Annotated in this window: 113 protein-coding genes (1 of these 113 running past the window's edge); 60 read left to right on the top strand and 53 right to left on the bottom strand. The window is 33.4% G+C overall.

The genetic code is table 11. From position 1 onward, the window contains the following. The 5 genes from hemH to IW18_RS22160 all read left to right on the top strand — a co-directional run. Window positions 1-933, top strand: partial view of a ferrochelatase gene (gene hemH, locus IW18_RS22180; protein WP_041520391.1) — the 3' portion only. 81 nt of this gene lie to the left of the window's left edge; the window shows 933 of its 1014 coding nt (coding positions 82-1014); its start codon lies off the left edge, out of view; it ends in the stop codon at window positions 931-933. A gap of 43 nt (window positions 934-976) precedes the next feature. After that, window positions 977-1525, top strand: a complete 549-nt coding sequence (locus IW18_RS22175) for a CopD family protein (protein WP_041520390.1) — start codon at window positions 977-979, stop codon at window positions 1523-1525. A 150-nt stretch (window positions 1526-1675) separates the two neighbouring features. Continuing rightward, window positions 1676-3091 (top strand): ATP-binding protein, encoded by a 1416-nt coding sequence (locus tag IW18_RS22170; protein ID WP_084608007.1) that lies wholly within the window; start codon window positions 1676-1678, stop codon window positions 3089-3091. 10 nt (window positions 3092-3101) lie between these two features. Then, window positions 3102-3884: an enoyl-CoA hydratase/isomerase family protein gene (locus tag IW18_RS22165; RefSeq protein ID WP_041520388.1), complete on the top strand. Its 783-nt coding sequence runs from the start codon at window positions 3102-3104 to the stop codon at window positions 3882-3884. Between the two features lie 166 nt (window positions 3885-4050). Next, window positions 4051-4449, top strand: coding sequence for a hypothetical protein (locus tag IW18_RS22160; RefSeq protein WP_041520387.1), 399 nt, complete (start codon window positions 4051-4053; stop codon window positions 4447-4449). Window positions 4450-4608: 159 nt separating this feature from the next. Here IW18_RS22160 and IW18_RS22155 read toward each other — a convergent pair whose 3' ends face one another. The 3 genes from IW18_RS22155 to IW18_RS22145 all read right to left on the bottom strand — a co-directional run bounded on the left by IW18_RS22155 (window position 4609) and on the right by IW18_RS22145 (window position 7690). Beyond that, the gene (locus IW18_RS22155; protein WP_041520386.1) at window positions 4609-5262 is read right to left on the bottom strand and encodes a metal-dependent transcriptional regulator; all 654 of its coding nucleotides are present in this window, start codon (window positions 5260-5262) and stop codon (window positions 4609-4611) included. Window positions 5263-5351: 89 nt separating this feature from the next. Continuing rightward, window positions 5352-7223 carry an Nramp family divalent metal transporter gene (locus IW18_RS22150; protein ID WP_041520385.1) on the bottom strand — a complete coding sequence of 624 codons (1872 nt, stop codon included), beginning with the start codon at window positions 7221-7223 and terminating at the stop codon, window positions 5352-5354. Window positions 7224-7297: 74 nt separating this feature from the next. Continuing rightward, window positions 7298-7690 carry a Fur family transcriptional regulator gene (locus IW18_RS22145; RefSeq protein ID WP_041520384.1) on the bottom strand — a complete coding sequence of 131 codons (393 nt, stop codon included), beginning with the start codon at window positions 7688-7690 and terminating at the stop codon, window positions 7298-7300. Window positions 7691-7784: 94 nt separating this feature from the next. On the opposite strand from IW18_RS22145, the gene IW18_RS22140 reads away from it, so the two are divergent. The 9 genes from IW18_RS22140 (at window position 7785) to IW18_RS22105 (ending at window position 15466) form a co-directional block, all read left to right on the top strand. Further along, window positions 7785-8129, top strand: a complete 345-nt coding sequence (locus tag IW18_RS22140) for a MerC domain-containing protein (RefSeq protein ID WP_041520383.1) — start codon at window positions 7785-7787, stop codon at window positions 8127-8129. Between the two features lie 5 nt (window positions 8130-8134). Continuing rightward, window positions 8135-9043, top strand: coding sequence for an NAD(P)/FAD-dependent oxidoreductase (locus IW18_RS22135; protein ID WP_041520382.1), 909 nt, complete (start codon window positions 8135-8137; stop codon window positions 9041-9043). 324 nt (window positions 9044-9367) lie between these two features. Next, window positions 9368-11629, top strand: a complete 2262-nt coding sequence (locus IW18_RS22130) for a TonB-dependent receptor (RefSeq protein ID WP_041520381.1) — start codon at window positions 9368-9370, stop codon at window positions 11627-11629. A 196-nt stretch (window positions 11630-11825) separates the two neighbouring features. Further along, window positions 11826-12290, top strand: coding sequence for a thioredoxin family protein (locus IW18_RS22125; protein WP_041520380.1), 465 nt, complete (start codon window positions 11826-11828; stop codon window positions 12288-12290). An 18-nt stretch (window positions 12291-12308) separates the two neighbouring features. Further along, window positions 12309-13505: a lycopene cyclase family protein gene (locus tag IW18_RS22120; RefSeq protein ID WP_041520379.1), complete on the top strand. Its 1197-nt coding sequence runs from the start codon at window positions 12309-12311 to the stop codon at window positions 13503-13505. A 3-nt stretch (window positions 13506-13508) separates the two neighbouring features. After that, the gene (locus IW18_RS23390; protein WP_240475593.1) at window positions 13509-13790 is read left to right on the top strand and encodes a hypothetical protein; all 282 of its coding nucleotides are present in this window, start codon (window positions 13509-13511) and stop codon (window positions 13788-13790) included. A gap of 33 nt (window positions 13791-13823) precedes the next feature. Continuing rightward, complete coding sequence (locus IW18_RS23385) at window positions 13824-14306, top strand: tetratricopeptide repeat protein (protein WP_240475592.1); 483 nt, start codon at window positions 13824-13826, stop codon at window positions 14304-14306. 175 nt (window positions 14307-14481) lie between these two features. Beyond that, window positions 14482-14913, top strand: coding sequence for an ArsR/SmtB family transcription factor (locus IW18_RS22110; RefSeq protein ID WP_052480274.1), 432 nt, complete (start codon window positions 14482-14484; stop codon window positions 14911-14913). A gap of 142 nt (window positions 14914-15055) precedes the next feature. Next, entirely contained in the window at window positions 15056-15466 is a 411-nt protein-coding gene (locus IW18_RS22105; RefSeq protein WP_041520378.1) for a BrxA/BrxB family bacilliredoxin, read from the top strand. 107 nt (window positions 15467-15573) lie between these two features. On the opposite strand, the gene IW18_RS22100 is transcribed toward IW18_RS22105, so the two are convergent. The 3 genes from IW18_RS22100 to IW18_RS22090 are packed head-to-tail and all read right to left on the bottom strand — an operon-like array spanning window position 15574 to window position 21271. Further along, window positions 15574-16941 (bottom strand): efflux transporter outer membrane subunit, encoded by a 1368-nt coding sequence (locus IW18_RS22100; protein WP_041520377.1) that lies wholly within the window; start codon window positions 16939-16941, stop codon window positions 15574-15576. Beyond that, window positions 16934-20107, bottom strand: coding sequence for an efflux RND transporter permease subunit (locus IW18_RS22095; protein ID WP_041520376.1), 3174 nt, complete (start codon window positions 20105-20107; stop codon window positions 16934-16936). The genes IW18_RS22100 and IW18_RS22095 overlap by 8 nt, the downstream gene beginning before the upstream one ends. Before the next feature lie 18 nt (window positions 20108-20125). After that, window positions 20126-21271, bottom strand: coding sequence for an efflux RND transporter periplasmic adaptor subunit (locus IW18_RS22090; protein WP_041520375.1), 1146 nt, complete (start codon window positions 21269-21271; stop codon window positions 20126-20128). Between the two features lie 315 nt (window positions 21272-21586). Here IW18_RS22090 and trhO point away from each other — a divergent pair, with 315 nt between their 5' ends. Beyond that, window positions 21587-22945: an oxygen-dependent tRNA uridine(34) hydroxylase TrhO gene (trhO, locus tag IW18_RS22085; protein ID WP_041520374.1), complete on the top strand. Its 1359-nt coding sequence runs from the start codon at window positions 21587-21589 to the stop codon at window positions 22943-22945. Window positions 22946-23064: 119 nt separating this feature from the next. Here the strand turns inward: trhO and IW18_RS22080 are convergent, their stop codons facing one another. From IW18_RS22080 to IW18_RS22055, 6 genes are all read right to left on the bottom strand, one after another. Continuing rightward, entirely contained in the window at window positions 23065-23820 is a 756-nt protein-coding gene (locus IW18_RS22080; RefSeq protein WP_240475591.1) for a hypothetical protein, read from the bottom strand. Continuing rightward, window positions 23817-24536 carry a hypothetical protein gene (locus IW18_RS22075; RefSeq protein ID WP_123902544.1) on the bottom strand — a complete coding sequence of 240 codons (720 nt, stop codon included), beginning with the start codon at window positions 24534-24536 and terminating at the stop codon, window positions 23817-23819. The genes IW18_RS22080 and IW18_RS22075 overlap by 4 nt, the downstream gene beginning before the upstream one ends. Window positions 24537-24656: 120 nt before the next feature. Continuing rightward, window positions 24657-25613, bottom strand: a complete 957-nt coding sequence (locus tag IW18_RS22070; RefSeq protein WP_041520372.1) for a hypothetical protein — start codon at window positions 25611-25613, stop codon at window positions 24657-24659. Between the two features lie 18 nt (window positions 25614-25631). Continuing rightward, a complete protein-coding gene (locus IW18_RS22065) occupies window positions 25632-26576 on the bottom strand; it encodes a DUF6175 family protein (RefSeq protein ID WP_041520371.1) in 945 nt (314 codons plus the stop codon). Window positions 26577-26647: 71 nt separating this feature from the next. Further along, the gene (locus IW18_RS22060) at window positions 26648-27160 is read right to left on the bottom strand and encodes a hypothetical protein (RefSeq protein WP_041520370.1); all 513 of its coding nucleotides are present in this window, start codon (window positions 27158-27160) and stop codon (window positions 26648-26650) included. 32 nt (window positions 27161-27192) lie between these two features. Next, window positions 27193-28455 carry a hypothetical protein gene (locus IW18_RS22055; protein ID WP_123902542.1) on the bottom strand — a complete coding sequence of 421 codons (1263 nt, stop codon included), beginning with the start codon at window positions 28453-28455 and terminating at the stop codon, window positions 27193-27195. Window positions 28456-29002: 547 nt separating this feature from the next. Between IW18_RS22055 and IW18_RS22050 the strand changes: the two genes are divergently transcribed. The 5 genes from IW18_RS22050 (at window position 29003) to IW18_RS22030 (ending at window position 34746) form a co-directional block, all read left to right on the top strand. Beyond that, on the top strand, window positions 29003-30343 hold the full coding sequence (locus IW18_RS22050; protein ID WP_041520368.1) for a PSP1 domain-containing protein: 1341 nt from the start codon (window positions 29003-29005) through the stop codon (window positions 30341-30343). Then, the gene (locus IW18_RS22045) at window positions 30327-30806 is read left to right on the top strand and encodes a gliding motility lipoprotein GldH (RefSeq protein ID WP_041520367.1); all 480 of its coding nucleotides are present in this window, start codon (window positions 30327-30329) and stop codon (window positions 30804-30806) included. Before IW18_RS22050 ends, IW18_RS22045 begins: the two co-directional genes overlap by 17 nt. Before the next feature lie 10 nt (window positions 30807-30816). Next, window positions 30817-33123, top strand: a complete 2307-nt coding sequence (locus tag IW18_RS22040) for a penicillin-binding protein 1A (protein ID WP_041520366.1) — start codon at window positions 30817-30819, stop codon at window positions 33121-33123. 170 nt (window positions 33124-33293) lie between these two features. Next, entirely contained in the window at window positions 33294-33995 is a 702-nt protein-coding gene (locus IW18_RS22035) for a CoA transferase subunit A (RefSeq protein WP_041520365.1), read from the top strand. 94 nt (window positions 33996-34089) lie between these two features. After that, on the top strand, window positions 34090-34746 hold the full coding sequence (locus IW18_RS22030; RefSeq protein ID WP_041520364.1) for a 3-oxoacid CoA-transferase subunit B: 657 nt from the start codon (window positions 34090-34092) through the stop codon (window positions 34744-34746). 174 nt (window positions 34747-34920) lie between these two features. Here IW18_RS22030 and IW18_RS22025 read toward each other — a convergent pair whose 3' ends face one another. Both IW18_RS22025 and IW18_RS22020 read right to left on the bottom strand, forming a co-directional pair. Continuing rightward, complete coding sequence (locus tag IW18_RS22025) at window positions 34921-35427, bottom strand: DUF6646 family protein (protein ID WP_041520363.1); 507 nt, start codon at window positions 35425-35427, stop codon at window positions 34921-34923. Between the two features lie 49 nt (window positions 35428-35476). Continuing rightward, window positions 35477-36211: a metallophosphoesterase family protein gene (locus IW18_RS22020; RefSeq protein WP_041520362.1), complete on the bottom strand. Its 735-nt coding sequence runs from the start codon at window positions 36209-36211 to the stop codon at window positions 35477-35479. Between the two features lie 137 nt (window positions 36212-36348). Here IW18_RS22020 and dinB point away from each other — a divergent pair, with 137 nt between their 5' ends. Together dinB and IW18_RS22010 are read left to right on the top strand one after the other, a co-directional pair. After that, on the top strand, window positions 36349-37431 hold the full coding sequence (dinB, locus tag IW18_RS22015; RefSeq protein WP_041520361.1) for a DNA polymerase IV: 1083 nt from the start codon (window positions 36349-36351) through the stop codon (window positions 37429-37431). Window positions 37432-37530: 99 nt separating this feature from the next. Beyond that, window positions 37531-38031 (top strand): PAS domain-containing protein, encoded by a 501-nt coding sequence (locus tag IW18_RS22010; protein WP_041520360.1) that lies wholly within the window; start codon window positions 37531-37533, stop codon window positions 38029-38031. 106 nt (window positions 38032-38137) lie between these two features. On the opposite strand, the gene IW18_RS22005 is transcribed toward IW18_RS22010, so the two are convergent. The 11 genes from IW18_RS22005 to IW18_RS21955 form a co-directional block, all read right to left on the bottom strand. Next, window positions 38138-39742, bottom strand: coding sequence for a fumarate hydratase (locus IW18_RS22005; RefSeq protein WP_041520359.1), 1605 nt, complete (start codon window positions 39740-39742; stop codon window positions 38138-38140). 111 nt (window positions 39743-39853) lie between these two features. Then, window positions 39854-40468 (bottom strand): hypothetical protein, encoded by a 615-nt coding sequence (locus tag IW18_RS22000; protein ID WP_041520358.1) that lies wholly within the window; start codon window positions 40466-40468, stop codon window positions 39854-39856. A 48-nt stretch (window positions 40469-40516) separates the two neighbouring features. Further along, window positions 40517-41956 carry a nucleoside recognition domain-containing protein gene (locus IW18_RS21995; protein ID WP_041520357.1) on the bottom strand — a complete coding sequence of 480 codons (1440 nt, stop codon included), beginning with the start codon at window positions 41954-41956 and terminating at the stop codon, window positions 40517-40519. Window positions 41957-42067: 111 nt separating this feature from the next. After that, window positions 42068-43141, bottom strand: coding sequence for a winged helix DNA-binding domain-containing protein (locus IW18_RS21990; protein ID WP_041520356.1), 1074 nt, complete (start codon window positions 43139-43141; stop codon window positions 42068-42070). 76 nt (window positions 43142-43217) lie between these two features. Further along, on the bottom strand, window positions 43218-43931 hold the full coding sequence (locus IW18_RS21985; protein WP_041520355.1) for a 3'-5' exonuclease: 714 nt from the start codon (window positions 43929-43931) through the stop codon (window positions 43218-43220). 83 nt (window positions 43932-44014) lie between these two features. Further along, a complete protein-coding gene (locus IW18_RS21980; protein ID WP_041520354.1) occupies window positions 44015-44491 on the bottom strand; it encodes a methylated-DNA--[protein]-cysteine S-methyltransferase in 477 nt (158 codons plus the stop codon). Between the two features lie 157 nt (window positions 44492-44648). Next, complete coding sequence (locus IW18_RS21975; RefSeq protein ID WP_041520353.1) at window positions 44649-45473, bottom strand: NAD-dependent epimerase/dehydratase family protein; 825 nt, start codon at window positions 45471-45473, stop codon at window positions 44649-44651. 8 nt (window positions 45474-45481) lie between these two features. Further along, the gene (locus IW18_RS21970; RefSeq protein WP_041520352.1) at window positions 45482-47875 is read right to left on the bottom strand and encodes a M28 family peptidase; all 2394 of its coding nucleotides are present in this window, start codon (window positions 47873-47875) and stop codon (window positions 45482-45484) included. 12 nt (window positions 47876-47887) lie between these two features. Next, entirely contained in the window at window positions 47888-48235 is a 348-nt protein-coding gene (locus tag IW18_RS21965) for a hypothetical protein (RefSeq protein ID WP_041520351.1), read from the bottom strand. 14 nt (window positions 48236-48249) lie between these two features. Next, window positions 48250-48582, bottom strand: a complete 333-nt coding sequence (locus IW18_RS21960; protein ID WP_041520350.1) for a hypothetical protein — start codon at window positions 48580-48582, stop codon at window positions 48250-48252. Window positions 48583-48601: 19 nt separating this feature from the next. Then, entirely contained in the window at window positions 48602-50131 is a 1530-nt protein-coding gene (locus IW18_RS21955) for a bifunctional GNAT family N-acetyltransferase/carbon-nitrogen hydrolase family protein (protein WP_041520349.1), read from the bottom strand. Between the two features lie 175 nt (window positions 50132-50306). On the opposite strand from IW18_RS21955, the gene IW18_RS21950 reads away from it, so the two are divergent. Continuing rightward, the gene (locus IW18_RS21950) at window positions 50307-50636 is read left to right on the top strand and encodes a single-stranded DNA-binding protein (RefSeq protein WP_041520461.1); all 330 of its coding nucleotides are present in this window, start codon (window positions 50307-50309) and stop codon (window positions 50634-50636) included. A 56-nt stretch (window positions 50637-50692) separates the two neighbouring features. Here the strand turns inward: IW18_RS21950 and IW18_RS21945 are convergent, their stop codons facing one another. From IW18_RS21945 to metG, 10 genes are all read right to left on the bottom strand, one after another. After that, a complete protein-coding gene (locus IW18_RS21945) occupies window positions 50693-51385 on the bottom strand; it encodes a DUF2461 domain-containing protein (protein WP_041520348.1) in 693 nt (230 codons plus the stop codon). A gap of 91 nt (window positions 51386-51476) precedes the next feature. Next, window positions 51477-51662: a hypothetical protein gene (locus IW18_RS21940; protein WP_026984196.1), complete on the bottom strand. Its 186-nt coding sequence runs from the start codon at window positions 51660-51662 to the stop codon at window positions 51477-51479. 81 nt (window positions 51663-51743) lie between these two features. Then, on the bottom strand, window positions 51744-52262 hold the full coding sequence (locus IW18_RS21935; protein WP_041520347.1) for a ferritin: 519 nt from the start codon (window positions 52260-52262) through the stop codon (window positions 51744-51746). Between the two features lie 79 nt (window positions 52263-52341). Continuing rightward, window positions 52342-53823: a hypothetical protein gene (locus IW18_RS21930; RefSeq protein WP_041520346.1), complete on the bottom strand. Its 1482-nt coding sequence runs from the start codon at window positions 53821-53823 to the stop codon at window positions 52342-52344. A 153-nt stretch (window positions 53824-53976) separates the two neighbouring features. Continuing rightward, window positions 53977-55104, bottom strand: a complete 1128-nt coding sequence (locus IW18_RS21925; protein ID WP_041520345.1) for an OmpA family protein — start codon at window positions 55102-55104, stop codon at window positions 53977-53979. Window positions 55105-55208: 104 nt separating this feature from the next. Then, entirely contained in the window at window positions 55209-55835 is a 627-nt protein-coding gene (locus IW18_RS21920; protein ID WP_041520344.1) for a chloramphenicol acetyltransferase, read from the bottom strand. Next, window positions 55835-56542: an HAD family hydrolase gene (locus IW18_RS21915; protein ID WP_041520343.1), complete on the bottom strand. Its 708-nt coding sequence runs from the start codon at window positions 56540-56542 to the stop codon at window positions 55835-55837. The genes IW18_RS21920 and IW18_RS21915 overlap by 1 nt, the downstream gene beginning before the upstream one ends. Window positions 56543-56841: 299 nt before the next feature. Next, the gene (locus IW18_RS21910; protein WP_041520342.1) at window positions 56842-57729 is read right to left on the bottom strand and encodes a DMT family transporter; all 888 of its coding nucleotides are present in this window, start codon (window positions 57727-57729) and stop codon (window positions 56842-56844) included. A gap of 161 nt (window positions 57730-57890) precedes the next feature. Next, window positions 57891-58166 (bottom strand): hypothetical protein, encoded by a 276-nt coding sequence (locus tag IW18_RS21905; protein ID WP_041520341.1) that lies wholly within the window; start codon window positions 58164-58166, stop codon window positions 57891-57893. Window positions 58167-58537: 371 nt separating this feature from the next. Continuing rightward, on the bottom strand, window positions 58538-60673 hold the full coding sequence (gene metG, locus IW18_RS21895; protein ID WP_041520339.1) for a methionine--tRNA ligase: 2136 nt from the start codon (window positions 60671-60673) through the stop codon (window positions 58538-58540). 535 nt (window positions 60674-61208) lie between these two features. Between metG and IW18_RS21890 the strand changes: the two genes are divergently transcribed. Continuing rightward, complete coding sequence (locus IW18_RS21890; RefSeq protein ID WP_041520338.1) at window positions 61209-61436, top strand: CDGSH iron-sulfur domain-containing protein; 228 nt, start codon at window positions 61209-61211, stop codon at window positions 61434-61436. Window positions 61437-61514: 78 nt separating this feature from the next. On the opposite strand, the gene IW18_RS22810 is transcribed toward IW18_RS21890, so the two are convergent. From IW18_RS22810 to IW18_RS21850, 8 genes are all read right to left on the bottom strand, one after another. Next, a complete protein-coding gene (locus tag IW18_RS22810; protein WP_052480271.1) occupies window positions 61515-62105 on the bottom strand; it encodes a hypothetical protein in 591 nt (196 codons plus the stop codon). Window positions 62106-62121: 16 nt separating this feature from the next. Beyond that, complete coding sequence (locus tag IW18_RS21880; protein WP_041520337.1) at window positions 62122-63024, bottom strand: PhzF family phenazine biosynthesis protein; 903 nt, start codon at window positions 63022-63024, stop codon at window positions 62122-62124. A gap of 63 nt (window positions 63025-63087) precedes the next feature. Continuing rightward, window positions 63088-63645, bottom strand: coding sequence for a YdeI/OmpD-associated family protein (locus IW18_RS21875; RefSeq protein ID WP_041520336.1), 558 nt, complete (start codon window positions 63643-63645; stop codon window positions 63088-63090). A 4-nt stretch (window positions 63646-63649) separates the two neighbouring features. Then, a complete protein-coding gene (locus IW18_RS21870) occupies window positions 63650-64195 on the bottom strand; it encodes a hypothetical protein (RefSeq protein ID WP_041520335.1) in 546 nt (181 codons plus the stop codon). 11 nt (window positions 64196-64206) lie between these two features. After that, a complete protein-coding gene (locus tag IW18_RS21865; RefSeq protein ID WP_041520334.1) occupies window positions 64207-64488 on the bottom strand; it encodes a hypothetical protein in 282 nt (93 codons plus the stop codon). Next, window positions 64481-64885, bottom strand: a complete 405-nt coding sequence (locus IW18_RS21860; protein WP_041520333.1) for a hypothetical protein — start codon at window positions 64883-64885, stop codon at window positions 64481-64483. Before IW18_RS21860 ends, IW18_RS21865 begins: the two co-directional genes overlap by 8 nt. A gap of 4 nt (window positions 64886-64889) precedes the next feature. After that, entirely contained in the window at window positions 64890-65225 is a 336-nt protein-coding gene (locus IW18_RS21855; protein WP_123902540.1) for a hypothetical protein, read from the bottom strand. 55 nt (window positions 65226-65280) lie between these two features. Beyond that, window positions 65281-65793 carry a hypothetical protein gene (locus IW18_RS21850; protein ID WP_041520331.1) on the bottom strand — a complete coding sequence of 171 codons (513 nt, stop codon included), beginning with the start codon at window positions 65791-65793 and terminating at the stop codon, window positions 65281-65283. A 241-nt stretch (window positions 65794-66034) separates the two neighbouring features. Between IW18_RS21850 and IW18_RS23270 the strand changes: the two genes are divergently transcribed. Continuing rightward, on the top strand, window positions 66035-66205 hold the full coding sequence (locus IW18_RS23270) for a hypothetical protein (RefSeq protein WP_165587347.1): 171 nt from the start codon (window positions 66035-66037) through the stop codon (window positions 66203-66205). Between the two features lie 66 nt (window positions 66206-66271). Here IW18_RS23270 and IW18_RS21845 read toward each other — a convergent pair whose 3' ends face one another. Continuing rightward, entirely contained in the window at window positions 66272-66724 is a 453-nt protein-coding gene (locus tag IW18_RS21845) for a protease complex subunit PrcB family protein (RefSeq protein ID WP_041520330.1), read from the bottom strand. A 335-nt stretch (window positions 66725-67059) separates the two neighbouring features. Between IW18_RS21845 and IW18_RS21840 the strand changes: the two genes are divergently transcribed. From IW18_RS21840 to proC, 11 genes are all read left to right on the top strand, one after another. After that, the gene (locus tag IW18_RS21840; RefSeq protein WP_041520329.1) at window positions 67060-67602 is read left to right on the top strand and encodes a DMP19 family protein; all 543 of its coding nucleotides are present in this window, start codon (window positions 67060-67062) and stop codon (window positions 67600-67602) included. Window positions 67603-67846: 244 nt separating this feature from the next. Beyond that, window positions 67847-69391, top strand: coding sequence for a patatin-like phospholipase family protein (locus IW18_RS21835; protein WP_041520328.1), 1545 nt, complete (start codon window positions 67847-67849; stop codon window positions 69389-69391). 117 nt (window positions 69392-69508) lie between these two features. Then, complete coding sequence (locus tag IW18_RS21830) at window positions 69509-70408, top strand: hypothetical protein (RefSeq protein ID WP_041520327.1); 900 nt, start codon at window positions 69509-69511, stop codon at window positions 70406-70408. Continuing rightward, window positions 70401-71825, top strand: coding sequence for a T9SS type A sorting domain-containing protein (locus tag IW18_RS21825; protein ID WP_041520326.1), 1425 nt, complete (start codon window positions 70401-70403; stop codon window positions 71823-71825). Before IW18_RS21830 ends, IW18_RS21825 begins: the two co-directional genes overlap by 8 nt. Before the next feature lie 138 nt (window positions 71826-71963). Then, a complete protein-coding gene (serS, locus tag IW18_RS21820; RefSeq protein WP_041520325.1) occupies window positions 71964-73235 on the top strand; it encodes a serine--tRNA ligase in 1272 nt (423 codons plus the stop codon). A 97-nt stretch (window positions 73236-73332) separates the two neighbouring features. Continuing rightward, the gene (gene lgt / locus IW18_RS21815) at window positions 73333-74157 is read left to right on the top strand and encodes a prolipoprotein diacylglyceryl transferase (protein ID WP_041520459.1); all 825 of its coding nucleotides are present in this window, start codon (window positions 73333-73335) and stop codon (window positions 74155-74157) included. Between the two features lie 94 nt (window positions 74158-74251). Further along, window positions 74252-76033, top strand: a complete 1782-nt coding sequence (locus tag IW18_RS21810) for a tetratricopeptide repeat protein (RefSeq protein ID WP_041520324.1) — start codon at window positions 74252-74254, stop codon at window positions 76031-76033. A gap of 93 nt (window positions 76034-76126) precedes the next feature. Further along, on the top strand, window positions 76127-76438 hold the full coding sequence (locus IW18_RS21805) for a DUF4286 family protein (protein WP_041520323.1): 312 nt from the start codon (window positions 76127-76129) through the stop codon (window positions 76436-76438). Window positions 76439-76534: 96 nt separating this feature from the next. Continuing rightward, a complete protein-coding gene (rsmA, locus tag IW18_RS21800) occupies window positions 76535-77314 on the top strand; it encodes a 16S rRNA (adenine(1518)-N(6)/adenine(1519)-N(6))-dimethyltransferase RsmA (protein WP_041520322.1) in 780 nt (259 codons plus the stop codon). Then, window positions 77304-78710 (top strand): magnesium transporter, encoded by a 1407-nt coding sequence (mgtE, locus tag IW18_RS21795; RefSeq protein WP_041520321.1) that lies wholly within the window; start codon window positions 77304-77306, stop codon window positions 78708-78710. The genes rsmA and mgtE overlap by 11 nt, the downstream gene beginning before the upstream one ends. 403 nt (window positions 78711-79113) lie before the next feature. Further along, on the top strand, window positions 79114-79890 hold the full coding sequence (gene proC / locus IW18_RS21790; RefSeq protein WP_041520320.1) for a pyrroline-5-carboxylate reductase: 777 nt from the start codon (window positions 79114-79116) through the stop codon (window positions 79888-79890). 127 nt (window positions 79891-80017) lie between these two features. On the opposite strand, the gene IW18_RS21785 is transcribed toward proC, so the two are convergent. Together IW18_RS21785 and nhaA are read right to left on the bottom strand one after the other, a co-directional pair. Further along, window positions 80018-80419: a c-type cytochrome gene (locus IW18_RS21785; RefSeq protein ID WP_052480269.1), complete on the bottom strand. Its 402-nt coding sequence runs from the start codon at window positions 80417-80419 to the stop codon at window positions 80018-80020. Window positions 80420-80464: 45 nt separating this feature from the next. After that, the gene (gene nhaA, locus IW18_RS21780; RefSeq protein WP_041520319.1) at window positions 80465-81607 is read right to left on the bottom strand and encodes a Na+/H+ antiporter NhaA; all 1143 of its coding nucleotides are present in this window, start codon (window positions 81605-81607) and stop codon (window positions 80465-80467) included. A 199-nt stretch (window positions 81608-81806) separates the two neighbouring features. Between nhaA and IW18_RS21775 the strand changes: the two genes are divergently transcribed. The 4 genes from IW18_RS21775 to IW18_RS21760 all read left to right on the top strand — a co-directional run bounded on the left by IW18_RS21775 (window position 81807) and on the right by IW18_RS21760 (window position 84198). Next, window positions 81807-82751: a 2-hydroxyacid dehydrogenase gene (locus IW18_RS21775; protein WP_041520318.1), complete on the top strand. Its 945-nt coding sequence runs from the start codon at window positions 81807-81809 to the stop codon at window positions 82749-82751. A gap of 180 nt (window positions 82752-82931) precedes the next feature. Next, a complete protein-coding gene (locus tag IW18_RS21770; protein ID WP_041520317.1) occupies window positions 82932-83342 on the top strand; it encodes a DUF805 domain-containing protein in 411 nt (136 codons plus the stop codon). A 21-nt stretch (window positions 83343-83363) separates the two neighbouring features. Beyond that, window positions 83364-83639, top strand: a complete 276-nt coding sequence (locus IW18_RS21765; RefSeq protein WP_041520316.1) for a TM2 domain-containing protein — start codon at window positions 83364-83366, stop codon at window positions 83637-83639. Window positions 83640-83832: 193 nt separating this feature from the next. Beyond that, window positions 83833-84198, top strand: coding sequence for a DUF805 domain-containing protein (locus IW18_RS21760; protein ID WP_041520315.1), 366 nt, complete (start codon window positions 83833-83835; stop codon window positions 84196-84198). An 88-nt stretch (window positions 84199-84286) separates the two neighbouring features. Here the strand turns inward: IW18_RS21760 and IW18_RS21755 are convergent, their stop codons facing one another. After that, window positions 84287-86089: a GNAT family N-acyltransferase gene (locus IW18_RS21755; RefSeq protein WP_041520314.1), complete on the bottom strand. Its 1803-nt coding sequence runs from the start codon at window positions 86087-86089 to the stop codon at window positions 84287-84289. Window positions 86090-86207: 118 nt separating this feature from the next. Between IW18_RS21755 and IW18_RS21750 the strand changes: the two genes are divergently transcribed. The 3 genes from IW18_RS21750 (at window position 86208) to IW18_RS21740 (ending at window position 89279) form a co-directional block, all read left to right on the top strand. Further along, the gene (locus tag IW18_RS21750; protein WP_041520313.1) at window positions 86208-86969 is read left to right on the top strand and encodes an exodeoxyribonuclease III; all 762 of its coding nucleotides are present in this window, start codon (window positions 86208-86210) and stop codon (window positions 86967-86969) included. A gap of 116 nt (window positions 86970-87085) precedes the next feature. Then, the gene (locus IW18_RS21745) at window positions 87086-88030 is read left to right on the top strand and encodes an OmpA family protein (protein ID WP_041520312.1); all 945 of its coding nucleotides are present in this window, start codon (window positions 87086-87088) and stop codon (window positions 88028-88030) included. 211 nt (window positions 88031-88241) lie between these two features. Beyond that, window positions 88242-89279 carry an aldo/keto reductase gene (locus tag IW18_RS21740; protein ID WP_041520311.1) on the top strand — a complete coding sequence of 346 codons (1038 nt, stop codon included), beginning with the start codon at window positions 88242-88244 and terminating at the stop codon, window positions 89277-89279. 163 nt (window positions 89280-89442) lie between these two features. Here IW18_RS21740 and IW18_RS21735 read toward each other — a convergent pair whose 3' ends face one another. From IW18_RS21735 to panC, 5 genes are all read right to left on the bottom strand, one after another. After that, on the bottom strand, window positions 89443-91410 hold the full coding sequence (locus IW18_RS21735) for a transglycosylase domain-containing protein (RefSeq protein ID WP_041520310.1): 1968 nt from the start codon (window positions 91408-91410) through the stop codon (window positions 89443-89445). A 20-nt stretch (window positions 91411-91430) separates the two neighbouring features. Further along, a complete protein-coding gene (gene radA / locus IW18_RS21730; protein ID WP_041520309.1) occupies window positions 91431-92792 on the bottom strand; it encodes a DNA repair protein RadA in 1362 nt (453 codons plus the stop codon). Further along, complete coding sequence (locus IW18_RS21725; protein WP_041520308.1) at window positions 92792-93946, bottom strand: alpha/beta hydrolase; 1155 nt, start codon at window positions 93944-93946, stop codon at window positions 92792-92794. Before IW18_RS21725 ends, radA begins: the two co-directional genes overlap by 1 nt. 202 nt (window positions 93947-94148) lie before the next feature. Beyond that, complete coding sequence (panD, locus tag IW18_RS21720) at window positions 94149-94499, bottom strand: aspartate 1-decarboxylase (RefSeq protein WP_041520307.1); 351 nt, start codon at window positions 94497-94499, stop codon at window positions 94149-94151. 14 nt (window positions 94500-94513) lie between these two features. After that, a complete protein-coding gene (gene panC / locus IW18_RS21715) occupies window positions 94514-95362 on the bottom strand; it encodes a pantoate--beta-alanine ligase (protein WP_041520306.1) in 849 nt (282 codons plus the stop codon). A 108-nt stretch (window positions 95363-95470) separates the two neighbouring features. Here panC and IW18_RS21710 point away from each other — a divergent pair, with 108 nt between their 5' ends. From IW18_RS21710 to IW18_RS21630, 17 genes are all read left to right on the top strand, one after another. Beyond that, window positions 95471-96277, top strand: coding sequence for a glycogen/starch synthase (locus IW18_RS21710; protein ID WP_041520305.1), 807 nt, complete (start codon window positions 95471-95473; stop codon window positions 96275-96277). Between the two features lie 21 nt (window positions 96278-96298). Further along, window positions 96299-98008, top strand: a complete 1710-nt coding sequence (locus IW18_RS21705) for a DUF4270 domain-containing protein (protein WP_041520304.1) — start codon at window positions 96299-96301, stop codon at window positions 98006-98008. A 10-nt stretch (window positions 98009-98018) separates the two neighbouring features. Continuing rightward, window positions 98019-99869 (top strand): glutamine--fructose-6-phosphate transaminase (isomerizing), encoded by a 1851-nt coding sequence (gene glmS, locus IW18_RS21700; RefSeq protein WP_041520303.1) that lies wholly within the window; start codon window positions 98019-98021, stop codon window positions 99867-99869. 305 nt (window positions 99870-100174) lie between these two features. Beyond that, on the top strand, window positions 100175-103006 hold the full coding sequence (locus tag IW18_RS21695; protein ID WP_041520302.1) for a TonB-dependent receptor: 2832 nt from the start codon (window positions 100175-100177) through the stop codon (window positions 103004-103006). Between the two features lie 73 nt (window positions 103007-103079). Then, window positions 103080-104645: an SGNH/GDSL hydrolase family protein gene (locus IW18_RS21690; protein ID WP_041520301.1), complete on the top strand. Its 1566-nt coding sequence runs from the start codon at window positions 103080-103082 to the stop codon at window positions 104643-104645. Between the two features lie 235 nt (window positions 104646-104880). Beyond that, window positions 104881-106392 carry a F0F1 ATP synthase subunit beta gene (atpD, locus tag IW18_RS21685; protein WP_041520300.1) on the top strand — a complete coding sequence of 504 codons (1512 nt, stop codon included), beginning with the start codon at window positions 104881-104883 and terminating at the stop codon, window positions 106390-106392. Window positions 106393-106442: 50 nt separating this feature from the next. Further along, a complete protein-coding gene (locus IW18_RS21680) occupies window positions 106443-106724 on the top strand; it encodes a F0F1 ATP synthase subunit epsilon (protein ID WP_041520299.1) in 282 nt (93 codons plus the stop codon). A 122-nt stretch (window positions 106725-106846) separates the two neighbouring features. Beyond that, window positions 106847-107983 (top strand): aminotransferase class I/II-fold pyridoxal phosphate-dependent enzyme, encoded by a 1137-nt coding sequence (locus IW18_RS21675; RefSeq protein ID WP_041520298.1) that lies wholly within the window; start codon window positions 106847-106849, stop codon window positions 107981-107983. Window positions 107984-107985: 2 nt separating this feature from the next. Further along, entirely contained in the window at window positions 107986-108393 is a 408-nt protein-coding gene (locus IW18_RS21670; protein WP_041520297.1) for a putative signal transducing protein, read from the top strand. A gap of 224 nt (window positions 108394-108617) precedes the next feature. Beyond that, window positions 108618-108812 carry a hypothetical protein gene (locus IW18_RS21665; RefSeq protein WP_041520296.1) on the top strand — a complete coding sequence of 65 codons (195 nt, stop codon included), beginning with the start codon at window positions 108618-108620 and terminating at the stop codon, window positions 108810-108812. Between the two features lie 52 nt (window positions 108813-108864). After that, window positions 108865-109059, top strand: coding sequence for a hypothetical protein (locus IW18_RS21660; protein ID WP_123902539.1), 195 nt, complete (start codon window positions 108865-108867; stop codon window positions 109057-109059). Window positions 109060-109138: 79 nt separating this feature from the next. Beyond that, window positions 109139-110002: a TraB/GumN family protein gene (locus tag IW18_RS21655; RefSeq protein ID WP_041520294.1), complete on the top strand. Its 864-nt coding sequence runs from the start codon at window positions 109139-109141 to the stop codon at window positions 110000-110002. 7 nt (window positions 110003-110009) lie between these two features. Further along, window positions 110010-110513 carry an RNA polymerase sigma factor gene (locus tag IW18_RS21650; RefSeq protein WP_041520293.1) on the top strand — a complete coding sequence of 168 codons (504 nt, stop codon included), beginning with the start codon at window positions 110010-110012 and terminating at the stop codon, window positions 110511-110513. After that, complete coding sequence (locus IW18_RS21645) at window positions 110503-111117, top strand: hypothetical protein (protein WP_041520292.1); 615 nt, start codon at window positions 110503-110505, stop codon at window positions 111115-111117. The genes IW18_RS21650 and IW18_RS21645 overlap by 11 nt, the downstream gene beginning before the upstream one ends. A gap of 158 nt (window positions 111118-111275) precedes the next feature. Next, window positions 111276-111893, top strand: a complete 618-nt coding sequence (gene bioD, locus IW18_RS21640; protein WP_041520457.1) for a dethiobiotin synthase — start codon at window positions 111276-111278, stop codon at window positions 111891-111893. Between the two features lie 100 nt (window positions 111894-111993). Beyond that, window positions 111994-113265 carry an adenosylmethionine--8-amino-7-oxononanoate transaminase gene (gene bioA / locus IW18_RS21635; RefSeq protein ID WP_041520291.1) on the top strand — a complete coding sequence of 424 codons (1272 nt, stop codon included), beginning with the start codon at window positions 111994-111996 and terminating at the stop codon, window positions 113263-113265. 87 nt (window positions 113266-113352) lie between these two features. Beyond that, a complete protein-coding gene (locus tag IW18_RS21630) occupies window positions 113353-114519 on the top strand; it encodes a beta-ketoacyl synthase N-terminal-like domain-containing protein (protein ID WP_041520290.1) in 1167 nt (388 codons plus the stop codon). Between the two features lie 57 nt (window positions 114520-114576). Here the strand turns inward: IW18_RS21630 and IW18_RS21625 are convergent, their stop codons facing one another. Continuing rightward, window positions 114577-115056 carry a regulatory protein RecX gene (locus IW18_RS21625; RefSeq protein ID WP_041520289.1) on the bottom strand — a complete coding sequence of 160 codons (480 nt, stop codon included), beginning with the start codon at window positions 115054-115056 and terminating at the stop codon, window positions 114577-114579. Between the last annotated feature and the right edge of the window lie 287 nt (window positions 115057-115343).

Genomic DNA, 115343 nt, shown 5'->3' with positions numbered 1-115343 from the left:
TTAATGGATAAATATGTGATTGACGTTCCGTATTTATTGAGAGCTTTTTTAGTTCGTGGAATTATTTTAAGAAAAAGACCAGAAGAATCAGCACACGCATATGCAAAAATTTGGTGGGAAGAAGGTTCTCCATTAGTAGTTCTTTCTGAAAGAATGCAGAAAAAAGTGCAGCCTTTAGTAAATGTTCCGGTTTCGTTAGCAATGCGCTACGGAAGTATGACAATCGAAAAAGGACTTCAGGAATTGCATGATAAAGGAGTTACTGAGGTAATGCTTTTCCCACTATATCCGCAATATGCAATGGCTTCGACTTTGACCATTTTAGTAAAAGCCGAAGAAATTCGTAAGAAGAAATTTCCTCACATGACTTTTACAGATGTTCCTGCGTTTTACAATAAACCAGATTACATCAAGAATTTGGCCGATTCTATTCAAAAACATTTAGTGGGTTTTGATTATGATCATTTGTTGTTTTCGTATCACGGAATCCCAGAACGTCATATTCGCAAAACCGATGTAACAAAATCTCATTGTAAAATTGATGGTTCTTGTTGTAATACACCTTCGCCTGCACACGATTTTTGTTACCGTCACCAATGTTACGAAACGACCAGACAAGTCATTAAATTATTAGGACTTCCGGCAGATAAATACAGTTTAACTTTTCAATCGCGTTTGGCGGGTGATAAATGGTTAGAGCCTTATACAGATGTTGAAATTGACAGAATGCCAGCAAAAGGTATTAAGAAGCTTGCGGTTGTAACACCAGCTTTCGTTTCGGATTGTCTTGAAACTCTTGAAGAAATTGCAATGCGCGCCAAAGAAGATTTTGAAGCAAATGGAGGCGAAGAATTCCTGGCGATTCCATGTTTGAACGATGATGATGAATGGTGCCAGACAGTTGGAAATTGGATTAACGATTGGGCTAAATAGAAAGTAGAAAGTAGAAGAAAGAGTATAGAATAAAGACTTTAAAATGGAATATTATAACTATCTAAAATCGCTACATATTATTTTCGTACTAACTTGGTTTGTGGGATTGTTTAATATAGTACGTTTGTTTGTGTATCAAATTGAAGCCAACGATAAACCATCTCCTGAAAAGGAAATTTTACAGGCGCAATTTAAAATAATGAGTTATCGTTTGTGGTACATTATTACGTGGCCGTCAGCAATCTTAGCTAGTATTTTTGCTTTTTGGATGTTGTTTTTTACAGATTTAGGAAACGCTTGGCTGAAAATGCCTTGGATGCACATTAAATTAGGTTTCGTTTTTCTATTGTATTTGTATCATTTAAGATGCCATCAAATTTTTAAGCAATTACAAAACGATGAAGTAAAATACTCAAGCAACTATATGCGTTTATGGAATGAAGGTGCAACAATTATATTATTTGCAGTTGTTTTTTTAGTAGTTTTAAAAAGCGCCTTCAATTGGATCTTCGGGGTAGTTGGGATCATTTTATTCTCAGCTTTACTTATGCTGGGCTTTAAGTTTTACAAAAGAATTAGAGAGAAGAAATAGTTGTAAATTATTAATTATAAATTGTTAATGGCGAACTTAAGATAGCCAGAGAATAATTTATAATTAACAATTTATAATTAACAATTAAAATATATGCTGAACAACTTCAAAATGTCGATGCTTTCTCTTCGTGTTAGGATTTTCCTTTCGATGATCGTATTGATTGTTGTAGCATCAGTTTTATTAGCTTCAATTTCGATTATACAGTTTAAAACTGAGGCTAAAGAATACCATCAAGAACGTTTAGAACGAAAGGAAAATGCAGTAAAAGAACACATTAATTATGTGCTTTCTACTACTACTTATCCCTTAAAAACGGGAAATTTAGATTTAATTTTTAAAGATAAAATTCACGAATTAGCCCAAATTCATAAAATTGAAATTAATATCTATAGTCTGGATGGGAAACTGCTTAAATCCTCAAAAGAATCATTTGCAGTAGATAAAGCACCACCGCCGATTCCAGAATATATACTCAAATTAGTTCGATCCTCGATTGAAAAGCGTTTTGTAGATATCAAAACGATCGACGGAGTCAAGAACCGATCTTCTTACAGTTTAATAAAAGACGAAAAGTTTAAGCCTCTCGGGATTTTAAATCTCCCGTATTTAGAAGACGATGGCTATTATGACAACGAATTAAATACCTTCCTGATTCGGTTAAGTCAAGTTTATTCCTTTATGTTGGTCGTGGCATTTGCCTTGGCTTATTTCCTTTCCACTTATATAACTAAGTCGCTTAAAACGATTTCAGATAGATTAGAAGAAACCAATTTGGATCAGAAAAACGAGAAAATTGTTTTAGAAGCCAATAGTAAAGAGGTTAATTTCCTAATCAAAGCATATAACGGAATGGTCGAGAAACTCGAAACCAGTGCTGTAAAACTGGCGCAAAGCGAGCGTGAAGAAGCTTGGCGCGAAATGGCAAAACAAGTAGCGCATGAAATTAAAAATCCGCTTACGCCAATGCGTTTGACGGTGCAGAGTTTTCAGCGTAAATTTGATCCTACAGCACCCGATGTAAAGCAAAAACTAAATGATTATTCTGAAACTTTAATTCAGCAAATCGACACCATGACTGCGGTTGCCTCGGCATTTTCGAATTTTGCTTCGATGCCGGCACAACAAAATGAAACCTTAAATGTGGTTGAAGTTGTCGAATTGGCTTTGGATATTTTTAATGAAGATTATATTGTTTTTGAAAGTGAAGAAGAAGAAATTATTTCAAAAATGGATCGTACACAATTGATTCGTGTAATTACCAATTTGGTTAAAAATGCAACACAGGCAATTCCGGAAAGTCAGTTTCATAAATCGATCTTGGTAACCGTTAAGCGAAGAGATAACAATGTTGAGATTGCTGTAAAAGACAACGGAATTGGAATTCAGAAATCGGATATTGGGCGAATTTTCGAGCCAAAATTTACGACTAAAACCAGTGGAATGGGACTTGGTCTTGGAATTATAAAAAACATTATCGAAAATTACAAAGGAACAATTACCTTTGAATCAACTTACGGAAAAGAAACTACATTTAAAGTTTCTTTACCTATCACAAACTCATAAAATTAGCGTCATGAACTACGAAAATCTTTTAATCTCAATTGAAGAAAAAATTGCAACCGTAACCATTAATCGACCTACAAAATTAAATGCTCTAAACAAAGCGACTATTAGCGACTTAAGTAAAGCAGTTAAATTATTGGGTAAAAATGATGATGTTCGTGTGATAATAATTACCGGAAGCGGCGAGAAAGCATTTGTTGCCGGAGCTGATATTTCTGAATTTGCAAATTATAATATTATCGAAGGAGCGCAATTGGCTGCCGAAGGTCAGGAAAAGTTATTTGATTTTATCGAAAACTTAAAGAAACCAGTAATTGCCGCCGTAAATGGTTTTGCGCTTGGTGGCGGACTTGAGTTAGCAATGGCGTGTCATTTTAGAGTAGCTTCAGATAATGCAAAAATGGGATTGCCAGAAGTAACTTTAGGACTAATTCCTGGTTATGGCGGAACACAACGTTTACCACAATTAGTTGGTAAAGGTCGCGCCATGGAAATGATCATGACCGCAGCAATGATCTCTGCAGAAGAAGCTAAACAATACGGTTTAGTGAATCATGTTGTACCTCAGTCAGAACTTTTGGCTTTTACAGAAGGAATTGCTCAAAAAATAATTAAAAACGCTCCATTTGCCATTAGTAAAGCCATAAAAGCAATTAATGCTAATTATACAGATGGTAAAAACGGTTTTGATACCGAGATAAAATCTTTCGGCAAATGCTTTGGAACAAAGGATTTTAAAGAAGGAACAACAGCATTTCTAGAAAAAAGAAAAGCTGAATTTACAGGAAAATAAGCTATAACACAGAGTTGCACAATCCCGAAGTATCGGGATCAAAGAGAGTCACAAAGAAAAAAATTAATACAAAGCTTTGTGTAACTTTGCGGTAAAATGACAATACAGTGATACGTAAGGTAAAAATATAGAACCTTAGTATCTCAGAACCTTAGAAACTAAAAAAATGTACGAACCAATATTCGCTCTATTTTGCGAACGCGTTAAAGAGAGTATTCAATCAGGTACTTTTGCCAAACTAACTCTGGCAAAAACCATGGGTGATACCGAGATTAAAAACATCTATTTCCGTTTAGTTTTAAACGAAGACAATACCTATTCTATTTCATTAACAACACGTTACAAAACGGAAGAAATAGAAAGCATTCATACTCTGGACGAAGCTTTGCTAGTTTTAGGAACTTATATAAAGAATCCGTTTTTAACAGCACTTTTATTTACAACAGTTAATGATGTGACTTTTAAAGTAAATAAAAAGAATGCGGGAAGTATTATTGAGCAAGAACCAACATTCAAAAATGCCTCGCCAGTAATGCTAGAAATGATCGAAAAGGGGATTGTATAGATAAGTTTTATTAGATATATAAAGTTTTTCAGGCTGAGCGAAGTCGAAGCCTCGTTTGCTGAATTACTTTGCGGGACTTTGACTTCGCTCAGCCTGACAAAAAAATAAAACCTTAATAAATCTTTGTGTTAATACTTCCTGAATGTCTGTGAAATAAGACTAAACCAATTTCACGTACAAATTCGAAGCAATTTTATTCGAAATCGATAATTCTCGATCGTCAACTTTAATCTTTACAGATAAATCAAAAGACTCTTTGGAGAGAAATTCAATTCTTGAACCCAAAGCGATTTCTTGCTTATCCAGATATTTTAAGAATTCTGATGAAGTATCTTTTACGCCCACACAAACACCCATTTGATTTTCAGATAATTCAGAAAGTAAGTGTTTCTCTATTTTAATAATTCTTCCATTTGCATCCGGAATTGGATCACCGTGAGGATCTTCGGTCGGATTTCCCAGAAAATCATCCAAACGATTAATTAATTGTTCAGATTTGATGTGTTCCAATTGTTCTGCAATATCGTGAACCTCATCCCAACTAAAGTTTAGTTTCTCTACCAAAAAAACCTCCCATAAACGATGTTTACGAACAATCATTTTGGCAGCTAGTTTTCCGTTATCAGTCAATGAAACACCTTGATATTTTTTATAGTTCACTAAATCTTTATCCGCTAATTTTTTAAGCATATCCGTCACCGATGAAGCTTTGGTTTCCATCATTTCGGCAATAGCATTAGTACTTACTTCGCTATCTAGAGAAGCAGTTAAGTGGTATATTGATTTAAGATAGTTTTCTTCTGAAAAAGTCATTTTTTTTCTTTTTGAGGGACAAAGATTTAAAGGGACAGAGGTTCAAAGGTTTTAAATCTTTGTCCCTTTGCAACTCTGTTACTTTGAGCCTATTTTTTAACAATCAACAAAGGTATAGAAATTTTATGTCTCAATTTGTCTACAGTTGTACCAAACAAAATATCTTTTAAACCAGTGTGTCCGTGTGTTCCCATTACTAAAATATCAAAATTCCCAAGGTTAATAATTGTTGGAATAACAGTATTTGGTTTTCCAAAACCAAGTTCCGTTTCTATCTTGAAACCCTTTTTCGAAAGCATATCCTTATATTCTAATAATAGTTTTTCATCAATAGTAGTTTCGTGATCGTCTATGTTTTCTCCATACATTAATGCACCAACAGTTTCCACAATGTGAATTAAGGTGTATTGCGCGTCGATTCCGCCAAGTTCGAAGGCATTGTTTAATGCAATCTCATCGGCCTTAGAAAAATCAACAGAAATGGCTATATTTTTCTTGCTGTACGTTTCTTGAGGAGCATACTGCAATTTTAAATGATGAGGTGAATGGTTTTCGATATTCGATTTTGCTCTGGTAATAAAAGGTTTTGCAATGATGTAAAGCAACAACGCCAAAAAACCAAATGCAAGGGGAACAACAGTAAACCAAATAATCGCTTGATTATTTGAATTCTCGAGCCAAGAACTAATTTCATCGTAAACTAATTTTGCATTTAACGAAACAATGATTAAAGCTATAATCCAAGCTACAATTTGAGTGGTTTTTGAAATATGGAAACCTTTCATTTTACTTTTGTCGCTTACAAAATGAATCAATGGAATAATGGCAAACCCCAGTTGTAAACTTAAAATAACCTGACTTAAGATTAAAAGTTTTCCCGTTACGCTTTCTCCATAAATTAAAATAACAACAACGGCAGGAACAATAGCAATTAAACGTGTAATAATGCGTCGTACCCACGGCTGAATTCGTAAATTCAAATAACCCTCCATAACAATTTGTCCAGCCAAAGTCCCGGTAACGGTAGAGCTTTGCCCCGCAGCAATCAATGCAACGGCAAATAAAATGGGCGCCCATTTTGTTCCCAATAAAGGCTCAAGAAATTGATGTGCATCTTGAATTTCGGCAACTTCAAACATTCCGTTTTTGTAAAATGTGGCTGCGGCCAAAATTAAAATCGCAGCATTTACAAAAAAGGCTAAATTTAAAGCAATTGTTGAATCGATTAAATTGTATTTTAAGGCTTGTTTGATGCCCGCTGGAGTTCTATCAAATTTTCGCGTTTGCACTAAAGAGGAGTGCAGGTATAAGTTGTGCGGCATTACAGTAGCACCAATGATTCCGATGGCGATGTACAAAGCTGCTGAATTTGGAATTGTTGGAATCAAACCATAAATTACTTTATCTAATTCAGGTTCAGCAAAGATCATTTCAAATATGAAAGAAAATCCAATAATGGCCACTAATACAATAATAAAAGCTTCCATTTTTCGAATCCCTTTATTGATAAGGAAAAGCAGTAAAAAAGTATCCAGAACCGTAATTAAAACACCTTCGATGAGCGGAATATCAAAAAGAAGATTGATTCCGATGGCCATTCCTAAAACCTCTGCTAAATCGCAGGCAGCAATAGCAATTTCTGCCAGAAAATATAAAATGTAATTAATAAACTTAGAATAAGTTTCTCGAGAGGCTTGCGCTAAATCGCGCTGTGTTACAATTCCAAGACGTGCACTTAGGCTTTGGAGCAATAAAGCCATCAAATTACTCATTAGTAAAACCCAAAGCAAAGAATATCCAAATTGGCTACCACCAGCAATATCTGTTGCCCAGTTTCCGGGATCCATATAGCCAACACTTACTAAATATGCCGGGCCCAAAAAGGCTAATATTTTTCTAAATCCTGTTTTTTTATGCTCTGTTGCAACTGATTGATGAACTTCTTCTAACGATTTGGTCATTTTAAAAATGTTGTTTGAACAAATATATAGAAAAATTATATTCGCTCAACAATATTTTTAGACGAGTCTAAATATTAAATGTTAGAATTTAAACAATTTGGGCATAATCCTGATAATGTAAAGTTTATGTCGTTTACTTTATAATTGTGCGGAATGATGTAACTCGGCTTTACATTTTCGAGACAAGTTACCTCTAAACATTTCTCGCAACTAAAATGTGCGTGATTATGAATGTGCACTCTTTGCGCATTATGATGACATTTTGCGTATTTAACTGTCCCGTCAAGATTAACAATTTTATGCACTACATCATCATTTACTAAACGATCTAATATTCTATAAATCGTTACGCGGTCGCATAAATCTTCGGTAAGTTTATGAATTTCTGCGTGTGATAAAGCGGTTTTAGATTTTTCAAAAATCTCCAGAACTGCTGTCTTTGCTGTGGTGTTACGAGCTATCTTCATTGTGTATCAATTAAAAATATCAAACGCAACAATGTTGCATTTGATATAAATGTATATATTTGCAACAAAATTGCATTAAGCAAATATACAAGAAATGAAAAAAACAACCTCATCTTTTTACGATATTTTAGGAATTTCAAGCGCGACTGTTTGTCTGATTCATTGTTTGGTTTTTCCTCTTCTAACTATTCTTCCTTTAGGATTAAGCCATAATCCTTTTATCGATTTGCTTTTTGCTTCAATTGGGCTTTTTGCAATTTTTAAAATTATCAAAAAATCAAATTTATTGGTTTCTGGAATTCTTGTCGTTTCAATGGCATTAATCTGGATTAGTGTTTTAAGCGAATTAATTCTGGACATTCATTTAGATCTAATTTATTTTGGAGGAATTGGAATGATCGCGGGTCATCTTTTAAATTATAAATCTCATAAAAAATAGAAATTATGATAGAACAAAAACATTTTGACGTGATTATCGTGGGCGGGAGTTATAGCGGACTTTCGGCCGCAATGAGTTTGGGACGTTCGCTACGTGAGGTTTTAGTTATAGACAGTGGTTTGCCTTGCAATAGACAAACGCCACATTCTCATAATTTCATAACGCACGATGGTGAAAAACCTGCTGTTATCTCGGCGAAAGCCAAAGTTCAGGTAGATTTTTATGATACAGTTCAATTTTATAATGGTCTTGTAGTAAGTGCAATTAAAACTGAAAATGGATTTGAGATTAAAACTGAATCTGGTAAAATTTTCACATCGAGAAAAGTTTTATTCGCAACAGGCGTGAAAGATCTTCTTCCGGAAATTGACGGTTTTAAAGAATGCTGGGGAATTTCGGTTTTGCATTGTCCATATTGTCATGGTTATGAGGTGAAAAAAGAAAAAATGGCTATAATTTCCAATGGCGAAATGGGTTTTGAATTTGCTAAGTTAATCTCAAATTGGACTAAAGATTTGAAATTGTGCACCAACGGAAAATCAACATTAACTTTAGAACAAACCAAAATACTTAAAAAGCATAATGTTCAAATTTTTGAAGAAGAAATAGATTTATTAGAGCATAAAAACGGTGAAATTAAGAACATCATTTTCAAAAACCAGGGAAAAGTTGCTGTGAAAGCGATTTATGCGAGACCACCATTTGAGCAGCATTGCCAATTACCAAAAGATTTGGGTTGTGATATAAATGAACAAGGTTTATTAAAAGTCGATACAATGCAAAAAACAAATATTTCGGGTATTTATGCTAGCGGAGATTGCGTAACTCAAATGCGATCTGTTGCGATTGCAGTTTCTACAGGATCTTTTGCTGGCGCAGTGATTAATAAAGATCTTATAGATGAAGATTTTTAGTGTTTTAAACCCGACAGGTTTTTAAAACCTGTCGGGTTTGTCATTTACGTGTCTTGCATTCCCCCTAGCTTCAGCTAGGGGGAATAATATTGAATTAAAAAAGGGCTTTAGCCAAACTTATAAGATTTGGCTAAAGCCCTTTTTTGTCCTTTTTTTTCTCATCCAGCTAAAGCAGGACGCTATTAAAAAACATTGAAGCCTTATTTCAATTTGCTTGAATAGAAATATAACATATTGATGTGTCAAGAGTTATAAAATTGTAATTCTAAAATCAATATTTGTCAAATTTAATTTTTAGTTTTGTCTAAATTTAATTTTATAACAATGAAAAAACTATTTTTGATATTGATTATGTTTAGTTTACAATTTTCGTTTGCACAGGAAACCAATTCTGTGTCCGGATTTATAACAGGAGAGGGGCATAAAGTAAAGCTTGTAAATGTTCATTTATTAGGAACAAAACATAAAACAGTAACGGATAGTTTAGGATATTATAAATTAGAAAATGTTGCGATAGGAAATTATACAATTCAGATTTCTCAAATGGGCTTTCAGACTTTAAAGAAGAAAATTGAAGTGGCAAAAGATTCCATTCAGACTTATAATTTTGAATTGACGGATAACGAAAACCAACTAAACGAAGTAGTGGTTTCAGGAACTTTAAAAGCGGTGAAACGTTTAGAAAGTGCTGTTCCTGTTGAGGTTTATTCGCCAGTTTTCTTCAAAAAGAATCCAACACCAAGCATTTACGAAGCATTACAAAACATTAATGGCGTTCGACCTCAATTGAATTGTGGTGTTTGCAACACCGGAGATATTCATATAAACGGATTAGAAGGTCCTTATACTTTGGTTTTAATTGATGGAATGCCCATTGTAAGCAGTCTTTCGACTGTTTATGGTTTGTCTGGAATTCCAAATTCATTGGTCGAAAGAATAGAAATTGTAAAAGGCCCTGCTTCATCTTTGTACGGGAGTGAAGCTGTTGGTGGTTTAATCAATATTATTACCAAAAATCCAACGAATGCAGCTTTGTTTTCGACAGATGTTTTTACAACATCGTATTTAGAAACCAATGTCGATTTGGGAATGAAGTTTAATCCAACTAAAAAATCTACGACACTTTTAGGAATCAATTATTTCGATTACAACCAGGTTGTGGACAAAGACAAAGATGGTTTTACAGATGTTACGCTTTCTGAAAGAGTTTCGGTATTTAATAAATGGAGTTTTCAGCGAGATAATAATCGTCTTTTCACTATCGCAGCGCGCGGAATGTACGAAGATCGCTGGGGAGGAGATGTGCGTTGGGAAAAGAAATATCGAGGTGGTGACGAAATTTATGGCGAAAGTATTTATACCAAAAGAGGAGAATTAATAGGAAGTTATCAATTGCCGTTTGAAGAAAAATTAATGCTTTCTTTTTCTGGAAATGTACATTATCAAGACAGCCGTTACGGAACAACTTCGTATATCGCCAATCAAAAAATTGGATTTCTGCAATTGACTTGGGATAAAAAAATTGGTCGAAACGATTTCCTTGCCGGAATTGCCAATCGATATTCGTATTACGACGATAATACAACGGCAACAAAGGAAGCTGAAAGCACTTGGTTGCCAGGGATTTTTGTTCAGGACGAAATTACGCTTTCGCCAAAAAGTCAAGTTTTGCTAGGAATGCGTTACGATTACAATTCGATTCACGGTTCTATCTATACACCAAGAGTGGCATATCGATGGAAAAAGAATGAAAACACAATTTTTAGATTAAACGCCGGAACTGGATTTCGCGTAGTGAATTTATTTACCGAAGATCACGCAGCGCTTACAGGTTCTAGAGATGTTATTATTAAAAGCGATTTAAAACCGGAACAATCTGTGAATGCGAATCTAAATTATATTCAGAAAATAAACTTTACGAATGGAACTTTTATCGGAATTGAAACTACAGCTTTCTACACCCGTTTTAGCAACAAAATTATATCGGATTATGAAACTGATCCGAATAAAATTATTTACGACAACATTAATGGATATGCTATAAGTCAAGGAATCAGTACAAATGTTGATGTGAACTTTACAAACGGATTAAAAATGATTTTGGGTGCAACGGTTTTGGATAATAAAAATGTTGAAAACGGAGTTTCGGAAAGACCTTTTCTAACCGAAAATTTCACAGCAACCTGGAGTGTTTCGTATAAAATAGAATCACTAAATTTATTGCTGGATTATACAGGAAATGTTTACAGCCCGATGAAGTTACCTTTGTTGAGCGAATTAGATCCAAGAAGTCCGAAATCACCTTGGTATAGTATCCAAAACATTCAGTTTACTTATTTTGGATGGAAAAATTTTGAGCTTTATGGCGGAGTAAAAAATCTTTTGAATTTTACACCAAAGCAAAATAATCCGTTTTTGATTTCAAGAACAAATGATCCTTTTGATAAAAATGTGCAATACGATGCAGCCGGGAAAGTTTTGGTCACTCCTGATAATCCTTACGGTTTGACTTTTGATACAACTTATGTTTATGGACAAAATCAGACAATTCGCGGCTTTTTTGGATTGAGATATACTTTGAGGTAAATTTTTAATGCTACAGATTTCAAAGATTAAAAAGGATTTATGACTGGATTGTCGGACTGAGCGGAGTCGAAGTCTCACATGCTGAATCACTTTACGGGACTTCGACTCCGCTCAGTCTGACAAACGTTAATCAAAATTTAGAAAAGATTGGAAAAATCAATTAAATCTTTTTAATCTGTGGCAAAAAACGAAACAAATGAAAAAGCTATTTCTAATAATTATCTTCTTTGGAATAACCTCATCAGGATTTAGCCAATTAAAAAGCAAATCTTTTGAAGAAGTAGATCATTTACAGCAAATTCAAAAACGAAAAACAATCGTTTTCATTCATACCAATTGGTGTCAGTTTTGTCAAAGAATGAAAAGCACGACTTTTAAAAATCAGGAAATCATCGAAAAACTAAACTCAGATTTTTATTTCGTTGATTTTAATGCCGAAGATAAAAAAGATGTAAGTTTTAATAATCGGGTTTTTAAATATAAGCCTTCAGGGAATAATGTAGGCGTTCATGAATTAGCCCTAGAATTAGGCACGATGAATAACCAAATTGTTTATCCGGTTTTGTGTGTTTTGAATGAGAAGAACGAAATCATTCTTCAATACAATAATTATCTTAGCCCAAAGGATTTTAAAGTTATTTTGGAAAAATTAGAAGAATAAAATTCCTTATTTTTGAAAATGACTTCTTCGCAAATAAAACATTTCGACTACATTTTTACGGGAACAGGATTGGCGGCTTTAATGACGGCTTACAAGATGATTGTATCTGGAAAATTCTCTGACAAATCGATTTTACTTTTAGATCAGAATTTGAAGAAAACAAATGACAGAACCTGGTGTTTTTGGGATAAAGAAGACTCTATGTGGAGTTCGATTATATCTAAAAAATGGGATTCGGCTTTGTTTGCCAATGAAGAATTTAAACGCGATTTGGCGTTGAAGCCTTACTCATACAATAAAATCAACGGATTAGATTTTTATAATTTTGTTTTTGAAACAATTTCAAATCAGTCAAATATTACTTTTCTAAATGAAAAAGTAACAGATATTAATGAGCTCGAAACTCATGTTTTTGTTGGAACAGAAGAGAACAGATACACTTGTAATTATTTATTCAATAGTATTTATACAAAGGCTTTTGCCGAAAGTCAAACTAAATATCCTGTTTTGCAACAACACTTTATTGGTTGGTTTGTAAAAACAGGGTCAGAAGTTTTTAATCCGGAGCAAGCCACTTTTATGGATTTTTCTGTTGAACAAAAACGGAATACACGTTTTATGTATGTTTTGCCAAGTTCTAAAACGGAAGCTTTGGTAGAATATACTTTGTTTTCGGAAAAACTTCTTTCGAAAGAAGAATATGAAAATGAGATTAAAATCTATTTAGAAAAACTCGGAGTTAATCAATATGAAATCGTAGAAAAGGAGCAAGGTAGTATCCCGATGACTTGTTATCCTTTTTGGCAGAAAAACACAAAACGAGTATTAAATATTGGTACTGCCGGAGGATGGACAAAAGCAAGTACGGGGTATACTTTTAAAAACTCAGATAAAAATTCATCCAAATTAGTTGATTTTATCTACGATTTTGAAGTTTCGGGATCACTCATGATGAAAGCATTTTATAAAAAAAACAGATTTTGGTTTTACGATTTATTGCTTTTAGATATTCTATATCGTCATAATGAATTGGGAAGTTCAATATTTTCTTCTTTATTCAGGAAAGGAAATCCTGCTTTAATCTTTAAGTTTCTGGATGAAGAGACTAGTTTTTTAGAAGATGTTAAAGTTATTTTAAAGTGTCCAAAAATCCCATTTATTAAAGCGTTATTTAGAGTGATTTTTCTTTCAAATAAATCTGACCAAAACCACTAGCTTTTGAAAAATATTACTCTAGGAATTACTTTCTTTTTTACGCTTTTATCATTTGGACAAGTTTCTACAAATAAAGCACACGATGCAATTGTTGAAGAGTTTTTAACAAATTGTGCAGCAAAACATAATTATGTTTTTGAAATGACCGAATGGCAAAATTGCCTCGATCAAGGTCTTAAAAAAGATAGTACAGTTGCTTATTTATGGCAGCAGAAAGCAATGCCTTATTTTAAATGCAAAAAATACGAAGTAGGAATGTCATTTCTAGACAAAGCTGTTTTGTAAAATAAACAAGAATGGCTCTCTTATAGAGGTTTTATGAAATGTATTTTCTCAAAAAATTATAAAGACGCTATCATAGATTTGGAGGAATGCATTAGACTTTATGGAAACGGATACAGAATGGATCATACTTATAGTTTTTATATAGGACTTTGTTACCTGCAATTGAATGAATACGCGAAAGCAGAGAAAGTTCTAGATGATTATGTAAACGATATCTATAAAAACAGACAGCAATTAGAACATCCAACGGCTTATTTTTATCAGGGAATTGCTAAATACGAACTTAAAAAGTGGGACGAGGCTATTGCAATTTTTGATAAAGCTTTAAAAATATATCCAGAGTTTTCGGATGCAAAAGTTTATAAAGCGATTTGTTGGTTGAAACAAGGAAAACCAAAAGAAGAAGTTGTGGCTTTAATTGATAAAGCAAAAGAAGATGCCAAAAAAGGGTTTTCGATTAATGAAGACAATACCATTTATGAGACCTATCCGTATCAGATAAAATTAAATAAATAGAATTTTTTTAAAGTAAAATCAGCAATAGATTATTAATTTAAGTAGCTTAGTTCAGCATTAAAATGTCTTATTCTTTTGTTTTAATAATTTTTTGAGACAATTGGAAAGATGTCGCAACACCTAGATTTGTCTAGTATTATCGATTATTAACGATAAGCAATTAATTGGCAAATTTATGGGAATTACAAAACGTTTAAATTTTGATGAAGAAACTGAAATAATAGGCAGAATTTGCAAGGCTCTTGGGCATCCTACAAGAATACAAATTATGACACTTTTATGGAAGCGAGACAACAGAACATGTGGTGATATTGTCGAATTAATTCCCTTGGCACAATCGACAATATCCAAACATTTACTAGAATTAAAAAAAGCAAATCTGGTAAGTATAAAAAACGAGGGAAAAAAATCAATTTACTCTGTTGATCTTGACAACATAAAAATTCTTAAAAAATATTTGGGTAGTTATCTTTCGACGATCGATATTCTAGAACAAAATAAATCAACTGTTTTTGCAACTAAACATAAAATTAAAGGTAGAAAAAGCTATTTGAAACAATATAATTATGAGTTTTCTCATAAGAAAATAATAGAAGAGGTTTTTTAGAACAGACAAAACATTATTGCAATTTGATATTTGTTTTAAAATTTAATATTGAACTATAACAAAACTTTATACTTCAAATTAAGTTCTTGCAACTAAACTTTGTAACTTTGCAAATCAAAAGTAAAATTTAAAAATAAACAATATGTATCCAGAAGAAATGGTAAAACCAATGCAGGCTGAGCTTACAGCTGCAGGTTTTCAAGATTTACATAGTGCCGAAGCTGTAGATAATGCTATCAAAGCTGAAGGTACCACTCTAGTTGTTGTAAACTCTGTTTGTGGTTGTGCTGCAAGAAATGCACGTCCGGGAGCAAAAATGAGTTTAGAAGGAGCTAAAAAACCAGATCACTTAATTACAGTTTTTGCTGGTGTTGACAAAGAAGCTGTCGATGCTGCGAGACAACATATGTTTCCTTTTCCGCCATCATCGCCATCAATGGCTTTGTTCAAAAACGGAGAATTGGTTCACATGTTAGAGCGTCACCACATTGAGGGTCGCCCAGCTGAATTAATCGCTGAGAATTTGCAAGATGCATTTAATGAGTTTTGTTAATTCGTAAGGTTCAAAGAAACAAAGGTACAGAGGTACAAAGACTAAAAAAGCACTATAGAAATATAGTGCTTTTTGTTTTTTAGATATATTACGAATCCTTTGTACCTCTAAAGATTCCATCCTCCACCAAGAGCTTTGTATAATTGTACTGTTGAGCTTAATTGTCTTTCAGATAATTGAGAAAGGCTTAATTGCGCTTGAAATAAGTTGCTTTCGACATCTAAAACCTCGAGGTAAGAAACATAACCGCTGTCATATCTTTCATAAGACAATTTATAATTTATAAAAGCCGCTTGAACTTGTCTGTTGCGAGCTTCCCATTCTTCTTTGTAAGTTTTAATATCTTGAATTGATTGTTCTACTTCAATCACCGCAGAAATGTATGTTTTTTGATAAGAGAATTTGAGTTCTTCGGCCTGTTGTCTGTATATTTCGACTCTTCGTTTATTTCTTCCAAAGGCAAATATTGGACCTGCAATTCCCGCGGAGGCATTTTGAGCATAAGAACTTCCTAAAAACATATTACTTAAATCGGCACTAGCAAATCCTGCAATTGCTGCAAGATTTAGAGAAGGAAAACGCATGGCTTGAGCAGTTCCAATTCTTTCGTTAGAAGCTTTATACTTTAATTCTGCCGCTTTTACATCTGGTCTGTTTTCTAACAAAGATGATGGTATCGATAACGGTATCTCGCTTACAATTCTCAATTCTGTGTTAGATTTTCCTCGTGGTATTTCAGTCGGAAGCTGACCAGTAAGAAGAGAGATTATATTTTCCTGATTGGTAATTTGCCTTTTGATATTTGGAATCGTTGCCTGTGCAATAGCAACCTGCTGTTCAATTTGAACTTTATCAACTTCAGAGATATAACCACTTTGAAATCTTTTGTTTATAATGTCATAATATTTCTCTCTTGTAGAAAGCGTTTGTTTTGCAATTTCCAATTGATTATCAAAATTGCGCATCTGAAAATATGCTGTCGCAATACTGCTCACAATATCAGAAAGTACAACCTTACGGGCTTCTTCGGTAGCAAGAAGTTCAATTTGTACCGCATTATTTTCATGACGATATCGTCCCCAAAAATCGATTTCCCAAGACATGCTAGCTCCAACATTCGATGGTATTAGATTTTTTTCATTGCTGTTTATCGTTGCTGCATATTGAAAGGAAGGCAACAAGTTCGTTTTAGAGTATCCTAATTGCGCTCTAAGTTGATCAATTCTGGTTACCGCAATTTTTAAATCGTAATTGTTTTGAAGTCCCTTTGTAATGAGATCTTTTAAAACATCATCATTAAATAAATCAAACCATTTTAAATTGGTAACTGAAGCCAAACTGTCTAAATTTCGTTCGTTTTTATAAGAATCTGACTTGAGCTGTTCAGGTTTACTATACTTAGGCCCCACCATACAGCCCACTGGTAATAGTGAAAGTATAAATATAACTACGATTATTTTGTATTTCTTAATCATGGTCTGTAGTATTTGAGTCCATATTTTTTTCAGTTGGTACGATCTCATCATCTTTCTTTTTTCCGATGTTTTCAATCATAACAAATAAACCGGGTACAATTAATACACCTAAAACAGTGGCGATTAACATACCGCTAAACACAGCCATTCCCATTACAATACGCGCCTGAGAACCTGCACCAGTAGCAGTTAATAAAGGAACAACACCAAGGATAAAGGCAAAGGCGGTCATTAATATTGGTCGAAAACGAAGTTTGGCCGCCACCATCGCCGATTCGTAGAGTGGTTTTCCTTTTTCATATTCTTCTTTGGCAAACTCAACAATAAGAATGGCATTTTTAGCCACCAATCCAATTAGCAATACAAGGCCAATTTGCGCAAAAACGTTATTGACGTAAGCATCACTTCCTATTCTGGCTAAAAGGAGTCCTAATAATGCGCCAAAGACGGCAAATGGCGCACCAAGTAATACACTAAAGGGTAATTTCCAGCTTTCGTATTGTGCCGCAAGAATTAGGAATACAAACACCAATGCCATTATAAAAACGGATCCTCCACCGGGAGAATGTTTTTCTTGGTACGAAAGGTTGATGTAATCGTAGCCCATATCTGCTGGTAAAGTTTCCTTAGCAACTTCTTCTAACGCTTCGAGAGCCTGAGCACTACTGTAACCATCATTTGGACTTCCACCAATTTCGGCTGATCTAAAAAGATTTAACCGATTTGTAAAATCAGGTCCCATAACTTTTGTGGCCGTCACCAATGTAGATATTGGAAGCATGTCGCCATCGTTATTTTTAATGTAGATTAAATTTAGATCTTCAGGTTTTACTCTATTAACGGCTTCGCCTTGTATGAAAACCTTATATTGACGACCAAAACGGTTAAAGTCATTCACATAACTTCCTCCTAAAAAGGCGCCTAATGCTTCGGTAACTTTCGAGACGGGAACGCCTAGTTTCATTGCTTTGTCATTATCAATGTCAAGTTTAATTTGTGGTGAACCTGCATTAAAAGTGGTATAAATACGTTTTATTTCAGGTCGCTTTTGGGCGGCAGCTATAAAAGCCTGAGTTTGTTCCGCCAAATATTGCGGTGTGTTGCCACCTTTATCCTGTAGCATCAAACTAAAACCGGCAGATGCACCTAAACCTTGAATTGCCGGAGGCCCAAATCCAAAAACAGAAGCAGTAGTTATTTGAGTCGCAAATTTTTTGTTTATTCTGTCTACAAATTGTTTAGAGGTTTCGTCTCTTTCTTCCCAAGGTTTTAATGAGATAAAAACAAATGCACTATTAGGCTGATATGAATTGGTAAGCATACTAAAACCGTTTATTGTGGTATAAGACAATATGGATTTTTCTTCTTTCAAAAAGCTGTCAACTTTTCTTGATACTTCGTCCGTGCGCTGTAATGATGAGGCTGGCGGCAAAGACATATTTACTAAAACATAACCCTGATCTTCTTCGGGTATAAATCCTAAAGGAATTTTTTTGCCTAATAATACAACTGCCAATAGAATAACGGCTAGTAATACAACAATTCGCATTGATTTTTTTGCAAAGTAAGTAGCTCCTGATATGTATTTTCCGGTTACTTTTTCGAAAATTCTATTAAATCCGGCAAAAAATTTAGCTAACCAACCAGTTTGTTCCTCGATTGGTTTTGTAGGTTTTAACAACATGGCGCATAAAGCGGGACTTAAAGATAACGCGCTAAAAGCCGAGAATGCTACAGAGACCGCTATAGTTATGGCAAATTGTTGATAAAAACGTCCAGTAATTCCCGGAGTCATTGCAACAGGTACAAAAACAGCAATTAAAATTAAGGCAATTGCAATTACGGGACCAGATACTTCGCGCATTGCCTGAATCGTTGCTTCTCGTGGGGTTTTTCCTTTTTCGATATGATGAATTACAGCTTCTACAACAACAATTGCATCATCGACTACGATACCAATAGCGAGTACCAATCCTAAAAGAGAAAGCGTATTGATAGAAAATCCTAATAATGGGAAAACTGCAATTGTACCTATTAATGAAACAGGAACTGTAATTAATGGAATTAAAGTAGCACGCCAATTTTGAAGAAAAATAAATACTACCAGAATTACCAGAATAATAGCTTCAAAAAGAGTGTGAACAATATCGTCAACCCCCGCAGTAATGGCAAGAGTTGTATCTAGTGATTCTTGATATTCTATATCTTTTGGGAATTTTTGAGACAAGTCGCTCATCGCTTTTTTTGCCAATTTAGCCACTTCTAGAGCATTACTGCCGGGCATTTGGTAAACTGCCATTACTGCACTTGGCGAGCTGTTACGACGTGCAGACGAACTATAATTTTCAGTTCCTAATTCAATTCTGGAAATATCGCTTAGTAAAACCTGTGCACCATCTTTTTTACTTCGTACAACGATTTCTCCAAATTGTTTTTCAGTTACCAATCGATCTTGAAGCGTAACACCATAAGTAAACTCAGTGCCTGGTGGAGCTGGCTCGGCACCAAATTTTCCTCCGGGACTAATCATGTTTTGAGCATTCAAAGCGTTTTTTACATCATCGACTGTAACGCCAAGTTTGCTCATTACATCAGCCTTTAACCAAATACGCATCGAATAATCGCTTCCTCCAAAAAGCGAAACTTCTCCAACACCTTTTATACGAGCCAATTGATCTACTATATTAATACTGGCATAATTATTTAAAAATTTGGCATCGTATTTCGGATTGTTGGATGTAACTGTAAATAACATCATCGGGAATGAAAGGGACTTTTTTACTACCACACCTTGCTGCTTAACACTTGCAGGCATAAAAGGTGAAGATTGATTTTGTCTGTTTTGAGTAAGCATATTTGCATTATCCAAATTAGTTCCAACATCAAAAGTTACCTCAATAGTACAAGCCCCGTCAGAAGTATTGGTAGATTTCATGTACAACATGTTTTCCACACCATTCACTTTTTGTTCAATAGGTGTAGCAACAGCTTGTTCAACATTCAACGCATTGGCTCCAGTAAAACTTGTGTTGATTTTTACAACAGGCGGATTGATGTCTGGGTACTGCGAAATAGGCGTTTTTTGTAATGCCAGTAATCCAAGTATCACAATAATAATACTAATTACAATAGCAACGATTGGTCTTCGAACGAAAAATTCTCCCATAATACTATGTTGTATAAATTATTTAGTTGCTACAGTTTCAGTCTGACCTAATTGCCATTGGATTATTTTTGGCGTAATAACACTTCCATTCTTTAATAAAGATGTACCTCCCAGAGCAATCTTATCTCCGGCTTTTAAGCCATCTTCAATAATATATCCATCTTTTACAGATGGGCCTGGTTTTACGATTTGCATATTGACTTTGTTGTCTTTTCCAAGAACATACACTTGATAAATACCTTGTACTTCTATAACTGCTCGTTGCGGAATCACGATTGCATTTTTACGGACATCTGTAAGCAAACCAATTTTCACATATTGTCCCGGACGTAGCAATTTATCAGGATTTGCAAATGATGCTTCAAAAGTTATGGCACCCGTAGAAGGATCAATTTGTCTGTCGGCAAAACTAACTCTACCGGTTTCCGGATAAGTAGATCCATCTGATAGCTTTAAAGAAACAATTGCTCCAGAACCTTTTAAGGGGGAGTTGGGTTTATTAAATTCTCTAAAAAGACGTAGGAATTCTTGCTCACTCATTGTAAACCGAACTCTAACATCGCCTAGGTCAGAAATTGTAGTTAAAACAGATCCTGCTCCTGGTCTAACATAGTCGCCCACTCTTACTTTAGATATTCCGATTAAACCAGAAATTGGTGCTTGAATTCTACAATAACCCAATTCAATTTTGGCGTTTTCTAAAGAAGCGTGTGATGCTTTAATCTGAGCTTGAGAAGCATTATATGCAGATTTTGCCGAAATTAATTCTCTCTGGCTAACAGCATTTATTTTGGCTAATGGAGCAATCATGTCTAAATCGGCCTTGGTTTTTGCCAAACGAGCTTGAGATTCTGCCAATGTACCATCAGCTTCATCAACTTTTGCTTTATAAGGCAACGGATCAATGCTGTACAATAATTGTCCTTTCGTAACAAAACTACCCTCTTTAAAATTTAAACTTGTAATAATACCATCGACGCGTGGATTAATCTGAATATCCGACTGACCATAAGTTTGTCCAGTATATTCAGATTCTACTTTTACATCCTGATTTAAAACTGTAAGGATCGAAATTTCTAGAGGTTTTGGCGTTGGGGGAGTTTCTTTTTTACAAGCTGAAAGAAAGAAAAGTAAGAGAATTGCCGAAGTGTAAATTTTCTTCATTTTTAATTTATATTAAGATGCATTAATATTCAAATAATTAAAAACCAATTATGTACATAGCTAAGTTAACATTTTTTTAATAAGAAATGTCAAAAGTATGCTTCATTTTGCTGTGCTATAAAGTAAATGTATATGATTGATTATCAGTAATTGGATGTGATTATAGGTAAAAACTTACACTTTACGATTCGATTTTATTTAATCATAAAAAACATATAAAATGTTAATAGAATTTTTAATCTGAAAATAAACCTTATTTTTGCACCAGATTTTTTTTAAAATCAAAAATATTCTCAACTTAAATTAGTTTATAGCATGCAACTGTACAACACTTTAAGCGCAGAAGAAAGAGCCATCATGATCGATGATGCTGGTAAACAACGATTAACGTTGTCTTTCTATGCGTATGCCAAAATTCAAGATCCCAAAAAATTTCGTGATGATTTATTTGTAGCCTGGAATGCACTCGATGCATTAGGTCGAATCTATGTTGCCAACGAAGGTATTAATGCTCAAATGAGCATTCCTGAAGAAAACTTGGAGGCTTTTAGAACAACTCTTGAAGCATATGATTTTATGAAAGGCATTCGTTTGAATGAAGCCGTAGAACATGATGATCACTCCTTTTTAAAGTTAACAATCAAAGTGCGTCATAAAATTGTCGCTGATGGTTTAAACGACGAAACTTTTGATGTAACCGATATAGGCGTTCACTTGAAAGCCAAGGAATTCAATGAAATTTTAGAAGACCCAAATACAATTGTTGTCGATTTTAGAAATCACTACGAAAGTGAAGTAGGACATTTTAAAAATGCAATTACTCCAGATGTAGAAACTTTTAGAGAAAGTTTACCAATAATCAACGAACAACTTCAAAATCATAAAGAAGATAAAAATCTGGTAATGTATTGTACCGGAGGAATTCGTTGCGAAAAAGCAAGTGCCTATTTTAAACACCAAGGTTTTAAAAATGTTTTTCAATTAGAGGGCGGAATCATTAATTATGCCAAACAAATTGAAGCTGAAGGTATTGAAAGTAAATTCATTGGGAAAAACTTTGTATTTGATAATCGTCTAGGCGAAAGAATTACAGAAGATATTATTTCGCAATGTCATCAATGTGGTAAACCTTGTGATAATCATACCAATTGCGAAAATGATGGATGTCATTTGTTGTTTATTCAATGCGATGAATGTAAAGCAGCGATGGAAAACTGCTGTTCTACAGAATGTCTTGAAGTTATTCACATGCCTTTAGTGGATCAAGTTCGTTTGAGAACCGGAAAACAAGTTGGAAATAAAGTTTTCAGAAAAGGGAAATCAGACAGTTTGAAATTTAAACATTCTGGTGAACTGCCAAATGCTGCTTTGGGTACAGCCGAAAAGCCAGCAGATATTCGACAAAAAATAAAGGTGAAAAAAGCATTACTTGGAAAAGCAGAGCATTATTATGTAAAAGCACAAGTTGGACAATTTACTGTAGAAAATCAAGAAGTTAATGTTGGAGATAAAATCTTAATTTCAGGACCAACAACAGGTGAGCAAGAATTAGTTTTAGATAAAATGATTGTAGATGGAGTAGAAACTGCAACTGCAAAAATTGGAGATAAAGTTACTTTTGAAGTTCCTTTCAGAATTAGATTATCAGATAAAATCTATAAGATTTTAGAATAGATTTACTTTTAATAATTTAAAAAAGCAGATTTTGTGTAAAACAAAATCTGCTTTTTTTGTTAAACCTTGCTTTACTACTTCAGAATTTAAGAATTGATAGCATCTAAATGTTTTTATTGCTATTGATCTAAAACTTGAAATTCATCAAAATCTTCAATTTCAGATAATTTAGTGAGTTTGTTTTTGCTTACTTTTGCCACAATTTTCTTAAATACTTCCTCGCCGCTATCTGCGTTTTCGTTAGTATTCTCATTGGTTATTCTTTTTCCTGTTAAAAAATTGATACTCGTTTCGCTATTAATTACTGGTCCGCTATTACTACTGGAGTCATAACCTATAAGTTCCAAATCTGAATTTTGATATCTAAATGTATATTCCCAATATCCATATCTTCCGTGGCTATAGTTAATGAATAATTTTCCTTTAGATATTTCAAAAGATAATTCCGGGGCAAAATAAACGCCGCCATCTTCGTTTTCAGACGAAAAACAGTTGTAATTTATAACAACCAATTCATAAGCGTCATTTTTCTTTAAGAGAACAATAATACCTCGGCGGTTGCGGTCTAATTCGCCTCGGGATTCATCATTTATGAATTGACTTTTATCTGTTGCTTTAATGATAAATACACAATCTTCTTGACCATCTTTATTCAAATCCCCATAAATAGTGTCGAAAATTACGTAACCTTTTGGGACAAAATCTTTAATTTTTTTTCTTCTTGCATTTATTGAAAAAGCATCTTCTTGTTCATCTTTTACAATTGCTGTAATCTCTTTTACCGAAGCTGGTTCTTTTTGTCCTTTTGTTTTACTGCAACTGACAGATCCGATTAGTAATAATAGTGCTGCCGGATAAATCAAATATTTATTCATGGTTTAATTTTTACTTTAGATTTTAATTTCCATTTGCCATTTTTGCCCACATAATTATAGTCAACTATATTGTTTGTAGTTCGATCCTGAAAATGCTTTTGCAACGGAATTATAGTAAAATCGTCCTTTAGTTTATAACTACTTTCTCCTGAAGTTCCAAAAGCACTTCCGTAAAATTCAGTACTTATAATTTTAGTTTCGTTATGATATTGAGGATAATCCCAAATATCTGTTTGATCAGCGGTATTATATAATCTAACCAGTTTTTGTTGTCTTTGGTCATTCATAAACAAAATTGTCCATCGATTCCCATTTATATTAGAATTGATCCAACATAAAAGATCTTCGTTTCCATCGTGATTGAAATCTATTATTTTGAAATTTGAAATAAGAAGTTCTCCGTCAAAATGCCATAGATATGGCTGATAAATCATGTTTTCCTGAAATTCATATTTGTTATTTTTGAATTGAAATAGGGATGCGATGGAATCATTCTGTAAACAGAAAGAATATTTTAGCATAACTTTTCCCTTCAATTCAAATTTGCATTCGGGTTTTTCATTTGCAAAATTAATATCCTCTATGCTTTCAGAGCTGGGAGGAAAATTGACATTAAAAGCCAGTGTCCAATTAGAATTAGGTTTTGTTTGAGAGAAAGCCATATTGATATTAAACAGTAAGAGCAAAAAAGAATATTTTTTTATGAGAATATTCATATTTTTTTAAATTTAAAAAAAATGCTTTTTGTGATTTTTTCATAAAATACAAATCCCACAAGTAGTTCTTGTGGGATAGTAAGATAATAAAAATTTTAAAATATGTATTGTGTTGCGCTTTTACCACCAACCCGCTACAATGTAGTTTACAGAAGTTGATTTAGCATAGGCAAGAGCAATATCTCTTTCTGCTTTTAAAGCAGCTTTGTCTGCTGTAACTTCATCTTGATACACTTTCATCCTAAATGCCCACTCTTTGTTACCGTCAGCTAAAATTTTAGCTCCAATTTTATCTGTAAATGCTTTTGCTTCGTTATAACAGGTAGCATTTGGGCTAATCTCTGTTAGATATTCTCCAGCAGCATAAGCTCCCGATTCATCTTGGCTCGTGTTCCAAATGTTTTTTGCGGCAGCCAACTTCACTTTGCAGTCATTGTCTATATATTGCTTGTAAATTACTTTCGAAACAGGTATACTCTTATCGTAGCACGCTTTACAAGCATCTGGAATGGTTGCTAATTTAAATAGTGCAGCATCATATTGACCCTGTCCGGCCATTGCTTTTGCGTCTTTTATAATAAAATCGCATTTGCGATTGTAGTAATCTACAATTTTGATTTTGGCTTTGGCAATAAAATCCTGATACTTAGGGTCATCTACTTTTAAATTTTTCAAAGCTGACATATATGCTTTTGTTTCATTTTCTCCAACACCTTTAAGAGTAACACTACAACTTGAAAACTTAATGCCTTCCATACCGTCGCCAATATAAAGATTTACGCCCAAAGTGTAGGCTTGCATTGGTGGTGCTGTTGGCGTAATGTCTTTTGTTAAAACAACAACGTTGGCAGTGATAATAAATCTTGAATTTTCTGAACTAACACCCAAACCACTTGATGTAACGATTTGAGAAAGTTTGCTTTCAAGATTATTTCTTGCACTATCAGTCAGTCCTTCAACTTGATCAGGTACATATACAGTAATGTCTATTTGTGAACTGGCATCATAAACGCCAGCATTTTGGGCTTTTGCTCCAATGAATAGAAACATCAACACTAATGAAATTATATTTTTCATCTCTTTTTAGCTATTAAATTATTTTTCTCCAACTACAATAGAGGCTTGTCCAAGCCCTTTTGTCATTAATTTAGAATCTATTTTATAAGTGTCTTTCAAATATTTTTGAAGTCCTTTTGCCCATCCTTTTGCGTCAATTGCTTTTCCAGATCCATCATAAAGAGGGATTCTTACTTGTTCAAAAAGCATCATATTTTCAGTGGTATCTGTTGCGCTGTAGCGCCCTTTTACGGTATTGTTTTTTACCCAATTGTCTATTTGATTTCCCAATTCATCTCCACCATATTCAGTTTCAAAATCTCCTTTAAAGGAATCCCATTTTTTCAATCTTAAAGTGATTTCTCTCCCGTTAGCAAACATATCATCAAAGTGACTCATTAATTGTGTATTGAAATTGTCCATATGCGATAGAACTGCTGTTTCTAACATTACAGGTAAATTAGATCCAATAAGTTCGCTTCCTGTTCCAGATGCTCCGGCAATTTGTTTGTCGGTGTAGGCATCCAGGCCTTGCAAATTGAAGGTTACAGAATGTTTTGGTCCCATTGTATTAACATTCCAGGTTATCTGTATAATAATGTCGGCCTTTGCTGTTTTCTTTAATTTGTCGATTGGGCTTTCAACAACTGATGCACCACTAGTTTTACTGCTAAGCATGGCATCTTCTGCAGATTCACTTTCTAAGGATTTTAATGCAGATTCAAGATTTTTTAAAGGAAATCCTCTTGTGGCCATCAATTCATTTATTTTACTAATGGCAATTAAAAGATTTGAGTTTTCCTGTAGCGCCGTTTTATAATCGGGCACTTTTACAATTGATCCCTGATTATAAAATTCAAGCATATAACCACGCTGATTGCACCAAACATCGCTTGGAACCACCATTATTGTTGGTTTTTTTGCCTGTGCATTTGTCTCTGAAATACTTAAAAAGAGAGTAAGAATTAAAAGTATCTTTTTCATTTATTTTATTGTTTTTAAAATTTAAGGTAGAGTTTGTTATTTTTTTAAAGTTTTGATGTAAAATTTCAACTTTAAAATCCGCTTGTAAGCGATTTAATAACACCTGAGTTTTCAAGGTCTTTTCGTAATTCTGCAACATTTACAGATACGATTACTCCAATTTTGTATTCTTTACCAATTTTCATGCGATCTTCTGCTGCAACAGCGCCGTCGTTTGATAAAGAAACAAACTTCATGTATTTTCCTCCATCTGTAAAAAAGCTTTTAAAGAAATCTGCTTTTTCTTCTTCTAAATTGGAATTGTTAGTAAGGGGGCTTTGACCTGGAACACCAGCCTTGCCAGGGAAACCTTTAAATATAATACCATGAATTGCATTCTTTTTGGATTGTTCTGCGGCAATTTCTGGTTTTTTAGAATACGACCAAACTTTTATCAAATAGGTTCCTTGTGTTCCGGTTTGAACGGCTTCTATTTCGTATCTCCATGCCTCTGTGTCTTTATTAGCTTTTCGTTGCTGAGCGATTCCAAAGGTGGAGATCAACACTAAAAAAAATAGTGTAAGAGTATGTTTAAGATTTTTCATTTGTAATTTTTGAATTTTGAGGTTGAATTTTATTAATTAATCTGTCTAATCAACATGCCTGGATAATATTTGCCTCCACCTTCAAAAGTGGTTGCTTCCAGTGCTGAATTAATTTCGTTTCCATCATCGTCCAAAAGCGGAAGACCACCAGTGTAACGATTGTCCCAAATTCTATTTTTGCTAACTTTTATAGTTCCTTTTCTTTTGTATTCAATAATTCCAGTTTTAGGATCCATATTAGCTTCCAATACTTCAAATTTATCTCCCGCTTCAATTCCCTCTTTCAAGCCAATTTTTGCTGTTATAGGATTCCCTGTAAATAAGGGTACTTTAGTTTTGAATACATCATATTTTTTTTGAAGTTTTGAATACACCTTATCTACATTTCGTGTTACAGCAAGATTGATGATTTGATTCTCGGTTCTTTTTCCATTCAATGAAAAAGTTACAAGACTTGTAGAGTTTTCTGAACCAATAAGTTCCAATTGAAACAAGTCGGATTTATCAAATTTTGCTTTTTTTTCTGCCAGATTTCCAGATGTTGAATTGTCTATCCAGTAATCCTGATAAAAAGTATTACTAGTATCATCATCCCATTTTAATTTGTATAAGTAAGAAGTTGTCCAGACAGAATATCCTTCCTTGGCTTTGTTATAAGCTTTCTCGGCAACATCTATCGCTTTGTTTCGAAGTAAAGAAATTGTTAGTTTGTTTGCTGCTACAATGGCTGCTTCATAAGTAACTCTTGCTACTGGTTCATTTTCTATGAATTTCATTTTTGAAACTACAACAAAGGTGTTGCCAATTAATTCTAAACCGGCAGATTGTAAAAGAGCTTTTCCTTCTGCTGAAGCTTCTGCGGTTTTAATATCTGTAAATGAGGCATTAATTAATCCTCTTTCGCTTACTAAGCTAATGTCAAAGGTTCCGTTAGATTTTCTATTGAACCATTTGGCAACCAATTTATTTGCAATTTTGTTATTTGTAAAATATTTATTGATTGCTGAAGTCATCTCTTCATCAGAAGACTCTTTAACTAAACCATATTTTTTGGGATCAAATGATTTCTCTCCAATGGTATGATCATCAAATTTGTCTGGAAAAGGGGCATTGTAATAGGCGCCGATAACCTGATCTTTTTTTGGAAAGTTTTCTGATTCTATTAAAATAGTGTGAAGTGAGCTTCTTCGGTATTTGGTGTCTTTGACTTCTTTACCTGCTTGGGCAAAACTAGTTGAACTTACAATTAGGCTCATTGCAAATAGTACATTCTTTAATCTCATAAAATTCTTCATTCTTTTGTGGATATTTCCGGGTGAATAGTTAGTACTTCTGACTTTATAAAATAATTTGTCAGAAAAGTATGTAAAAATATTCCAAAAAAGATAACTTGGAAGTCAGTAATAAGTCATAAAAACAATAGAATAAGGTTTTATTTTAAAAAATCAGTTTCAAAGGTTTCTGTATCATAAATAATTATTCTGGTCAGCAATTTTTGATAACCGCTACTTGTCGAATTAATTATCTGATGATAATAATTCAATGGTTTAAATTTTGAACCAGAATCACATTTAGAATAAATCCCAAAATTTTAAAATCGTTATTTGGAGTACAATAAAATTTTCTTTTTTGGTTATGTCAGTTAAATTTTAGAGGATAGGAGCAGGAGAAATAAGGAAGATTTACATATAATCAAAATCATTTTTAGCAAAAAAGAATAGTTTTTTAATTTAACAACCCTTTAGTTTTAATCGATAAAAAGCAAACTAAAAAAAATACTATCTTTACCGATCAAACGTTTATGAACTTAAGTTGCTTTTTTGCAACACTACATATATAATTATGGCATGTACAAGTTGTTCAACCTCAGATGGCGGCGCACCAAAGGGTTGTAAAAATAATGGGACTTGCGGCACCGATAGCTGCAATAAATTGACGGTTTTTGACTGGCTTTCGAACATGAGTCCGTCTAATGGAGAGGCAATTTTTGACTGTGTTGAGGTTCGTTTTAAAAATGGACGTAAGGAATTTTTTAGAAATTCAGAAAAATTAACTTTAAGTATTGGTGATATAGTAGCAACTGTTGCTTCGCCAGGACATGATATTGGAATTGTTACTTTGACAGGAGAATTGGTTAAAATTCAAATGAAGAAAAAAGGTGTTAATCACGAAAGTAATGAAATCCCAAAAATTTACAGAAAAGCATCTCAAAAAGATATCGATATTTGGTCTGTAGCACGTGATCGTGAAGAGCCAATGAAAGTTCGTGCACGAGAATTGGCGATTCAGCATAAGTTAGAAATGAAAATTTCAGATATTGAATTTCAAGGAGACGGATCAAAGGCTACATTTTACTACACAGCAAATGACAGAGTCGATTTTAGACTTTTAATTAAAGATTTTGCAAAAGAATTTAGTACCAGAGTCGAAATGAAACAAGTTGGTTTCCGTCAGGAAGCAGCGCGTTTGGGCGGAATAGGTTCTTGCGGAAGAGAACTTTGCTGTTCTACATGGCTAACAGATTTTAGAAGTGTAAATACTTCTGCGGCACGTTACCAACAGCTTTCGCTAAATCCGCAAAAATTAGCAGGACAATGTGGTAAATTAAAATGCTGTTTGAATTACGAGCTTGATACCTACATGGATGCGTTGAAAGACTTTCCGGATTACGATACAAAATTGGTAACCGAAAAAGGAGATGCAATTTGCCAAAAACAAGATATTTTTAAAGGATTAATGTGGTTTGCTTACACCAATAATTTTGCAAACTGGCATGTTTTGAAAATTGATCAGGTAAAAGAAATTATTGCCGAGAACAAATTAAAAAATAAAGTATCGTCATTAGAAGATTTTGCTATTGAAGTTACTTCAGAGCCTGAAAAGGATTTTAATAATGCAATGGGACAAGAGAGTTTAACTCGTTTTGATCAACCCAAAAGAAAGAAAAAACCAAATCGCAAACGCAAACCAAATGCAGAAGCAGCGATTGTGGCTACACCTGAAAAACCTCAAGCGCAAGGAAATCAAAAGCCTAATAAACCTGGTGGAGGAAATCCTAACAAGGGAAATAAGCCAAATAATAATAAGCCGAATCAATCGAATAAACCAAATAATTCGAATGACAATAAACCGGCTGAACCTAGAAAACCTATAATTATTACTAAAAATGAGAATAAAAAGTAGCGGGATTCTTCTTTTGGTAGCAATACTTCTTTTTTCGTGTGATAAAAAAAGAGTATTTGATGAGTATAAATCTGTTGGAAGCGCTTGGAACAAAGACAGTATTATTACTTTCGATTTACCAGTTTTAGATTCGACTAAAAAGTACAATTTATTTATAAATTTGAGGGACAATAACAATTATCCATTCAAAAATTTGTTTTTAATTGTAGCTATTGAAACGCCAAGTGGTTTCACCAAAGTAGATACTTTGGAGTATGAAATGGCAAAACCTGACGGAACTTTGTTAGGAAACGGTTTTTCAGATATTAAAGAAAGTAAACTGTATTATAAAGAAGATGTGAAGTTTAAAGGAAAATACAAAGTCCACATCAAACAAGCCGTTAGAGAGTCAGGTAAAATACCAGGCGTTCAGGCTTTAGAAGGTATTACAGACGTAGGTTTTAGAATAGAACAAAAAGATTAGAAAAATAGTTATGGCTGCTAAAAAAAACAATCAAACAAATACCACAAAAGATATCAATTACTATAAAAAGAAATTCTGGAGAATTTTTGCTTATAGTTTGTTAGGGATATTAGCCTTCTTTTTATTCGCCTCATGGGGATTATTCGGTTCAATGCCTTCTTTTGAAGATCTAGAAAATCCGGATTCTAACCTTGCGACAGAAATTATTTCGTCAGATGGAGTAGTAATTGGTAAATATTTTAAAACCAATAGATCACAACTTAAATATTCTGATTTACCAAAAAGTTTAGTAGAAGCTTTGGTTGCTACCGAAGATGCACGTTTTTACGATCACTCAGGTATCGACGGACGTGGAACTTTAAGAGCCGTTTTTAGTTTAGGAACAAATGGTGGAGCAAGTACATTAACACAACAATTAGCAAAACAATTATTTCACGGAGAAGGATCTAAGTTTCTTCCGTTTAGGATTGTGCAGAAAATAAAAGAATGGATTATTGCCATTCGCCTGGAAAGACAATATACCAAAAACGAAATTTTGGCGATGTATTGCAACGTTTACGATTTCGGAAATTATTCAGTAGGAGTAAGTTCTGCGGCTCAAACGTATTTTTCAAAAGATCCAAAAGATTTAACAATGGACGAATCGGCTATTTTAGTCGGAATGTTCAAAAACTCAGGTTTATACAATCCAGTTCGTAATCCTGAAGGAGTAAAAAACCGTCGTAATGTGGTGCTTTCTCAAATGGAAAAAGCAAAAATGATTACTGAGGCTGAGAAATTGAGATTGCAAGCTTTACCAATTACATTAAAATTCAAATTAGAAAGCCATCGCGAAGGAACAGCGACTTATTTTAGAGAGTATCTTCGTGATTACATGAAAAAATGGGTAGCTGAAAATAAAAAACCAGATGGTTCTGATTATGATATTTACAAAGATGGTTTAAAAATTTATACCACAATCGATTCAAGAATGCAGCTTCATGCAGAAGAAGCAGTTTCTGAACATATGAAAAATCTTCAGGAGCAGTTTTTTATCGAAATGAAAACCAATAAAAACGCACCATTCGTAAACATTACTCAAGCTGAAACAGAGCGAATCATGATGCAAGCGATGAAAAATTCGACTCGTTGGGCAATCATGAAAGATATGGATAAAAGCGAAGATGACATTATTGCTTCCTTTAAAGTAAAAACCAAAATGCGCATATTTACTTGGAAAGGTGAGCGCGATACCGTAATGACTCCAATGGATTCTATTCGTTATTTTAAACACTTTTTGCAATCTGGTTTAATGGCGATGGAGCCTCAAACCGGAAGCATTAAAGCATGGGTTGGTGGAATTAATTATAAATATTTCCAATACGATCACGTTGGGCAAGGAGCAAGACAAGTAGGTTCGACTTTTAAACCGTTCGTTTATGCAACTGCTATCGAACAATTAAATATGTCTCCTTGCGATTCGATTCTAGATGGTCCATTTATGATTCATAAAGGACGACACAATGTAACCGCAGATTGGGAACCAAGAAACTCTGATAACAGATACCGCGGAATGGTTACTTTGAAACAAGGTTTGGCAAATTCAATCAATACTATTTCGGCAAAATTAATTGATCGTGTTGGTCCGGAAGCAGTTGTAGAATTAACGCATAAGTTAGGAGTAAAAACAGAAATCCCGGCACAACCTTCTATCGCTCTTGGAGCCGTAGATATTACTGTTGAAGATATGGTTGCTGCTTATAGTACATTTGCGAATCAGGGAGTTTATGTAAAACCACAATTTTTAACACGTATTGAAAATAAAAGTGGAGAGGTTATTTATGAGCCAATTCCAGAATCTCACGATGTATTAAATAAAGATATTGCATTTGCAGTAATCAAATTATTAGAAGGAGTTACAGAAACTGGTTCTGGTGCGCGTTTACGTACCGAAGGAGGTGGAAGTGGAGACAACCGATGGACAGGATATCCGTATATGTTTAGAAATCCAATTGCTGGTAAAACAGGAACAACTCAAAATCAATCAGATGGTTGGTTTATGGGAATGGTTCCAAACTTAGTAACAGGTGTTTGGGTTGGTTGCGAAGACCGTTCAGCACGTTTCAAGAGTTTAACTTACGGACAAGGAGCTACTGCAGCATTACCAATTTGGGGTTATTTCATGAAACTTTGTTATGCAGATCCTGGACTTCAAGTTTCAAAATCTGAATTTGAAAGACCTGCAAATCTTTCTATAAAAGTAGATTGTTACAGCAGACCTGCCGTTGTAAAAGATACTACGCAAACAGAACAAAATACAGATGAATTTGAACTATAGTTTAAATTTGACTTTTTAATAAAATTATCCTTTTGTGATCTTCTGAAATTCGGAAGAAAACAAAAGGATTTTTTTTGGAATCATGTGATTTTATTTTTTACGAAATCGTTATAATTTCATCTAAAAATCTTATTTTTATCAAAAATATACAGTAATAAAGACAGTTTGTTATGATAACAAAAAAAGTAAATAACGTTCAGGATGCAATTGAAGGAATCCAAAGTAACATGACAATCATGTTTGGAGGTTTTGGATTATGCGGAATTCCTGAAAATACTATTGCAGCTTTAGTAAATACTCCTATTTCTGATTTGACATGTATTTCTAACAATGCAGGAGTCGACGATTTTGGTTTAGGATTGCTTTTGCAAAAGAAGCAAATCAAAAAAATGATTTCGTCTTATGTAGGCGAAAATGCAGAGTTTGAACGTCAGATGCTTTCGGGTGAATTAGATGTTGAGTTAACGCCACAAGGAACTTTAGCAGAACGTTGTCGTGCAGCTCAAGCTGGAATTCCTGCTTTCTTCACGCCAGCAGGCTACGGAACAGAAGTTGCCGAAGGTAAAGAAGTTCGCGAATTCAATGGGAAAATGCATATCATGGAGCAAGCTTTTAAAGCCGATTTTGCTATTGTAAAAGCATGGAAAGGTGACGAAGCCGGAAATCTTATTTTTAAGGGAACTGCCAGAAACTTTAATGCTTGTATGGCGGGTGCTGCAAAAATTACCATTGCCGAGGTTGAGGAACTTGTGCCTGTGGGAACTCTGGATCCAAATCAAATTCATATTCCGGGAATTATGGTACAACGTATCTTTCAAGGAGAAAAATTTGAAAAGAGAATCGAACAACGCACGGTGAGAGTTAAGAATTAGATAATTAGAAAATGTGATAATTAGATAATTAATTAGATTGCGCAAAGTGAAGCATTATCTAATTATCTAATTTCCAAATTGACACATTATAAATATGGCACTTAGTAAAGAAGATATAGCAAAGCGAATTGCGAAAGAAGTTAAAGACAGATATTTTGTGAATCTGGGCATTGGAATTCCAACCTTGGTTGCAAATTATGTTAGAGAAGATATTGCCGTTGAATTTCAAAGCGAAAATGGAGTTCTAGGTATGGGACCTTTTCCATTTGCCGGAGAAGAAGATGCAGATATTATCAATGCAGGTAAACAAACCATTACAACACTTCCAGGAGCTAGTTTCTTTGATTCGGCTTTTAGTTTTGGAATGATCCGAAGCCAAAAAGTAGATTTAACTATTTTGGGAGCGATGGAAGTTTCTGAAAACGGAGATATTGCCAATTGGAAAATTCCTGGTAAAATGGTAAAAGGAATGGGTGGTGCAATGGATTTAGTGGCTTCGGCCGAGAATATCATTGTAGCTATGATGCATGTCAATAAAGCCGGTGAGTCTAAAATCTTAAAAAAATGCTCTTTGCCATTAACGGGCGTAGGATGTGTTAAAAAGGTTGTAACTGAGCTTGCAGTTCTCGAAGTGACGGAAAAAGGTTTTAAGCTCTTAGAACGCGCGCCAGGCATTTCAGTTGAGCATATCATTGCTTCAACAGAAGCTGATCTGATCATTGAAGGCGAAATTCCAGAAATGGAGATTTAGTTTTAGGTTTAAAGGTTCATAAGCTCAAAGGCTCAAAGGTTCATAGGCTCAAAGGGACAAAGTTGTAAGCCTGAAGATGAATCTATATGTAAAAAGAAAAAACCGCCTTATGGCGGTTTTTTCTTTTTAAAAACTTTGTCCCTTTGAGCCTATGAGCCTTTGGAACTTAAAAAGTTAATCTAAACTAAATGAAGCTCCTAAACTAAAAGTCGTTTGATTGTTTAGATTATCATATAGTTCGTGATTGTTGCTATATTTTGCAATTGGAAATCCAATTTCTGTAAAAACTCCAAATCCATCAGTAAAAAAGTAACGACCACCAATATGTCCTCCAAAATTTCTTAAGCCTAAACTTAAACCAGGATAAATATCTAATTGATCAACACCTATAACACTGGATAAATTAGCATTAATTCTTGCTTTTGCATCAAAACGCTCGCTAAAATCGGGTGTCCTTTTACCACCTAGATTGTTGTCATCTACACCTAACAAATAGTTGGAAACAAAACCAAAAGAGAAATTTTCTCCTAAACCAAAATCTACAGAACCCTGAATTCCAGAACCTCCATTTTGTAAGTTAGCTCCAACATTCACTTTTATGTCTCCCTTTCCTTTAAAAGCCTGTTGTGCTTGTGTAAAACTGAATGATACTAAGAACAATAGTGTAATAATCTTTTTCATAAACTTAAAATATTATTTTTTTTAAAGTGTAAAAATAGCTTTTTATGAACTAATTCCTACCCTTTTCGTTAGAATACAATTCATTTAATGGGTCACTTTGCCAGAATTCTTTTGTCTCAATATCCATTATTGTCAAAGGCCCTCTAAAGGCAGCACCAGTATCTACATTCCAAACACAAGCTTTTTGTACCGGAACTGTTTTTCCAATTCGCGTAACAGGAGTATGACCAATAAAAATTTCTTTATACAAGGTGAAACGTTTTGGATAAAGCACATCATCTGGTGTTAAGTTTGGATCTAATGAAAGTGCAGTTTCCCAAAGTGTTCTGTCCCAGTAAAATAATTTAGGAAAATATTCATAAGTTACACCATTCAAATTGGTAAAGCCAGCGTGAACAAACAACCTATTTTTGTCATCGAGATAATAGTCTTCTAAAGACTCTAAAAAAGCTATATGAATTTGTTTTCTTTCTTCGGTTAACTTTTTATAAGCCATAACTGTTGCTTCACCGCCGTGTTTAAACCACAAAGTCTCATCAACCTCTTCTTTCTTGCCTTGAAACCAAGATAAAAGTAATTCGTCATGATTCCCTCGAATGCAAATACAATTTTGCTTGCTTTTTAAATCCATCAAATAATCAATTACTTGTGGAGATTGACTCCAGCCATCGACATAATCGCCTAAAAAGATAAGAGTATCTTGGGTAGTAACCTGAGCTTTTTTCATCACCTGTTCAAGAGCGAGTAGTCCGCCGTGTATGTCGCCTATAACAAATGTTCGCATTTTATTTTGTTTCGTGTAGAAATACAAAAATAAAGAAAATGATTTGTTTGTGATCATTAAGTTGATAATCTTTAAAAGAGCATATTTTTATGATTATTTTGATGTCATATTCCTGCTTTCCTATTTAAATTTGTAGCATGTCTGAAACGCCTACATATCGAAAAATTATTCATATAGACATGGATGCTTTTTATGCCTCAGTAGAGCAGATGGATAATCCTGCTTTACGAGGAAAGCCGGTAGCTGTTGGTGGATCAGAGAATCGTGGAGTAGTTTCGGCAGCAAGTTATGAAGCTCGGAAATTTGGTGTTCGAAGTGCTATAAGTGGTGTTTTGGCCAAAAAGTATTGTCCGGAAATTATTTTTGTACGCCCGCGATTTGATCGGTACAAAGAGATTTCGGCCAAAATTCACAAAATTTTTTATGAATACACAGATTTGGTTGAGCCACTTTCGCTTGACGAAGCTTATCTTGATGTAACACATAATAAAAAAGGAAATCCAAGTGCGGGATTGTTAGCGCAGGAAATTAGATTAAGAATTTTAAAGGAAGTTGGACTTACGGCATCTGCAGGAATTTCGGTCAATAAATTTGTAGCAAAAATAGCTTCGGATATCAATAAACCAAACGGTCAGAAAACGGTAAATCCCGATGAAATATTAGCCTTTTTAGAAGAGTTACCAATTAGAAAGTTTTATGGTGTTGGAAAAGTAACCACAGAGAAAATGTATCAGCTGGGAATTTTTACAGGAAGTGATCTTAAAAGTAAATCCGAAGAATTTCTGGAGAAGCATTTTGGGAAGTCGGGAAGTTTTTACTACAAAGTTGTTCGAGGAATTCATAATAGTGAAGTAAAGTCAAATCGAATTACCAAGTCAGTTGCTGCAGAACATACTTTTGATGTTAATTTATCATCTGAAATTTTTATGTTGGAGCAATTAGAAAAGATTGCAATTTCATTAGAAAAACGATTGAAAAAACATCAAATATCTGGAAAAACTGTCACGCTTAAAATTAAATATAGTGACTTTACACAACAAACACGAAGCAAAACGTTACCCTATTTTATTTCAGATAAAAGTTTGATCCTCGAAACTGTTGAAGAATTATTGTATCAGGAACGCATGAAAGATTCTGTTCGATTGCTAGGAATCTCTTTGAGTAATTTAAATACGGAAGAAAAGAAAGCAGTTGTTGTACAGCTAAAGTTTTCGTTTTAATGTCAGACAGTTACGATTTTATCACAAGATTTATGTTTTTGTGATGAATTTTCTTTCTACCTTTGAAAGGGAAGATTTAATAATTTTGAATTCGTCATCATGAAAACTAACAAATCTGAGGAGTCTTTATCTCGAAATTCAGTTCCTATTTTGGCATGGGATTTTCATTGCGAACACGTAAGAGAATTGAAAGCTGCTTTTGCTGATTTACAAAAAGTTAAAAAGATTTCGACTCAATTTACCTGGAATGATGAAAGCCTTAAAATTGAAGAACGAATAAAAGAAGAAGTTATTCTGGTCACTGATTTAGATTTAAAAATAGTTTTTGCTTCAAACGGAATCAAAAAAATGACTGGTTACAAAGAAGAAGAAGTTCTTGGAAAAACACCAAAAATGTTTCAGGGTCCCACAACTTCTAAAACGACTATTAAAGAAATAAACGAAGCAATAAAACTACAGATCCCTTTTGAAAAAACAATTGAAAACTACAAAAAAGACGGTAGAACTTATAAATGTAAAATCAATAGTACTCCCGTTTTTAATTTAAAGGGCAAACTAACACATTTTATAGCTTTTGAAAAAGAAGTTTTAAGTGCTTAATTACAAACGCGAAGAAAACATAAGAAATGAAAAAACCGCCCAAAAGGCGGTTTTAATATAAAAAAACTTAGAGCCTTAGCTCCTCAGTATCTTAGTGTCTAAAAAATTATAAATTTTCAAAAAAGTCATTTCCTTTATCGTCCGTAATGATGAAAGCAGGGAAATCTTTAACAGTAATTTTTCGGACAGCTTCCATTCCTAATTCTTCAAAATCAACAACTTCAACTTTTAAGATGTTGTCTTGCGCAAGGATTGCAGCAGGTCCTCCAATGGAACCCAAATAGAATCCGCCATATTTATTACATGCATCAGTAACTTGTTTCGTACGGTTTCCTTTGGCTAACATAATCATACTTCCACCGTGTTTCTGGAATTCATCTACATAAACGTCCATACGACCCGCAGTTGTTGGTCCAAAACTTCCTGAGGCCATACCTTCTGGAGTTTTTGCCGGACCAGCATAATAAACTGGGTGATTTTTAAAATATTCTGGCATTGGCTTTCCAGCTTCAAGTAATTCTTTGATTTTTGCGTGAGCAATATCACGAGCAACAATTACGGTTCCGTTTAATTTTAAACGTGTTTTTATTGGGTACTGAGTCAATTTAGCGAGAATATCAGCCATTGGCATATTCAAATCAATCTCAACAGGAGCTTCTAAATGTGGAGCTGTTTCTGGTAAAAATTGTTTTGGGTTTACCTCTAGTTGCTCAACGAAGATTCCGTCTTTAGTAATTTTTCCTTTAATATTTCTATCAGCAGAACATGAAACACCTAATCCAACCGGACAAGAAGCTGCATGACGTGGCAAACGAATAACGCGGACATCATGCGTGAAATATTTTCCGCCAAATTGAGCACCAATAGCACTTTCCTGACATATTTTCTGAACTTTTTCTTCCCATTCTAAATCACGGAAAGCCTGACCAGCCATATTTCCGGTAGTTGGTAAATGGTCGTAATAACCAGCCGAAGCTTTTTTAACCGCACTTAAATTTGCTTCTGCAGAAGTTCCACCAATTACTAATGCTAAGTGATATGGAGGACAAGCAGAAGTTCCTAAATCTTTAATTTTTGCGCGAATGAATGCATCCATAGATTTATCATTCAATAAAGATTTTGTTTGTTGATACAAGTAGGTTTTATTGGCAGATCCACCACCTTTTGCCATAAATAAAAACTCGTAAGAAGTTCCTTTTTTAGCATAAATATCAATTTGTGCCGGAAGATTAGAACCTGAGTTTTTTTCTTCAAACATCGAAATTGGAACAATCTGAGAATAACGTAAGTTACGTTTTTGGTACGTGTTGAAAATTCCTCTGCTCAACCATTCTGCATCATCAACACCAGTAAAAATACTTTCACCTTTTTTTGCCATTACAATTGCAGTTCCGGTATCCTGACAACTTGGTAATTGTCCTTCGGCAGCTACAGATGCATTTTGAAGTAAATTGTAAGCCACAAAACGATCATTATCTGTCGCTTCGGGATCGTCAAGAATTTTTCTTAATTTTTGCAAATGAGTCGTTCTCAACATGAACGAAACATCTGTTAAAGCTTCTTCAGCTAATAATTCTAAACCTTTTGGATCAACAGTTAAAACTTCACGTTCTCCAAATTGTTCTACTTTCACAAAATCAGAAGTAATTTTGCGGTACTGCGTATCATCCTTTAAAATAGGATAAGGGTCTTGGTATATAAAATCAATCATTGCTTTGTTTTTTACAAAGTTAGAAATTATTTACCTAAGAAAGAATTTGAATTAGGGGTGTTTTTGGTTAACAAATGCAGATTTAGAAATTTAGCGTAGAAGAAAAATGTTTTACATTTCTTTTATCGTAAATATTATTTGATTGGGAGGATTCGTAAATCTTTTCCACATTTGAAATAATAAAAAACAAACTATTGCACCGCCAATAAGTAAAATTCCTTTGTCTCCAAGGGTACCAACAATGCGATCAAATAGCTTAGCTTTATTAGTGGTAGATTTTGTTGCAGTTCCATTGGCAATTGCTAAGGCTTCATAGTAAGAAAAGGTAGTTATAGCAATGGTTATAACTAACTTCAAAAGGTGATTGGATATTGCTTTGAAAGGTTCCAATGTTTCATGCTCTTTTTCTAAACCAAGTTCATTTTCCAGAGTATTAAAAAATCGTTGATAATCATTTGGATTAGTAAATGAAAATTTACAATGGTTTGTAGTTCCAAAAGAAGCTTTGTACGAAATGGTAACATTGTCGTCGTTCTCTTCTTTTTTTATTCCCTCGATCAAACCATAACGTATTTCGCTCTTTGTAGCTAAAGTGAATGTTTTATCCCAAGAATTTTCAAAATCTTCGGCTGAATTCAAATTAGAACTTGAAAATTTGAAAGATTCATCATCAAAATATAAAGTAGACATTTTGTGTCCATTAATAGAGAAAATTTCATTTGCCATAAAAAAGCGCTTTATTATTTTTCAATTAAGATATTGGGTACAATTTTATTAAAAAAACCAAGTTGCCACAAAAATGGCAGTAATTACACAAATTACATCTACCAAAAGCATTGTTCCTAAAGCGTAGCGAGTATTTTTTATATTAACAGAACCAAAGTAAACTGCAATAACATAAAAAGTACTTTCGGCACTACATTGAAAAATACTGCTCAATCTTCCTGTCAAAGAATCTGCGCCAAAGGTATTCATAGAATCAATCAAAAATCCTCTTGATCCAGCAGAACTAAAAGGTCTAAGCATAGCAACCGGAAGTGCATCGGTAATTTGTTTGTTTACTCCCATATTCGAAAAAACAAAGGCAATACCATCACTAATAATTTCAAATAAACCACTGTTTCTAAATAATGAAATAGCAACTAACATTCCTAAAACATATGGAAAAATAGTAACTCCCGTTTTAACTCCATTATTTGCGCCAACTACAAAAGCATCAAAAACAGTAGTGTCAGCATCTGTAAATTTCTTTTCGTGTATAAATGAAAAAACAAGTGTTGAAACAATAATTCCAATTAAAATTAATCCCGAAAGATTAGAGGTGAAATAGTTTTTACCGATCAAATCTAAATGGTTCACATACATCAATAAACCTACAATAGCGGCAATTAATACCATTAAGGCAATAACTAAAGAAGCACTTTTGAAATTGATCTTTTGTTTGATACCAACAATTAAGAAAGCTGCAATTGTACCAATAAACGAAGTGATGATACATGGCAACATAACATCGGCAGGATTGCTTGCGTTTGCGGCAGCACGATAACCAATAATAGATGTTGCAATTAAAGTTAAACCAGAAGCATGCAGACACATAAACATAATTTGTGCATCACTTGCTTTGTCTTTTTCGGGGTTTATTTCTTGTAAACTTTCCATGGCTTTAAGACCAAACGGTGTCGCGGCAGAATCTAAGCCTAAAAAATTGGCAGCAAAGTTTAAGGTCATATAAGAGATCGAAGGATGGTTTTTTGGAATACTAGGAAACACTTTTACAAAAACCGGACTTAAGACTTTTGCCAGTTTTCCTGATACTCCAGAGATAATTAAAAGTTCCATTAATCCACAGAAAAATGCCAAATATGCGATAAGAGGTAAAATTAAGTCGAGTAAAGTAGTTTTACAAGTTGGCAATAAACCATCTGATTTTTGAACGCCGCTGTAAATTTTTACGGTTTTATTTTTATAAACATACGTTGTATCAGGATTAAGCGTATCGCGATTTATAATCATAGTTTGATCAGGAGCTTTCTTGATACTATCTTTAATGAAAGCAGGAAGTTGCTCTGCATATTTCTCCGAAACAAGAATTGGATCATCCTTTTTTCCATTCAAAACATAATCAATAGTATAAGTATTGGCAGTAAATAAACTGATCATTATAAAGATAATCGACGAAATAAAAATAGTTAACCAAAATCTACTTAATACCATAACACTGTTTTTTTTGTAAATGTAATTATTTAACCATAAAATGCATAAAGATTTTAGAGGCGAAACGAGAAGAATTTATTAGAAATGATACTGTTTTAGTGAAAATTTACTTTATTCGATAATAATTTTGGTTTCCAAATAATTTTCGAAACCTTTAATACCCTCAAACAGAATCGCTTTTTTATGATTTTCGGTTTCATGAAAAAACTGAGTTTCTATTTTGGCGTGATCTTTTTTGATTGTTCTTTTCCAGGTTCCAATAACTTTACTGTTTTCGAGAATAATGGGTTTGAAAATTCCGTTATTAGTAAAAGCTTTCGATTGATGCTCTTCTAAAATTGATGCTTCTCTGGTTTTGTATGAAATTAAAATTTCATCAAAAGCAGGAAGAAAATGTACGCTTTCTCGGAAGTTATTTTCATAAACTAATTCATTTCCAAACCAAAAAGTTTGATTGTCAATTTCGAGAGAATTCAATCGCAACTTAATTGCATTAATAGCTTGTTTGCAAATTGTTGGCGAAAAACCAGACCACCACGAAAAGTCAAGAAGCGTCGCTGGGCCGTGACTTTCAAAGTATCTTTGGGCTAGTTTAGCAAGAGCTTCTTCTTTCGTTAATTTGGCTTTCGGCTTAAGGACTCTTTCTTCAAGTAAAGAATAAGTTATTTGTTTACCCTTCATTATTCCGTTACAAACCAAACCATCTAATTCTGCATTCATCATAATTGCCGCACTCAAAAAATCAGCATTGGAAGTTTTTTTGATGTCAAGCTCCTGCATGATTTCATCACGAGTCAAATGATTACTTCCTACTAATAGTTTTTCAATTTTCGAGTTTGTTTCATTGAGTTTTTTGTCGTCGTAACCATATTTTTTTGCCGCCGAAGCAGTAAATCGTTTCACTTGCGGTGCCGAAACATCCAACATCCAATAAATATCGTCTGACGAAACAAAATGCCAGGTTGGTCGTAGAATATGTGTTCTAATAATTTGTGCCGAATTTATTGCTGCTTCGATTTCCTTTGCAGAAGAATCGCAACGAGAACCAATCGCCCATTTTGCCATTGCATAATCCTGAGCCTGCATGGCGCCAAGATGCTTTACAATTTCTTGTGGAGAATTTTGGCTTGTTTTATATAGTTTTTGAGAAACAAGACGATGATGTGATATTTCCTGATGTGTCATTCTTTAAAATATTTAAACCATATAAGTTCATTTAATTCTTTGTACCTGTGAAACTTCGCACCTTTGTCCGTTCCTCCTAAACATGAATAATTTCGTCGTCAATTAATAAATCTTCTCGGCGTAAACGCAAGAAAACCTGAGCAACGGCAATCGTATCTTTTTCGCAATACGTTACAATTCTATCAATGTCTTTCTCTACATAAAAAACGTGTCCAACCTGACTGCCGTCAATATCACCTTTTGGAGATGGAATCCCGAGAATTTTGGTAAGCAGTTTTAAAGAGGTAAAGTGTTTGTAATCGCCAAATTTCCACAATTCGAGCGTGTCTAAATGTGCAACTTCCCAAGGTTTTTTACCAAATAAATTTAGCTTGTCCGGAATTGCGATTTGGTTGATAATCATTCTTCGAGCCATAAACGGAATATCAAATTCTTTTGCGTTATGTCCGCACAAAAGATGTTGCGGCTGATTAAAGTGATTGTTTATTAAATTATTAAAGTCTCGCAGAATCTTCTTTTCATCGCCAAAAAACGATGTTACGCGAAAATTTCGAATATCACCTTTGATCGTAAAATACCCAACCGAAATGCATACAATTTTTCCAAACTCAGCCCAAATTCCGGCGCGGTCGTAAAATTCTTCTGGAGTAAAATCATCTTTTCGCTGATATTGGGTTTTATGATCCCAAAGCGATTGCATTTCAGCATCAAGCGAATTAAAGTTTTCTTCTTCTGGGACAGTTTCTATATCAAGAAACAAAATGTTGTTGAGATTTATTTTTTCAATCATTTTTTAGACGTCTTAGATTATTGGACTTCTTAGATTTATAAAAGTACAAAAAATCGACAATTGTATAAGAATTAACTTATTTTTTAAAACAAACTTTGTTGAGTAGATGGGTTTTCGTGTTCGAGTAACCATTTTTTGCGAGATAAGCCACCGGCATAACCCGTTAATGAGCCATTTTTACCAATAACGCGATGACAGGGAACTACAATCCATAACGGATTTTTACCATTTGCAGATGCAACGGCACGAATTGCTTTTACATCGCCTAGTTTTTTGGTTTGATCCATATAACTTACCGTTTTTCCGTACGGAATGTCTAATAAAGATTTCCATACTTTTTGCTGAAATTCGGTTCCTTTTGGGTTAAGTTTTAAGTCAAAATCTGTTCTTTTTCCTTCAAAATATTCTTGTAGTTGAAGAACTGCTTCTTTTAAAACTGCTGGAATTATCATCGAAACTTCATTTGTACCAACATCTGAAACAGAAATTACCGAAATACCATCTTGATCGCCAATAATCTTGGTGATTCCTAATGGTGAATTGATGTATACTGTTTCCATAGTTTTGATTTTAAAGCTATTGAGGTTTTTTAAACCAAATCAGTGATATAAGTAATTTAAGTTTTTTGTATTCCGTTTAGCAATTTTCAACCTGAGCAGAGTCGAAGGTTTTTGAAAATGGAAAGGCTTTAGACTTCGCTCAACCTGACATTATAACTTAATAATTTTCCAGTTTAAATTGATAGTTTAAAGTGGTTTCAATTTTTTCGCTTGAAATTGTTTTCTTTATATTTGATTTTTGAGCACTGAATTTGGGTAACGGAAAATTCATTTCAGTTGCTTTTTGTGTATAATATTCTTCGCGAGTTGGATGAAAAGGCGCGACGGCATTAAAAACTTCGTTCCATTTTGATTGATCGATGATTTCTTCGATTATTCTAATGCAGTCAATTTGATGAATTAAATTTACTAGTGAATCAGGGTTTTCTAAGTTTTCTTTTCCAGCGAGAAACTTTACGGGATGACGATCTTCGCCAATTAATCCGCCAAAGCGCAAAATTGTGGTTTCGAAGTTTTGATTTTTCTGTAAAATAGCTTCTGCCAAAAGTAATTGTTTGCCGCTTTCGGTTTCAGGATTTGGAATTGTTTCTTCGATAATGATATTATTTTCATTTCCATAAACCGCAGTTGAACTCACAAAGAGTACTTTTTTTACGGTTGATTTCTCAATTGATGGAATTAAAGTTTCGATTTTCTCTACAAAAATCTTTCTGAATGAATTGCTTGAATCAGAATTAATTCCTCGCAATTTCGGCGGAATGTCGATAATTAAAATTTCGCTTTTATCTAGAAAATCATCTATACTTTCTGAAACACTTTCGCTTTCAAGAGCAACTAAAAATGGATTAATTCCGGCATTTTCTAAAATCGAAATCTTACTTTCAGAAGTTGTTGATCCGTTTATTAAATGTCCATTTTTAATTAAATTTTTTGCCAAAGGATAACCTAGCCAACCACATCCTAAAATACTAATTTGTTTCATTCTTATTTTTACGGCGTTTTAATAACTGGTTTCAGGCTGTCTTTTACAATGGCAATGCTATCTTTTACAACAGTTGTAGGTGCAATAGTAGTTACTGGTGCTGTATATCTTTTTATTTTTTGCTGAATTACTACGGCATCATTTAAAACAAATGGCGTTGGCATCATCCAATCGCTTCTAGGTTTTACTTTTAGTAACGGATTTGTCATTAAATCGAAAGAACTTTCTAATAAATCCATGTCAAAAACAGATGATTTATGGATGTAAAATTCCATTACTAGCGGTTCGTTTCCAACAACGTAATAGCGTAAAATTTCCATACCTTCTCGTTCTAAGCGGTTTCCTTTTTGTCCGGAAGTCGAAACTCCATTGGCTTTGAAATTAAAGAAAGTCATTTTTGGATTGGCATATATGTCGTAACGATTTACCTTTCTATTTGGTGTGATTTTTATTTTTAAATATCTATTGTTACCTACAACACTGTCTTTTACAAAAGCTATAGTTGGTTTAGGAATCTCTACAACAGGCGCAATTGCGCTGTATGTAAAACCAGAGTTGTATTTGCTTGACATTGGCAAGGCATTTAAACCTACCGCTTTTTGATTTTTTTCTCCTAGGTATGATTTAGTCCAATCGTCTAAATTTACGTCATAAGTCGTCCAGACAGCTGAGTTTGTGTTGGCATTGTAAACGTATAATAAACTGTTTGATTTTGCTTTTCCATGTTCGTATCCTGAGTGATAACCAGCGTATACAAAAAAGCCAATTGAAACAGCAAAAAAGACCATTGTCCAAACGCCTTTTTTAATAAATGAACCAAATATTGGCAATAACAACCCAAAAAGTAAAACGGTAAGAATCGCGCTTCCAAAAAGAATTTTTAAACCAAGACCAATAGGGAACATAACTATAAAAGGGGCAACAATTACAAGTGCCGGAATAGTAAATAGTAAGTTTACACCTAAGCTATAATGTTGAGTAAGAACAAATATTCCAAACAATAATATTCCAAAATAAACAGGAATTATCAAGAAACCTGCCCCGGTTAGACTATTTGCTAAAAATGCATTAATTATTATCCAAAGTAACAATGGCGCTACAAAATGGTTCATTGTTGTTTTTGCTTCTGAGAAATGATGATAGAAAGCAAAACAAATCGCGATACTTAAAGTTACAAAAGCGCCAATGTAAGCATGACCATTATAGGTAAATCCGTTTAATAGATCAGAATATTGAGGATAAGCTTGTAAAAGAATTTTCCATCCTAAAAAGGTTACTAAACCTGAAATTACAATAGATCCTAATAATGGAACAAATCCTTTAAAGATCTCTCTAAAAGTAATAACACGTTTGGCTTTGCCTATAAAAATAAAAAGAATTAAAAGGCCTAAAGCAATTATTGTCATTGGTATTACCCATGAAAAAGGGTAATTAATGAATGTGAAAGGAGCAGTAAAATAAACATTATCTTCAGTTGAATTTGTGGCATTCAAATTTGTATTGGATAAATATTTTAATAACGGCATCAAATAAGTTCCCTGATGTGCAAGCGTAGTTTTATTTAAATGCTGAACATCATCTTGTTGAGTATGATAATTGTAATGTCCGTCTATAAAAGCAAAGTTATATCCCTGAATGTTTCCTTGTTGTCTAAAAACAGTTAGATCTGTATCGTTTGGAAGCATTTTGTAAATGCTGTACATTAATGAATTTGAAACTGGATATGTTGCTTTGGCATTTGCGAATTCTTTTACCAGCGCTTCGTTTCCTTTGTTGGTTTCCATCAACATATAACTTGGTCCTGATGAGCCTCTTGCTTCAAAATTTAAAACCAAACCTACGTCTTTCGCCCATGGATGTTGATTTACAAAAAGTGCAGCACCATTTAGTCCTAATTCTTCGGCATCAGAGAAAAGAATAATAATATCGTTTTTATGAGGTTGCTTGGCATATAAAAAAGCGCGGATTCCTTCAAGAATCGTCGCTACTCCAGAAGCATCATCACTAGCACCTTTAGAAAAAGAATGTGGTGCACTGTCGTAATGTGAAAGCAGTAAAAGTGCTTTTGTATTATTGGTACCTTTTATACGGGCTAAAATATTTTTAGATTTTACCAAAAGACCTTTGTCATTAAGCGTGAAACCTTCTTGAACAGAAGCCTCAAGTCCAATTCGGTTAAGCTCAAGTTTTAGATAATTAGCCACTAACTCGTGATTCATTGAACCAACATAATGAGGTTTTTGAGCAATAATTTCTACTTGATTTAAGGCTCTTTCTGTAGAGAAATCAGCAAGAGCTTCATCATTTTTTGAAATTATTTGTGGCATCATAGTGGCATAGACAATACCCAAAATGGCTAATATGCATACAACGGCTAGAATCGAGGTCTGGTTTTTTTTCATGGCAATTAAATACTAAATTTCTTTTTTAACAAGCATAAAATAATCGTTGTCCAAAGATCGATATCCTTGATCGTACAAGAAATAATAGGTATTTCCTGTTTTGGTTTGTAAAACATTGGTAAAGAAATCGAAATCGAAACCTTTGTTGATCATTTTATCCCGTGTTGCTTTTGATTTTCCATCGGAATTTAGTTCGGTCAAAATTCGGTAATTTTTTCGTAATTTGTTGTTTACATTGCGCATGAAATTGGTACTATCTTTATTTATTTTGTTATTGTAGGCATTTCGACAACTATCCGAACAAAATTTTTTGTCTTCTCGTCCAACAATTTTCTCTGAGCATTCGAGGCATGTTTTCATAAAACAGGTTTAATTTATAGTAAATCAGGTTTTTTGCTTTTTAAAAGGAGTTGATTGATTTCGTAAATTAGAATCTCAACTTCTTTAATATTACAATTGGTTAAAACAATATCCTTAAAACCATTTTCTGTATTAATTCTTAGTTCATCGGACTTTGAAGGAACATTTAAACCAAAAGTAACCTCAATAATTTTGTTTAAAAAAGACAAATGGCGTATTAATTCTACATGTGCAATACTTTCAATTTCAAATTTTCCATTATCTTTTTTATAATCGGTATTATGAACTATTAGATAGTCGTTTTCGACATAGATTTCAAATAAGGGATTTTTTCTAATTATTGTCATTATTGATTTTCAAATGATTTTATTGATCCGTTTTTTTAATTTCATATAAATCATGTCGTCTGTCTTTTAAAATTCTAACACTTCCATGTTCGTGAAGTTGTTTTAATAAATTCAAATCAACATCAACAATCAAAGTCATTTCTGTGTTTGGTGTCGCTTCGGCTTTTATACCATTACTCGGAAAAGCAAAATCTGATGGCGTAAATACTGATGCCTGCGCGTACTGAATATCCATATTATTTACTTTTGGTAAATTTCCAACACAACCTGCAATGGCAACATAACATTCGTTCTCGATTGCACGTGCTTGCGAACAATGTTTTACTCGTGTATAAGCGTTTTGCGTATCGGTTAAAAACGGCACAAATAAAATATTCATTCCTTCATTTGCTAAAATTCTGGAAAGCTCGGGGAATTCCACATCATAACAAATCAAAATTCCAATTTTACCACAATCAGTATCAAAAGTTTTAAATTGAGATCCACCTTTCATTCCCCAATGTTGTACTTCGTTTGGTGTAACATGTATTTTAGTATACATTTCTGAGGTTCCATCTCTTTTGCATAAAAAACCAACATTATACAAATTGCCATTATCTAAATATGGCATACTTCCAGTAATAATATTGATGTTGTATGAAATGGCAAACTCCTGAAAACGCTTTCTAATTGGGTCAGAATAACGGGCAAGTTCACGTATTGCTTCGGCTTCAGAAAGATGATTGTAATCTGCCATAAGCGGAGCGATGAAAAGTTCAGGAAATAATGCAAAATCGCATCCGTAACCGGAAACAACATCAATAAAAAATTCGGCTTGCTCAAAAAACTCTTCCAAATTACTCAAAGCACGCATTTGCCATTGTACAAGACCTAATCGAATAACACTTTTTTCGAGATTAATAAGTTTAGGACTTTCGTCGTAGTAAACGTTATTCCATTCTAGCAGAACAGCAAATTCTTTAGATTCTTCGTCGCCCTCTAAGTAATTTTTGATAATCCTTAGCACGTGAAAATCATTGCTTAGCTGAAAAGAGAGTACAGGATCGTGTAATTCTTTATGTTTTACTTTTTCTATGTAATTTTTGGGAGTCATTTTTTTGGCATACTGACCATAATTTGGAATTCTGCCAGCAAAAACAATTGCTTTTAAATTCAATTGTTCGCAAAGTTCTTTTCGGGCATCATATAAACGACGACCTAAACGTAAACCACGATAATTGGGATGAATAAAGACATCAATTCCGTATAAAATTTCAGCGTCTTTATTGTGGGTAGAAAAAGTGTAATCGCCAACAATCTGTTTGTAATTATGTCGTTTGTCTACTAATTTTTCATCGACAATCAACGATAAGGCAGATCCTACAACTTTTCCATCGGCTAGAATTACCAATTGACCTTCGGGAAAAATAGAAAGTAATCTTTTAATATCTTCTGGTTTCCAATATGAATTTGCCATTTCGGGATAGGATTCAACCATTGAATCTTTTAACTGCTTGTAGTCGTCAAATTCCAAATTTCGTAATTCAACTTTATTGATTTTCGTTTGCATATAGTAAGATTTATCTCAAATATACAAATTTAAAATCCATTTACAAACGCTTACAAATAATTACAACCGATAGTAAATAGTTGATAACCGATTATTTATTGATGTTCGTGAGATCTTTGCCTCGTTGAATTCGAATAATGAATTCTTTTATATGAACATTAAAATAGTATACGCCATGAATGCAATGAAAAACAGAGTACAACTTATTGGAAACGTAGGACAAGATCCTGAAATTAAAATTTTAGAAAGCGGAACAAAACTTGCACATTTATCGATCGCAACAAACGATTTTTACAAGAATGACAAAGGCGAGAAAGTGGAGCAAACAGAATGGCATCGGCTTACAGCCTGGGGGAAAACGGCTGAAATTATAGAAAAATTTGTCGTAAAAGGAAAAGAAATTGCCATTGACGGAAAATTGACTCACAGAAGTTATGACGATAAAAATGGTGAGAGAAGATATATAACCGAAGTTGTAGTCAATGAAATTTTGTTGTTGAAGTAGATATCCAAACCCGACAGTTTTTTAAAACCTGTCGGGTTTAGCTTTTGTGTGAAAAATTATAAAACAGAAGCACCATTAATATCTGTTGTAAGTACTTCACTCATATAGTCAAAAAAAGGTCTCATGTTTTTGAATGTTTCTAAGGCCTGTTCTAAAAAATTCGGACTCAATACTTCGTCATCTGTAAAACGTTTTATAACCAGAAATTGTTTGTAACGAAGCAAATCGATAGCTTCATGATTTACATCGAAACCTTTTGGTGCTGTTTTAAGTTGCTCACCTTGTAGAGTTCCAAAATTAGAGACAAAGGATTTTGAACTTAATATTTTTTGCATAGGTTCAGTATCATGAGCAAATTCGGTTCTTATGCGTTTTAAGTCTGCTGCATTTGGACCCCAAAAACCGCCGGCAAAAAAACTGTTTCCTGCTTCGATATGGAAGTAATAGCCGCCACGTCTTTCTTTCGTTGCTCGAGTATAGCTGCCTCCCCAAAAAGTTTTAAATGGAGTTTTATCTTTAGAAAATCGAATGTCGCGATAAATTCGATAAACACTTTTTTTGCCCGAAGCTGTTTCCAAAACGTCTGTTTTAGAAAGTTCATGAAGCAAAGCACCGGCAAAATTTTCAATATGATTAAGTTCTATTAAGTATTTTGGTTTATTGGTTTCGAACCAAGGTTTATTGTTGTTTTCTTTAAGCTGAGTCAAAAAATCAAGACTCGATTTGGGTACGATAGTGCTATTTTCCATAATTAATTTTTGAGGCTTTTAAAAATCAAAATCTGACTGCAATTTAAACAAAAAACCCACCAAATTTCTTGGTGGGTTTTGTATATATTAGTTAAGCAGTTTTTTTGAATAAATCGAACATAGGACAACGTGAGCAACGTTTCTTTTCACTTTTTTTATATTTCTCACAGCAAGAAGATTTACAGTTTTCCAACTTCTTAATGTTCTCAAGGATAGCTTTATTCTTTTTCTTTTTTTTATCCTTTTTCTTGTCTTTGTCTTTTTCTTTCTTGCTCAATTTTCCTCTGTATTATAAAACAGAGACAAATATAATTGAAAAATGTTATTTTTATATATTCTAAATAAACTTTAACTTTTTTTATTTTGGGTTAATCGCGATCGAACTTGTAACTGTTAGTTGCTGAATATCACGATCAAACAAGTAAAGTCCACCTTTATCGTCTCCAATTAAGTTAATTTTATCTAAAATAGATTTTGCCGTAGCTTCTTCTTCAATTTGTTCTGATACATACCATTGTAAGAAATTATGTGTTGCATAATCTTTTTCTGAAAAAGTAATGTGTACCAATTCATTAATAGATTCTGAAACAAAAATTTCATGGTTATAAAGCGCTTCAAACATTTCTTTAAAAGTAGAATACGATGTTTTAGGCGATTTTAGATCGGTAATCTGAGCGTGACCTCCGCGTTCGTTTACATACTTTACTAATTTTAGCATGTGTGCACGCTCTTCATCTGACTGTGTGTACATGAATTGTGCAATTCCTTCTAGTCCGTGTACTTCAGCCCAACAAGCCATAGAAAGATAAGTTTGCGAAGATTCTGCCTCTATACGGATTTGCTTGTTTAAAGCCGCTTCAATATTTTTTGATAACATAATGTGTGTCTTTTTTGTAAAGTTAGAAAAAATATTTCAGAACATTTTTTACAAAACCCTAAAACATATCACATTTGGATTAATTCTCAATAAATTTAAGCTTTTCAAATTTGGCTGGTTTTGAGAATTGAGACTTGTTCATGATCGGATTTCCATTGTCTTCTCGTATATATCCATCTGTAAATTTGCGTATAGTATATTGTTTAGAAACAGTATCATAATAACTCAATAGGTAGTAATCTTTTAGTTTCAGAATGTTTTGTAACGACACATTTTTATTCATACTAATAAAATAGTAAATGTTGTCAATTGCCAAAGGTTCCTGTTGTTGATTGCTTATAAATTCATAATTAGAATTTAACATTGCATCAAAAGAAACCATTCTGCTTTGAGAATATTGACCGTTTATTGAGTTTTCAAAATTGAATATAGCGTTGTAATCATGCGGAATAGGAGCGAAATCAGTAAAAAATTGTTCCATAAATCCGCCAAAGGTTACCAAATTGATGTTTTTATTTTTGAAAACAGAAACACCAACACTTAAGCCAGATAATTGTTTCAGGAATTTGCTGGTGGTTTTTATTTCCTGTGGTTTTTCGTTGTTTACTTGAATGAAAAAAGGTGAGTTTTTAAATTTGATAGTATCGGTTTTCGCGATCGAAATACTTTTAATTGCCTTTCCGGAATCATAATCTTTTATGTCAAACAAAAACTCGTCTTTGTTTGCTTTAACTTGAAATAACTTGTTTTCGCTATAAAAAGAATTCGAAGTTCTGGATGATTTTTTAGAAACAGGCTGTTCAAAATTTTTCTCAGAAATACTTGAGGTTTCTATATTTAGATCAAAAACTTGTGTTTTCTTTAAATTATAGTCGAAAGTTAAAAGAATATGATCGTTTAATACATACATTTTATTGATACTTGTGGCTTTGTCTAAAGGGTTAAAGGTATCTGAATCTATTTTTTGAATTGGTAAATATCGAAGCAGTGCATTAAAAGTTAAATTTTGTCCGTTTTCGTTTTGAAACTTAAAAGGAGAAAAATCAAACATTTTTATTTCGCATTTCCCATCGTTAAATTGGTAAAGAAGAAGATGTGCACTGTTTCTTTCTTTTCCCAGAATGTAGAAATTATTGTTTTTTTGAAACGTAGTTATAATATATTCGTTGTCTTCAGGAAGGTTAAAATTTAAAGCTTTAGAAGTTTTACTTTCAAGAAAGTATTTTACAATTTTAATGTTTCTAAAATTTGGTGAGCTCCAATATAATAGCGGATTGCCATCTTCGCTGAGACTATATCCGGATAGAATTCTTTTTTCCTGATTTTTTATTGTATCAGTAAATTGATTGGTAAGAAATAAAGACTTGTTGTATTTTAAAATATTGATCTTTTTATCATCTGCAGCAAAAATATAAATTTCATGCGTTTTGGTATCTTCAAAATTTAAAACCTGTCCGTCTTCTAACGGATTGATTAGATTTAAAGGGTAAGTGTTTAATACCGTTTGGCTTAACAGTATTGACTTAGAAGTTAAAAGCAAAAAAAATAGAAGTCTTTTCATGGATTATTATGCACAAATATTATTCCAAATTTAATGAAATAAGCTGTAGTAAAGTAGAATAGTAACTTAGAAGGGTAGAAGCATTAATTTTGTTTTAATAAAAAAGAGCCTTAAATAATTTTAAGGCTCTTAGTTTTTAATATTTTAAAGAATTTATTTTACTTTAAAAGTTACTCTTCTTGCTAATCTTCTAGCTTCTTCTGACTCCTTTTGGATAGAGGTATCAGCTCCAGCAGCAACAACATTTAATCTTGAAGATGCGATGCCTGCTTTTTCGAAAATAGTTTTAATATTATTAGCTCTTGCATTTGATAATTTCTCGTTGTATTCTGATTTACCAACTTGATCAGCATAACCAATGATATCAATAGCAGCTGATGGATTTTTTCTTAAATAAGTTAAAACAACATCAATTGCAGCAGTAGAGTTTTCTATTGGAGTAGATTTGTTAAAATCAAAATAAACGCTATAATATTTATCGTTGATCATATCTCTAACGATATCCTTATCAGTTACTGCAGGATTAATTACTGCTTTTTCTACAATTACCTCTTTTGTTGGAGGAGTATTGTTTACTTTATTTTGTAATTCTGCTATTTTGTTTTCTAATGCAGAAAGATCATTTTCTTGCGAAATAACAACCCAGTCAGCATGTTTTTGATTTTTACCTAAGTAAACTTGTAAACCTATTGTACCATTAAAAATAAGACCTGAAAAACCTCTGTTTTCAACATAAACACCATCAAAAGTATGATCTTGTGAGGCATTTAAGATGCTTGAGAAATCTCCAGTTAAAGCAATTCTGTCAGATAATTTTATTTGTCCGGTTACACCTGCAATAAAATTACCAGTCCAATCTTTCCCTTTAAAATTATTACTTGTTAAAGTACCAACACCAAAACCTGCATGTCCTAATAAGCCAAAAGTATTTGTCCAGGTTTCAAAGTTCATAATGCGGCCTAAGTTTGCAACTCCTTGTAAATCTAATCTTTGGTATTTTGAATCAAAACCAATAGAACCTTTTCCATTTTTGAAACTGTTGTATCCGTAATCAAGTTTCAAACCAAATTTGTTGTTTAACATATAACGAACTCCAATTTCGCCAACCCATGGGCTTGGAGTATCCGTAGAGTAACCAGCAGATAATGGTCGTTGAGGTTTAGTAAAACCTCCACCTAATTCTACAGACCATTTATTGTAGTTTGGTGAACTTTTTTCTGTTTGCGCATTTGCAAAAGTTAAAGACAAAGCAAACGCCAAAGTCATAACAATTTTTTTCATTGTAATTTGAGTTTTAAATTTTCCTCAAACAAACGATTAATTGTAAGAATTGTTCTCCAAAATAAGTCATAATTATAACATAATAGGGTATGTTTTTAATTGGACTATTTCATTATTTCCTGAAAGTAATCTACAAATTGCCCCACATGCAACCCATCCATTAATCCGTGATGAACATGAACAGACATTGAAATGGTTTTTTTACCAGCTTCTGAAGTGATCATTTTTCCAAATGAAATTTTTGGACAACTATCCGGAAACGTATAACTTCTTGCATGTGAAAGCGATGTGAAATTTAGCCACGGAATCGCAGAAAAATGAATTAGATTATCATTATCAAATGATCTTGTAAAAAGACCGGTTGTGTTTTGAATGCGTTCAATTTCGGTCAAAGCCGTTTGCTCGAATATTTTAAAATCTGGATTGTATTCAATTAATGAAAATCCAAAAGTGCCGTCTTCACGACCAATTGTAGCCGAGGCATCAATTTGATTGTTTATATAAATTTTACCGTCAGCAATTCGGTATTTAAAATTTTCGATCGCATTTACTGCAACTAATGTTTTGTGCAAATAGTAAATAAAAAAAGACGTTTTTAGTTCTTTTGCGGTTTTGTAAGCTTGTGTACAATCAATTTCTACCGTGACACCAAAAAAAGGCTCTTCCATTTTACAGAAATGTGCAAAATGTTCTTTTCTATTCCAGTTTTCTAAATCTAAAAGTGTTTTCATTATGATAAGTTCAGAAGTACTTCAGTAATTTTTTCGAACGAACTAAAATGTTCGTGTTCTATTTTGTGATTGATTTTTTCGTGTTCCCAAGTCGTATGAAACGGAATATGTACGGCATAGCCACCAATTCCTAAAACTGGTAGAACATCAGATTTTAATGAATTCCCGATCATTAAAAACTCGTGAGCTTTAATGTCTAAACGTCCCAAAAGTTTTTCGTAATCGATTTCCTGTTTGTCTGACATTACCTCGATATGATGAAAATAATGTCCCAAGCCGGAACGATGCAATTTACTGTGCTGATCTTTTAAATCGCCTTTTGTAGCAACAACCAATTTGTATTTTCCGTGTAGCGCTTGCAAAGTATCTTCGACACCGTCAAGAAGTTCGATTGGTTTTTCTAGTAATTCTTTTCCGTATTGAATAATCTTTTCGATAACTTCAATAGGAATTGTATTGTTCGAAATATTCATTGCAGCTTCTATCATCGAAAGTATATATCCTTTAATTCCGTATCCGTACAAAGGCAGATTTGCAATTTCGATTTTAAATAATTCTTGCGAAATGCCTTGATGCGAAAGATAATCTTCCATTAAAGTGCAAAATTTATGTTCAGTTTCCTGAAAGTATGGTTCGTTTACAAACAAAGTATCATCGGCATCAAATGCGATTACTTTTAAATTTGGTATTTTGCTTTTATGTAACATAATGTTTTTTGTTTCAAGTTTGTTTTAGTTTTTTTTGTCACTAATTTTTTGCCACAGATTATAATCATTTCAAAGATTTTTACAAATAATCTGCTTTATCTGGCAAATCTACGTAGAGTTTTTTCGCCACGAATTTCACGAATTTCACGAATTTTTTTTGCCGCAGATTATAATGATTTTAAAGATTAAAAAAACCAATATTGATCTGCTTAAATCTGTAAAATCTGCGTGAAACTCTTTTATCAAAATCTAAGAGAAATCTACGTTAATCTGTGTTATCCGTCTACCATCTCGCAATTTTAATTCTTAGCAAAAAGCTTTTTCAGAGAAATTGTTTTATCGTAAAACGTAATTCTAATTCCGAATAATAAAACGATTCCGCCAATAATCATTTGTAAAGTTATTTTTTCTTCCAAAAACAACCAAGCCAATATAGATGTTATTATTGCCTGACTCAATAAACTAAGCGAAACTCTAGTTGCGCGCATATGTTGTGTAGCATAACTTATCGAAAGCCAAGCGCACAATTGACATATTACTGCTTGAAGCACCAAAACAAACCAGCCAGTGTCTGTAAACCCTGTAAAAGGTTGGTTTAAAGCATAACATAGAATTCCTAAATAAATACTCGATGCAAATAAACTAATGGTCATAAAAGACAACACATCGATTTCTGACAATACATTTTTGCTAACCAAAAGATAAATCGAATACAGAATGCCGGATAAAACGGCAAACAAAAATGCCTGATTGAAATTTAGATCTATAAAAAACTCAAATCCAACCAAAGTGACCATCCCAAATAAAGAAACAACGGTTCCAATCCAGAAGTTGGTTGCGGGTTTTGATTTTAAAAATAAAAATGAACCAATTCCAACCCAAACTGGCGATAAGTTGGTAAGCAACGAAGCTTGAGTCGCGCTTGAATCCTGAATGGCGATATTCCAAACGGCAACATCTGACGAAAATAATACACCACAAAGCACTGCCAAAAGCAAGAATTTTGTCTTTGGAAGTTTAAAGCTTTTTGTAATTAATACATAAGGCAATAGAAATACCAAAGCAAAAAACATTCTATAAAAAGCCGAAATTAATCCTGGCGCTAATTTAAGTTTAACCAATATGGGGAATATCGAAATGCAAAGTATTCCGCAGATTAAGGCTAATCTTGGTTTGGTAATTTTCATTATTTGTGCGTTTTCTAATCTAAGGTATTTAATCGAAAGTTGATTTTTGCGAAGATCTCAATTTTTTCTTGAATAAGAATCAAGTTAAGGATTTTTGTACGGATTATAATAGATAAACGCGCAAATCGATTATCAATTTGCGCGTTTATCAATTTCTTGTTTTAAGCCGAAATAATTTTATTGCAGGCTTGTGCAATTTGCTGATCTGAAAATGGTTCGAGTGCTTTGGCCAGCATTTTACTGGTTTTGATACAGCCAATCATTTTTGTCCGAAAATCGAGATCATTTCCTATTTCGGTTTCTAAGAGAGCCTCGAAAATCTTGGTTAAATGATCGGGTTGTTCTCTAAATTCTCCTTCTAACCAAAGATTAGAGAGAAAGTTTGCCACAGCTGGCATTACATCGTGATGTGTTGGTTTTTGATTTTCTATTTGCATATTCGAAAATATTAAACGCACGAAACCCTCGCTTTAGATGTGCAAAAATACCCGTAAGGATAGAATTTCCATTGTTTCCGCAGGAACATCATGGCGAGGGAATCGCTTATGTTAACTTTAAAGTTTCAAGGATTGCTCCTTACTGTATTTTTGCAGAACAAACTTACAAATATAAAATTGAAACAAATAATAAAATTGTAGGAATTTTAGTTGTTTTTGCTTCGCAATATTGTCATTTCGAGGAACGAGAAATCGCACTAGAAATTCAACAACTGTGTGTGAATCTCGCGTGCGATTTGCTTCGCCTGTTCGCTATCGCTCGAGTCTTGTTCCTCGAAATGACAAACGATATGCTTAATATTTAAATCAGTTTAATTTACCGTTTCACCATTTGGAGCGTCAGCATCAGGATTAATGAAAACTAATTTACCTTCGGCATTAGTTGTCATTAAAATCATTCCTTGACTTTCAACTCCGCGTAAAGCTCTTGGCGCTAAGTTTGCTAAAACAGATACACGTTTTCCGATGATTTCTTCTGGTGTAAAGCTTTCGGCAATTCCCGAAACGATCGTACGAACGTCAATTCCTGTATCTACTTTTAGCACCAAAAGTTTGTTGGCTTTAGGCATTTTTTCAGCTTCCAAAATAGTTCCCACACGAATGTCCATTTTCGCGAAATCTTCAAATTGAATTAAATCTTTTTGAGGTTCCGGTTGTTTGCTTTCGGCAAGATTAGCAGTTTTTGTAGCTTCCAATTTATCTATTTGTTTTTGTATTTCTTCGTCTTCGATTTTAGCGAAAAGCAATTCTGCTTCACCAATTTTATGTCCAGCCGGAATTAAATCTGAGTTTTCAGAAATATCATTCCAACCTAATGTTTTATCAAGAAAAATGTCTTTTGCATCACGATCTTTCTCTTTCAAGAATTTGCTAAATCCAGCAAAATGCTCTTTAAGATCACCTAAATTCAAAATTTTTGAAAGTTTAGTAGAAGTGAATGGTAAAAACGGTTCAGCCAAAACGCTCAACGCAGTAGCAATTTGCAATGCAACATACATTTGAGTTTTTACACGCTCCGGATTGTCTTTCATTACTTTCCAAGGCTCTTCGTCGGCAAGATATTTATTTCCTAAACGCGCCACATTCATTAATTCTCCAAGTGCTTCACGGAATCTGTAACGTTCTACAGAACTCGAAATCACGGCTGGATACGCTTTTAATTCGGCTAAAGTAGCTTCATCAACTTCTGAAAATTCGTTTGGTGTTGGAATAATTCCATCGTAATACTTGTTGGTTAAAACCACCACACGATTAATAAAGTTTCCGAAAATAGCAACCAATTCGTTGTTATTTCTTGCTTGGAAATCTTTCCACGTAAAATCGTTATCCTTAGTTTCTGGAGCGTTTGAGGTTAATGCATAACGCAAAACATCTTGTTTCTCCGGAAATTCTTCTAGGTATTCGTGCAACCAAACCGCCCAGTTTTTAGAAGTCGAAAGTTTGTTTCCTTCCAAATTCAAGAACTCATTTGCAGGAACATTGTCTGGCAAAATATAGCTTCCTTCGGCTTTAAGCATTGCTGGGAAAATAATACAGTGAAAAACAATATTATCTTTTCCAATAAAATGAACCAGTTTCGTTTCTTCGTCTTTCCAATAAGGTTCCCAGTCTTTTCCTTCGCGGGCAGCCCATTCTTTAGTAGACGATATATAACCAATTGGTGCATCAAACCAAACATATAATTTTTTTCCTTCGGCACCTTCAACCGGAACATCAATTCCCCAATCAAGGTCACGCGTAACGGCACGAGGTTCAAGTCCGCCATCAACCCACGATTTTACTTGTCCGTAAACATTAGGTTTCCAGTCGTTTTTATGTCCAACCAAAACCCATTCAGTCAGGAATTCAGTATATCGGTCAAGCGGTAAAAACCAGTGCTTTGTTGCTTTCAAAACAGGAGTTTCTCCAGTAATTGTCGATTTTGGGTTTATTAAATCCGTAGCATTTAGAGTCGATCCACAATTTTCGCATTGATCGCCATAAGCTCCGTCATTACCACATTTTGGGCAAGTTCCTACTACAAAACGATCAGCCAAAAACTGATTTGCTTTTGCATCGTATAATTGTTCTGTTACTTCTTCAATAAAATCGCCATTATCATACAATGTTCTAAAGAATTCCTGAGCAGTATCATGATGAATTTTAGCCGAAGTTCGAGAATAATTATCAAACGAAATCCCAAAATCAGAGAATGATTTTCTAATAATTCCGTCATATTTATCAATAACTTCTTGTGGTGTAATTCCTTCTTTTTTTGCTTTCATCGAAATTGCAACACCATGTTCATCGCTTCCGCAAATAAATGCAACGTCTTTTCCTTGCAAACGTAAATATCTCGAATAAATATCTGCAGGCACGTAAACCCCCGCCAAATGCCCAATATGTATAGGTCCGTTGGTGTAAGGCAATGCCGCCGTAATAGTATATCTCTTAGGATTCTGTATCATAACTCAATTTTATTGAGTGCAAAAATAAGCAATAGAATTGAGAATTCTAAGTTTCACAGAGATTCCGAATGAAAAGCATTTTAGCTTGTCATTTCGAGGAACGAGAAATCTCCGCAAGAAACTCGGCAAAAATTTGATTTTTCCTAGTAGTTTTTTCAGGAGCTAATCCCGCTATCCGTTACAATCTTTTACTTTTTAAAGAAAAAAGTAAAAGGATTTCCACTTCTATCGGGGCTAAAAAACACTCCAATTGTCAGGCTGAGCGAAGTCGAAGCCCCGTGCGCTGAATCACTGTGCGGGCTTCGACTTCGCTCAGCCTGACAATACAGATAAAAATAAAACTTTGCGCCTCCGTGCCTTTGCGTGATTATTTCAGCTCAACAAATAAAAACTCTTTGTGAATCTCTGTGAAAAACCTTCGTGCAACTCAGTGGTAAAATCTCCATAAAATAGAACCAGTTTAAACTAGCCTTACAATCAAAATCTTCAGAATATATTTTGCAATCTTTGCCTAGAAAAAAAACAAAAACAAGTTATGAGCAAGACAAAATTAATCATCAATAAAAATGGTTCTATAAAAATAGAAGGTGAATTTGAAATCATGGATTCTGAAGGAACTGTTTACGGACTTCAAGGAAGATCTGCATTAGGACTTTGCCGTTGCGGATTATCTGCAAACAAACCTTTTTGCGATGGAGGACATAGAAATAATTTCGAACACGATTCTGTTGCGTTCGATTTACCGCCAATGAAAACAAACTAAGAAAATCTATTTTCTGGTTTTGAGTATAAAAAAAGCTGCATTATTTAATGCAGCTTTTTCGTTTTTATGCCTAAATTTTTAATATACTATACAGTCTTTAGTTTTTAAATAGAAACCTTGACTTTCTGTTTTTCCTAATTTTCCTGTTGAATCTATCGAAACTATGAATGATTCTTTCGACTCTGGACAACTTTTGTATTTCATTAGCTTTAAGTTATAACCATTTTTCGTTTTAATATATCCATTGCCTTTTTGATTGTTTGAATCTATCTCGTAATCATTTATTCGTGCAATTATAAATGCTTCTTGAGGGTTATCGATTTTATTTATAAAAGTGGCTAAATCTGTTTCATTTATGACATAATTCCATTTACCGTTTTGTAAATAAATGATATTATAAGCGCAATATGATGGATGACATCCACCTAAAAAACCATTACAGTCAGTTTTGTAATTATATTTTTCTTTTAATTTTTTATTTCCCTTGTATAAAATAGTTTTTGGAGTAATGCCATGACAATAATTAATCTCCCAATAGTCATAATTTTTATTGGGATTAATGTTTTTTAAAAGGCTTTCTATATCTGTCTTATTTGAGTTTAAATATTTGTAATTTAAATCATTACAAGATGTTAAAATTAAAAGAAGTAAGGGCAATATTTTTTTCATGAAGGTTTATTAGTTTTTATATATAAAGTTCTCCACGCATTGTTATCGCCGAAGAACCTCCAACCAAAATATCGTTTTGTCGATTCATAACTTCAATTAACGAAGGCTGATTTAGTTTTACGCCTTGCAGAATTTTATATTCTTTATTGAGTTGTGTGTATCTGTTTTTGGTTAAAAAGCCAATTAAAGGTCCAGCCGCCGTTCCAGTTGCAGGATCTTCTTCGATCCCGATTATTGGATTAAAAAAACGTGCTTCGACAACATGATCTTGATTTTCATCTGAAATCGAAAAACAATAAAATCCTTCGAATTGATGTTCTTTCGAAATTTCGATTAAAAGTTTGCTATCAGGAACACAGTCGTTGAGTAATTGCGTATTCCTAATAGGAACCATTGTATGCGCAACTTCGGTTTGAACCACTGTTGGAACAAGCATATTAACTTCCAGATCTTCTATTTTTAAACCAAGTGCGATTGCTATTTTGTAAGTAGGAATTTGATGTTTGATAACGGCTTGTTTTTGATGCATTTGTACAATAGGATATTGTGTTTCGGGATCAAAACTTACGGTTAAAGGTATTGGAGCATTTTTCATGATTACAAAACGATTGTTTTCGTCTTGCTCTTCGAATATGGGTAGTTTTTTTAGCAAAGCACCACAAACTGCGCCTAATAAATTGTGTCCTGCACCATCGATTTCAAAACCTATTGGCGTAAACGAACGAACGTTAAGTGCTTTTTGTGTTTTGGAATAATAAACAAATGAGGTTTCAGAATAGCCAAATTCTTTAGAGATATTTTGATACGTTTCAAGATCTAAATTGCCATCGGTAAAAACCACAGAAAGCGGATTTCCTTTGTAACTTTCGTTTGAGAATACGTCTAAAACGTAATATTCTAATGCTGTTCTTTCTCTCATTCCTTTTTCTTTTGCGTTTAACGGAATAAAGTTACAGTTTATAAAATATCAAAGCAACAACCTTTACAACATTCGTTTTTGTTCGGCGCTAAACTTTATTGCTTTTTCCAATCTCGCAATTCTGGTTTTTTCTTGTTTGGCGCTCATAATTACGTGAATTATTACTTTTTTATAAGATGGTGCCTGATTGTTGAAATATTCCCAAGCTGTTCTATTGGCTTTAAATTGCTTTTCGAGCTCAGGATCGAGAACATACGCTTCATTTTCATGCGAGTAAATTTTAGATCTTTCTTCAGATCTGAATTCGAAAGCTTTTACTCCCGTTTCTTTCATTAATCCGGCTTTTGTGAGTACTTCAATTTTTTTGATGTTTATCGCACTCCAAATACTCGATTTTTTTCTGGGGGTAAATCTGATCGTGTAACTTTCGTTGTCAATCGATTTTCGAACGCCATCAATCCAACCAAAACAAAGCGCCTGATCTACAGATTCTGACCAGGACATTGATGGTTTTTTGCTGTTCACTTTATAGAAACCTACCAAAAGTTCGGTTTCTGTTTGATGATGCTTTTCTAACCATTCTCTAAATTTTTCTTGGGTTGAGAAGAATGTTGGGGTCATTTGTTTATTTAGTTTTTAATGGAGGCGGAGGTGGAGGCAAAATATATTTTGAACTATAAAAATCTAACTTTTTCTTCGTTTCGATTAATTTTACTTTCTTTTTCCATTGATAAATCCATTTTGCTAGAGAATCCAGATCTTTTGGGACATCTTTTTTATGAGTATGTATTGCAATCGATTTTTTGATCGAATCTTTATCAATATAAAAAACGTAATATTCTCCATCGGTATAATCTTCGCTGTATTCTGGTTTGTATTTTTTTAATTGTGTTTTAGATATTAGCTCAATTAATGTTTTTTTATCTTCTTTATTTATTAAAGCAATATAATTTGTTTTGATTCTAGGAATATTTGCACTGTCATAAGTATTGTTACCATTCCAATGTTCTCTAATATAAACACTGTCGTTTGGCGTGAATTTTACAGAAAAACATGTTTCGAAAGTATTGTTAAAAGAAAAATCAAAATATTTAAATTTTGCTAAGGATTCTTCTTTTTTACAACTAAGTAAAATTGTGGTAATTGTAATTAGTAAAGCTATTTTTTTCATGATTTTGAAATTTATAAATCCACAATCGTTCTTAAAACCAATAAAAATAGAATAAATCCTAGAAAGTAAAATTGCACTTTGTTGACTTTTTGATTTCCAAACTTCTTGACCAAAAAACGATCAATTAAGATGATTACTAAAACCGGAATCAAACAAAATAAAACATAAATTCCCATTAATTTGTCTGGTGCCGAATATCCATTTATTAAAATAATGGCATAAATTATTCCTCCTATAATAGATAGAATTCCAAAAACAAAAAACAATGTCCAATTTTTTAGAAAGTTATTCATTAGATCGAATATTTACTTGTTTTGAAAGTTTCCTGATTAACAATACAGAGATTACGGATATGATCAAGATTAAAACCAGTTCGTAAAAAGCGTCTAATCCAGTTATTTTTAAAGACATAATTGTGATAAGCAAAATCGACAAAAAGACATTGATCCAGGCAATTAGAGCAAGCGAAAAGATTTTAAACTTAATTTTTATGCTTTTTATAAAAGAAATTAATATTACAATTAGTCCCAAAACTATTAATGTCCAACAAGTTTTAATAAAAATTATCAGGGTTTCTAAACCATGTAGCCATCCGGGAGATTCAAAAAAGTAAATAAAGAACATTACAACACTCCAGATATTGGTTAGAAACAAGGAAAGAATAAGACTTTTATATATTGTTTCTTTCATTGCTTTATTTTTGCTTTTTATTGGTTGTTACAATTAAAACTCCGGCCTCGCCAAAAGAGCCAAAAATGTTAATTCCTTTTTGTTTATCGATTGGAATAATCGAGATTATTTCATTTTTTGATAATGGAAGTTTTTCTTTCTCTAAGTCCTGAAAACGAAATGGTATGCCATCAATAACTACAATGGGTTGATTTGTAGCGATTTTATTTACCGTCGCCAGTTTTGCAATTGTGTCCGATAGGTAAATTTTTTCGGTTCCTTCGTCTTTTAATTCGTAGCGGTTTTGCGAATACATTGAGAAAGAGATTAGAGAAATAATTGTGATAAAAAAGGTTTTCATAAAATTTGGTTTTTAGGTCTATTTAGTTGGATTGTACGAATTTGTACTATATGGTTTAATCTTTTAGAATTTCTTCTTTTTTTAATTTTGAAACTTCTACGATTTGTTCACACAGATTAACAAATTCAGATAAGCCTCTTTGTTGTGTATTTGAGTTAGGTGCCCAAAAACGATAATTTTTATTTTTTCCTTTTGAACCAAACTGTATTTCCCATGTACTTCCGTCGTTGCCATCTAGATAGGCTTTGTCAATGTCAATTTTATCCAGAGAGATTGCTACATCTGTAAGTTTTTTAAAAGTTTTAAGATCAATAATTGTGAAATCTTCTATTTTACTATAGCTCCATTGAGGATTATTATTTGCAGGTCTACTTTTTATGAAAACTAATGCACTATCATTATTAGGCATTCTTGAAATGTTGATTTTTACTTCATTATAAGGAATTCGAAGACTATTTAAATAGATAAATTCAAGTTCATCAATTTTAGATTCAATTTTGGGTTCTTTTTTTTGGCAACTTATAAAAGTTAATGATATTAAGGTGAATAAAATATATTTTTTGATCATGATGTAAGTCTTATTTCGAGCTAAAATAATCTTTTTATTCTCATAATAATCTCACAAAATGAAATCTTCTTATAAAACCTGTATTGCATTAGGGATAGCCCACAGCCAAACAAAGGAAGTGCGTGGACTTGAAGCGATCCCGAAGCTTCGGGACGACCCGAAGGGAGATGCCTAAAAAAATAGTATCATTTGTATTGTTATTTCAACGAAATTTGTAATCAAATTATAAAGAGTTGAAATCATGGCAAAAGGACCTGAAAAAAACACCAAGAATAAGGCTTTGCATACTAAATTGCTTAATCGAAAAAAGGCAAAACTTCAAGCAGAGAAAAAAGCTCAGGCATTACGCTTGAAAGCTTTGGTTGCCAAAATGAACGAAAAAAAGAATTCTGAAGGATTAGATACTCCTTAAATAAAATGGAAAAACCGAGAAAGAATCTCGGTTTATGAATTAAGCCTTTTATATATAAAATTTGAATTATAGAAAAATTACTTCTTTTGATGATTTAGCTATTTTAACAATATGGTAAGGTTGTGTAAGTACCGTTGCTATGTTTCCTGTGTGTAGTTTTTCGACTTTTACGTAAATCTTATTTTTATTCTCGGCTATTTTGGTAATGTCTATGGTGTGTCCGCCATTTAAATATTTTTGATCTATAACGGCAATAATTTGGAATTTTGTAAAATCAATATTGGTGTCGATAAAATATTTACTTTCTTCGTTAACTACACTTATTTTAGTTATAAAAGCATTCCAGGCTTGGGCGTCTGTGATTACAACTTTTGTTTCTGCAATTGGTTTTTGATCAGATGGACTCAAATCTTTTTGAACAACTGTTGAAAAACTAACGTCAGATTGATTTGAATTGTTGTCGTTGCTGCAGCTTGTGAGTAAAAATAAAAAACTAAAAAGGGTAATAATCTGTTTCATGGTTTTTGGTTTTTAAGTGATGAGAATTGTGGTTTATTTAATTCTCTTTTTTAATAGATGTCACTTTTGATAAAAGGTTGCGTTAATTTGTTGTAAATCTTGTTGTTGCAATGTTTAAAAATCAAGTCTTGGTGATGATTAAATCTTGTATAAAGCTAAAATACTCTTTTTTTTGCTTTGAAATAATAGCATAAATTAATCTTAGAATGCTCGAGGTTCTATAACTAATAGTGATTTTTCGTACTGGAAAACGCCAGGAAAAAAATATCCCAATCCTATTATTATTTCTCCGAAATTTGCAAAACAATCTCAAAACAATCTCAAAACAAAACAAAATGGAGGAATTTGGTAGAATAATAGTTTCTGAAACGGCAAAGAATAGTGAAAATCTTCATGATATCATTCATTCCAATATTTCGGTAATCAATTTAATGCGTGAGGAAGGTGTCGATGACGAATTTATTCACGAAGATGCTCTAATGAGTTATTATCTTGATTATTACTATTCGCAATATGCCGAAGGAAATTTTGCTCAGTTTGTATACAAATCAGGTTGGAATAAGGAATTGAATGAACTTATCGAAGAAGGTTTGACTTTAATTGGTGCCGAAAAGCATTTGGAATTATTTCAGCAACAAAGTAAAAAAGTAAAATTGATGAGCAGCGTTAAGCTCAATAAATTTGTAAGCGGTAAACTCGAAGGTGTAAATCCGGTTAGAGATTCTTTGAATAATGATACTTTTTACGAATTAGAAGAAAATTTAATTACACTAAATGCTGATTTCTTAAAGAATCATCCAGATTTCGAAGCGCTTTCAGTAGATGATATGTTTGCTACTTTAGAAGAGTATGTTGGTCACGAAATTAAGCGAGCTTAGTTTTTTTTAGGTTCAAAGAGGCAAAGGGACATAGGTTCAAAGGTTTGTTTTATTGTCTATAAAATCTCTCGCAAAGTCGCAGAGTCACAAAGAAAATAAAACTTTGCGTTTTCGCGACTTTGCGAGATTAATTGAGGTTTCTTTAAACAAAACTTAGCAAATCTTTGTGAAGTCTTCTTGTAGCTTTGTAAAGAAACTTTATTAATTTAGTTTGCAGTGGTTTGCCATATTAAAAAAGCTTAAAATGAGATATAAATATTGCCAAATATTGTTTTTCCTTTTTCTTCAAATAGGATTTTCTCAAAACAAAATCAGTCTTTTTTCCGAAATTAATTACAACTCAATTCCTGCCGTATCATTAAGTGATTATAAATCGGTTCAGGATCGTGATATTAAATGTCAGAATCCTAATATTGCATTAGGAATCGGAATTTCGGGCGGAGGTTCCAGAGCGCAGTTTTTTAGTATGGGCGTACTTTTAGGATTAGAAGAAATTCAGGAGAATAATTCGCAACGTAATTTTTTAAATGAAATCGATTATTTTTCTACCGTTTCCGGAGGTTGTTTTTCGGCAGGATATTATTTAACAATTCTCAAGAATAAACTACAAAATGACAACTGTTCGTTTAACGAATTTTATTTTTCTAAGGCCGATGCGTATAAAGATTATGTAGATAAATCCGTCAATATCTTGTCGTTACTCAACAACAGCCGAAACGAAAAAGGAGATAAAATACCAATGACGCAACGAATAGATGCCGATATTTTGCAATACGATGCAGGAAATCCTGAAAGTACAGATAAGTTTGGAACTCAAATGATGATGTCGGATTTTTTTATTCCTAAAGAAAGTAAATCAGCACCATCTTTACCCATGTTTGTGGCCAACGGAACAGCTTTTAATAATGGAGAACGCATACCGTTTATGCCGCATATCATTAGAGGCTTAAATATAAACTCGTCTTTGGCGCCCAATAAAGCTTCGATTGCATTAAACGAAAACAAAATTAACGACGGATATAATTTTCCCGTTACATATGCTATAACCGCAAGTTCTGCTTTTCCCGGAGTTTTACCAAAAGTAAAGTTTGGTGTAAAAAATCAGGAAAAAATATTATGTATTGTCGATGGCGGAGCATCAGATAATATGGGATATAAAACTCTGGTCGAATTATTGCATAACGACACCAGAGTAAGCGATAAAAATAAAAAAGCACTATTTATAGATTGTTTGGGACAAGGCAAAAAAACGCCTTATATAACCGATGCGAAAATTAGATTGATTTCGCTTTTTGAAACCGCCTCTTTATACACCGTTCAAACCCGTTATATGACTTTTGATAAAGATGTCGAAAATACTTTTGAACGTTATAAAATACCAGTTTCAAATTATCAAGTTATTGGTTTTACTACAATTAGAGAGCATTTGCTTAAAATGGAGAAAGATCAGGATTATGAAAATTTAGTGTCTGAATTAAAAAACACAAACGATGATTCTGGCAATTGGGTGCGACTTTTTGGTGATTTTAAAGCAGGGTTAATTGCTAAGTTTGGAGAAGATTCTTTTAAAAAAGATAAAGATGGCGTGATTATAATTGCAACGCTTAGCAAAGAAAAATTTCAGAATTTATCTGCCAAACAAATTTTATTGCTTTATGAATATGCTTCTCACGTTGAAACCAAATTAAGAATTACCCCAGAAGAAAGAGAGATTTTGCTACTGTCCGGACGTTTTGCGGTGTATTTAAAAACTAATGAATTAAAAGATTTGTTGGTAGAAAACAGGTAAATTAAGAACTTGGTTTTCGTTTGTTTTATTTTTTGGTAAATTTTGTAGGATAATTATATATTTGAATAGAATTTTAACGTTAAGAATAATAGAATTTCTAAAAACAAAAACAAACCAATGAAAAAATACTTTTTGATGAGCGGAATAGTATTGTTTTTATTTTCCTGCAAGAAAAATGAAAGCATTCCTGTAGAGGATAAAAAGCTAAACGACACAATAGTTACGCAAAAACAACCGGAATCAACCAGCATGAAAAATGCGATCGATGGCGTGATTTTTATAAGTACTGATAGTATTAAAGAATCGAAAGAACTTGATGTGCAATTACTTCAAAAAATAGCTCCTCAGTTAAAAATTAAGTACTCAGATATAAAAGTCGATAAAACAAGTTCAATAAGCTATAACGATCAAATTGTCTTTTTTATAATTACTTATGCAGAAGCATTTGATAATAAAGAGAAAGATGTTTCGCTGGAAAGAAAATATGTTTTTGCCAATAAAAGTGACGGTAAAATCCTTGCATCAGAGTCTGATGCAGAATTAAGTCATCTTGAAGACGAAGTTATACAAGCCTCAAAATCTATTATAATAAAAGATTTAATTAAACTGAATGAGGAAACTGCTGGAATAGCATTTTATACAGATTTGGGTGCAGGCGGAGTTGCGCAATATTGGCAACGAAAATTTACCATTATTACTTTTGCAGATTCAAACATTAAAAAAGTATTGAATAATTACACTATCGGACGAGGAAATAGTGAAATGAAAAATGATACTACCGATAAAATCGAAACATTAGAAGCGGGACTTGAAGTTTCGAAAAACAAAACAAATGGTTTTTATGATTTAATCGTTTCAAAAAGCTTTGTGTATGAAGAGTGGAATCGTAATGGAGATGAAGATACACAAGGCAAAACAAAAGTTAAAAAAGAAACAGAAGTACTAAAATACAACGGGAAAAACTATACGTTTGATATTAAAGACAAAATGAGGTTTCTAAGAAACGTGAATGAATAAAAATATAATGTATAGAATAGTAGTTTTTGCTTTTTTAATTTTTCCCGTTTTTCTATTTGCGCAGGCAAAAAAAATAGAGAAAACAGATAATGTTACCCGATATTTTTATGATGATCACGTAGTTTCTGTCGAAATCTGGTACAGTGCAGATAAAAAAACAGACAGCACCAAAACATATTATTCGAACGGAAGTCTAAATGAAGTTTTTTATTTTGATAAAGATGGATTGAAAGATTCCAACTGTTTTCAATACAACAAACAAGGCGAAAAATTAGTAACCTGGAATTTCTCTCACGGAAAATTAGTGAGCAGAACAGATCATAAATTGCCTTTCAACAAAGACCGGGAAGAAACTGTAAAAAAAGCACTCAAATTACTGACGGAAATTAATGTTAAAACCAATTATAATCCAACAAGAATTCTGGATTTATACAATCGTGGAGTTTTGCGCATTAGCCTTGGTAATAGTTCATTGGCACTCGACGATTTAAAAAAAGTAGAATACACGATTGATCGCGATCCTAAAAATAAGAATATTGTACTTAGTGATTCTTTACAGAAAAAACAGAATTTATTTAAGAGCAAGCTTTACGATCGATTAGCAAGCATTTATGCAACGTACGAAATGGATACTTTTGCGATTCATTATTATTACAAGGCAATAAAAAGTGCGCCCGACGATTTACGTATTTTATACAATTTTGCTGCTTTATTACAACGACGAAAACTCAATGATTTGGCGCAATTTTACTTAGAAAAAATAGTACGCGAGAAACCAAATCATGCACACGCTCGATGGGCACTTGCGCGGTTGTATAGTGATATGGGAGAATATGAGAAAGCAATGGAAAATATAACCGAAGCTTTTAAATCCGAAAAGGCGATTATAGAACGAACTGCGGGCTATGGCGGAAGAGATTTAAGAACAACACGCGGTTTGATATATCATAAATTAGGAGAATCTGATAAAGGAATTATCGATTTGAAAGAGGCCTTAGAAATGGATAAAAACAATTCGTACGCGATGAAAAATCTCGGAATTGTTTATCTCGATCAACACAAATACAAACAAGCTTGCGAATTATTCCGTAAAGCCAAAGAACTCAAATATGCATTGGTTTATGACGAAACTGATTTGGCTTCATTGCTAGAAAGTGCCTGCAATAATGTTCAGCCTGAAGTTTTAGTAAATAAAAAGCCATTTGTATTTCCTAATCCTACAACGACAATAATTTCAATCGAAAACTTTGATACTGTCAATTTTGAATATGAAGTTTTTAGTTTCGAATCAGTTTCGGTTTTAAAAGGAAAAAGCACAGATGGAAAAATTGATGTTTCCAGTTTGTCTTCCGGTTTCTACGTGCTAAAAGTTTCAACCACAAATTCAGTAGAAACGTTTAAAGTGATTAAAGAATAAATTTAAATTTAATTCTTTGATTATTTCTGCAGAATAACTAAGAAATAACTTTAGAATCAAGTTTGTCGTAATCTTAGCAAACATTTCCTTAAATTTGCTTCCGTTATTAAAAAATACAATAGTTATAAAAAACAAGCTATGTTACAAATCGCATTTATTAGAGAGAATCAAGAGAAAGTAATCAAGGCTTTAGCAAAACGAAATATCGATGCTAAAAGCGTTGTTGAAGAAGTCGTGCAATTAGACGAAAACCGTCGTGCTACACAAGTAGAATTAGACAACACTTTATCTGAATCTAATAAATTGTCCAAAGACATTGGAGAATTAATGAAAGCGGGAGAGAAGTCAAAAGCGGCAATCTTAAAAGAAAAAACGGTTTCATTAAAAGAAAAAAGTAAAGAATTGGCAGAAAAAGCAGAAGCTTTGGCAGCCGAATTGACGAATAAATTATACACATTACCAAATCTTCCGGCTGATATTGTTCCTGAAGGAAAAACTCCAGATGATAATTTGAATGTTTTTCAAGAAGGTGATATTCCGGTTTTGCACGAAGGTGCACAGCCACACTGGGAATTGGTAAAGAAATACGATATCATCGATTTCGAATTGGGTGTAAAAATTACAGGAGCAGGATTTCCGGTTTACAAAGGAAAAGGAGCTCGTTTGCAACGTGCTTTAATTAATTACTTTTTAGACAAAAATACTGCTGCAGGATATAACGAAGTTCAGGTGCCACATTTGGTAAACGAAGCTTCGGGGTATGGAACAGGACAATTACCAGACAAAGAAGGGCAAATGTATCACTCAACAATTGATGATTTATATTTGATTCCAACGGCTGAGGTTCCAGTTACCAATTTATTCCGCGATGTAATTTTAAACGAAAGTGAATTACCGGTTTTACATACGGCTTATACACCATGTTTCCGTCGTGAAGCAGGTTCTTACGGAGCACACGTACGCGGATTAAACCGTTTGCATCAATTTGATAAAGTAGAAATAGTACGTGTTGAACATCCAGACAAGTCTTATGAAGCATTGGATGGAATGGTAGAACATGTAAAAGATATTTTGAAAGAATTAAAATTACCATACCGCGTTTTACGTTTATGCGGTGGTGACATGGGGTTCACATCGGCTTTGACATATGATTTTGAAGTATTTTCTACAGCGCAAGATCGTTGGTTAGAAATTAGTTCAGTATCTAACTTCGAAACTTTTCAGGCAAATCGCTTGAAATTACGTTTCAAAGACAAAGATGGAAAAAACCAATTGGCACATACCCTTAACGGAAGCTCATTGGCATTGCCAAGAGTTTTAGCAGGTATATTAGAAAATTATCAAACTCCGGAAGGAATCGTAATTCCAGAAGTTTTGCGCCCTTACTGTGGTTTTGATATTATAAATTAGATTAACTTATATAGTTCTTAGAGTCAACCTAACAGGTTTTTAAAACCTGTTAGGTTTCTTATTTTAACTAAGAACTTTAATAAAAATAATGCAAGAGATGAATGGAATTTTAAATTGGAATGTAGATCCGGTTATTTTTATGATAACAGATAGTTTTCCTTTAAAATATTATGGAGCTCTTTTTGCCTGCGGGCTTTTATTAGGGTATTATATCGTAAGAAGTATTTACAAAAAGGAACATCTTTCGTTAGATAATCTGGATAGTTTATTTGTTTACGTTATAGTTGGTACAATTTTAGGTGCGAGATTAGGGCACTGTTTTTTTTATGAACCAGCTTATTTTCTTCAACATCCAATTGAAATTCTTTTACCAATTCAGAAAGTAGCTGGAGTTTATAAATTTGTTGGTTATCAAGGATTAGCAAGTCACGGTGGATCAATTGGGGTTTTGATAGCAATGATTTTATATTGCCGAAAATATAAAGTAAAGTTCTTATGGATTCTGGATAAAATGGCAATAGGAGTTCCTGTTACAGGTGCTTTTATCAGATTTGGAAATTTTATGAATTCTGAAATCTACGGAAAACCAACAAACGGAAATTGGGGAGTTGTTTTTCAAAGAGACGATATGATTCCCAGACATCCAACACAATTGTATGAAGCATTTGCTTATTTACTGATATTTGGAATTGTGCTTTATCTGTACAAAACAGAAAAGTTTAGAAAAGCCGATGGATTTATTTTTGGATGGTTCCTGACTTTGATGTTTGTGGCTAGATTTATAATTGAATTTTTTAAAGAAAATCAAGAAAGCTTCGAGAATGATATGATCATTAATATGGGGCAAATACTTAGTATTCCGTTTATATTAATTGGCGTAATTTTGATAATCTGGAAATCGAAAAAACAGGAGGTAATTTAGTATTCAGTCGCAGTTTACAGTGAATTGCGTTGAATACTGTAAACTGAGACTGAAAACTGAGACTGAAAACTGACCACTGAAAAAAGACTGAAATATGAAAAACATCTTTATTTATATCGTTTTATTATGGTCAACTCTTTCATTTGCTCAAAATGATCAGCTCGCGCAATATTACTATGATAAAGGTGATTTTGAAAAAGCCAAAATCAGTTACGAAGAACTGCTAAATGGTTCTCCATCCAATACACAATACTTTTTAAGAACGGTCGATTGTTATCAGCAATTGCAAAAATTTGATATTGCCGAAAAAGCAATTCAGGATCGTTTCAATAAATACAAACAAGGTGTTTTTTTAGTTGAATTGGGATATAATTTTCAATTACAAAAAAATGATGCCAAAGCCAAAAGTCACTACGAACAAGCAATCGAAAAAATAAAAACGAGTCCCAATGATGTTTATGGAATTGGAAACTCTTTTGAGAAAAAAGTATTACTAGAATATGCGTTAAAAGCCTACCAAACGGCAATGCTGGTTCAGCCCAATTACAATTTTAATTTCCAGATCGGAATGTTGTACGGACAGTTAGGGAAAACAGATCAAATGATTGATCTTTTATTGACCGAATCGTATAATAATCCTCAAAATGCTAATTTAATTCAAACACAATTAGCTCGTTTCATGAATGGCGAAACAGATAATACTGCTTTTAAGGATGCCATGCGTAAAGCTTTGATATTAAGAACGCAAAAAGATCAGGATGTTTTCTGGAATCACTATTTGAGTTGGTTTTATGTTCAACAAAAAGAATTTGGAAAAGCCTTTATTCAGGAAAAAGCAATTTACAAGCGCGAACCGGAATCACTTTCTAGTATTGTTAATCTAAGTCAGTTTGCCATGAGCGAAGACGATACAGATACCGCCGAGGAAATACTCAATTTTATACTTCAAAACACTAAAGATTTAGATTTATTGGTTCAGACCAATTCGTATTTAATGCAAATTAAAATCGATAAAGCTCAGGAAAAAGACTATCCAATTATCAATACAGAGTTACAACAATTGCTTACAACCTATGAAATAACTCCTTTTACCTTATCTTTGCAAATAATTCAGGCGCATTTCCTGGCTTTTAATCTCAAAAAGACTGAAGAAGCTAAGGCGATTATTAAAAAAGCACTAGAATTAAACCTGAACGATTATCAAAAAGCAGATGCTAAGATGGAGTTGGCAGACATCTTGCTTTTAGAAGAAAAGTTCAATCAGGCGTTGATTTATTATTCGCAAATTCAATTGGATTTAAAGAATGATGTAATGGCGCACGAAGCAAGTTTAAAAGCAGCAAAAACGAGTTATTACAAAGGAGATTTTGAGTGGGCTTTAAAACAGTTTAAAGAATTAAAAGCAGCGAACACGCAATTAATTGCCAATGACGCACTAGAATATTTTTTATTAATAAATGATAATACAGTTGCTGATTCGACACAAACAGCGTTGAAGCAATTTGCAAAAGGTGATTTTTTAATCTATCAGAACAAAAAGCAAGAAGCAACCAATCAGTTTTTGAGTGTTTTAAAAACGTACAAAGGGCAAGAAATAGAAGCTGTAACATTGTTGCGTTTAGGTAAAATTTATGAAAGTCAAAAAGATTTTAGTTCGGCTTTAAGCCAATATCAACAGATCATAGACAATCATGGCGACGGAATTTATGTAGATGAAGCATTGTTCTTTTCGGCAGAAATTTATAACGACGAATTACACGATGCCGAAAAGGCAAAACCATTATATGAGAAGGTAATTTTTAATCATCAGGATAGTATTTACTTTGTTGATGCCAGAAAAAAATACCGACAGTTAAGAGGAGATAAAAATTTATAAAACAGATTATTAGATTTTAGACTACTTAGATTATTAGACTTTTCTAAAATCTTGTAATCTAAAGATCTAAGAAGTCTAACAATCTAAAAAAGAATGATTATTTACAACGTTACTACCAATATACACGAAAGCGTTAAAGACCAATGGCTAAAGTGGATGCAGGAAAAACATATACCGGAAATTTTGGCAACACAAAAGTTCTCTTCGGCAAGAATCGTAAGAGTTATGATTGAAGAAGAAATGGGAGGTATCACTTATTCTGTACAATATGTTACGGACAGCAAAGAAACTTTAGAAAGATATTATATTGAAGATGAACCAAAATTTCATCAGGAAGCTTTAGGATTATTTGCAGATAAACTACTTTCTTTTAGAACAGAGTTGGAGTTGATTTCGGAACATTAAAAGAGATTTATAGATCATTAGACTTCTTAGATTTTTAGACTTGCTAAAAACCTAATAATCTAAGAAGTCTAAAAGTCGAACAATCTAAAAAAGAAGATGGAAAAAGTAAAAGCCAAAAAACATTTAGGACAACACTTCCTGAAAGACGAAAGCATCGCCAAAGCAATTGCCGATACTTTAAGTTTAAAGGGATACGATGAGGTTTTAGAAATAGGACCAGGAATGGGTGTGTTGACTAAATATTTGCTTGACAAACCAATTAATACACACGTGATAGAGATTGATGGAGAATCTGTGGTGTATTTGGGTGAAAATTATCCAAAATTAAAAGATAAAATTATCTCTCAGGATTTCCTGAAATACAATATAAACGAAGTTTACGAAAATAAACAATTCGCCATTATTGGAAATTTTCCTTATAACATTTCGACACAAATCGTTTTTAGAACTTTAGAATTTAAACATCAGATTCCGGAATTTTCTGGGATGTTTCAAAAAGAAGTTGCTGAACGTATTTGCGAGAAAAAAGGCTCAAAAGCTTACGGAATCTTATCGGTATTAGCACAGGCTTTCTATGATACTGAGTATTTATTTACTGTAGACGAAAATGTTTTTATTCCTCCGCCCAAGGTCAAGTCGGGTGTGATGAAAATGACCCGAAAGGAAGATTATAGTCTTCCTTGCTCTGAAAAATTGTTTTTTACGGTTGTAAAAACGGCTTTTCAGCAAAGACGAAAAACATTACGTAACAGTTTGAAAACATTAAATTTATCAGATGATTTGCGATTGGACACTATCTTTGATAAACGTCCGGAGCAATTAAGCGTAGACGAATTTATTGTTTTGACTCAAAAAATAGAAGCCGATGGAGTTTAAAATCAGCAAAGAGCTAATTAAAACAATAGCTCAACTCATTCAAGCTAAAAATAATACAGAGTTAGAGATTTTATTAAATGACATGCATCACGCGGATTTCGCTGAAATTCTTGATGAAATTGACATTGATGAAGCAACCTATATCTTTAAAGTTTTAGATAGCGAAAAAACAGCCGAAATTCTTCTGGAATTAGAGGATGATTTGCGTGAAAAAATCTTAAGCCGACTTTCGCCTAAAGAAATCGCTGAAGAGCTGGATGAACTTGAGACAAATGATGCGGCTGATATTATTGGTGAACTTTCAAAAGATAGAAAAGCCGAAGTAATCTCAGAACTTCAAGACGTTGAACACGCAAAAGGAATTGTTGATTTATTGCGTTACGACGAAGATACAGCCGGAGGTATAATGCATAAAGAGTTGGTGAAAGTCAACGAAAACTGGAATGTACTGACTTGCGTGAAAGAAATGCGCATTCAGGCAGAAAACGTTTCGAGAGTGCATTCTATTTATGTTGTTGATGATGAAAATAGACTTAAAGGCAGATTGTCACTTAAAGATTTATTGACAACATCAACCAAAACACAGATTTCAGATATCTATATCAGAAAATTATATTCTGTAAATGTAGAAACGCCAGATGTTGAGGTAGCTCGAATAATGGATAAATACGATTTGGAAGCTATTCCTGTTGTAGATGAATTAGGGCGTTTAGTAGGACGCATTACAATTGATGATATTATTGATGTCATCAAAGATGAAATAGAAAAACGAGATACCGAAGATATTCAAAAATTCGGGGGACTTGAAGCATTAGAATTACCATATGTTCAAACTCGTCTTGGCGAAATGGTCAAAAAGAGAGCAACTTGGCTGGTCGTTTTATTTATTGGAGAAATGTTCACCGCTTCGGCAATGGGATTTTTTGAAGGAGAAATAGAAAAAGCAGTAGTCTTGGCATTATTTGTTCCACTTATTATATCTAGTGGAGGAAATTCAGGCTCACAAGCAGCGACACTTATCATTCGCGCAATGGCGTTGAAAGAGTTGACGCTGAAAGACTGGTGGTATGTAATGAAAAAGGAAATTGCATCAGGATTTTTGTTAGGTGCTATTTTAGGAATTGTTGGTTTTATCAGAATTATGGTTTGGCAACAAACAGGACTTTACGAATATGGAGAGCATTGGCTTGCAATTGGAGCAACAGTTTCTCTTTCGTTAGTGTTTATTGTTTTGTGGGGAACACTTTCGGGCTCAATGATACCTTTCTTGCTGAAAAGACTTAAGCTGGATCCTGCGACTTCATCAGCTCCATTTGTGGCAACTTTAGTCGATGTAACAGGATTAGTAATCTATTTTACGATTGCTTCTTTGTTATTAAAAGGAAAACTGCTCTAAGAATAGTATAGATGCCTGAATTTTGTGCATTACGAACACAAATTTAAAGAAAGTGGGTTTGGGACTTTGAAAGAGTTGCTAGCTTAAATTGTCTATAGAGGAACACGGATGAAGCAGATTCGCTATCGCGAAAACACGGATTAGACGGATTTTTCATCTATTTGTTTTAAAAAATCCGTTTTTATCCGCGTTTTTACTTTGGTAAATCCGTTTCATCCGCGTTCCTTTCGAAAAGAGTTAGATAGTATAATGCTTTTGAAATAGCCAGAATGAATTCTTGAATTTTAGATTTTTGCCACAAATTGATGGATTGCAGTGATTTAAAATCTGTAAAATCTGCGTAATTTACACGTCGAAAAATCTGCTATTAGCCAACCAATAACAAATTAAAAATCAACCCAGAATGAAAGTACATATAATAGGAGGAGGAAACCTTGGCGTTTCTATTGCTCTGGGAATTGCAAAATTCTCAAAAAATAATCAAGTTACCGTTACAAGACGAAATACAGCAAGTATTCAATATTTATCAGAATATGGAATTACAGTTTCATCAGATAATAAACATAATATTCAAGAAGCAGATGTTGTGGTTTTAACCATAAAACCATATCAGGTTGATGTTGTTTTGGCAGAAATTCTACCGGTAATTAAAGGAAAAACAATTGCTTCGGCAGTAAGTGGTTTGTCTTTGGATGTTTTACAATCAAAAACAAATAACGAATATCCGGTGGTTAGAATTATGCCAAATATTGCGGCACAATTTGGCGAATCGGCAACTTGTATTTCATTTCCTGAAAAAGACAGAGAAAAAGCATTGCCAATTGTTGATCTATTCCAGGATTTAGGAACAGCTCCAATTATTGACGAAAAACTAATGGACGCAGCAACTGTTCTTGGCGCGTGTGGAACAGCATATGCTTTAAGATACATTCGTGCTTCAATGCAAGCTGGAATCGAAATTGGTTTTGATTCTCAAACAGCTTTAGCAATCGCTGCACAAACCGTAAAAGGAGCTGCAAAAATGTTGCTAGAGGAAAAAGTACACCCAGAACAATTAATCGATCGTGTAACGACGCCTCAAGGCTGTACAATTGTTGGATTAAACGAAATGGAGCATAATGGTTTCAGTTCTTCTTTAATTAAAGGAATAAAGACTTCTTTGAAACAGATTAAAGGATAAAATTCTATAAATCTCAAATATAAAAATCCCAAATTCCAATTCTTTAGTTGGAGTTTGGGATTTTTTCGTTGTTGCTAAACCCGACAGGTTTCAAACACCTGTCGGGTTTGTTATTGGTGAAAATTAATTAGTCTCTACAATATTCAATAAGATAGTTTATATCTTCTTTAGTTAAGGTTTTTGAGAATGTCATTTTGTGATAATCAATTCCAAATTCTTCAATTTTTGTACTGTCAATTATGTTCTTCTTATTAATTAACCATTTGGTGAACACAAGAGAATCGGTTTCACTTAGTGCAGGTCCAGTTGATCTCGCATGTTTTTTGTGACAAGCAGCGCAATTTGAATTAAAAATTTCTTGTCCCTTTGTTGCCGTTTCTGTTAAATTTGGTGTTCCACAAAATGAAGGGGCTGGTATTCCACACATTAAAGCTGGTGGAACGTATGTTTTTATATGATATAGTATTACTCCAACTAAGAAGATAATGAGTGTTATTGATGTGATTAGTATATGTTTAATTTTTTTCATTTAGTAATCTCATGATTGGAGTTTTAATCTCTGAGGGATTAAGTATTAGGCTTTCTTTCTTGTCAAAATATACTTCAAATAAACAAATCCAAAAAGACCAGAAAGAATTGAAGCAATCAAAATTGCAATTTTAGAAAAAACTATGATTTCCGGATCATGAAAAGCTAAAATGGTAATGAAAATAGACATCGTAAAACCAATTCCACCCAACATTCCTGCTCCTAAAATATGAGCCCATTTTAGACTTTTTGGTAAAGAACAAAATCCTGCACTGACTCCAATCGCCGAGAAAAGAATAATTCCTAAAGGCTTACCCACAACTAAGCCTAATATAATTCCTAAAGTGTTGCTATGGCTTAAACCTTCATGCCAGTCCGATTGAATTGCGATGCAAGTATTAGCAATCGCAAATAAAGGTAAAATTACAAAGGCAACAGGTTTGTGTAAAAAGTGTTGTAATTTATAAGAAGACGAGTTTTTGCCGCCATCTCCAAACGGAATTACAAATGCTAAGATAACACCAGTTATTGTAGCATGTACACCAGAATTCAACATGAAATACCACATGATAACACCACCAATTAAATACGGAATCAGGTTTTGTACTTTCATTCGATTTAAAACAAACAAGAATGCCCAGATACCTAAAGCAATTGCAAGATTTACAAAAGCAATTGTTGTAGTGTAAAAAATGGCAATAACAATTATTGCACCCAAATCGTCAATAACTGCCAATGCGGTTAAGAAAACCTTTAACGAGGCAGGGACTTTATTTCCTAAAAGCGATAAAATTCCAATTGCAAATGCAATATCAGTCGCCATTGGAATTCCTGCTCCGTTTTGTGTTGCACTTCCAAAATTTAAAGCCAGAAAAATAACGGCCGGAATCAACATTCCGCCAAATGCCGCCATAATTGGTAACGAAGCATTTTTTATACTAGATAATTCACCGTGGTAAATTTCGCGTTCTAATTCTAAACCAATTAGTAAAAAGAAAATAGCCATTAAGCCATCATTAATCCAATGCGTGATCGAATGTCCGTTGAGATCTGTTTCCCAAAAAGCAATGTATTCTGTTTGAAACGAAGAGTTTGCAAGATAAAGTGATATAATCGTAACAAATAGTAAAAGTAATCCTCCTGATTTTTCGTTGTTAAAAAAGGATTTGAAAGTCTTAGTTAATTTCATATTGTAGAAGGATCAGGTGATTTAGAAAGAGAAATATTCAACGAAACTCGATGAATGTTATATTTCAAAGTTAAAAAAAATAAACCCAATAAAAAATTCCGAATGTTTTGTTAGGATAGAAACTATGAATAATCTCAATTCAAAATGGAGAATAAGCTGTATTTTTGTTTTTTTTTATTAGCAAAATAAAACTTTACATATGAATGTCAAAATTTTACATATAGACAGCAATAACCCAATTCTTTGGCAACAATTAGAAGATGCAGGTTTTGAAAATCATGCCGATTTTAAATCTTCAAAAGAAGAAATAGAAACTAAAATTCAGGATTATAATGGAATCGTAATTCGAAGCCGTTTTAAAATCGATAAAACCTTTTTAGACAAAGCAACCAATTTACAGTTTATTGCCAGAGTTGGTGCAGGTCTAGAAAGTATTGATTGTGAGTATGCCGAAACGAAAGGAATTCATTTAATCGCCGCTCCGGAAGGTAATCGCAACGCTGTTGCAGAACACTCTTTGGGTGTGATTTTATCATTATTCAATAATTTAAATCAAGCCGATGCCGAGATAAGAGCTGGACATTGGAACCGTGAGAGCAATCGTGGTCACGAACTTGACGGAAAAACAGTTGGAATTATTGGTTATGGAAACATGGGAAAAGCCTTTGCTAAAAAACTGCGTGGTTTTGATGTAGAAGTTGTCTTTCATGATATTTTAGAGAATATTGGTGACGAAAATGCGAAACAAGTTTCACTGAAAGAATTACAGCAAAAAGCCGATGTTTTGAGTTTACACCTTCCGTGGACACCGGAAACGGATAAAATGGTTAATGCTGATTTTATTAACGCATTTGCAAAGCCATTTTGGGTCATAAATACTTCGCGTGGTAAGAATATAGTAACGGCAGATTTGGTTAGCGCCATGAAGTCTAAAAAGGTTTTAGGCGCAGGTTTGGATGTTTTGGAGTATGAAAAATTATCTTTCGAAACATTATTTCAGGATAAAAATACGCCCGAAGCGTTTCAATATTTATTGCAAGCTAAAAATGTCTTGTTAACGCCTCATATTGCGGGTTGGACTTTTGAAAGTCACGAACGTTTAGCGCAGGTTATTGTAGATAAAATAAAGTCGGTTTATTCTTGAAATTCAAACTAAATTTATCTAGGTTTTAATAATAAGTTTTTTCTGAAGAATAATCTTATTTAGAATTAGTTTTTATAAGTATTTTTTTTTAATATTGTTTCGAATTTTAACAAAATTTTAAACAAAGGAGTAACCGAAAATCCTAAAAGAGTAGGTGTTAACGAACTAATTTTATTAATTATGATTGAATGGTACAAAAAGGTGGTTTTTGATAACTATGCAAATTTTAGCGGAAGAGCAAGAAGAAGTGAATATTGGTATTATACCTTAGCAACTATAATCATCTCAATGCTTTTAGGTCTTGTTGATTTTGTTTCTAATCTTACGATTGGTCTTAATCCGGGAATGGGTATTACTCGTGCTATATATAGTTTGTTGGTTTTTTTACCAGGTCTTGCTGTTATGGTTAGACGTTTACATGATGTTGGTAAGAGTGGTTGGTTTTTCTTTATTATATTTATTCCTTTAGCTGGAGTTATCTGGTTGTTAATTGTGTTATGTACTGAGGGTGATAGTGGACCAAATGCATACGGTCCGGATCCTAAAAATGAATTTGATGAAATTAATGAAATTGGAAACGTTGAATCATAGTAATTAAATAATTAGATAAAAATGGAAACTAGCAAACATGAGGCTTGGAACACCCCTTCAAGACCGAGAGAAGAGAATAAAAAAATTGTAAGTGGAATTTTTGCAATTTTGTTAGGAGTATTAGGAGTTCATAAGTTTTATTTAGGATACACTAAAGAAGGAATAATTCAGCTTCTTCTAGGTTTTGTATGTGGGATTGGTGGACTTATTGGCCTTATAGAAGGAATTATTTATTTGACCAAAACAGACGAAGAATTCTATCAAACGTATCAAGTTGGTAGAAAGCCTTGGTTTTAATATATAAACATCCCACTCGAAAGAGTGGGATTTTTTTTTTGAGTTTATCTCTTTTTTAATTGTCTTTTTGTAATATAATAAAAACTTTTACTTCCTGTCGAGATGTTTTAAAGTAAGTAATCTTGCGCTTTACTAAAAAAGTAATGGAGTAACTGAAAATCCTGAAGAGTAGGGAAATTGTAAAAAAAATATTATGTTAGAAATGTACAAGAAAGTAGTTCTTGAGAACTACGCAAATTTTAATGGTAGAGCAAGAAGAAGAGAATATTGGATGTTTTTTTTGGCAAACCTAATTATTAGTTTTGTTATAGGTTTTCTTTTTGGACTTTTGGCTCCAAAAGTTGCGTTTGTTGCAAATTTTTATAGTTTACTAGTTTTAATCCCTTCATTTGCGGTTGCAATTAGAAGATTACATGATGTTAATAAAAGTGGATGGTTTATATTAATTCCTATCTATAATATTATATTACTTGCGACAGAAGGTGATAAGGGGCCTAATCAGTATGGTGAAGATCCTAAAAATGAATTTGATGAAATGAATCAAATTGGGAAAGAATAATTTTTCTAGTTATTAAATAAAAATTGTAATTAAAAAGCCCATTTACTTAGTAAATGGGCTTTTTTCTTTTGTATCTAGAGATGTATAATTAATCTTCCTTTTCAGATAATTTACGCTCTAATTCTATTTGAAACTCTTCGATAACAGGTTTCATAGTGCTTTCAGGAATATCGGCGATTCTAATGTACATTAAACCATCTACAGCGTTATTAAACAAAGGATCGACATTAAAGGCTACAACACGTGCGTTTTGCTTGATGTACTTTTTAATTAAAACCGGTAAACGTAAATTTCCTGGTTCTAATTCGTCAATAATTTTATCAAACTTATTCAAATCAGATTCAGCTTCATCAAAGATAAAATCTTTGTCAGCGTCTTTCAGTTTTACTTTATAAGCTTTCTTAGGGTGAATGTATTGCGCGATATACGGATCGTAATAATTAGATTTCATGAACTCAATCATCAATGATTTAGAGAAATCAGAGAATTGATTGCTGATACTTACTCCGCCCAATAAATATTTATGCTCAGGATAACGCAAAGTAGTATGAATAATACCTTTCCATAACAAGAACAAAGGCATAGGTTTTTGCTGATAATCTTTTACAATAAAAGCACGTCCCATTTCGATGGATTTATGCATCATATCGTGCAATTCAGGCTCAAATCTAAATAAGTCATTTAAATAGAAACCTTCAATTCCGTATTTAGGATAAATTTCAGAACCCAATCCCATTCGGTAAGCACCTGCAATTTTTTTAGTTTCATCATCCCATAAAAACATATGGTGATAATATTGGTCAAATTTATCTAAGTCGATAGATTCATTTGTTCCTTCGCCAACTTCACGGAAAGTGATTTCACGCAAACGACCAATTTCATGCAAAATATTTGGGATAACTTTTGCTCTGGCAAAAAATACCTCGTAGTTTTTACTTTGCAATAAACGGCAATCACTATTTCGTAACGCATTTACTTCGTCAATCATTTTTGATTCACTGGCAGGCGTTACAATTTTTTTAGGTGCTTTTGGTATTTTTAAACTTGCTGTATCTAATAATTTGCTATCCTTTTCAAAAGGATTAGCAAGCATATACGTTTTCTTTCTTAAAAATTCAGAATATTCTTCAAACGATTCAATTTCGTTTTGTTCGTTTACAGAGATTGGTTTTCCAATACGAACCTTAATAACGCGGTCTTTCTGTGTAAGCAATTCTGATGGTAATTTTGCAGTACGCAAAGTATCATCAATTTTAGAAAGCCAATAAAATAATCTACTGTTTTTAGCATGAAAATAAATCGGAACAACCGGAACTTTGGCTTTTCTAATTAATTTTAGAGCACCTTCTTCCCACGGTTTATCCACAACTAATTTTCCGTCTTTATAAGTCGAAACTTCTCCCGCAGGAAAAATCCCCAATGGTTTTCCGTCACTTAAATGACGTAAAGTTTCTTTAATTCCAACCACGCTCGATTTTGCATCCTTATGATTTTCAAAAGGATTTACGGGCATAATGTATTTTTTAAGCGGAACAATTCGGTGCAACAAAAAGTTAGCAATGATCTTGAAATTAGGTTCTCTTTCAAGCATTAATTTCAATAACAAGATACCATCAATTCCTCCAAGCGGATGATTTGAAATGGTAATATAAGCGCCATCTTTTGGCAAACGTTTTAAATCTTCTTCAGGAATTTCGAATTTGATCTCCATTTCATCCAAAATCCCGTTCAAAAACGCGACATCTTCTAAATGTTTATTATGATCGTAAATTTTATTAAGGGTAGAAATTTTAAGGACCTTCATAAGAATCCAGCCTGAAAAAGTACCCAAAACTCCGTACTTCTCAACATTTATTGCCTTTGCAACTTCTTTCGCGGTGACTAAACCCATGTACTATTTTTAATTTATTAGAGCAGCGAACAAAGATAACAAAAAACTCTACTTTTCGCCGTTTCAAACACAAACTTTCCACTTTTTTATTACATTTGGAATCCAAAAAAAATCACTAATGAAAATTATTTCTTATAATGTAAACGGAATTCGTGCTGCAATAGCTAAAGGTTTTATCGAATGGCTACAACATGCAAATCCTGATGTTATTTGCCTTCAGGAAATAAAAGCTACTGAAGAGCAAATTCCCGTAAACGATATAACGGCTGCCGGCTATCCTTATCAATATTATTACCCTGCAACAAAAAAAGGGTATAGCGGTGTGGCTATTTTATCTAAAATAAAACCCAATAATGTGGTTTACGGAACTGGAATTCAGCATATGGATTTTGAAGGACGTAATCTTCGTGCCGATTTTGATGATTGTTCTGTAATGAGTTTGTATCTTCCGTCTGGAACAAATATCGAAAGATTAGACCATAAATTTATGTTTATGGATGATTTTCAAAACTATATTAACGAGCTGAAACAAACAATTCCTAATTTGATTATTTGTGGAGATTATAACATTTGCCACGAAGCAATCGACATTCACGATCCGGTTCGTAACAAAACTGTTTCAGGGTTTTTACCTGCAGAACGCGCTTGGCTTGATGGTTTTATGAAATCTGGTTTCGTTGATAGTTTCCGTCATTTCAATAAAGATCCGCATCATTATTCATGGTGGAGTTACCGAGCAGGAGCAAGAGGGAATAATAAAGGTTGGCGTATTGATTATAATCTAGTGAGCGATTCGTTGCAACACAGACTAAAACGTGCGGTTATTCTTCCAGATGCAGTACATTCAGATCATTGTCCGGTTTTAGTTGAAATCGAATAAAATTTGGTACTGTTCTTGTTGAAAGAATAGTTGTTTAAGTTTTATAATTGACAATGTCATTGAATTTTTGATATTGTTAGATTATTAATACGTTCCAAATAAAATCTAAAAATAAAATGATTAAAAAAACTTCTATCGGATTAGTGCTTTTAGCTTTGACTATGACGTCATGTGTATCTAAGAAAATTTATAATGATCTTGAAACAAAATATTCAGATCTAAAAAAAGAAAACCGTTCTATCGCTGATGAAAATGCCGATTTGCAAAAGGCAAAAAATCAACTGGAATTAGATCGCGATGCTTTGACTAAAGATTTGAATAGCACAAAAGACGAATTAGCGAAACAAAAAGCCGATTTAGCCGCAGCGCAAAATAAATATAAGGTTTTACAGGATTCATACAATGCACTTGAAAAAAACAGCAATGATGCATTGGAAAAAAACATGAATAAAAATCGTGAATTGCTAGCGCAATTAGAAGCAAAATCTAAAAAATTAGCCGAAGAGCAAGCAAGTTTAGATAAAACGGCAAGTCGATTAAACGAACTTGAAGCTATGATTGCTGCAAAAGAAGAAGCAATGAAAAAGCTAAAAGAAACTTTGTCTAAAGCGTTAAACGGTTTTGAAGGTAAAGGTTTGACAGTAGAACAGAAAAACGGAAAAGTATATGTTTCTATGGAAAACAAATTGCTTTTTAATTCAGGAAGCTGGGCAGTTGGTACCGAAGGTAGAAAAGCAGTTGTAGAATTAGGAAAAGTTTTAGGAGATAATCCGGATCTTTCGGTTCTTATCGAAGGTCATACAGATGATGATCCGTACGCTGGTTCTGGGCCAATTGCAAATAACTGGGATTTGTCTACTAAAAGAGCTACAGCAATTGTAAATATTTTAAGTGAAAACACTAAAATCAACAAGCAAAAATTAACAGCAGCAGGTCGCAGCGAATTTTCTCCACTTGCTAGTAATGCAACACCCGAAGGAAAAGCTAAAAACCGTAGAATCGAAATTATTCTAACGCCAAGATTAGATGAAATCGCTGAAATGCTTAATAGTATAAATTAAGGATCAAAGGAACAAAGGTTCAAAGGCTCAGAGTTTTAACTTTGAGCCTTTTTTTTAATCTTTGTCGAACTCTCAATTGAAAAAGACCTTTGTACCTCTGCAACTTAGAGCCTTAGAAAAAACCTTGTATTTTTTTAACCTTTGTCGAATTCTCAATTGAAAAATACCTTTGTACCTTTGAACCTCTACAACTTTGAACCTTAGAAAAAAAATGAAATACACAACATTACCCAATACCGATATAAAAGTTAGTAAAATTTGCTTGGGAACGATGACGTTCGGGCAGCAAAATACAGAAGCCGAAGGGCATGCTCAAATGGATTATGCTCTTGAAAGAGGAGTTAATTTTTTTGATACGGCCGAGATGTATTCAGTTCCTGCAAGTGAGGCGACTTACGGAAGTACCGAAAAAATTATTGGAACATGGTTCAAGAAATCCGGAAATCGCGATAAAGTAATTTTAGCATCAAAAATCGCAGGTCCAAATCCGAGTTTTGGTTATATGCGTGAGAAATTAGATTTCTCTCCTGAAAGTATAAAATATGCTGTTGAAAATAGTTTAAAAAGACTTCAGACTGATTATATCGATTTATATCAAATGCATTGGCCGGAAAGAAAAACGAATAATTTTGGACAGCGCGCTTTTCACGGACATGATGATGTTTGGGAAGATAATTTTAGAGAAATTCTTGAAACTTTTGACGGATTAATTAAAGAGGGAAAAATTAAACATATTGGTGTTTCTAACGAAAATGCATGGGGAATGATGCGTCTTTTGGAAGAAAGTAAATACAATAGTCTGCCAAGAATTAAAACCGTTCAAAATCCTTATTCTTTATTGAATCGTTTGTTTGAAGTAAATTCTGCCGAAGTTTCGAAATATGAAAATGTTGGTTTACTAGGATATTCTCCTTTAGCATTTGGAGTTTTAACTGGTAAATTCTTAACTGGAGAAAGTCATCCAAAAGCGCGAATTAATCTTTTTCCACAGTATAAACGTTACAACGGTGATCAATGTACACAAGCAACGAAATTGTATCAGGAAATTGCTAAAAAACATGGTTTAACTTTGACAGAGTTAGCGATGGGATTTGTGTTGCAACAGCCGTTTTTGACAAGTGCAATTATTGGAGCTACAACATTAGAGCAGTTAAAAGAAAACATCGATACAATTGATGTAGTGCTTTCTAAAGAGATCCTTGCCGAGATTGATGCTGTTCAGGCTATTATTCCAGATCCAGCGCCTTAAGTTATACGCCGAAGATTTTAAACTTAGTATTGTCATTTCGACCGAAGGGAGAAATCACACGAGTAACTCTACAAAGATTGATAATTTTCTTTGCGGAATTCTAGTGTGATTTCTCCCTTCGGTCGAAATGACAAATATTGTTATCTTATGAATAATTCAATAATTACAAATCAAATTCATCATCTCTCCCCAAAGAATCAGCTGGAATTGCTGTTGAATCTGGAGCTTTTATGCGTATGAACGAACGTGCATTTCCGGAAATATAAACCGGTCTAAGGCCTCCAAGGGTATCTTCAGAAACCAAAACGCCACGACGTAACATTAAGTTGCTTAAGAATCTCTGATTTTTTACAGCAAAATCTTTTAGATTTCCCTGATCGTTAAACTGGTACATGAATTTTCGGGGTTTCGGAATAATTGTAGCCAGGAACAAACATTCGTTTAAAGTCAAATCTGCAGGTCTTTTTTGAAAGTAAAAATGACTTGCTTCTCCAATTCCATATACATTTGGTCCCCATTCGATAATGTTGAAATAAACTTCGAGCATTCTTTCTTTGCTTGCAATGCGGTTGTTTTCTAAAATATAAACTAAAAGAATTTCTTCAAGCTTTCGCGAAAGCGTTTTCTCACGGGTTAGGAAAACGTTTTTAATCAATTGCATACTGATTGTACTGGCGCCTCGAGAGAACTTTTTGGTTTTAATGTTTTTTATAATCGATTGTTTAAAAGCTTCGTTAATAAATCCGCGATGCGAGAAAAACGAGGGATCTTCGGTAGTTAAAACAGATTTTCTTAAATAAGGCGAAATCTGATCTAAGGGTGTATAGTTTGGATTTGCATTTCCAACCAAAATTGGACGTTGCAGAACATTTTGAATTATGGCGCGATAAACAAATTCTCCGTTAAGTTTATTTAAGTCAGCCTCGCCATATTTTGTGATTCGTAAATCTTCTTTGTTCAGTTTACTGTCAAAAACTAGATCATTAGGATTGTTTTTGTTGAATTTGAAATCTAATTTATAGTCGAAATTTCCAGTAGCTTCCATTCCTTGAAAATGCGTAAATAAACCATCGGGTAACGAAACTATAAAATCCTGAGCTTTCATCTTAGGAATGTTTACTTTTAAGGTATAAGTCGTGTCTTTTTCGGTGTTATATGAAATATAAGGTTTTACTTTTATCTTATTCAATTGCATTGACGAAGTGCTGTCGATCGAAATAAAATCGTCTCCCAATAAAAAACGATAATCAAAACGAGCATTCTTAATGACAACGTCTTTACTGGCAATTTTTGGATGATTAATTTTTAAATTGGTAATAGAAGTGTAGCCATCAATATGCAATTCGCTTCCGTCTTTTTCTATATTTTGAACGTTTAATCGGATCGAATCAAAACTGGCTTTCAAATTGTAACGATCGTCTAAGTACGGAACACGAATAGCTCCGGTATCTAAATTGAAGAAACGAATATCAGCTTTTTTATTTCTTGGGTCAGCAAAGCCTTTTATGTTCCAACGCTGATCGAAATCTTTACTTTGAACATGAAGATTGGTTTCGAGTTGTTTGTTGTCTAAAACAAGTTTATTGATTGCAATGGAAGCTTTTTTACCGTTGTCGTCAATTCTGAAATTTAAATTTTCCAACTTCATATCGGTTGGAACCAAGTTTAATAATTTTGAGATAATTCTATAAGCAAAAGTGGCGTATTTACGTTTTTCGTTTTTATCAGAATCGGCTTTGTCTTTTTTTAAGAAAGCATCAAAATTTCGGATATTTCCTTTTTTGACCAATTGAATGTAACCGTTATTGATATGGAGTGTTCCAACTTGAATGTCTCCAATTAATAAATTGGCCAAGCTAATACTGGTTTCTATTTTATGAATGTGGCAAAGTGTGTCGGCATTTTTTGGAACCAGAATAACATCTGTTAATTTAATTCCTGATAAACCATCAAAAGAAGCCGATTTTACAGAAAATGTGCTGTTGTATTCTGTATTCATTTTGTTGGTTACTTTTACAATAGCTTGTTTTAAAAGTGAATCGCGAAAAATGTAAAAGCCTAAAAAAAGCACTACCAATACTGATGCAAGTATTAGTAATGCTTTGTATATTTTTTGTTTTGGAAATTTCATAAAGTAAATTTATAACAAAATTATCCAAAAAGAATACCTGCAACATCTTCAATTTTTGCAACAAGCTCAATTTTGATTCCGGTATTTTTTAGAGCAATTTTATTGTACTTAGAGACAAAAATAGTTGTAAATCCTAGTTTTTCGGCTTCCTGAATGCGTTGGTCAACTCGATTTACGGGGCGAATTTCACCCGAAAGTCCCACTTCGCCAGCAAAACAAAAACCTTTTGTCACTGGAATGTCTTCATTAGAGGATAAAATGGCAGCAACAACGGCCAAGTCAATTGCAGGATCATCAACGGAAATTCCGCCGGTAACATTCAAAAAGACATCTTTTGCGCCTAAGCGAAATCCGGCTCTTTTTTCTAAAACAGCCAAAATCATGTTTAGTCTTTTGGCGTTGTAACCAGTCGTACTGCGTTGTGGTGTTCCATAAACTGCTGTGCTTACAAGCGATTGTATTTCGATCATCAGTGGGCGCATTCCTTCCATGGTTGTGGCAATTGCAGTTCCCGACATTTCTTCGTCTTTGTGTGAGATTAAAATCTCTGAAGGATTGCTAACTTCACGTAATCCGCTTCCCAGCATTTCATAAATTCCTAATTCGGCAGTAGAACCAAAACGGTTTTTTAGCGAACGTAAAATTCTGTAAACGTGATTTCTGTCGCCTTCAAACTGCAAAACGGTATCGACCATATGTTCCAAGATTTTTGGACCAGCGATGTTTCCGTCTTTCGTAATATGTCCAATTAAAATAACCGGAATATTAGTTTCTTTTGCAAATTTGATCAATTCGGCAGTAGTTTCTCTAATTTGAGAAATACTTCCGGCTGTCGATTCTATATAATCAGTATGTAAAGTCTGAATCGAGTCGATAATGACAATTTCAGGCTGAATGGCTTCAATTTGTTTGAAGATGTTTTGCGTCTTAGTCTCCGTCAAAATATAGCAATTATCGCTATTTGGCGTTATTCTTTCGGCACGCATTTTTATTTGTTTTTGGCTTTCTTCGCCAGAAACATATAAAGTTTTATAAGGCAGTTTTAATGATATTTGAAGTAAAAGTGTACTTTTTCCAATTCCCGGTTCACCGCCCAAAAGCGTTAAAGATCCGGGAACGATTCCGCCACCTAAAACACGATTTAATTCGCCATCAGTAGTATCCATTCGGATTTCTAGAGCGGAATCAATTTCGTTAATTTTTAACGGACGAGGTGCTTTACCACTTGAAGTTGGCTCGCTTTTCCAAGCTACTTTTTCTTGCTTCTGAATAATTTCTTCAGCAATAGTATTCCATTCTTTACACGCATTGCATTGCCCTTGCCATTTGGCATATTGAGTTCCGCAGTTCTGACAAAAAAATGAAGTTTTAACTTTTGACATTATTTACTGGTTTTTGCAAGTGCATTCATTTGGTCCATTTTTTCATACATTAAATCTTTGGTAAGATCTCCAATTGGTTCCATTTGAGATGCATTTTGATATTTTTTTGAAGCTCTCTTTGGATCTCCCATTTTTTCGTACATCAATCCTAATTCATATTCTCCAAGCATAGCTTTTGGATAATTGACATTTCCAATCTCCGCCATTTTACCCAATTCGTCGTACGCATTCTTTTTTAGGATAAGTGTTTCAATTACTTTAAAATCACTTATTCTTACAGGAATCTGGACTCCCAGAACTTTAGACATCGCAGTGTATTTGTTTTCCAGATAATCTGCATAACCTGTTTCAAGAACAGCAATTTTATTGTTGTATTCCGCAGAATTTATTGGTTTATATACTTCAAATATTTGATATAAAGCACTTGGAATTGCGTGTAAGACTTGAGTGTAATGTGTTGTGCCTTTAAATAAATCGTATTTATAGTTTACTAACGGATTATTTGCGATTTTAATATTGCTGTCTAACTTTTCTATTGGTTCTTTAATCTTTTTATTATCGCCATCTGCAACTGATAAATAGTAAAATAAGGGTTCTGTTGCTTTGGCAAATTTTTCAGGAATTCTAACTTCCATTTTATTAGCAAGTTCAGGACTGAAAGAAATGTAGGCATTAAAAAGAGGCTTTTCTTTATATAAATAAAAATTAATAAAACTTGCTGTAACATCATGACCTGCAATAATTCTAAAAGGCGATGTGCGGTATTTTTTTTCGATATACGGAACTAATTCGGCACCAATAAATTCAAAAAAATCGGCTCCTTTTTCAAACGGAAGTCCAGTTCCTTGGTCAACAGTTGTATCGTCTTCGCGTTCGTCATTTTTATTTTGATGAATTCCAATTATAATTACTTCCGGCAAATCGCCCCAATAAGCACCATAACTTAAAGCTCCGGAGAAAGGATCAAATAAATAATCTCCATCGAGTAAGTATAAAACGGGGTATTTTTTTTCAGGATTGGCTTCGTATGATTCAGGAAGTCCAATAGTTATTCTTCTTTCTTCGCCAAGTTTTTGAGATTTGATGTTGTCAAATGTTTTTTGCGAAAAAGCGGAAATGGAAATTAAAAGAAGTAGTAGGTAAACTTTTTTCATGAGTTGGGGCATTTCAGTGAATTAAAAAGTATATTAATAGTGTAGCAATATAATACTTTATTTGCTTTTTTGTTGATGTGGGATTTTAAAAAAGCAACGAAATATTACAGTCAAATTTATTTTGTTTTTGGACAAAAGAAAGCTTGTTTGTGCAAAAATAATTTTGACAAACTAGAAGAAAGTTATAATGTAAATGAGAAACTTAGGTTAACGAATTATCGTTTTCATTTGGGAAAATGATCCATGGTTTGAAGGTTTTAGCTTCTTCAAATTCCAGAGTTGCATATGAAATGATAATGATGATGTCGTCTTTTTGAACTTTTCTGGCAGCAGGTCCATTCAGTGTTATGTCTCCTGAATTTTTCTCTCCTTTTATAGCGTAAGTTTCAAAACGTTCGCCATTATTAATGTTTACAATAGATACTTTCTCACCTTCAATAATATTTGAGGCTTCCAGTAAAGTTTCGTCGATAGTAATACTGCCAATATAATTTAAATCAGCTCCAGTTACTTTTACTCGATGAATTTTTGATTTTATAACTTGAATTTGCATGTTGCAAAGGTAAATTAATTTAATGAAATGGTGTCAATCAACCTAATAGAATTAACAAATACTGCTATAAATGCGCGGTAATTTTTGTCTTCGTTTTTTTGATCTATAGGTAATAATGTAGATTCGTCTGCAATAACAAAATATTCGAGTTCAAACCTTTCGTTATCTTTAAAAGCATTTTCGACAAATTTTATGGTTTCTTCCGGGCTATTGTTTTTAAATATTTCTTTTGCTTCGGTTAAAACTTTGTAAATTATTGCAGCTTCTTTTCTTTCTTCCGGAGTTAAGCGCTCATTTCGAGAACTCATGGCAAGTTGGTTGTCTTCTCTAAAAATTGGACAGCCCACAACATTTACTGGTAAATTGGTCTTTTCGACCATTTTTTTAACGATTTGTAGTTGTTGAAAGTCTTTTTCTCCAAAATATGCATTTGTTGGAGTGACAATTTCAAACAATCGTTTTACAATTGTTCCAACACCGTTAAAATGACCTGGTCTGAATTTTCCTTCCATCTGATTTTCTAAACCATCAAAATCAAATGATTGCGAAATAGTGTGTCCTTCATAAATATCATCGACAGAAGGAGCATATAAAATCATTTTGTCACTTAAACCTCGCATTTTTTTTACGTCTTCTTCAAGAGTTCGCGGGTATTTATCAAGATCTTCAGGGTTGTTGAATTGGGTCGGATTAACGAAAATACTTACAACTGTGTCGTCGTTTTCTTTAAGTGATCTTTGCATTAAAGCCAAATGCCCTTGGTGTAAAGCGCCCATTGTTGGTACAAATCCGATAGTCGAATTCGCAGTTTTGATAGTTTTTAAATAGGCTATCAAAGCTACTTTACCGTAGAAAATATGCATGGCAGGATTATTAAAATTTTATGCAAACATAATATATTAGTTATAAACTGCATAAAATTTTGTAATTTTGCAACGTTTTTATTACCAAAAATTAAGTAAAATACTATTATGAAAGATAAGAGGATATTATACGTATCATCTGAAGTCGTGCCTTATTTGGCTGAAAATGAGGTTTCTTTAATGTCTTATGACGTTCCAAAAATGATTAACGATCAAGGAGGTCAGATAAGAATTTTCATGCCAAGATATGGAAATATCAATGAAAGAAGACATCAATTACACGAGGTGATCCGACTTTCAGGGATGAATTTGGTAGTGAATGATTTAGATATGCCATTGATTATTAAGGTAGCTTCAATTCCGAAAGAGAGAATTCAAGTATATTTTATCGATAATGATGAATACTTTAAGCGTAAAGCAACTTTTGCTGACGAAGAGGGGGTTTTGTATCCTGATAATGACGAAAGAGCAATATTTTTTGCAAAAGGAGTTGTAGAAACGGTGAAAAAATTAAACTGGGTTCCGGATATCATTCACGTTCATGGTTGGTTGGCTGCTATGTTGCCAATTTATATGAAACATTACTACAAAAACGAAGCTTTGTTTTCTGAAACTAAAATTGTGACCTCTGTTTATGGGCAATCTTTTGATGAGAATTTAGATTTAGAAATGATCAATAAAGTTAAATTTGATGGTGTTCCACATGAATCAGTTGCTGATTTAGAAACTCCAAATTACGAGAATATCTTAAAAGCTAGTATTTTGCACTCTGATGCTGTAATTATTGCGTCAGAAAATGTCTCCCCAAGTTTAACAAAATTTATAGAATCTTCAGGAAAACCTTTTTTACCTTTCGCCACGAAAGATGCATTCGCTGAAGCGTATACAAATTTCTATAAAACAATGGGACTTTAAATTTTAACTTTATTATTAAACATGTACAATACTTCTTTTATTAAGAAAATTCTAGTAGTTGCAACAGTTGTTCTTTTATATTCTTGCGATAAAGATTTTAATGCGATTGGCGATGGTTTGATCGGTGATGATCATTTTGGTTTAGAATTAGAAAAATATGATGTTTTAGCTTTTAACCAGGAAGTTACTCCAGTTCAATCAAATGGGTTGACGCTTTATGGTTTGGGTATTTTTGATAATCCGGTTTTTGGAACCAGTAGTGCAAATTTTGTTTCTCAAGTTGCTTTGGAGACTAATGCGCCAACTATTGGTGAATCGCCAGAAATAGAAAGTGTAGTGCTTACTGTTCCTTATTTTAATCATATAAAAAGTACTGCTACAGACGGAAGTAATACTTATGTATTAGATTCTATTTACGGAGATCCTAATGGTAAGATTAAATTAAGTGTTTACGAGTCAGGAGTTCAAATGCGTTCTTCGTATTTTGATGGCGGTTCTCAATTCGCTCAATTGTATTATTCTGATCAGGATCCTGATTTTTTTGCTAACAAATTAATAGACCCAGCGACTAATAAACCACTAAATGATGATGCTGATGTATCGCAAAATGAGGCATTCTTTTTTGATCCTAAAGAAACTGTAGTAACTACTACAGATGATGCAGGAAAGGTAACGACAACGAGAACAGCTCCGCAAATGAGTCTGAATTTGAATAAGAATTTTTTCTTAAACAAAATTCTGAAGGCGCCAGCTGTAAAACTTTCTACACCTAGTCTTTTTCAGGAATATTTTAGAGGACTGTATTTTAAAGTTGAAAAATCAGGCAGTAATCCGAGTAATTTGGCTTTATTGGATTTTTTCAAACAAAACGGCGCTAATGCTAAAATAACTATCAAATATAAAGCTAAGACTGCTATAACTACAGATGCTGATGGTACAATGGAGGAGAAATCACTTGTTATTAATTTAACAGGAGCTGCAGCTAACTTGTACAATGATGTTAAAAATCCTACTTATAATACAGCAATAACGAGTCCGAATAAAACGACTGGAGATCAAAGACTTTACTTAAAAGGAGGTCAGGGCTCTCTTGCTATTATTGAATTGTTTGGTAAAACAGATTTGATTGGATATGATGCAAATGGTGTTTTAGTGAACGAACCTAATGGAGTTTCTGATCAGTTAGATGAAATTAGGCATAATGTTAAATATAAAAACTGGTTGGCAAATGAAGCGAATCTAGTTTTTTCTATTGATGCAGAGAAAATGGCTGCAACTCACGAACCACAACGAGTTTATCTTTATGACATGGATAATAGTTTGCCTTTGGTAGATTACCTTTCAGATGGAACTTCTGGTGTAGTGAATGGAGTTACAATGCAAAAAATTGTTTACAGTGGTATTATTAATATTGATGCTACTACTAAAAAAGGTAAATCTTACAAGATTTTATTAACGAACCATCTTCGTAATATTATCAAAAATGAGGCGGTAAAAAATGTAAAATTAGGTTTAGTTGTCACTGGAAATATTAATGATATAACCGCTGGTAAATTAAAAAACAGAATTTTGATTGATCCTACTAAACCAAATGAATATTTTTCAGATCTGCCAAAAGCTTCAGTAATGAGTCCGTTAGGGACAGTATTGTTTGGAAGTAATATTCCTTCTGGCGATGCAAATTATACTAAAAGACTACAACTGCAAGTATACTACACGAAACCAAATTAATAAATAATATATGTGTGGAATTGTTGGGTATATAGGTCATCGAGAGGCCTATCCTATTGTTATTAAAGGATTAAAACGACTCGAATACAGAGGTTATGATAGTGCAGGTGTTATGTTGTATGACAACGAATCTGGAGTTAAACTTTGTAAAACAAAAGGTAAGGTTTCGGATCTTGAAGCAAAAGCAAAAGATAATTTAACCACAAACGGTTCTATAGGAATTGGGCATACACGTTGGGCTACTCATGGTGTGCCAAATGATGTGAACTCGCATCCACATGTTTCGAATTCCGGAGATTTAGTTATTATTCACAATGGAATCATTGAGAACTATTCACCACTGAAAGAAGAATTAATCAAAAGAGGTTATACTTTTAAATCGGATACAGATACTGAGGTTTTAGTGAATCTTATTGAAGAAGTTCAGAAAAATGAAAAATTAAAACTTGGTAAAGCAGTTCAGGTCGCTTTAAATCAAGTTGTAGGAGCTTATGCGATAGCAGTTTTTGATAAAAAAAATCCAAACGAAATTGTTGCAGCAAGATTGGGAAGTCCGTTAGCAATTGGAGTTGGAGAAGGAGAATATTTTATTGCTTCTGATGCTTCACCTTTTATCGAATACACTTCTAATGCAATTTATCTTGAAGATGGTGAAATGGCAAATATTAGATTGCACAAGCCACTTAAAGTTAGAAAGATAAAAGACGACTCTTTAGTAGATCCTTATATTCAAGAACTTCAAATGAATTTGGAGCAAATTGAAAAAGGTGGTTACGACCATTTCATGCTTAAAGAAATCTATGAGCAACCAAGTGTTATTAAAGATACTTACAGAGGAAGACTTCATGCAAATGAAGGAATTGTTCAAATGGCAGGTGTTGAGGATAACCTTGAAAAATTCTTAAATGCAAAAAGAATTTTAATTGTTGCTTGTGGTACTTCATGGCATGCCGGATTAGTTGCAGAATATATTTTTGAGGAATTTACACGTATTCCTGTTGAAGTAGAATATGCTTCGGAGTTTAGATACAGAAATCCAATCATCAATAAAGATGATGTTGTAATTGCTATTTCTCAATCTGGAGAAACTGCAGATACAATGGCGGCTATTAAATTGGCAAAAGAAAACGGAGCATTCGTTTTTGGAGTTTGTAATGTTGTGGGTTCTTCTATTTCAAGAGAAAGTCATGCAGGTGCTTATACACACGCAGGACCGGAAATTGGAGTAGCTTCGACTAAAGCTTTTACAACTCAAATTACGGTTTTAACGATGATTGCGTTAAGATTAGGAAAAGCAAAAGGAACTCTTTCAAATCCTGATTTTCATGCTTACTTGCAAGAATTAGAATTAATTCCAAGTAAAGTTGCTGAAGCGTTAGAAACAAATGACAGAGCAAAAGAGATTGCGGCAGCTTTTAAAGATGCTCCAAACTGTTTGTACTTAGGTCGTGGATATAATTTCCCGGTAGCGCTAGAAGGAGCGTTAAAATTAAAAGAGATCTCTTATATTCATGCAGAGGGTTATCCTGCTGCCGAAATGAAACACGGTCCTATTGCTTTAATCGATGAGCACATGCCGGTTATTGTAATTGCACCTAAACAAGGGCATTATGATAAAATTGTAAGTAACATTCAGGAAATTAAATCAAGAAGTGGTAAAATTATCGCTGTTGTTACAAAAGGAGATACTCAGGTTCGTGAATTGGCAGATTATGTAATTGAAATTCCAGAAACTTCAGATGCATTATCTCCGCTAATTACCACAATACCATTGCAATTGCTTTCTTATTACATTGCTGTAATGAGAGGTTGTAATGTTGATCAGCCACGTAACTTAGCAAAATCAGTTACTGTAGAGTAAATACATCAAAATATTTTAATGTTAAAAAAGCGAGATTTATATCTCGCTTTTTTTTATTGTCAAATTTTTTTTTATCACCACTGCATTTTTATTGAATCCGCATTTTTTTACGAAAAATTTATATGTATGCATAGTATTTTGAGTTATGTTTACTTAATAGTTAATTTTAATGCAATAAAACTAATTAATGAATAGTTAAAATTGTTATGTTTTTTGTGTGAAATGTTTATTTTTTTTAACAATTTTTTAGCAATATCAAAAATATTTGTATTTTGGCTAGATAAACTAACCTAAAACTAACCCAAATGAGAGTGTATTTGCTAATTATGTTGTTTTTCAGCGGAATTTCCTTTGCGCAGAATACAATTACTGGTTCTGTTACTGACGGTAACAAACAATCTATTCCTGGTGCTAATATTAGTGTTGTGGGAGGTCAAAGCGGTGTCTCGTCCGACTTTGATGGTACATTTAAGTTGACAACTTCAGCTAAATTGCCTTTTACTATTAAGGTGTCGTTTGAGGGATTTACATCGAAAACTGTAAATATTACTACGGCAAATCAAAAGGTTGATGTTGTTTTAAAAGACGAAGAGAACAAACTCGATGAGATTGTGGTATCTGCTTCAAGAACTCCGGAACGTATTTTGGAATCGCCAGTTACTATTGAGCGAATGGGAATTCAGGACATCAAAAAAACTGCTTCGCCATCTTTTTATGATGGTTTAGAGAATTTAAAAGAGGTTCAGATGAATACCAGTAGTATGTCTTTTAAATCTATAAACACAAGAGGTTTTGCTACAGTAGCAAATACTCGTTTTATGCAATTAGTAGATGGTATGGATAATTCGTCTCCTCTGTTGAACTTTGTGTTAGGAAATATGATTGGAGTTTCTGAGATTGATGTGCAAAGTGTAGAATTGTTGCCTGGAGCATCATCTGCTTTGTATGGGGCAAATGCTTTTAATGGAATTTTATTTATGAACAGTAAAAGTCCGTTTAATTATCAAGGAGTTTCGGTTTATTTTAAAATGGGTCAAACTTCTCAAGAGGCTGCAGGTACCAATAATTACTATGATTTTGGGATGAGATTTGCTCATGCTTTTAACAAATATTTTGCTGCCAAAGCGAATTTTACTTATATGCAAGCTACTGATTGGTACGCTACAAATTATGCAGACAAAACAACTGCAGGAATTGATAGAAGTAATCCAAATTACGACGGAATCAATGTTTATGGTGATGAAGTTTCGACAAATATAAAAGGCGTTGGTCAAACATTGGCGGGAATGGGATTGATTCCGGCTGGAGCGGTAAATTTATTGCCAAATACAAACGTGAGTAGAACGGGTTATAATGAAATCGATCTTACGGATAATAAAGCGGCTAATACTAAAATCGATTTTTCATTTCATGTTAGGCCATTTGGAGATGAAAGATTAGAGATTATCTGGCAAAGTAAATTTGGTTTTGGTAATGCGGTATATCAAGGTGCCAATAGATATTACTTAAACGATTTTGCAATGCAGCAGCATAAAATCGAATTTAAAGGAAAGAACTTTTTTGTGAGAGGATATACTACATCAGAAGATGGAGGGCATTCTTACGATATGGTATTTACAGGGATTAATGTAAATAGAAAATGGAAAGATGATAAAACTTGGTTTGGTCAATATGCGGGTGCGTACATTCAGTCTACTTTAGGAGGTGCGACTCCTGCACAAGCTCATGCGGCTGCAAGGACTACTGCAGATACCGGGCGTTTTATGCCGGGAACAGCAGAATTTAAAAATGCATTTGGTCAGGTAATCAATGATGAAAGTGTATTAACAGGTTCTAAACTTGTTGATAATTCTAGAATTTATCATTCAGATGCAAATTATAATTTTAAAGATATGATCAAGTTTGCCGAAATTCAAGTTGGTGGATCATTTAGATTATATGAATTGAATTCTCATGGTAGAATTTATACTGATGCAAATGGAGCTATTAATTATAATGAATATGGGGCATATACTCAATTGATGAAAAAATTCATGGATGACAGATTGAAGTTTACGGGGTCTATTCGTTATGATAAATCTAAAAACTTCGATGGTAATTTTTCTCCAAGACTTTCTCTTGTGTATTCAGGCGGAGAGAAGAAAAATCATAATTTCAGAGCTTCTTTTCAAACAGGTTTTAGAAATCCATCTACACAAGATCAGTATATTGGTTTCAATATCGGAAACGCTGTGTTAATTGGTTCTGCTCCTGATAACTTAACAAGATTTAGCGAGACTTTTAATCTTAGTACAGAAGGACAGGCTTATAGCAACGGGAGAACTACAAAAGATATGACAGGGGTCGATGCTTATAATAATTCATATGTAGCAAGCTCTGTAACTGCTTTTGCTGCAATGGCAGGAAGTAATCCAATTGCAGCTGCTGCATTGTTGAAAAAAGCAACAGCTAATTATGTTAAACCAGAAGAAGTAAAAGCTTTTGAATTAGGGTATCGTTCTGTGATCAATGGATTTTCAGTTGATATTAATGGTTACTATAATATTTATAATAATTTCATAGGAAATCTTAATGTTATTTCTACTTACTACGGTACGGCACAAGATAATCCTAATCTTGCAGCTGGGCCAACAGATCCAGGTTTTCAGTCAGTTCGAGGAATTCAAAATGGTGAGTATAGAGCGTATCAATTGTATACGAATTCAGATGTAGAGATTCATTCTCTTGGATTTGGGATTGGACTTTCTAGAAAAATAATCGCTGATTTTGAATTGGGATTAAATTATAACTATGCACAATTTGATTTTGATCAGGCAAAAGATCCAAGTTTCGAAGCTGGATTTAATACTCCAAAACATAGAATTAAAGCCTCTATTGGAAATGAAAAAGTATTTAAAAATTTAGGATTCAATGTAAGTGCAAGATGGAATAGCGAATACATGTGGGAGTCAAATTTTGCTGATGGTATGATTGAGTCTGCAACCGTAATTGATGCACAAATTAATTATGCAGTGCCAAAATTAAAATCAGTATTTAAATTAGGAGCGGCAAATATTGGAGGTAAAGAGTATACTCAGGTAATTGGAGCGGGATTAATTGGTCAGCAGTATTTTGCTTCATGGACAATCAATCCGTAATCGAGATTTTTAGATAAAACAAATGTGTTATTTACTTTTTTTTAGAAAGTGATAATTTTAAAATATACAAATTATGATAAAAAATTTCAAATGGCTTTTATTGGTTTCGTTGACCTTTGTAGCCTGTAATAATGATGATTCTCCGGCAACCGTAATCGATTCTTCCGATGGATTGCCTTTGACTGCTGGGACTGCTAATTTTTCAAAATATGTTGCATTAGGAAATTCTTTGACATCAGGCTTTAGTGATGGGGCGCTTTTTAAGCGTGGTCAGGAAGGGGCTTATACAAACATCATGGCGCAACAATTTAAACTTGTTGGTGGTGGAGATTTTAAGATTCCTTATACAAATGACAATGTGGGAGGTTTGCTTTTTTCCGGACAAGTAAATCCTGCTTTTGGTCCAAGATTGTATTTTAATGGTACAGCACCCGTTCCTGTAACAGGGCCGCCGACAACAGAGGTTTTTAATCCTGCAATTGTTGCGGCTGGACCTTATAATAATACAGGTGTTCCTGGGGCAAAAAGTTTTCACTTGTTGTCTCCAACTTATGGTGCAGCTGCAGGTTTGGCAAATGGAACAGCAAATCCTTATTATGTTCGTTTTGCTCCAAACGGAACAACTTCAGTTTTGGCTTATGCTATGGGGCAAGCACCTACATTCTTTTCTTTATGGATAGGAAACAACGATGTTTTGGGATATGCAACAACAGGAGGTGATGGTACAAATCCTATTACACCTGCAAGTGGAGCCCCAGGAGTTGGTTTTGACGGAACTTATGCTGCTCTTGTTACTACACTGACTTCAGGTGGTGCAAAAGGAGTTGTGGCTAATATTCCTTACGTAACTTCAATTCCGTTTTTTAAGACAGTTCCTTATAATCCGTTAACGGCTTCTGCAATAGGTAAAGGTAATGTTGCAGTTGGTACAGCAACAATAAATGCGCTTAATGCACAGTTGTACGGTCCGTTAAAACAGGCTTTAACCGCTTTTGGTGCTGGTAGCCGAATTAATTTATTGTCAACAACCGCTGCAAATCCTTTATTGATAAAAGATGAGTCTCTGCCTAACTTGTCAGTGCAATTAACGGCAGCTTTTACGCCTACCCTTGGAGCTCAGACTGCGGCTTTTTATGGTGCTGTATTTGGGCAGGCGCGTCAGGCAACAGCGACTGATTTAGTTCTTTTAACAACGCAGTCTGCTATCAGTGCTGCGCCAACTGCAGCTGATTCTGGATTGGGATCTGCGCCGCCGGCACCTTTAAATAGTTTTGGAATTACATACCCTCTTCAGGATAAACATGTGTTAATTCCAACGGAAATTACAGAGTTAAAAACAGCAACAGATGCATTTAACGGAATTATAAAATCGCTTGCAGATTCTAAAGGTCTTGCTTTTGTAGATGCGAATGCATTCTTAAGCCAAATTGACAATGGCGGAATAGTGGCGAATAATTTTACAATGTCTTCTACTTTTGTAACAGGAGGGACTTTTTCTTTAGATGGAGTTCATCCTTCACCAAGAGGATATGCGTTTATTGCAAATAAGTTTATTGAGGCCATTAACGCAAAATTTGGATCAAATCTTAAAGGAGTGAATGTGGGTAATTACCAAATTTTATATCCTGCAACATTATAGTAAGCCAATTTTTTTTAGTAAGAAAGTCACACGTTTCTAAAATGTTGTGGCTTTTTTTTATTTTGTTAAAAAATGCTTTTTTCGGTTTTTGAGGCTTGGCTTTTAGGAATCAAACAAAATAATAGTATTTTTTATAAAAAAAAATTGATTTTATATTTTAAAAAATTATCTTTGCGCTCTGAAAAAAGAGGTATTTTCGATAAACCTAAATAGCTATTTAATAAATACATAAGTAATGTCAAAAGTAATAGGAAAAGTTGCTCAAATCATTGGACCAGTAGTAGACGTAGTTTTCAACGGTAAAGATGTTGAACTTCCAAAAATTTATGATTCATTAGAAATCACAAAAAAAGATGGAACTTTATTAGTTCTTGAAGTACAATCTCACATTGGTGAAAACACTGTTCGTACCATTTCTATGGACTCTACAGACGGTTTGTCAAGAGGATATGAGGTAGTTGGAACAGGAAATCCAATTAAAATGCCAGTTGGTGCAGATGTTTACGGACGTTTGTTTAATGTAATTGGTGATGCTATTGATGGTTTAGGAAACTTGCCTAAAGATGGTGATAATGGATTGTCTATTCACAGACCAGCTCCAAGATTCGAAGATTTATCAACTTCATCAGAAGTTTTATTCACAGGTATTAAAGTAATCGATTTGATTGAGCCTTACGCAAAAGGGGGTAAAATTGGATTGTTTGGTGGTGCAGGTGTTGGTAAAACAGTATTGATTCAGGAGTTAATCAACAATATCGCAAAAGGTCACGGTGGACTTTCAGTATTCGCAGGAGTAGGTGAAAGAACACGTGAAGGAAATGACTTACTTCGTGAGATGTTAGAGTCAGGAATTATTAAATACGGTGATGATTTCATGCACTCTATGGAAAATGGAGGATGGGATTTATCTAAAGTAGATATGCCAGGAATGAGAGAGTCTAAAGCTACTTTCGTTTTCGGACAAATGAATGAGCCTCCTGGAGCTCGTGCACGTGTAGCACTTTCAGGATTATCTATCGCTGAGTATTTCCGTGATGGAGCAGGAACTGATCAAGGTAAAGACGTATTGTTTTTCGTTGATAACATCTTCCGTTTTACACAAGCAGGTTCTGAAGTATCAGCACTTTTAGGTCGTATGCCTTCTGCAGTAGGATACCAACCAACTTTGGCAACAGAGATGGGAGCTATGCAAGAGCGTATTACATCTACAAACAAAGGATCTATTACATCTGTACAGGCGGTTTACGTTCCTGCGGATGACTTAACTGACCCTGCACCAGCAACAACGTTTGCTCACTTAGATGCAACAACGGTATTGTCTCGTAAAATTGCTGAGTTAGGTATTTATCCAGCGGTTGACCCGTTAGATTCTACTTCAAGAATTTTGACTCCTCAAATTTTAGGAAATGAGCACTACGACTGTGCACAAAGAGTAAAAGAAATTCTTCAAAAATACAAACAATTGCAAGATATTATTGCGATTCTTGGTATGGAAGAATTATCTGAAGAAGATAAATTGTCAGTATCTAGAGCACGTCGTGTTCAACGTTTCTTGTCTCAACCTTTCCACGTAGCGGAGCAATTTACAGGTATTCCTGGAGTTTTGGTTGACATTAAAGATACTATCAAAGGATTCAACATGATTATCGATGGTGAGTTAGATCACCTTCCAGAAGCTGCTTTCAACTTGAAAGGTTCTATTCAAGATGCAATCGAGGCTGGAGAAAAAATGTTGGCTGAAGCATAATCCAATTGATAATTATCAATTGACAATTATCAATTATCAATTATAAAATTATGATTTTAGAAATAGTATCACCAGAAGCAAAATTATTTTCAGGAGAAGTAACATCGGTTACATTGCCTGGAGTTGATGGAAGCTTTCAAATATTGAATCACCATGCTCCTATTGTTTCTATTCTAGAAAAAGGAACTATTAAAATTGCAGCGCCAAGTTTCAATTTTTCTAAAGATGTAGCGGGTAAATTCACGAAAGTAAACGACCAGACTTATACATTAGAGATTACGTCAGGTACTATCGAGATGAAAGACAATAAAATTATTGTTTTAGTTGACTAAGACAATTTTAAAATAAGTTAAAAAAGCCAAACAGTAATGTTTGGCTTTTTTTATGCGATAACTTTTGAGGTAAAAGTTACTCTTATAAATAATTTTAGCCTTAATTTCATAACTTTGTTTTTATGAAATTACCAAAAAACCTGATTCAAAAGCTTGAAAGCAGAAAGCAAAATAATTCGTTAAGACGATTGCCGAGTTTTAATAATCTTATTGATTTTTCTTCAAATGATTATATAGGCTTTTCAAAATCCGAAGCTATTTTTAAGCAGGCACATCATTATTTAATCGAAAATGAGGTTATTCAAAATGGTGCTACAGGTTCAAGATTAATTTCTGGAAATCATTTACTTTATCAAAATGCTGAAATTTTTATAGCAGAGTTTCACGAGGCTGAATCAGCTTTAATATTTAATTCGGGTTACGATGCCAATGTTGGATTTTTTAGCGCTGTACCGCAACGAAATGATGTTATTTTGTATGATGAATTAAGTCACGCTTCAATTCGGGACGGAATTATAATGTCGAATGCAAAATCATATAAATTTAATCATAATGATTTTGAAGATTTAGAACGTCTTGTTTTAAAATTCCCTGACGCAAATATTTATATTGTTACCGAAACCGTTTTTTCTATGGACGGTGATAGTCCAAATCTTGAAGAATTGGTGACTCTATCTGAAAAATACAATTGTTATTTAGTAGTTGATGAGGCGCATACTTTAGGCGTTTTTGGAGATGCAGGCGAAGGTCTGGCGCAATATCTACAACTGCACAATAGGATTTTTGCCCGAATTATGACTTTTGGTAAAGGTTTAGGATGTCACGGTGCAGTTGTTTTAGGAAGTACCGAACTTAGAGAATATCTAGTAAACTTCGCTCGAAGTTTTATTTACACAACAGGATTGTCTCCGCATTCTGTAGCAACAATTTTGGTTGCCTATCAACACTTAGTAATTGAAAAAGAGACAATAGAAAGATTGCGTCAGAATATTATATTTTTCAATCAACAGAAAAACTTATTGGGCTTGAAACCAATGTTTGTTCGCAGTAAATCAGCAATACAATCGGCAATAGTACCAGGTAACGAAAATGTAAAACAATTGGCTCAACAACTACAGGACAAAGGTTTTGATGTTAAACCAATACTATCGCCAACCGTGCCAGAAGGACAAGAGCGTCTTCGGTTTTGTATTCATAGTTATAATTCAGAAGAGCAAATTAATCAGGTTTTGGAGTTGTTAGGTAACTTTATATTTTAATTATGGACGAAAATTTTAAGTTAGTTAGAAGTTATCAATACTCATCTGAAGCTCAAATTTTTTGTGGTAAATTAGAATCCGAAGGTGTTGAAGTGTATTTAAGAGATATAAATACGGTAGATTCAAACCCTATTTGGAGTAATGCTGTTGGTGGTGTTAAGATCTTTGTAAAGAGTGATGATTTGGAAAAAGCAAATAAAATTCTATCAGATATCAGTCAGTTTTCTGTTAATGAAAACAATGAATTGATTAAATGTCCAAATTGTGGTGCAGAAGAGATAGAAATGGTAACTTCAATAAAAGACACAAAATCACTTTTAGCTTTTGTCTTTTCACTACTCTTTGTTTTGATGCCGTTCTATTCAAAACATAGATACAAGTGCAATAAATGTAAGTTTGAATTTAACTAGTTTTAATGCGATTGTTGTCAGGCTTAGCGAACTCGAAGACCATTCCAATTAGCATATCTTTGATTTCGTTTAGGATGATAATTTGGTTTAATTACATCTCTACCAAAAAAAACACTGTCGTTAACACCTTTGTTTGCTCACTTCTTTAAAAAAGTTTAATTTTTTTTGTAACGTTTTGATTCTTTGATTACTTACGAGTCGTAATCAAATAAACCAAAATAATTATGAAAAATATATCAACTTTAGCGAAAAGAGGTATTTGTAATCTTTTAATTTTCTTAACTGCCGTTCAGGTAAGTTATTCTTTAGTAAGTCACATTTTTTACGGAAAGCCTAAACCGGATATTGCGGTAGTAATACTTTGTTTATTAATTTCTGCTTTTGCATCTTCAAAAAAGCAAGAATACAGTAAAGAATAAAGGAGTTTTAATCATCAAATCAATCAATAATAACAACCAAAATCAAACTATTATGAAAACATCAACTTCAACTAGCGAAAAAATATTCAATTTCATATTTGTCTCTTTAGCTTCTGCAGGACTTGGATATGCCTTAGTAAATCAGTTTATTTTAGACAAACCAAACAAAGATTTACTTCTAATTATGATCTGTCTTTTTTTTGCATCATTGGCCTCTTGGCAAAGAAAAAAAAATAGAAAATCATAATTTAAATTCAGTCATCAATCAATCAATCAATCAAAGTTATTCAATCAAATTATCATCAATCAATTAATCAATCAACAAAATGAAAAATTTATTTACATTAGCAATAGTAGCAATTACATTAGTTTTTAGTGGAACTGTCATAGCACAGACAAAATCTCCAAAACTTGAAAATTCACTTTTATGGGAAGTATCAGGAAACGGATTGTCAAAACCTTCTTATTTATATGGAACAATTCATATGATTTGTTCGGGAGATTATTTCCTTTCGGATAAAACAAAGAAAGCATTTGATGCCTCTGAGAAATTAGTTTTGGAGGTTAATTTTAATGATCCAAAGGAATTGACTGATATGCAGCAAATGGCAATGGGAAAGGAGCCTTTAAGCAAAAAATTAACTCCGGAACAATTGTCTAAATTAGATGCATTATTGAAAAAATCAGGTGGAATAACCGTTAAACAAGTTGATGCTTTTAGTTTAATGAGTGTTATGAGTTTGATCATATCCAAAAACTTTGGTTGTACCGATATGAAGTTTTATGAAATGGATTTTATCGAAAGTGCAAACAAACGTAAGGAACAAATTGAGGGATTAGAAACCATAAAATCTCAATTCAAGTCTGTTGAAGATGCCTATAGTGATAGTGAAATGATTGCAATGCTGGAGGGGTCTGATGCAGAATTAATGAATGAAATGGTAGTGGCTTATAAACAAGAAAAATTAGAGGATTTATATAAAATTATAACTGGAGAAAATGTAATGAACGATAAAGCAAAAAAATATATGCTTTACGAAAGAAATTTAAATTGGGTAAAAGCTTTACCTGAAATGATGAAAAAAGAAAGCTTATTTGTCGCAGTTGGATCTGGACATTTGGCGGGTGATTTAGGATTGATTAACTTATTGAAAAAAGCAGGATATACAGTAAAACCAGTAATGAAATAGTATTGTTTTGAAAGAAAAAGAGCAAGAATTTTTAAATAGGATCGAGAAGCATAAAGGGATTTTGTATAAAGTTTCTAAGATGTACATGGATAACTCTGATGATCAGCAGGATTTGTTTCAGGAGATTGTTTGTCAGCTTTGGAAATCGTATGATTCTTTTAGAAATGAAAGTCAGTTTTCGACCTGGATGTATCGTGTAGCAGTTAATACCGCCATCGTTTTCTTGAAGAAGGAAAAACGAAAGGTTGATAAATATGAAATTGCTTCAGAAAATATTAGGGATGACGAAGGCGACTCGGATATAAAAGAAAGTCAGATTGATCATTTTTATAAAGCTGTTCAGAAACTGGAAAAAATAGATAAAGCAATTATTTTTTATCAACTCGAGGGTTTTTCACACAAAGAAATAGGGGATAATCTTGGAATTTCTGAGGGAAATGCCAGAGTGAAATTAAATAGAGCAAAAGAAAAATTAAAAGAAATAATTAAAAATCAAGGATATGGATTTTAACGATATACAAAACGCTTGGAATAAAGAGGAGACAAATAATGTCGTTCTTCCAAGTAACTTAGAAAAAATAAAAGAAGCTAATACGCCATTAGATAAAATTAGAAAAAATCTGAAAAAGGAATTTATTTATCAAGTTTTTTCAATCATTTTTATGGGATTTATTCCATTGTTTTATGATTTTCCTCCAAAAATGACAACTTTGTATTATTTGCTTTTCAGTCTTTTTGTTGCTGTTTGCATTTATTATTTGGCAAAATTCTATTTCTTTTACAAGAGATTGAGTTCAATAACGCTAAAAACAAAAGACAGCTTATACGAAACGTACTTTGATATAAGGCTAAATATGGAGTTGTACAAAACTTTTGGATTTGCTTTGACACCTTTTTTAATACTTTATTTAATAGGTTTTCTGTATTTAAAGTTTTCTAACGCTCCGAGTTTTCTGTCAAACGATTTTACGAATTATCAATTAGGGGCCTTATTTTCGATTGTAGTTTTTACGATGCTTTTTATGGGAATTGCTTTAGAATGGTGGGTACATAAGTTTTATGGCAAGTTTGCCAAAGAAATTAAGAAAGTTATAGACGAGCTAAAAGAAGAATAATAAAAAACAATAAACCCATCGTAATGATGGGTTTTGTTTTTATTGGTATTTTTGCAGAAACAAATTATTGCCCAGAGCTTCTTTAAGAAAACTGCAAAGTTGAATAAGGATTTTGCGAATCTTTTTCTTTATTGTGAATCTCTGTGAAACAAATGCCTATGAAATTATTTATAACAGGAATTTCAACAGATGTTGGTAAAACAGTAACTTCAGCAATTATTGTCGAAGCTTTAGAAGCAGATTACTGGAAGCCTATTCAAGCTGGAGATTTATACTTAAGTGATACACATAAAGTAAAATCTCAAATTTCAAATTCAAAATCCCAATTCTTTCCAAATGCTTATGAGTTAAACACTCCCGCAAGTCCACATTTGGCTGCGGAAATTGATGGAATCACAATTGATATTAAAAATATCATTGAGCCTAAAACTGAAAATCATTTGGTTATTGAAGGTGCTGGCGGAATTTTTGTTCCGTTGAACGACAACGAGACAATTGTCGATTTAATTCAGCCCGATTATAAAGTAATTGTAGTTTCCAGACATTATTTAGGAAGTATCAATCATACGTTGTTAACTATTGAAGCAATTAGGAATCGTGGCTTTGAAGTTGCGGGAATTATCTTTAGCGGAAGCGAAAACAAATCGACAGAAAGTTTGATCTTGAATAAAACCGCAATTCAATGTATTGGAAGAATTGATGAAGAACCCTATTTCGATCAAAACGTTATTAAAGAATATGCTGATTTGTTTCGAGAGAACTTACTTAATTTATAGAGGAAAGAAGATAGAGTAAAGAAAACAGACTTTCTTATCTTTGTCAAAATTCTAGAGTTTAGTCTTTTTTCTATGCTCTAATATCTACATTCTAAACAACATGACATTAACTGAAAAAGACAGCCAATACCTTTGGCATCCTTATACACAACATAAAACAGCACAAACTCCAATTGCAATTTCAAAGGGAGAAGGCGCACTACTTTGGGATGAAAACGGAAAGGAATATATTGATGCAATTGCATCTTGGTGGGTAAATCCTTTTGGACACAGTAATAAATTTATTGCCGATGCGATTTACAAACAATTAACGACTTTAGAGCACGTTTTGTTTGGAGGTTTTACGCATGAACCTGCGATAAAAGTTGCAGAAAAGCTTATTGAAATTTTGCCAGGTAATCAACAGAAGATTTTCTTCTCTGATAATGGTTCAACGGCAGTGGAAGTTGCAATAAAAGTAGCTTTGCAGTATTTTTTCAATAAAAATGAAAAAAGAACGACCATAATTGCTTTCGAAAATGCATTTCACGGTGACACTTTTGCAGCAATGGCGGCAAGCGGAATTTCATTTTATACTCAGGCTTTTCAAGGTATGTTTATAGATGTGGTTCGAATTCCGGTTCCGGTGAAAGGAAAGGAACAAGAGAGTTTTGAGGCGCTAAAGAATGTTATTGATAATTATAATTGTGCCGGTTTTATTTTTGAGCCTTTGGTACAAGGTGCAGCGGGAATGGTAATGTATGAACCTGAAGCATTAGCTAAATTGATACAAATTTGTGCAGGAAATAATGTTCTAACTATTGCCGATGAAGTAATGACGGGCTTTGGTAAAACTGGAAAAACCTTTGCGATGGATTATGTTTCTGAACAACCGGATATGATTTGTTTGTCGAAAGCTTTAACCGGAGGAACAATTCCAATGGCGATTACAACTTTTACACAAGAAGTTTTTGATGCTTTTTATGATGATGATATCAATAAAGCCTTGTTTCATGGACATACTTTTACAGCAAATCCAACAGGATGTGCTGCTGCGTTGGCAAGTATAGATTTATTGCAGATGCCAGAAATGCAAGAGAATATCGAGAGGATAAATAAAAGCCATTTGAGTTTTCAGAAAAAAATTGAAAACCATTCAAAAGTAATAACTGCCAGAACACTGGGTGTTATTTTTGCAGTTGAAATTAAATCAGATTCAGAAGAGAGTTATTATGGTTCAATGAGAACTAAACTTTATAATTTCTTTATTGATAAAGGCGTTGTTTTACGTCCGGTAGGCAATATAGTTTACATTTTACCACCTTATATCATGACGGATGAGCAACTTCAAAAAGTATATTCTATTATTGAAGAAGCCATAGAAATGGTATAGTCATTTCAATCATATAAGTACTTATATTACTTATATGGTTGAATTAAATCTAATAATTGCGAACTTTGCGATCAAAAATCCACAACATTGAATACTAAAATATCAATAACCGCTTTTTCTTCTATTTCTCCTTTAGGCAATAATGTTGATGCAGTTTGGGAAAAATATCTTGATAATGAGCATTGCTTTACAAGACAATTTTTAGATCAACAAGAAACTTCGGTTGCTGCTTTAAGCGAAGAATCAAAACAGATTATTGCCGAAGTTAGAGAATCAGATATAAAATATAAGTTTTTAGATAGTTCTGTTTTATTTGCTTTAGCCGCTTCGCGAAAAGCAGTTGAACAAGCAAGATGGAATTCAGATGATGTTTTTGGAATCAATATTGGTTCATCGCGTGGTGCGACAGATTTATTTGAAAAACATTATAAAGAATATATCGATACAGGAAAAGCTCAAACTTTGGCTTCTCCAACAACTACTTTGGGTAATATTTCCTCTTGGATTGCGCATGATTTACAAAGTGTTGGCCCTGAAATTTCACATTCTATTACATGTTCAACCGCGCTTCATGCGTTGTTAAATGGCGTGGCATGGTTAAAATCTGGAATGGCAGATAAGTTTTTAGTGGGTGGAAGTGAAGCTCCTTTAACTGATTTTACAATTGCTCAAATGCGTGCTCTTAAAATCTATTCTCGAATTAATCAGGAAGAAGAGCCTTGGCCAAATCTTGCTTTTGACTTTGATAAAACGCAAAACACCATGATTTTAGGAGAGGGAGCAGCAGTTTGTTGTTTAGAATCTGGTGAAAAAGAAAATGCAATTGCTTACGTAACAGGAGTTGGTTATGCAACGGAGATTTTAGAGCATAATATTTCGATTTCGGCAGAAGCTACTTGTTTTCAAAAATCGATGAAAATGGCGTTGAAAGATGTAGATCTAGAAACTGTTGATGCCATCGTAATGCACGCTCCGGGAACTATAAAAGGTGATTTAACTGAGTTACGCGCTATTGAAAAAGTTTTTGGGTCTAAATTACCTTTATTAACAACCAATAAATGGAAGATTGGGCACACTTTTGGATCTTCTGGAATTTTAAGTTTAGAATTAGCACTTTTGATGATTCAGCACGATACTTTTATTGAAGTGCCTTTTGGTACAAAACAGAATCAAACCAAATCGATTAAAAAAGTTTTGATAAATGCAGTTGGTTTTGGCGGAAATGCAGTTAGTGTTTTGATCGAAAAACCATAATTCGTCAATTTTGAGTAATTGTTCCTGAGGGTTTTTAAAGTTGAGGAAAGAGAAGATTTAATCGTTTTCTGCTTTTTCTAAGAAAGTTACTTTCTCGTAAACGAAATTGCTTTCGTAGCCTCTGCGCAGCATATAATCGCAGAACTTTTTTCGCTTTTTTAAGATGTTTTTCTCCTGTACACTATTCCAGCATCTTTCAGCGAGTTGATTAAAAGTAGTTTCGTATTCTTCAGGATCGATTTCTTTTAAAGCCAATGTAATATTTGTCGATGAAATATGTTTGGCTTTGAGCTCATTTACGATTCTAATTTTGCCCCAATGTTTAATTCTATGCTTTCCTCTTGCAAAACTGCAAGCAAACCGAGTTTCGTTTAAAAAATTACCTTCAATCAGTTGAACTACGATATTGTCGCTTTCGTCGCTAGTCATTTTTAAGCTATAAAGTTTCGAAACTACCTCGGCATGACAACGTTCCTGATACGCACAAAAGTGTTCTAGTTTTTGTAAAGCTTCTTTTGGAGTACAAGTTGTATTCATGGTGTTTATTTTCTTCTTTTCTATAAAACCAAAAATAATTATTTGGAATTGAATTCTGGATTTTTTTGATCTTTTTATTAAAATTTAAATTTCGAGAAGGGTCAGTTTTTGCATGATTTTCATTTTTTTTGCTTAGAAAAACAGAGCCACTTTTTAGGTTATTTTGAATGCTCAAAAAAATATTAAAATTTTTGAAAAAGTCTCGTTTTTTCAAATCAAATCTTCAATTTTGTTTTTTAACTTTTTAAGAAAAATCAACGTAAACTCGCTTTTTTATGATTTTAAAG

Origin of the sequence: Flavobacterium hibernum, assembly GCF_000832125.1 — a bacterium.
Taxonomy (GTDB): Bacteria; Bacteroidota; Bacteroidia; order Flavobacteriales; family Flavobacteriaceae; genus Flavobacterium; species Flavobacterium hibernum.
The sequence above is the reverse complement of the archived record's forward strand: the minus strand, read 5'-3'. Positions and strand labels throughout refer to the sequence as shown.

What these genes read in the sequence shown, in the direction of transcription:
- IW18_RS22175 (WP_041520390.1), top strand. Translation starts at nt 977, where the DNA reads ATGGAATATTATAACTATCTAAAATCGCTACATATTATTTTCGTACTA.
- IW18_RS22170 (WP_084608007.1), top strand. Translation starts at nt 1,676, where the DNA reads ATGATCGTATTGATTGTTGTAGCATCAGTTTTATTAGCTTCAATTTCG.
- IW18_RS22165 (WP_041520388.1), top strand. Translation starts at nt 3,102, where the DNA reads ATGAACTACGAAAATCTTTTAATCTCAATTGAAGAAAAAATTGCAACC.
- IW18_RS22160 (WP_041520387.1), top strand. Translation starts at nt 4,051, where the DNA reads ATGTACGAACCAATATTCGCTCTATTTTGCGAACGCGTTAAAGAGAGT.
- IW18_RS22155 (WP_041520386.1), bottom strand. Translation starts at nt 5,262, where the DNA reads ATGACTTTTTCAGAAGAAAACTATCTTAAATCAATATACCACTTAACT.
- IW18_RS22150 (WP_041520385.1), bottom strand. Translation starts at nt 7,223, where the DNA reads ATGACCAAATCGTTAGAAGAAGTTCATCAATCAGTTGCAACAGAGCAT.
- IW18_RS22145 (WP_041520384.1), bottom strand. Translation starts at nt 7,690, where the DNA reads ATGAAGATAGCTCGTAACACCACAGCAAAGACAGCAGTTCTGGAGATT.
- IW18_RS22140 (WP_041520383.1), top strand. Translation starts at nt 7,785, where the DNA reads ATGAAAAAAACAACCTCATCTTTTTACGATATTTTAGGAATTTCAAGC.
- IW18_RS22135 (WP_041520382.1), top strand. Translation starts at nt 8,135, where the DNA reads ATGATAGAACAAAAACATTTTGACGTGATTATCGTGGGCGGGAGTTAT.
- IW18_RS22130 (WP_041520381.1), top strand. Translation starts at nt 9,368, where the DNA reads ATGAAAAAACTATTTTTGATATTGATTATGTTTAGTTTACAATTTTCG.
- IW18_RS22125 (WP_041520380.1), top strand. Translation starts at nt 11,826, where the DNA reads ATGAAAAAGCTATTTCTAATAATTATCTTCTTTGGAATAACCTCATCA.
- IW18_RS22120 (WP_041520379.1), top strand. Translation starts at nt 12,309, where the DNA reads ATGACTTCTTCGCAAATAAAACATTTCGACTACATTTTTACGGGAACA.
- IW18_RS23385 (WP_240475592.1), top strand. Translation starts at nt 13,824, where the DNA reads ATGAAATGTATTTTCTCAAAAAATTATAAAGACGCTATCATAGATTTG.
- IW18_RS22110 (WP_052480274.1), top strand. Translation starts at nt 14,482, where the DNA reads ATGGGAATTACAAAACGTTTAAATTTTGATGAAGAAACTGAAATAATA.
- IW18_RS22105 (WP_041520378.1), top strand. Translation starts at nt 15,056, where the DNA reads ATGTATCCAGAAGAAATGGTAAAACCAATGCAGGCTGAGCTTACAGCT.
- IW18_RS22100 (WP_041520377.1), bottom strand. Translation starts at nt 16,941, where the DNA reads ATGATTAAGAAATACAAAATAATCGTAGTTATATTTATACTTTCACTA.
- IW18_RS22095 (WP_041520376.1), bottom strand. Translation starts at nt 20,107, where the DNA reads ATGGGAGAATTTTTCGTTCGAAGACCAATCGTTGCTATTGTAATTAGT.
- IW18_RS22090 (WP_041520375.1), bottom strand. Translation starts at nt 21,271, where the DNA reads ATGAAGAAAATTTACACTTCGGCAATTCTCTTACTTTTCTTTCTTTCA.
- trhO (WP_041520374.1), top strand. Translation starts at nt 21,587, where the DNA reads ATGCAACTGTACAACACTTTAAGCGCAGAAGAAAGAGCCATCATGATC.
- IW18_RS22080 (WP_240475591.1), bottom strand. Translation starts at nt 23,820, where the DNA reads ATGAATAAATATTTGATTTATCCGGCAGCACTATTATTACTAATCGGA.
- IW18_RS22075 (WP_123902544.1), bottom strand. Translation starts at nt 24,536, where the DNA reads ATGAATATTCTCATAAAAAAATATTCTTTTTTGCTCTTACTGTTTAAT.
- IW18_RS22070 (WP_041520372.1), bottom strand. Translation starts at nt 25,613, where the DNA reads ATGAAAAATATAATTTCATTAGTGTTGATGTTTCTATTCATTGGAGCA.
- IW18_RS22065 (WP_041520371.1), bottom strand. Translation starts at nt 26,576, where the DNA reads ATGAAAAAGATACTTTTAATTCTTACTCTCTTTTTAAGTATTTCAGAG.
- IW18_RS22060 (WP_041520370.1), bottom strand. Translation starts at nt 27,160, where the DNA reads ATGAAAAATCTTAAACATACTCTTACACTATTTTTTTTAGTGTTGATC.
- IW18_RS22055 (WP_123902542.1), bottom strand. Translation starts at nt 28,455, where the DNA reads ATGAAGAATTTTATGAGATTAAAGAATGTACTATTTGCAATGAGCCTA.
- IW18_RS22050 (WP_041520368.1), top strand. Translation starts at nt 29,003, where the DNA reads ATGGCATGTACAAGTTGTTCAACCTCAGATGGCGGCGCACCAAAGGGT.
- IW18_RS22045 (WP_041520367.1), top strand. Translation starts at nt 30,327, where the DNA reads ATGAGAATAAAAAGTAGCGGGATTCTTCTTTTGGTAGCAATACTTCTT.
- IW18_RS22040 (WP_041520366.1), top strand. Translation starts at nt 30,817, where the DNA reads ATGGCTGCTAAAAAAAACAATCAAACAAATACCACAAAAGATATCAAT.
- IW18_RS22035 (WP_041520365.1), top strand. Translation starts at nt 33,294, where the DNA reads ATGATAACAAAAAAAGTAAATAACGTTCAGGATGCAATTGAAGGAATC.
- IW18_RS22030 (WP_041520364.1), top strand. Translation starts at nt 34,090, where the DNA reads ATGGCACTTAGTAAAGAAGATATAGCAAAGCGAATTGCGAAAGAAGTT.
- IW18_RS22025 (WP_041520363.1), bottom strand. Translation starts at nt 35,427, where the DNA reads ATGAAAAAGATTATTACACTATTGTTCTTAGTATCATTCAGTTTTACA.
- IW18_RS22020 (WP_041520362.1), bottom strand. Translation starts at nt 36,211, where the DNA reads ATGCGAACATTTGTTATAGGCGACATACACGGCGGACTACTCGCTCTT.
- dinB (WP_041520361.1), top strand. Translation starts at nt 36,349, where the DNA reads ATGTCTGAAACGCCTACATATCGAAAAATTATTCATATAGACATGGAT.
- IW18_RS22010 (WP_041520360.1), top strand. Translation starts at nt 37,531, where the DNA reads ATGAAAACTAACAAATCTGAGGAGTCTTTATCTCGAAATTCAGTTCCT.
- IW18_RS22005 (WP_041520359.1), bottom strand. Translation starts at nt 39,742, where the DNA reads ATGATTGATTTTATATACCAAGACCCTTATCCTATTTTAAAGGATGAT.
- IW18_RS22000 (WP_041520358.1), bottom strand. Translation starts at nt 40,468, where the DNA reads ATGGCAAATGAAATTTTCTCTATTAATGGACACAAAATGTCTACTTTA.
- IW18_RS21995 (WP_041520357.1), bottom strand. Translation starts at nt 41,956, where the DNA reads ATGGTATTAAGTAGATTTTGGTTAACTATTTTTATTTCGTCGATTATC.
- IW18_RS21990 (WP_041520356.1), bottom strand. Translation starts at nt 43,141, where the DNA reads ATGACACATCAGGAAATATCACATCATCGTCTTGTTTCTCAAAAACTA.
- IW18_RS21985 (WP_041520355.1), bottom strand. Translation starts at nt 43,931, where the DNA reads ATGATTGAAAAAATAAATCTCAACAACATTTTGTTTCTTGATATAGAA.
- IW18_RS21980 (WP_041520354.1), bottom strand. Translation starts at nt 44,491, where the DNA reads ATGGAAACAGTATACATCAATTCACCATTAGGAATCACCAAGATTATT.
- IW18_RS21975 (WP_041520353.1), bottom strand. Translation starts at nt 45,473, where the DNA reads ATGAAACAAATTAGTATTTTAGGATGTGGTTGGCTAGGTTATCCTTTG.
- IW18_RS21970 (WP_041520352.1), bottom strand. Translation starts at nt 47,875, where the DNA reads ATGAAAAAAAACCAGACCTCGATTCTAGCCGTTGTATGCATATTAGCC.
- IW18_RS21965 (WP_041520351.1), bottom strand. Translation starts at nt 48,235, where the DNA reads ATGAAAACATGCCTCGAATGCTCAGAGAAAATTGTTGGACGAGAAGAC.
- IW18_RS21960 (WP_041520350.1), bottom strand. Translation starts at nt 48,582, where the DNA reads ATGACAATAATTAGAAAAAATCCCTTATTTGAAATCTATGTCGAAAAC.
- IW18_RS21955 (WP_041520349.1), bottom strand. Translation starts at nt 50,131, where the DNA reads ATGCAAACGAAAATCAATAAAGTTGAATTACGAAATTTGGAATTTGAC.
- IW18_RS21950 (WP_041520461.1), top strand. Translation starts at nt 50,307, where the DNA reads ATGAATGCAATGAAAAACAGAGTACAACTTATTGGAAACGTAGGACAA.
- IW18_RS21945 (WP_041520348.1), bottom strand. Translation starts at nt 51,385, where the DNA reads ATGGAAAATAGCACTATCGTACCCAAATCGAGTCTTGATTTTTTGACT.
- IW18_RS21935 (WP_041520347.1), bottom strand. Translation starts at nt 52,262, where the DNA reads ATGTTATCAAAAAATATTGAAGCGGCTTTAAACAAGCAAATCCGTATA.
- IW18_RS21930 (WP_041520346.1), bottom strand. Translation starts at nt 53,823, where the DNA reads ATGAAAAGACTTCTATTTTTTTTGCTTTTAACTTCTAAGTCAATACTG.
- IW18_RS21925 (WP_041520345.1), bottom strand. Translation starts at nt 55,104, where the DNA reads ATGAAAAAAATTGTTATGACTTTGGCGTTTGCTTTGTCTTTAACTTTT.
- IW18_RS21920 (WP_041520344.1), bottom strand. Translation starts at nt 55,835, where the DNA reads ATGAAAACACTTTTAGATTTAGAAAACTGGAATAGAAAAGAACATTTT.
- IW18_RS21915 (WP_041520343.1), bottom strand. Translation starts at nt 56,542, where the DNA reads ATGTTACATAAAAGCAAAATACCAAATTTAAAAGTAATCGCATTTGAT.
- IW18_RS21910 (WP_041520342.1), bottom strand. Translation starts at nt 57,729, where the DNA reads ATGAAAATTACCAAACCAAGATTAGCCTTAATCTGCGGAATACTTTGC.
- IW18_RS21905 (WP_041520341.1), bottom strand. Translation starts at nt 58,166, where the DNA reads ATGCAAATAGAAAATCAAAAACCAACACATCACGATGTAATGCCAGCT.
- metG (WP_041520339.1), bottom strand. Translation starts at nt 60,673, where the DNA reads ATGATACAGAATCCTAAGAGATATACTATTACGGCGGCATTGCCTTAC.
- IW18_RS21890 (WP_041520338.1), top strand. Translation starts at nt 61,209, where the DNA reads ATGAGCAAGACAAAATTAATCATCAATAAAAATGGTTCTATAAAAATA.
- IW18_RS22810 (WP_052480271.1), bottom strand. Translation starts at nt 62,105, where the DNA reads ATGAAAAAAATATTGCCCTTACTTCTTTTAATTTTAACATCTTGTAAT.
- IW18_RS21880 (WP_041520337.1), bottom strand. Translation starts at nt 63,024, where the DNA reads ATGAGAGAAAGAACAGCATTAGAATATTACGTTTTAGACGTATTCTCA.
- IW18_RS21875 (WP_041520336.1), bottom strand. Translation starts at nt 63,645, where the DNA reads ATGACCCCAACATTCTTCTCAACCCAAGAAAAATTTAGAGAATGGTTA.
- IW18_RS21870 (WP_041520335.1), bottom strand. Translation starts at nt 64,195, where the DNA reads ATGAAAAAAATAGCTTTACTAATTACAATTACCACAATTTTACTTAGT.
- IW18_RS21865 (WP_041520334.1), bottom strand. Translation starts at nt 64,488, where the DNA reads ATGAATAACTTTCTAAAAAATTGGACATTGTTTTTTGTTTTTGGAATT.
- IW18_RS21860 (WP_041520333.1), bottom strand. Translation starts at nt 64,885, where the DNA reads ATGAAAGAAACAATATATAAAAGTCTTATTCTTTCCTTGTTTCTAACC.
- IW18_RS21855 (WP_123902540.1), bottom strand. Translation starts at nt 65,225, where the DNA reads ATGAAAACCTTTTTTATCACAATTATTTCTCTAATCTCTTTCTCAATG.
- IW18_RS21850 (WP_041520331.1), bottom strand. Translation starts at nt 65,793, where the DNA reads ATGATCAAAAAATATATTTTATTCACCTTAATATCATTAACTTTTATA.
- IW18_RS23270 (WP_165587347.1), top strand. Translation starts at nt 66,035, where the DNA reads ATGGCAAAAGGACCTGAAAAAAACACCAAGAATAAGGCTTTGCATACT.
- IW18_RS21845 (WP_041520330.1), bottom strand. Translation starts at nt 66,724, where the DNA reads ATGAAACAGATTATTACCCTTTTTAGTTTTTTATTTTTACTCACAAGC.
- IW18_RS21840 (WP_041520329.1), top strand. Translation starts at nt 67,060, where the DNA reads ATGGAGGAATTTGGTAGAATAATAGTTTCTGAAACGGCAAAGAATAGT.
- IW18_RS21835 (WP_041520328.1), top strand. Translation starts at nt 67,847, where the DNA reads ATGAGATATAAATATTGCCAAATATTGTTTTTCCTTTTTCTTCAAATA.
- IW18_RS21830 (WP_041520327.1), top strand. Translation starts at nt 69,509, where the DNA reads ATGAAAAAATACTTTTTGATGAGCGGAATAGTATTGTTTTTATTTTCC.
- IW18_RS21825 (WP_041520326.1), top strand. Translation starts at nt 70,401, where the DNA reads ATGAATAAAAATATAATGTATAGAATAGTAGTTTTTGCTTTTTTAATT.
- serS (WP_041520325.1), top strand. Translation starts at nt 71,964, where the DNA reads ATGTTACAAATCGCATTTATTAGAGAGAATCAAGAGAAAGTAATCAAG.
- lgt (WP_041520459.1), top strand. Translation starts at nt 73,333, where the DNA reads ATGAATGGAATTTTAAATTGGAATGTAGATCCGGTTATTTTTATGATA.
- IW18_RS21810 (WP_041520324.1), top strand. Translation starts at nt 74,252, where the DNA reads ATGAAAAACATCTTTATTTATATCGTTTTATTATGGTCAACTCTTTCA.
- IW18_RS21805 (WP_041520323.1), top strand. Translation starts at nt 76,127, where the DNA reads ATGATTATTTACAACGTTACTACCAATATACACGAAAGCGTTAAAGAC.
- rsmA (WP_041520322.1), top strand. Translation starts at nt 76,535, where the DNA reads ATGGAAAAAGTAAAAGCCAAAAAACATTTAGGACAACACTTCCTGAAA.
- mgtE (WP_041520321.1), top strand. Translation starts at nt 77,304, where the DNA reads ATGGAGTTTAAAATCAGCAAAGAGCTAATTAAAACAATAGCTCAACTC.
- proC (WP_041520320.1), top strand. Translation starts at nt 79,114, where the DNA reads ATGAAAGTACATATAATAGGAGGAGGAAACCTTGGCGTTTCTATTGCT.
- IW18_RS21785 (WP_052480269.1), bottom strand. Translation starts at nt 80,419, where the DNA reads ATGAAAAAAATTAAACATATACTAATCACATCAATAACACTCATTATC.
- nhaA (WP_041520319.1), bottom strand. Translation starts at nt 81,607, where the DNA reads ATGAAATTAACTAAGACTTTCAAATCCTTTTTTAACAACGAAAAATCA.
- IW18_RS21775 (WP_041520318.1), top strand. Translation starts at nt 81,807, where the DNA reads ATGAATGTCAAAATTTTACATATAGACAGCAATAACCCAATTCTTTGG.
- IW18_RS21770 (WP_041520317.1), top strand. Translation starts at nt 82,932, where the DNA reads ATGATTGAATGGTACAAAAAGGTGGTTTTTGATAACTATGCAAATTTT.
- IW18_RS21765 (WP_041520316.1), top strand. Translation starts at nt 83,364, where the DNA reads ATGGAAACTAGCAAACATGAGGCTTGGAACACCCCTTCAAGACCGAGA.
- IW18_RS21760 (WP_041520315.1), top strand. Translation starts at nt 83,833, where the DNA reads ATGTTAGAAATGTACAAGAAAGTAGTTCTTGAGAACTACGCAAATTTT.
- IW18_RS21755 (WP_041520314.1), bottom strand. Translation starts at nt 86,089, where the DNA reads ATGGGTTTAGTCACCGCGAAAGAAGTTGCAAAGGCAATAAATGTTGAG.
- IW18_RS21750 (WP_041520313.1), top strand. Translation starts at nt 86,208, where the DNA reads ATGAAAATTATTTCTTATAATGTAAACGGAATTCGTGCTGCAATAGCT.
- IW18_RS21745 (WP_041520312.1), top strand. Translation starts at nt 87,086, where the DNA reads ATGATTAAAAAAACTTCTATCGGATTAGTGCTTTTAGCTTTGACTATG.
- IW18_RS21740 (WP_041520311.1), top strand. Translation starts at nt 88,242, where the DNA reads ATGAAATACACAACATTACCCAATACCGATATAAAAGTTAGTAAAATT.
- IW18_RS21735 (WP_041520310.1), bottom strand. Translation starts at nt 91,410, where the DNA reads ATGAAATTTCCAAAACAAAAAATATACAAAGCATTACTAATACTTGCA.
- radA (WP_041520309.1), bottom strand. Translation starts at nt 92,792, where the DNA reads ATGTCAAAAGTTAAAACTTCATTTTTTTGTCAGAACTGCGGAACTCAA.
- IW18_RS21725 (WP_041520308.1), bottom strand. Translation starts at nt 93,946, where the DNA reads ATGAAAAAAGTTTACCTACTACTTCTTTTAATTTCCATTTCCGCTTTT.
- panD (WP_041520307.1), bottom strand. Translation starts at nt 94,499, where the DNA reads ATGCAAATTCAAGTTATAAAATCAAAAATTCATCGAGTAAAAGTAACT.
- panC (WP_041520306.1), bottom strand. Translation starts at nt 95,362, where the DNA reads ATGCATATTTTCTACGGTAAAGTAGCTTTGATAGCCTATTTAAAAACT.
- IW18_RS21710 (WP_041520305.1), top strand. Translation starts at nt 95,471, where the DNA reads ATGAAAGATAAGAGGATATTATACGTATCATCTGAAGTCGTGCCTTAT.
- IW18_RS21705 (WP_041520304.1), top strand. Translation starts at nt 96,299, where the DNA reads ATGTACAATACTTCTTTTATTAAGAAAATTCTAGTAGTTGCAACAGTT.
- glmS (WP_041520303.1), top strand. Translation starts at nt 98,019, where the DNA reads ATGTGTGGAATTGTTGGGTATATAGGTCATCGAGAGGCCTATCCTATT.
- IW18_RS21695 (WP_041520302.1), top strand. Translation starts at nt 100,175, where the DNA reads ATGAGAGTGTATTTGCTAATTATGTTGTTTTTCAGCGGAATTTCCTTT.
- IW18_RS21690 (WP_041520301.1), top strand. Translation starts at nt 103,080, where the DNA reads ATGATAAAAAATTTCAAATGGCTTTTATTGGTTTCGTTGACCTTTGTA.
- atpD (WP_041520300.1), top strand. Translation starts at nt 104,881, where the DNA reads ATGTCAAAAGTAATAGGAAAAGTTGCTCAAATCATTGGACCAGTAGTA.
- IW18_RS21680 (WP_041520299.1), top strand. Translation starts at nt 106,443, where the DNA reads ATGATTTTAGAAATAGTATCACCAGAAGCAAAATTATTTTCAGGAGAA.
- IW18_RS21675 (WP_041520298.1), top strand. Translation starts at nt 106,847, where the DNA reads ATGAAATTACCAAAAAACCTGATTCAAAAGCTTGAAAGCAGAAAGCAA.
- IW18_RS21670 (WP_041520297.1), top strand. Translation starts at nt 107,986, where the DNA reads ATGGACGAAAATTTTAAGTTAGTTAGAAGTTATCAATACTCATCTGAA.
- IW18_RS21665 (WP_041520296.1), top strand. Translation starts at nt 108,618, where the DNA reads ATGAAAAATATATCAACTTTAGCGAAAAGAGGTATTTGTAATCTTTTA.
- IW18_RS21660 (WP_123902539.1), top strand. Translation starts at nt 108,865, where the DNA reads ATGAAAACATCAACTTCAACTAGCGAAAAAATATTCAATTTCATATTT.
- IW18_RS21655 (WP_041520294.1), top strand. Translation starts at nt 109,139, where the DNA reads ATGAAAAATTTATTTACATTAGCAATAGTAGCAATTACATTAGTTTTT.
- IW18_RS21645 (WP_041520292.1), top strand. Translation starts at nt 110,503, where the DNA reads ATGGATTTTAACGATATACAAAACGCTTGGAATAAAGAGGAGACAAAT.
- bioD (WP_041520457.1), top strand. Translation starts at nt 111,276, where the DNA reads ATGAAATTATTTATAACAGGAATTTCAACAGATGTTGGTAAAACAGTA.
- bioA (WP_041520291.1), top strand. Translation starts at nt 111,994, where the DNA reads ATGACATTAACTGAAAAAGACAGCCAATACCTTTGGCATCCTTATACA.
- IW18_RS21625 (WP_041520289.1), bottom strand. Translation starts at nt 115,056, where the DNA reads ATGAATACAACTTGTACTCCAAAAGAAGCTTTACAAAAACTAGAACAC.